81 protein-coding genes, 2 tRNA genes, 1 pseudogene and 1 riboswitch (2 of these 85 cut by a window edge) are annotated in these 115,343 nt (G+C 55.6%); of the genes and pseudogenes, 40 read left to right on the forward strand and 44 right to left on the reverse strand.

Annotated features, from left to right (window positions below; translation table 11 throughout):
• The 4 genes from O2597_RS00245 to O2597_RS00260 all read right to left on the reverse strand — a co-directional run.
• Window positions 1-1,555: the beginning of a hypothetical protein gene (locus O2597_RS00245; RefSeq protein ID WP_269522143.1), read on the reverse strand. It extends 2,156 nt beyond the left edge of the window; 1,555 of the gene's 3,711 nt are visible here — the first part of the coding sequence; the start codon lies at window positions 1,553-1,555; the stop codon falls past the left edge of the window.
• A 258-nt stretch (window positions 1,556-1,813) separates the two neighbouring features.
• The gene (locus tag O2597_RS00250; protein ID WP_269522144.1) at window positions 1,814-4,126 is read right to left on the reverse strand and encodes a sodium:solute symporter family protein; all 2,313 of its coding nucleotides are present in this window, start codon (window positions 4,124-4,126) and stop codon (window positions 1,814-1,816) included.
• A gap of 40 nt (window positions 4,127-4,166) precedes the next feature.
• A complete protein-coding gene (locus O2597_RS00255) occupies window positions 4,167-5,558 on the reverse strand; it encodes a hypothetical protein (RefSeq protein ID WP_269522145.1) in 1,392 nt (463 codons plus the stop codon).
• A gap of 291 nt (window positions 5,559-5,849) precedes the next feature.
• Window positions 5,850-6,791 carry an AraC family transcriptional regulator gene (locus O2597_RS00260; RefSeq protein ID WP_269522146.1) on the reverse strand — a complete coding sequence of 314 codons (942 nt, stop codon included), beginning with the start codon at window positions 6,789-6,791 and terminating at the stop codon, window positions 5,850-5,852.
• 88 nt (window positions 6,792-6,879) lie between these two features.
• Between O2597_RS00260 and O2597_RS00265 the strand changes: the two genes are divergently transcribed.
• Both O2597_RS00265 and O2597_RS00270 read left to right on the forward strand, forming a co-directional pair.
• Window positions 6,880-8,043: a sialidase family protein gene (locus O2597_RS00265; RefSeq protein ID WP_269522147.1), complete on the forward strand. Its 1,164-nt coding sequence runs from the start codon at window positions 6,880-6,882 to the stop codon at window positions 8,041-8,043.
• A gap of 165 nt (window positions 8,044-8,208) precedes the next feature.
• The gene (locus O2597_RS00270) at window positions 8,209-9,099 is read left to right on the forward strand and encodes a sialate O-acetylesterase (protein ID WP_269522148.1); all 891 of its coding nucleotides are present in this window, start codon (window positions 8,209-8,211) and stop codon (window positions 9,097-9,099) included.
• A gap of 883 nt (window positions 9,100-9,982) precedes the next feature.
• On the opposite strand, the gene O2597_RS00275 is transcribed toward O2597_RS00270, so the two are convergent.
• The 13 genes from O2597_RS00275 to O2597_RS00335 form a co-directional block, all read right to left on the reverse strand.
• Window positions 9,983-11,374 carry a PEP-CTERM sorting domain-containing protein gene (locus tag O2597_RS00275; RefSeq protein ID WP_269522149.1) on the reverse strand — a complete coding sequence of 464 codons (1,392 nt, stop codon included), beginning with the start codon at window positions 11,372-11,374 and terminating at the stop codon, window positions 9,983-9,985.
• 52 nt (window positions 11,375-11,426) lie between these two features.
• Window positions 11,427-12,077, reverse strand: coding sequence for a hypothetical protein (locus tag O2597_RS00280; RefSeq protein ID WP_269522150.1), 651 nt, complete (start codon window positions 12,075-12,077; stop codon window positions 11,427-11,429).
• Window positions 12,078-12,286: 209 nt separating this feature from the next.
• Window positions 12,287-13,012, reverse strand: coding sequence for a GDSL-type esterase/lipase family protein (locus O2597_RS00285; protein ID WP_269522151.1), 726 nt, complete (start codon window positions 13,010-13,012; stop codon window positions 12,287-12,289).
• A gap of 440 nt (window positions 13,013-13,452) precedes the next feature.
• Window positions 13,453-13,830, reverse strand: a complete 378-nt coding sequence (locus tag O2597_RS00290) for a substrate-binding domain-containing protein (protein WP_425603690.1) — start codon at window positions 13,828-13,830, stop codon at window positions 13,453-13,455.
• Window positions 13,820-14,461, reverse strand: a complete 642-nt coding sequence (locus O2597_RS00295; RefSeq protein ID WP_269522153.1) for a GntR family transcriptional regulator — start codon at window positions 14,459-14,461, stop codon at window positions 13,820-13,822. The genes O2597_RS00290 and O2597_RS00295 overlap by 11 nt, the downstream gene beginning before the upstream one ends.
• A gap of 54 nt (window positions 14,462-14,515) precedes the next feature.
• On the reverse strand, window positions 14,516-15,889 hold the full coding sequence (locus O2597_RS00300) for a sulfatase-like hydrolase/transferase (protein ID WP_269522154.1): 1,374 nt from the start codon (window positions 15,887-15,889) through the stop codon (window positions 14,516-14,518).
• Between the two features lie 53 nt (window positions 15,890-15,942).
• Window positions 15,943-17,439: a sialate O-acetylesterase gene (locus O2597_RS00305; RefSeq protein WP_269522155.1), complete on the reverse strand. Its 1,497-nt coding sequence runs from the start codon at window positions 17,437-17,439 to the stop codon at window positions 15,943-15,945.
• A 47-nt stretch (window positions 17,440-17,486) separates the two neighbouring features.
• Window positions 17,487-19,475, reverse strand: a complete 1,989-nt coding sequence (locus O2597_RS00310) for a heparinase II/III domain-containing protein (RefSeq protein ID WP_269522156.1) — start codon at window positions 19,473-19,475, stop codon at window positions 17,487-17,489.
• On the reverse strand, window positions 19,438-20,253 hold the full coding sequence (locus O2597_RS00315; protein ID WP_269522157.1) for a DUF2334 domain-containing protein: 816 nt from the start codon (window positions 20,251-20,253) through the stop codon (window positions 19,438-19,440). The genes O2597_RS00310 and O2597_RS00315 overlap by 38 nt, the downstream gene beginning before the upstream one ends.
• A gap of 13 nt (window positions 20,254-20,266) precedes the next feature.
• Complete coding sequence (locus O2597_RS00320; RefSeq protein ID WP_269522158.1) at window positions 20,267-22,156, reverse strand: GH39 family glycosyl hydrolase; 1,890 nt, start codon at window positions 22,154-22,156, stop codon at window positions 20,267-20,269.
• Window positions 22,143-22,679 (reverse strand): hypothetical protein, encoded by a 537-nt coding sequence (locus O2597_RS00325; RefSeq protein WP_269522159.1) that lies wholly within the window; start codon window positions 22,677-22,679, stop codon window positions 22,143-22,145. Before O2597_RS00325 ends, O2597_RS00320 begins: the two co-directional genes overlap by 14 nt.
• Before the next feature lies 1 nt (window position 22,680).
• On the reverse strand, window positions 22,681-23,358 hold the full coding sequence (locus O2597_RS00330; RefSeq protein ID WP_269522160.1) for a type II secretion system protein: 678 nt from the start codon (window positions 23,356-23,358) through the stop codon (window positions 22,681-22,683).
• A 20-nt stretch (window positions 23,359-23,378) separates the two neighbouring features.
• On the reverse strand, window positions 23,379-24,290 hold the full coding sequence (locus tag O2597_RS00335) for a hypothetical protein (RefSeq protein WP_269522161.1): 912 nt from the start codon (window positions 24,288-24,290) through the stop codon (window positions 23,379-23,381).
• A gap of 349 nt (window positions 24,291-24,639) precedes the next feature.
• Between O2597_RS00335 and O2597_RS00340 the strand changes: the two genes are divergently transcribed.
• The 3 genes and pseudogenes from O2597_RS00340 to O2597_RS00350 form a co-directional block, all read left to right on the forward strand.
• A complete protein-coding gene (locus O2597_RS00340) occupies window positions 24,640-25,743 on the forward strand; it encodes a LacI family DNA-binding transcriptional regulator (protein ID WP_269522162.1) in 1,104 nt (367 codons plus the stop codon).
• A 235-nt stretch (window positions 25,744-25,978) separates the two neighbouring features.
• Window positions 25,979-27,169: an MGH1-like glycoside hydrolase domain-containing protein gene (locus O2597_RS00345; protein ID WP_269522163.1), complete on the forward strand. Its 1,191-nt coding sequence runs from the start codon at window positions 25,979-25,981 to the stop codon at window positions 27,167-27,169.
• 12 nt (window positions 27,170-27,181) lie between these two features.
• Window positions 27,182-27,286 (forward strand): annotated as a pseudogene (locus O2597_RS00350) (transposase); the annotation flags it as partial.
• Window positions 27,287-27,409: 123 nt separating this feature from the next.
• Here the strand turns inward: O2597_RS00350 and O2597_RS00355 are convergent.
• The 4 genes from O2597_RS00355 to O2597_RS00370 all read right to left on the reverse strand — a co-directional run bounded on the left by O2597_RS00355 (window position 27,410) and on the right by O2597_RS00370 (window position 30,852).
• A tRNA-Ala gene (locus tag O2597_RS00355) sits at window positions 27,410-27,485 on the reverse strand.
• Window positions 27,486-27,582: 97 nt separating this feature from the next.
• Entirely contained in the window at window positions 27,583-29,205 is a 1,623-nt protein-coding gene (locus O2597_RS00360; RefSeq protein WP_269522164.1) for a Na+/H+ antiporter NhaC family protein, read from the reverse strand.
• 20 nt (window positions 29,206-29,225) lie between these two features.
• Window positions 29,226-29,732 carry a response regulator gene (locus O2597_RS00365; protein WP_269522165.1) on the reverse strand — a complete coding sequence of 169 codons (507 nt, stop codon included), beginning with the start codon at window positions 29,730-29,732 and terminating at the stop codon, window positions 29,226-29,228.
• A 91-nt stretch (window positions 29,733-29,823) separates the two neighbouring features.
• Window positions 29,824-30,852, reverse strand: coding sequence for a LacI family DNA-binding transcriptional regulator (locus O2597_RS00370; protein WP_269522166.1), 1,029 nt, complete (start codon window positions 30,850-30,852; stop codon window positions 29,824-29,826).
• 130 nt (window positions 30,853-30,982) lie between these two features.
• Here O2597_RS00370 and O2597_RS00375 point away from each other — a divergent pair, with 130 nt between their 5' ends.
• Window positions 30,983-31,759 carry a hypothetical protein gene (locus O2597_RS00375; protein WP_269522167.1) on the forward strand — a complete coding sequence of 259 codons (777 nt, stop codon included), beginning with the start codon at window positions 30,983-30,985 and terminating at the stop codon, window positions 31,757-31,759.
• Window positions 31,760-32,191: 432 nt separating this feature from the next.
• Here O2597_RS00375 and O2597_RS00380 read toward each other — a convergent pair.
• Window positions 32,192-32,278, reverse strand: a tRNA-Leu gene (locus O2597_RS00380).
• 227 nt (window positions 32,279-32,505) lie between these two features.
• On the opposite strand from O2597_RS00380, the gene O2597_RS00385 reads away from it, so the two are divergent.
• From O2597_RS00385 to O2597_RS00400, 4 genes are all read left to right on the forward strand, one after another.
• Window positions 32,506-33,033 carry a gamma carbonic anhydrase family protein gene (locus O2597_RS00385; protein WP_269522168.1) on the forward strand — a complete coding sequence of 176 codons (528 nt, stop codon included), beginning with the start codon at window positions 32,506-32,508 and terminating at the stop codon, window positions 33,031-33,033.
• A 79-nt stretch (window positions 33,034-33,112) separates the two neighbouring features.
• Complete coding sequence (locus O2597_RS00390; protein WP_269522169.1) at window positions 33,113-33,340, forward strand: FeoA family protein; 228 nt, start codon at window positions 33,113-33,115, stop codon at window positions 33,338-33,340.
• Entirely contained in the window at window positions 33,337-35,550 is a 2,214-nt protein-coding gene (gene feoB, locus O2597_RS00395; RefSeq protein WP_269522170.1) for a ferrous iron transport protein B, read from the forward strand. The genes O2597_RS00390 and feoB overlap by 4 nt, the downstream gene beginning before the upstream one ends.
• A 410-nt stretch (window positions 35,551-35,960) precedes the next feature.
• Window positions 35,961-36,842: a YicC/YloC family endoribonuclease gene (locus O2597_RS00400; protein ID WP_269522171.1), complete on the forward strand. Its 882-nt coding sequence runs from the start codon at window positions 35,961-35,963 to the stop codon at window positions 36,840-36,842.
• Window positions 36,843-36,910: 68 nt separating this feature from the next.
• On the opposite strand, the gene O2597_RS00405 is transcribed toward O2597_RS00400, so the two are convergent.
• Together O2597_RS00405 and mgrA are read right to left on the reverse strand one after the other, a co-directional pair.
• Window positions 36,911-38,287 carry a sulfatase gene (locus O2597_RS00405; protein ID WP_269522172.1) on the reverse strand — a complete coding sequence of 459 codons (1,377 nt, stop codon included), beginning with the start codon at window positions 38,285-38,287 and terminating at the stop codon, window positions 36,911-36,913.
• A gap of 23 nt (window positions 38,288-38,310) precedes the next feature.
• Complete coding sequence (gene mgrA / locus O2597_RS00410) at window positions 38,311-39,300, reverse strand: L-glyceraldehyde 3-phosphate reductase (RefSeq protein ID WP_269522173.1); 990 nt, start codon at window positions 39,298-39,300, stop codon at window positions 38,311-38,313.
• Window positions 39,301-39,390: 90 nt separating this feature from the next.
• Between mgrA and O2597_RS00415 the strand changes: the two genes are divergently transcribed.
• From O2597_RS00415 to O2597_RS00425, 3 genes are all read left to right on the forward strand, one after another.
• On the forward strand, window positions 39,391-39,852 hold the full coding sequence (locus O2597_RS00415; protein ID WP_269522174.1) for an acetolactate synthase: 462 nt from the start codon (window positions 39,391-39,393) through the stop codon (window positions 39,850-39,852).
• 23 nt (window positions 39,853-39,875) lie between these two features.
• Window positions 39,876-40,487: a TetR/AcrR family transcriptional regulator gene (locus O2597_RS00420; protein ID WP_269522175.1), complete on the forward strand. Its 612-nt coding sequence runs from the start codon at window positions 39,876-39,878 to the stop codon at window positions 40,485-40,487.
• Window positions 40,488-40,605: 118 nt separating this feature from the next.
• Window positions 40,606-40,723: riboswitch (TPP riboswitch) on the forward strand.
• 65 nt (window positions 40,724-40,788) lie between these two features.
• Entirely contained in the window at window positions 40,789-42,924 is a 2,136-nt protein-coding gene (locus O2597_RS00425; RefSeq protein WP_269522176.1) for a TonB-dependent receptor, read from the forward strand.
• Between the two features lie 603 nt (window positions 42,925-43,527).
• Here the strand turns inward: O2597_RS00425 and O2597_RS00430 are convergent.
• Genes O2597_RS00430 through O2597_RS00440 form a run of 3 tightly spaced genes read right to left on the reverse strand, consistent with a single transcriptional unit; the run spans window position 43,528 to window position 48,232 of the window.
• Window positions 43,528-44,208 carry a GDSL-type esterase/lipase family protein gene (locus O2597_RS00430; protein ID WP_269522177.1) on the reverse strand — a complete coding sequence of 227 codons (681 nt, stop codon included), beginning with the start codon at window positions 44,206-44,208 and terminating at the stop codon, window positions 43,528-43,530.
• Between the two features lie 14 nt (window positions 44,209-44,222).
• Window positions 44,223-46,508, reverse strand: coding sequence for an FAD-dependent oxidoreductase (locus O2597_RS00435; RefSeq protein ID WP_269522178.1), 2,286 nt, complete (start codon window positions 46,506-46,508; stop codon window positions 44,223-44,225).
• Window positions 46,505-48,232, reverse strand: coding sequence for a sodium:solute symporter family protein (locus O2597_RS00440; protein ID WP_269522179.1), 1,728 nt, complete (start codon window positions 48,230-48,232; stop codon window positions 46,505-46,507). The genes O2597_RS00435 and O2597_RS00440 overlap by 4 nt, the downstream gene beginning before the upstream one ends.
• Before the next feature lie 249 nt (window positions 48,233-48,481).
• Between O2597_RS00440 and O2597_RS00445 the strand changes: the two genes are divergently transcribed.
• The 7 genes from O2597_RS00445 (at window position 48,482) to O2597_RS00475 (ending at window position 65,108) form a co-directional block, all read left to right on the forward strand.
• Entirely contained in the window at window positions 48,482-50,551 is a 2,070-nt protein-coding gene (locus tag O2597_RS00445) for a glycoside hydrolase family 2 TIM barrel-domain containing protein (RefSeq protein ID WP_269522180.1), read from the forward strand.
• Between the two features lie 433 nt (window positions 50,552-50,984).
• Window positions 50,985-52,724 (forward strand): beta-glucuronidase, encoded by a 1,740-nt coding sequence (uidA, locus tag O2597_RS00450; RefSeq protein WP_269522181.1) that lies wholly within the window; start codon window positions 50,985-50,987, stop codon window positions 52,722-52,724.
• 78 nt (window positions 52,725-52,802) lie between these two features.
• A complete protein-coding gene (locus tag O2597_RS00455) occupies window positions 52,803-54,275 on the forward strand; it encodes a glycosyl hydrolase family 28-related protein (protein ID WP_269522182.1) in 1,473 nt (490 codons plus the stop codon).
• A 221-nt stretch (window positions 54,276-54,496) separates the two neighbouring features.
• Entirely contained in the window at window positions 54,497-58,357 is a 3,861-nt protein-coding gene (locus O2597_RS00460) for a PKD domain-containing protein (RefSeq protein WP_269522183.1), read from the forward strand.
• 209 nt (window positions 58,358-58,566) lie between these two features.
• Window positions 58,567-60,867: a WD40/YVTN/BNR-like repeat-containing protein gene (locus O2597_RS00465; protein ID WP_269522184.1), complete on the forward strand. Its 2,301-nt coding sequence runs from the start codon at window positions 58,567-58,569 to the stop codon at window positions 60,865-60,867.
• A gap of 232 nt (window positions 60,868-61,099) precedes the next feature.
• Window positions 61,100-64,360, forward strand: coding sequence for a hypothetical protein (locus O2597_RS00470; protein ID WP_269522185.1), 3,261 nt, complete (start codon window positions 61,100-61,102; stop codon window positions 64,358-64,360).
• 16 nt (window positions 64,361-64,376) lie between these two features.
• On the forward strand, window positions 64,377-65,108 hold the full coding sequence (locus O2597_RS00475) for a hypothetical protein (RefSeq protein ID WP_269522186.1): 732 nt from the start codon (window positions 64,377-64,379) through the stop codon (window positions 65,106-65,108).
• Window positions 65,109-65,387: 279 nt separating this feature from the next.
• Here O2597_RS00475 and O2597_RS00480 read toward each other — a convergent pair whose 3' ends face one another.
• From O2597_RS00480 to O2597_RS00490, 3 genes are read right to left on the reverse strand one after another with little or no spacing between them, the layout of a single operon-like run.
• Entirely contained in the window at window positions 65,388-66,686 is a 1,299-nt protein-coding gene (locus O2597_RS00480; protein WP_269522187.1) for a TRAP transporter large permease, read from the reverse strand.
• A complete protein-coding gene (locus tag O2597_RS00485; protein WP_269522188.1) occupies window positions 66,683-67,162 on the reverse strand; it encodes a TRAP transporter small permease in 480 nt (159 codons plus the stop codon). Before O2597_RS00485 ends, O2597_RS00480 begins: the two co-directional genes overlap by 4 nt.
• Before the next feature lie 42 nt (window positions 67,163-67,204).
• Window positions 67,205-68,227 (reverse strand): TRAP transporter substrate-binding protein, encoded by a 1,023-nt coding sequence (locus O2597_RS00490; protein WP_269522189.1) that lies wholly within the window; start codon window positions 68,225-68,227, stop codon window positions 67,205-67,207.
• 482 nt (window positions 68,228-68,709) lie between these two features.
• On the opposite strand from O2597_RS00490, the gene O2597_RS00495 reads away from it, so the two are divergent.
• A complete protein-coding gene (locus O2597_RS00495; RefSeq protein ID WP_269522190.1) occupies window positions 68,710-71,697 on the forward strand; it encodes a DUF4982 domain-containing protein in 2,988 nt (995 codons plus the stop codon).
• A gap of 687 nt (window positions 71,698-72,384) precedes the next feature.
• Here the strand turns inward: O2597_RS00495 and O2597_RS00500 are convergent.
• From O2597_RS00500 to O2597_RS00520, 5 genes are all read right to left on the reverse strand, one after another.
• Complete coding sequence (locus tag O2597_RS00500) at window positions 72,385-72,984, reverse strand: transposase (RefSeq protein ID WP_269522191.1); 600 nt, start codon at window positions 72,982-72,984, stop codon at window positions 72,385-72,387.
• A 240-nt stretch (window positions 72,985-73,224) separates the two neighbouring features.
• A complete protein-coding gene (locus O2597_RS00505) occupies window positions 73,225-75,573 on the reverse strand; it encodes a discoidin domain-containing protein (protein ID WP_269522192.1) in 2,349 nt (782 codons plus the stop codon).
• Window positions 75,574-76,281, reverse strand: coding sequence for a prepilin-type N-terminal cleavage/methylation domain-containing protein (locus O2597_RS00510; RefSeq protein WP_269522193.1), 708 nt, complete (start codon window positions 76,279-76,281; stop codon window positions 75,574-75,576).
• Window positions 76,282-76,570: 289 nt separating this feature from the next.
• Window positions 76,571-77,302 carry a PEP-CTERM sorting domain-containing protein gene (locus O2597_RS00515; RefSeq protein WP_269522194.1) on the reverse strand — a complete coding sequence of 244 codons (732 nt, stop codon included), beginning with the start codon at window positions 77,300-77,302 and terminating at the stop codon, window positions 76,571-76,573.
• A 256-nt stretch (window positions 77,303-77,558) separates the two neighbouring features.
• Window positions 77,559-80,354 (reverse strand): Ig-like domain-containing protein, encoded by a 2,796-nt coding sequence (locus O2597_RS00520; protein ID WP_269522195.1) that lies wholly within the window; start codon window positions 80,352-80,354, stop codon window positions 77,559-77,561.
• A gap of 349 nt (window positions 80,355-80,703) precedes the next feature.
• Here O2597_RS00520 and O2597_RS00525 point away from each other — a divergent pair, with 349 nt between their 5' ends.
• From O2597_RS00525 to O2597_RS00535, 3 genes are all read left to right on the forward strand, one after another.
• Window positions 80,704-81,546 (forward strand): PEP-CTERM sorting domain-containing protein, encoded by an 843-nt coding sequence (locus O2597_RS00525; protein ID WP_269522196.1) that lies wholly within the window; start codon window positions 80,704-80,706, stop codon window positions 81,544-81,546.
• A gap of 542 nt (window positions 81,547-82,088) precedes the next feature.
• Window positions 82,089-82,886, forward strand: coding sequence for a PEP-CTERM sorting domain-containing protein (locus O2597_RS00530; protein ID WP_269522198.1), 798 nt, complete (start codon window positions 82,089-82,091; stop codon window positions 82,884-82,886).
• 289 nt (window positions 82,887-83,175) lie between these two features.
• Window positions 83,176-84,351, forward strand: a complete 1,176-nt coding sequence (locus O2597_RS00535; protein ID WP_269522199.1) for a polysaccharide deacetylase family protein — start codon at window positions 83,176-83,178, stop codon at window positions 84,349-84,351.
• Window positions 84,352-84,453: 102 nt separating this feature from the next.
• Here O2597_RS00535 and O2597_RS00540 read toward each other — a convergent pair whose 3' ends face one another.
• On the reverse strand, window positions 84,454-85,575 hold the full coding sequence (locus O2597_RS00540) for a substrate-binding domain-containing protein (RefSeq protein WP_269522200.1): 1,122 nt from the start codon (window positions 85,573-85,575) through the stop codon (window positions 84,454-84,456).
• 418 nt (window positions 85,576-85,993) lie between these two features.
• On the opposite strand from O2597_RS00540, the gene O2597_RS00545 reads away from it, so the two are divergent.
• The 6 genes from O2597_RS00545 to O2597_RS00570 all read left to right on the forward strand — a co-directional run bounded on the left by O2597_RS00545 (window position 85,994) and on the right by O2597_RS00570 (window position 95,537).
• Window positions 85,994-87,679 carry an alpha-galactosidase gene (locus O2597_RS00545; protein ID WP_269522201.1) on the forward strand — a complete coding sequence of 562 codons (1,686 nt, stop codon included), beginning with the start codon at window positions 85,994-85,996 and terminating at the stop codon, window positions 87,677-87,679.
• A 199-nt stretch (window positions 87,680-87,878) separates the two neighbouring features.
• A complete protein-coding gene (locus O2597_RS00550; protein WP_269522203.1) occupies window positions 87,879-89,615 on the forward strand; it encodes a sodium:solute symporter family transporter in 1,737 nt (578 codons plus the stop codon).
• Between the two features lie 316 nt (window positions 89,616-89,931).
• Window positions 89,932-90,735, forward strand: a complete 804-nt coding sequence (locus O2597_RS00555; protein WP_269522204.1) for a PEP-CTERM sorting domain-containing protein — start codon at window positions 89,932-89,934, stop codon at window positions 90,733-90,735.
• A gap of 403 nt (window positions 90,736-91,138) precedes the next feature.
• Window positions 91,139-91,861: a PEP-CTERM sorting domain-containing protein gene (locus O2597_RS00560; RefSeq protein WP_269522206.1), complete on the forward strand. Its 723-nt coding sequence runs from the start codon at window positions 91,139-91,141 to the stop codon at window positions 91,859-91,861.
• A 289-nt stretch (window positions 91,862-92,150) separates the two neighbouring features.
• Window positions 92,151-94,085 carry a DUF4886 domain-containing protein gene (locus tag O2597_RS00565; RefSeq protein WP_269522208.1) on the forward strand — a complete coding sequence of 645 codons (1,935 nt, stop codon included), beginning with the start codon at window positions 92,151-92,153 and terminating at the stop codon, window positions 94,083-94,085.
• Window positions 94,086-94,487: 402 nt separating this feature from the next.
• Window positions 94,488-95,537, forward strand: coding sequence for a LacI family DNA-binding transcriptional regulator (locus O2597_RS00570; RefSeq protein ID WP_269522209.1), 1,050 nt, complete (start codon window positions 94,488-94,490; stop codon window positions 95,535-95,537).
• Window positions 95,538-95,644: 107 nt separating this feature from the next.
• Here the strand turns inward: O2597_RS00570 and O2597_RS00575 are convergent, their stop codons facing one another.
• Window positions 95,645-97,387 carry a hypothetical protein gene (locus tag O2597_RS00575; RefSeq protein ID WP_269522211.1) on the reverse strand — a complete coding sequence of 581 codons (1,743 nt, stop codon included), beginning with the start codon at window positions 97,385-97,387 and terminating at the stop codon, window positions 95,645-95,647.
• 389 nt (window positions 97,388-97,776) lie between these two features.
• Window positions 97,777-99,216 (reverse strand): MFS transporter, encoded by a 1,440-nt coding sequence (locus tag O2597_RS00580; protein ID WP_269522213.1) that lies wholly within the window; start codon window positions 99,214-99,216, stop codon window positions 97,777-97,779.
• A 155-nt stretch (window positions 99,217-99,371) separates the two neighbouring features.
• Between O2597_RS00580 and O2597_RS00585 the strand changes: the two genes are divergently transcribed.
• Window positions 99,372-100,442 (forward strand): LacI family DNA-binding transcriptional regulator, encoded by a 1,071-nt coding sequence (locus tag O2597_RS00585; protein WP_269522214.1) that lies wholly within the window; start codon window positions 99,372-99,374, stop codon window positions 100,440-100,442.
• A 13-nt stretch (window positions 100,443-100,455) separates the two neighbouring features.
• On the opposite strand, the gene O2597_RS00590 is transcribed toward O2597_RS00585, so the two are convergent.
• On the reverse strand, window positions 100,456-101,013 hold the full coding sequence (locus O2597_RS00590) for an NUDIX hydrolase (protein ID WP_269522216.1): 558 nt from the start codon (window positions 101,011-101,013) through the stop codon (window positions 100,456-100,458).
• Between the two features lie 2 nt (window positions 101,014-101,015).
• Window positions 101,016-101,624: a LysM peptidoglycan-binding domain-containing protein gene (locus tag O2597_RS00595; RefSeq protein WP_269522218.1), complete on the reverse strand. Its 609-nt coding sequence runs from the start codon at window positions 101,622-101,624 to the stop codon at window positions 101,016-101,018.
• 79 nt (window positions 101,625-101,703) lie between these two features.
• On the opposite strand from O2597_RS00595, the gene O2597_RS00600 reads away from it, so the two are divergent.
• The 7 genes from O2597_RS00600 to O2597_RS00630 all read left to right on the forward strand — a co-directional run bounded on the left by O2597_RS00600 (window position 101,704) and on the right by O2597_RS00630 (window position 108,020).
• Complete coding sequence (locus tag O2597_RS00600; RefSeq protein ID WP_269522220.1) at window positions 101,704-102,381, forward strand: TVP38/TMEM64 family protein; 678 nt, start codon at window positions 101,704-101,706, stop codon at window positions 102,379-102,381.
• Entirely contained in the window at window positions 102,371-103,741 is a 1,371-nt protein-coding gene (gene xseA / locus O2597_RS00605; RefSeq protein ID WP_269522222.1) for an exodeoxyribonuclease VII large subunit, read from the forward strand. Before O2597_RS00600 ends, xseA begins: the two co-directional genes overlap by 11 nt.
• Window positions 103,742-103,814: 73 nt before the next feature.
• Entirely contained in the window at window positions 103,815-104,129 is a 315-nt protein-coding gene (locus tag O2597_RS00610) for a hypothetical protein (RefSeq protein ID WP_269522224.1), read from the forward strand.
• A 178-nt stretch (window positions 104,130-104,307) separates the two neighbouring features.
• The gene (locus tag O2597_RS00615; protein WP_269522226.1) at window positions 104,308-105,225 is read left to right on the forward strand and encodes a hypothetical protein; all 918 of its coding nucleotides are present in this window, start codon (window positions 104,308-104,310) and stop codon (window positions 105,223-105,225) included.
• A gap of 40 nt (window positions 105,226-105,265) precedes the next feature.
• Entirely contained in the window at window positions 105,266-105,661 is a 396-nt protein-coding gene (locus O2597_RS00620) for a DUF3568 family protein (RefSeq protein ID WP_269522228.1), read from the forward strand.
• Window positions 105,662-105,754: 93 nt separating this feature from the next.
• On the forward strand, window positions 105,755-106,747 hold the full coding sequence (locus O2597_RS00625; protein WP_269522230.1) for an adenosine kinase: 993 nt from the start codon (window positions 105,755-105,757) through the stop codon (window positions 106,745-106,747).
• Window position 106,748: 1 nt separating this feature from the next.
• Entirely contained in the window at window positions 106,749-108,020 is a 1,272-nt protein-coding gene (locus O2597_RS00630; RefSeq protein ID WP_269522232.1) for a glutamate-5-semialdehyde dehydrogenase, read from the forward strand.
• Window positions 108,021-108,052: 32 nt separating this feature from the next.
• Here O2597_RS00630 and rlmN read toward each other — a convergent pair whose 3' ends face one another.
• The gene (gene rlmN / locus O2597_RS00635; protein WP_269522233.1) at window positions 108,053-109,201 is read right to left on the reverse strand and encodes a dual-specificity RNA methyltransferase RlmN; all 1,149 of its coding nucleotides are present in this window, start codon (window positions 109,199-109,201) and stop codon (window positions 108,053-108,055) included.
• Window positions 109,202-109,259: 58 nt separating this feature from the next.
• Between rlmN and radC the strand changes: the two genes are divergently transcribed.
• The gene (gene radC, locus O2597_RS00640; protein ID WP_269522234.1) at window positions 109,260-110,006 is read left to right on the forward strand and encodes a RadC family protein; all 747 of its coding nucleotides are present in this window, start codon (window positions 109,260-109,262) and stop codon (window positions 110,004-110,006) included.
• A 745-nt stretch (window positions 110,007-110,751) separates the two neighbouring features.
• Here the strand turns inward: radC and O2597_RS00645 are convergent.
• Window positions 110,752-111,345 (reverse strand): DUF4202 domain-containing protein, encoded by a 594-nt coding sequence (locus O2597_RS00645; RefSeq protein ID WP_269522235.1) that lies wholly within the window; start codon window positions 111,343-111,345, stop codon window positions 110,752-110,754.
• A 188-nt stretch (window positions 111,346-111,533) separates the two neighbouring features.
• Here O2597_RS00645 and O2597_RS00650 point away from each other — a divergent pair, with 188 nt between their 5' ends.
• The gene (locus O2597_RS00650; RefSeq protein ID WP_269522236.1) at window positions 111,534-113,138 is read left to right on the forward strand and encodes an MFS transporter; all 1,605 of its coding nucleotides are present in this window, start codon (window positions 111,534-111,536) and stop codon (window positions 113,136-113,138) included.
• Window positions 113,139-113,615: 477 nt separating this feature from the next.
• Here the strand turns inward: O2597_RS00650 and O2597_RS00655 are convergent, their stop codons facing one another.
• Window positions 113,616-114,470, reverse strand: coding sequence for a hypothetical protein (locus O2597_RS00655; RefSeq protein WP_269522237.1), 855 nt, complete (start codon window positions 114,468-114,470; stop codon window positions 113,616-113,618).
• Window positions 114,471-114,862: 392 nt separating this feature from the next.
• Window positions 114,863-115,343, reverse strand: partial view of a PEP-CTERM sorting domain-containing protein gene (locus tag O2597_RS00660; protein ID WP_269522238.1) — the end only. It continues 713 nt past the right edge of the window; the window shows 481 of its 1,194 coding nt (coding positions 714-1,194); the start codon falls outside the window, past its right edge — the gene reads right to left on this strand; it ends in the stop codon at window positions 114,863-114,865.

Raw genomic sequence — 115,343 nt, forward strand, 5'->3', positions numbered from 1 at the left:
CGCTGGCATCATTTTCCGCCGAGATCGACATTACATATTCCATGCCGTGTGTCTTAATCCGGGAGAAAGTATCCGGATTCGTAATCATGGCATCCAGCGGAACGGGACGTTCCGACAAGGGGACAAAACGGGTGTAATCGCTGTGATCCGCGCGTTTGAAGGTGAAGCCGACCGGAATGCCACCCAGGGAAAGATAGAGACTCTCCGTTTTGATGGGCACGTTGTAGGGATTATAGATCGTCACGACCGGCGAAACGATCAGGTAGAGCGTGTAGCTGCTGTCGTAAATACCCTCGGTATTGGTGCTAATATTCCCGTTATGGTAGCTACCGTTGGTGCGCAAGGCCACAACCGAAAAGACCATTTGGATCCGGGCAATGGCCGGCATCGGTTCGTAGCTGTCACGCGGCTGCAGCATGTCGCTGGAATCGATCTCCCAATCAGCAGCAGAGCTGGACAGCCGGGGCACATCATCGCCATCCAGCGATAATTTCGTGCTGCGGTAGCTCCCCATGTAATCCAGGACTTGGGACCAGCTCGGTTCGGAGGAATAGGTAGCGCTGCTTCCGGAACTGTACAGATAGCGGGGCGCAAAGTCCGAATCCGACAGGCTGTTGTATTCAGACAAGAGCGAAAGGTCCATTTTCAAGCCTCCGTTGACCGGGTCGCTGAGGACACCGAAGGAGGTCGCCGTCAGGTCATGGAAATGCTTCTGATACACATCCGCGTCCCCCCCCGCGTCCTCAAAGGCGAGAATACCACTCGGATCACTTGCGATACGTGCCTGTTCATTATTGGTATAGACGGACTCCAAGGCATTGAGCGCCGAGATATTCGGAATCCCGATACCAGTAGGCGAACCGTAGGAGGCGAGCGACTGCGAATCGACCGACCCCCATGTGCTCGCATCCACCGAGGAAGGCAGGTTTACAGTCGCCTTCACCCCTTCATCGAGCACTGCCCAGGCATACTGGTCATCCCCGGAATCCTCCACCTCGACCAAACGGGCGCGGACAAGGCTCGCAGGATCGCTCGTGGCAAGACTGCCCAGCGTCGCTGCATCCACTAGATTAATCGTATCTCCTTCCAAGTCATCGGCGGCAAAATCAAGCGCCTCCAGGTCCGCGCGCTCATCCATCGGATAGGAGACCAGCCATTGCAGGAAATTATTACGTTTCTGCGCGACATAATCGATCGCCGTCCCAGGGGTCCAGCTGCTGGTCTGCCAAACCCCCAGCAGGTGCGGTTGGCTGAGATTGTTACCGAGGCTGAGTTCGTTGTCCGTGCCCTCCAGTATCTCTGCAGGTGTGGAAATCCGCTGGTCCGGCCCCAAGGTCCGCTGCAGTTCGCCGGTCGCGACATTCAATGCCAGCAAGGCGTTTTGTCGCGCGGACAATCGATGAATGTTCGCCTCACTCGATTCGCTTTCCACCCGCACCAATGCCGTTAGGCTGAGCAGTAAAAGAAGAATCAGTGCCATCAATGAAAGTGAGAGCACCAGGGCAAAGCCCTTCCGGGCTTCCCGATTCAATAGGGATGATGTCCGTGAACGCATATGACAGACAGGGCTATAGGGTTTATCAAGTTCGGGTTTGTCGCCGGTCCGCATCAACGAACCTGTGTCAGAACACAGTATGCGGGGCTTTGGCGGAGGGGCAAATTCTTGTCAAAATATGTAAGCCAGGAAGTTCAAGCGGAACACCTCGTGACGAGGGTTCTGCGGGGACATCAGGGTCATACGTTCAACGGGTCACATTTCAGTTTGGTTGAGGTTCAGTTGGATGTGCGCGAAATTTGACCAGATACGGGCTAATTAAGAATCGGACTGGTTGCTACGATCGGAATCCGCGTTGCCCGCATCGAAAGCCTCCTTGTCGACGAGAGAGACGTGTCCTTCGACCATACCGTTATCGAGCGGATTATCAATACGGGCGGCCAGATCACGGAAGAGTTTCCGGACATCCACGATCCCGCCGATCAGGAACCACACGGTGGAAATAACACCAAGGATTGCGGTGACGACCAGGCTGGTGACGAAGAAGTAGTTGCTCCACCAGTCCAGCTTCCATGGAGTGAACAGGTTCCAGACAAACACGCCGACAAAGCAGAAACCGAATTTGTAGACGATCGCGTAGCCGAAGACCGACCAGGCGATAATCCGGTCCCCCAAAGTATATTCAGGGGTGATGCCAATCAGCTTCTTGAAGGCATTGCGCGGACTCCATTTGAAGGGCTCCTTGTATTCGTGCGCCAGGTCGTATTTTCCCCGGTGCAGAAGGCGGTCCAGGTTGAACGGCTTGCGCTGCGTCAAGGCAGATCCGAGGACGAAGGCAAGAATGCCGGAGACCATCGCCATGAAATAGAGCTCGTAGGAATTGATGGGGAATTTGACCGCATCCATCTTCCAGACCACATAGGGATGAAAGGGGCTGGAAACCACTTCCAGAAAATGACCGACGGACTCATGCCAGCCATGCGACTCAAGCCAGGGATAAACCGTTTCCGCCCAGTTCCGTTGCAGGAATAGCCCCACCGCCGACAAGCCGGAGCCGAAGATCAGGGAACCGAACGCACCGACACTGTTACCGAAACGGCTATAGAGGCCGAAGATCATAATGGGCCCGGCACCCCCCAGCCACAATGCCGTCATGATGACGGTAAACATCAGGATGTAGTCGATCTGAACGAAGAAGATCGAAACGATGAAGAAGAACAAGCCTACCAGCAGCGATGTGAAACGTAAGACAAACAAGTGCTGCTTGGGCGTGAATGGCTTTCCCCGGAAAGGAAGGATGATATCCTGGACGATGGTCGACGAGGCATTGAATACGCGTGAATCGTCGGTCGAGATCAGCAACATGAACATCAGCAGGCAGAACAGCCCCATCAACCCCACCGGCAGCATGTTTCGAAGCGCGACCGGCAGCATCATCTGGTGGTAGAGCGTGCGGAACTTTTGAAACTCAAGATTTCCCTCCGGTGTGCCGGCCAAGGTAGCTTCGGCCACCTTGATATAGGGCGTATCCATGTTTTCACTCTGCGAAAGCGGCGCATCGACGCCGATCTCATGCGCTTGCACCGGAATCGCAGCGATACTCGCATTGAGCTGCTCGCGAACTGCGGGATCGCTGACTGCCTCGGCCGACACTTTCTGTGTCAACTGCTGGCGGATGTCATGCGCTTCACCCGCAAATTTCTGGTGCGTCATGAGTGTGATAATCATCACAGCCACCAGCATCATCATGAGCCAGGCATAGAGGCTACGCCATGTCCCCAGGATGCCCGCCATCTTCTGCTCATGCGGCGTCCGTCCACTGCCGGTCGTATCGTTGCCGATCCAACTGGCCTTGTTCAGGATGCTCCCCATGATCGTCACGAAGATCGCAAAGATATTGAAGTCTCGGAGCTTCTCGATGTCGAAGGGATTGATGAAACTCTCGCCTTGAACGCGGTCCATCATCACCGGTCCAATCGTATCGTGCCAGCCGAAGTGCAGGAACACGTAACCCGCGATCACCACGAAGATGGGGTAGCACATCAGCCCCTGGATCGCGTCGGAGATCAGGAGCGAGATACGCCCGCCCGGCCAGATCACCACCATGCAGACGCACAAGGAAAGCCCGACGAGCAGTCCGAAGGTGGGCAGGGCCATTCCCAGAATCGTAACCGTATGGGGAAGACCGAGGAAATAGATGAAGAAGTTCACCGCCACAGCCGGACCGATCGCGTTGGTGATCATTTCCGAAAGCGTGCGCAGGGTCGCCGCCACGATACGCAAGGAGCGGCTGTAGCGCATCTCCAGGAATTGCCCGATCGAGAGCGAACGCGTTTCACGGAAACGGTAGACGCAAAACCCGGTCAAGCCCATTATGATGCCGACAGGCACCGTCAAATACTCCCAAAATGATAGCGCGTAGCCGACCTGGTATTTCGACTCCACCAGCGCAACCAGCGTGATCACGCTCAAACCGGCCGTCAGGTCACCCGCCGAAATCACATAGCGCCCGGCCACACGTCCGGCAGCCAGGAAATCCACCACACCGCGAACATACTTGCGGCTGTAAATTGCCAGACCGAGGACCAGAAAAACAGGAGCCAGGGCAATTATCCAATCAATCCAATGCATGATTTAGAGAACGGGATTCTATCGGCAAGCGCGACAAGCACTATCGGCTCAGACGCAGCAGAACGACATGCGAAGGCACGGCGAAACTCGGAAGATACAGCTGCCCGTCCCGATCCTCGGTGTAAGGGCTATATGTTTTGCCATTCATTAGGTCGATCACTTCGACCTCTGTTCCTTCAAAGGGTAGATCGACACTCACATTGGCGGCGCGGGCCGAACGGTCCCCCACCCGCTCCATGGACCAGAGGGCGATGACCGTGCTGCCATCCGCATCCTTGAACTGGTACGAGCGGATCGCGTCCAGGGCTTCGAGCGTCGAACCCGACCACCAGTGCACCGGAGTGCTGTCCAGACGCGGCTTGCCTTTCTCAATCTGGTAGCTCAGTTCGTCCGAAACGGTAAATCCATTCATCAGTGTCGCCACTTTCTGAATGGCACCAAAAACCGGCTTCTTCTCATCATCCTTCGTGATCAGGCCGAAATGATTCTCCGAGTTGCTCTCGGCCCGGATCCGGTCGTCCTGGTTGTAATTGTCGTCCAGTAAGGAGTAGTACACGCTGACCTCGACGCCGAGGCCAAGCCCTTCGACAAAACGACGCTGCGCATAGACCGCCACCGCATACTCGTTAAAGCCCCAGTAGTTGCCCCCCCAACGATCGGGATCGCCGTCCCATCGCTCGCGGAAATTGGTGTAGCCCCATTCCGTCAACCACATCTCGTCCGGGCCATGATGCTTGGCCGAAAAATCCATCTGCATCTCAACAAAGGAGGCAAAGGTTCCATCCTCGTCCGTGACACGGCGGTTCCCGTTCTTCACAATCGTTTTTTCATTGTCCTTGTAGGGAATGATCTCCGGGACGACGCGATAGCTGTAAGGGTGCGCGACAATACCGTCCACATTCGGAGAGAGCCCGGCCTCGATCTGCCGGTAGTTGATGGCAGGAAAAGAACCCAGGCCGATCACTTTCATCTCGGGATTCACGGCCTTGACGGCATCGGCCGCCTTATTGAGCGTAACACGGTAATGGTCGACCCAGCCTTCCACGTTCAGAGTGCCATGCCTTAAGCCATACCAGTCACCCCCCTTTTGAGTGCCTTCACCGTAGTGTGAGGAGTAGTGATTAAAAGGCTCATTCTGAACCTCAAGCACCTGCACCTTGCCTTTCAGCTCCTCCGCCAGATAGGCACAGAGTGCCGCATAGCCGTCGGGATCGAAATAGTCGTCTCCATAGAAATGACTGCCCCCCGCAACCGTCAGGATCACTTTAATATTATTCTCTTTCGCCAGATTGATCCATTCCATATCCTGCCAGCGCATGCGGTATTCGCCCTTGCTTTGCTCAATTTGGCTCCACAGCACTTCGTCGCGGATCCAACCGACCCCCAGCTCCGCCACCATGGGCATATACTTCTTGGGGTCCCAATGCTTCATCCCTTTCTTTCGGACAAAGTGCGTGCACACACCCATGTGCGGGTTTCTGATTTCAGGAATCGAGGGTACGGCGGCATTCGCTGAAGCCGGTGTTGCCGCTGAAACACAGGATAGGGCAAGAATGAATGACGTAATAACAGACAGAGTTCGCATCCCACAATTCAAGGCCTGAGCACTGCGTACGACAACCCGGAACAGCCTCAAAAAAACCACCCCATTTTGTCTTTTATGGTAAATGATATCAATATGATTGGCCCCCCGCCGAAGCCGCCGGCACCGGGACGATAAGGGCTAGTGGCTCGCTTGGTTCCGGTATTCCCCCGGAGTCATTCCCGTCACCTGTTTAAACCTTCTGGAAAAGTAAAACAAACTCCCGAAGCCCAGATCATAGCCGATTTCCTTGATCGACTTGTGACTCGACATCAGTTCGTGGCAGGCCGCCTCAATCTGTTGACGCGAACGGAAGACAAACGGACTGACCCCGCAGAGCTTTTTGAACTTCTTCCGGTAAGCCTGCTCCCCCAAGCCAAAGGCACGGGCCAGGGCCACGAAGTCGGGCTTTTCCTCCAGCGGTAGATCCAGCAGTTGCTTCCGGGCCTCGTTCGCCCACTCCACTTCCTCATGCTTCACGTTGCTTTGCCAGGTGCTGCACATCGCGGCAATCAAGTTGATCAAGCGCCCCGAATCCTCCAGAACGGGTTCCGAAACGCTCCGCTCCGCCAGAGGCAGGACGACCTCGTGAAACCGGGCAACCCAGGCCTCGATTTCCGCTTCGTCTCCGGACGGTACGAGATGCCGTACAGGCTCATTCGGATCCAGCAAGCCGATCCCCACCCAGGCGTCAAAAACGGGACCGACAAACTCCACATTGATCTCATTCCAGGACGCTCCCTTGGCCGGCGAATAGGCATGCTTGCGCCCGGGGAACACGCAAAGCAAGTCCCCCTGCTTGATCGGGATCTCACGCTTGCTCGACTCGTCTAGAAAGGTACCGCTCCCCTTCGTAATAAACAGGAGGGAATAATACTGCAGGTCGCGCCATGCGCCGGTATCCACATGCCAGCGCATGGACCAACTGTGGTGAATCTGAGCCGCACGGCTGATATAGCCTGCGGGCAGAACGTCGAAGGTCTCGAAAATCAGCCAGTAATTGCGCGGGGGCAGCCCCCACATACCAGATTGTACGGTATATTTACCACCATGTTTAAGGCTGAGATCTTTAAGTGAGCTCACAATTCAACAATGCTAGAGGATGTTATCAGACAACATACTTACGCTGATGCATTCAACTTAGAGTGCAATTTAAAACGCTTTTTCCATCATGCCGTCATCACTTGAAACAGAAAAAAATCCCTCTGTGGTTCTGCCGCCTCCCGGCAGCGTCATAAACCACAGCTATGTCAAAGAGGGACGGTACATCGGCTCACCCAGTATCGCCAAACTCGAAGACGGCGCCTATGTGGCCAGCCATGATTTCTTCGGTCCGGAAACCAAGGAACACGAGGCCGCCACCACCCTGATCTTCCGCAGCGACGACCAGGGGCAGAGCTGGAAGGAAATCGCCAGCATCACGCCGGCCTTCTGGTCCGGCCTGCTCGCCCACCAGGGCGCCCTCTACCTCTTCGGACCGACCCACCATCATGGACATATGGTCATCCGGCGCAGCGACGATGGCGGCTACACCTGGACCGAACCGAAAGACACGCGGACCGGGCTTTTGACCCCCTTCGGACAGTACCATACCGCACCGACCGCATTCGCGGTTTACAATGGACGCCTCTGGCGGGCCATTGAGGATGCCAGCGGCAGCACGCGCTGGGGCGAACGCTACAATCCGGTCATGATGTCGGCACCCGTCGGAGCCGACCTCCTTCGCCGCGACAGCTGGCAGTTCACTCCGGTCCTCAGGCACTCCAAGGAGTGGCTGGATGGCAAGTTCGGCGGTTGGCTGGAAGGCAATGCGGTCGTCCTGCCCAATGGACAGATCGGCGACATCCTACGGGTCGACTACAACACGGCGGGCAAAGCGGCCATTGTCAGCCTTGACGATGAGGGACAGGCGCTCCGTTTCGACCCCGAACTCGACCTGATCGACCTGCCCGGCGGTGCCACCAAGTTTACCATCCGCCATGACCCTGAGTCCGGACTGTACTGGACACTCTCCAATGCCGTTCCGGCCATCCACAGCGACTGTGAGAAGCAAACCTTTCAGCGCAACACGCTGGCGCTGCTCTGCTCCGAGGATGCGAGAAAATGGGAAATCCGCTATGTGGTGCTCTACCATCCGGACCCCAAGTGTCATGGCTTCCAATACGTCGACTGGCTCTTCGAGGGGGACGATATCATCGCCGTCAGCCGGACCGCTTGGGATGACGATCAGGGAGGTGCCAAAAACCAACACGATGCCAACTTCCTGACCTTCCATCGCATCGGCAATTTCAGGAATCTGACCCTCGCGGACTCCAAGCAAAACCCGTTCACCTAGAGAAGCCCGGCGGGCCACCGACAGGCAAGGCCTCCGGTCAGCGAGTCGAAGACTCGAGCGGCAAGTATACCCGTAAAGCCGCTCGTAACGAAGCTCTGTTTCAAGCCGGCCGCATGCGACCCTCACGCGGCCGATCGTTCCCGTTTTACCCAAATCAAAAATCCCATGAAAAATCATCATCTTTACCTCACCGCGCTCTGCATGTGCGGCCTTGGCACGCAGCTGCCCGCAGAGAGCATTGATATCTTCTTTTTAGCCGGACAGAGCAACGCCTCCGGACGCGTTCATACCGGCTACACTGAAGACCCGCGTGACGCTCAAGTCATGTACTACTACCAGACGGACGGACCCTCGTCCAACGACACGACATCCGGCGGGGAATTCACGACCCTGCAACCGATAGACACCGGTTATTACGGCCCTGAAATCACCTTGGGCCGGGCCTTGGTCGACCAAGGCTATAACACAGCCATCATTAAGGTCACCGACGGCGGGACCAACCTTCGTGATGACTGGAACCCGAACGGTTCCGGCACGGAAAACACCATGTGGCTGGACTGGCAAAGCCAGGTCGCCAATGCCCTCAGCACACTGGATACCGAAGGCTACACGATTAACTTGCGGGGCTTCTTTTGGTATCAGGGCGAAAGCGACGCCGACAACACCTACTACTCCTCCGTCTACGAAACCTACTTCACCACTTTTACCACTGAGGTCTACAGCTACCTAAGCGGGCTCGGCTATGACACCTCGAGTATGCAATTCGTCACCGCCCTGATCCACGAGGATGGAAACTATGGCGAAACGGACGGCACCGTTGTCCGAGCCGCCCAACAGAACGTGATGGATAACATGGAACTGGGCTCCTATTTCGACACCAGCGACCTCACGCTGCAAGAAGACGACATGCACCTGGATGCCTACTCGATTCAAACCGTCGGTGAGCGCTTCGCCGACAGCTACGCCGCCGCCGTACCGGAACCGAAGACCTGTGCCTTGGGCCTCGGCCTGGCCGCCGCACTGGCGATCGCAGCGCCTCGCAAACGTCGCCGCTGAATCTCGTGCTGAGCCGTGTTAACGGCGCGCTCATTCCACGGCCGAAAGCACCTCCGTTTCAGTTCGAAGCACATGATAGACGTCGCCCCTCGACGGCGATACAAACCCGGATGTAAAAGGTTTGAGCCTTTTGTTTGGCTCCTCGTCACTGACCGGGAGAGGGCTTATTGACGTGGACGGATTCCATCGGGTCAGACTTGTGTAAAGCTTATCGGTGAGCTCGATCCAGTCGAGTGATTGTGTGGGTCAGCTTGATTGCGGACCAGGACTCATGGCCAATGCCGGACTTTCCCCGAATACGACGATGAGCCTTTTGTTTACAGGTAGCGCTGCACCGCGTGCCTCGAATGGCACTACTTTAAGGACAAATTGAAGGGTTCCTATTGCAACAAAGCGTCGCTCGTAGTGGCTGCTTTAGCTGCCATATTCAGCATCCTAAGCCACCTCGGCTCGATGGCGACTGAAGTCGCCACTACGATAAGAAGCTTAAAGTAGTGCCATTCCCGCGTGCCTCGGCGTAGCCCTCGGGCGAAGACGGGTCCCCGGTGCGCATAGCGTCGTTGCAAGCCTCACCCGATCGTACCCCCGTGCGGTGCCGGAGGCCCTGCGCTACCTTCGCATTTTGCAAAAGAAGCAGACTTAAGTAAATGGGATGAACCGGGCTTTGCGTAACCAAATGCGAGCACGCACACCGTGGCGTGCGAGCTTGCTCGCGCCCGATGGACCTCTAGATCATCATCTCGCATGGCTCCCCAACCGTCCGCCCCACCCAAGTGGACTCCCGCCCCGAAACCATCAAACACAAAAAAGGCATACCACAAATGTGGTATGCCTTCCCCCACCCCTAAGGGCTTATGCGAGGCATGATGCCTTGCAGAAATTTTTACCGGCTACGACGGCGAATCGCGATACTCGCCAAGCCAAACAGCCCGGCTAACAGTGCGAATGTTGAAGGCTCCGGAATCGTGGCGACATCCATCAGAACGTTTTGGTTGTCACCAGAGAGGTAAAGGTCGAAGGTCCAATCGCCGACAGTGCCGCTGGTGGTGGCCCCGAGGCTACCAACGATGCTTTCGGTCGAGGAAATCAGCGTATAGGTGCCCGCTTCAACACCTGCGAGCAGCGAGAAGTCGAAGCTGTCGAAGTCCAGCAGGCCAGTGCCAATGTTGAGGATGCCAGTCAAGTCGATGAGGTCGGACGAGGCAATCGTGTCGATCTGGAAAGCCAAGGCGTTCGCAGCCTGCAGGGCACCGGAGAGGTCCAGCGTGCCCGTTCCCAGGTCAAGAGTGAGTGTGCCCACGCCACCGTCACCCGGGGTCAGTCCGCCACCATTGGCGACAACGATGTCGGCATTGTCGGTCGTGATCGAACCGGTGCCACCCAGCATACCGCCGTTAATCTGATAGGCACCCGCACCGGTGTGCGTACCGTTGACCAGCAGGGTGCCGGCATTGACTGTCGTCGTGTTCGTGTAAGTGTTGGCTCCGCTGAGGCGCTGCGTACCAGTGCCGTTTTTCACGAGGGCCAGGGAGACGTCCCCACCGGTGCCGCTACCAGCACGATCGAGGATCGTGCCGCCAAAGGTGTAGTCAGTGGCGGCGGCAGTGTCTATTGTCAGATTCCCCGTCAGCACGGTTGTGGTTGCGGCACTGGCGGAGGTCGTATAGACTTGGCCGGAGTCGCCGTAAAGACCAGCCGTAGTAACCCCACCGGATGCGGTAGATGAGGTTCTGAGTGCGAAGATGGAGAAATTACCACCATCCACATTCACTTCGCCAAAGCTGGCGGTGCCGGTGGCATTAACGTTGAGCGTCCCTCGGATCAATGTCGAACCAGTCACGTTCAAATTCGTAATCGTCCGGTCCGCAAAACCGTTTGCTCGACCAAGGGCCAGCGTACCCGTGTAAACCGAGAGATTGCCGACCGTCATGTCCAGTGAGTAGGAGGGGTCGATAATGTAGAATTCCAGACTGCCGTAGCCGCCAACGACCAGAGAGTCCAGGCTCGCAGTGCGTGTGCCGGAGACCTGAATAGTCCAAGCCGCACCGGAGTTAAGAATTTGATCGAGCTCAATATCGGTATCAAGCACCGCCGTACCGGTGTTAGTTGGCGTCGTAACGCTATTGCCATATGTCGAGGGAAAGCCCGTTTGGTCCCAGTTCGCAGCTTCACTCCAGTTACCTGATGTGCTCGATTGCCATGAGTAGGTTGCGGCGTATATCGGGAATGCCGCGAAAAGCGCTGCCGATGTGAGTAGGATGTTCTTAGGGTTCATATTTGATCTGATTTAGGGTTTGATGATTGGGATTGTTATATAAATAAGGAAGTTATTGGGACTGTGCAGCGGCTTCCTCGAAAGTCGTCGCAATGATGAGGTTGTCCATGGTCATGGCGGAATGACTCACGGAGGCCCGACGGGCATAAAAGGTATCGAGCAGATCCGCGCTCATTTGACCGGAAACCGTCTGGAGCGGCTTATCCGAGCTGCTGGACGGATCGAACCAGACCTTACAGGTATAGCGGCCGGCCAAAGCTGTAATCTCCATCACCATCCGTGAAGGGTTGGTGTAAGCCGAAGTACGCGAGTTCTTGGTGCTCGACCCAGTCTCCCGGACCCGAAGCGTCACAAGATCCTGCTCCTGCTTCACCCCGAAGACAGCGCCCACCGTATGGTCGTCACCCGCTGCATCCGTGGCAGCAATCCAGAAGAAGTTGGACGCGCTCTTGGAGTAATTTACATCCACCCCAATATAAAAAGTGCCTTCCTGCGCGGCGAATCCATGGGAGATCGCCGCTTCCGCAACCTTGCGCCCCGAGAAGACAGCCTGACCACTCCCCGACTTCACAATTTTGTAAGAGCCATCAGCTGCCCAGCCCATCTGGCCATTGATCGACGAACCCAGCTGGTAGGCCTCAAAATTGTCTGAAAAGACAACTTTGGCATTCAAGCCTGCCGTCGCAGCAGAGAGCGCGGCCATTGTGAGTAATCCTATCTTAAACATGGAGTAGCCTAATTTGTTACCAAAACTCCCTCTGAAATCGAGATGAGCTGTGGGGAAAAAGTTGCTAAATATTAACCTTAACTTGCATAAAATCTTACGCTTACACGCAGTATAAACAAACCCATATGATTGTCGAATGTGACCGGAGTTTTGTCTAAAATGGTTCGTCCAATATATACGAAATGTTATTTTGCCACTGTAGGGTTGCTCAACATCTCCCGGATGATCGGATCCATCGCATTCGCCCAGATCTCATAGCCCGGGGCCAGCGGATGGAGCGCATCGGGTGACATTTCCTTGGTGAAAACACCGTCTTCATCGAGAAACTGCTCCCCGATATCCAAAAACTCGATACGCGGATTCTCGGCCATTTTTGAGATGATCGCGTTCACCGCTTTCACCTTGGGACGCTCCATCGCGGTCGGTTGGTAACCGCGGGGGAACAGCCCCATGAGCAGCACCTGGCAGGAGGGGCAATCCTCCAGCACCTCATTGACAACCGCTTCCACGCCCGCAGCGATTTCCTCGGGACTATCACGGTGAATGTTATTGATGCCGGCCAGAACCACGGCGACCTTGGGATCCACTTCCTTGAGGCTGCCGTTTTGCAGACGCCAAAGGATGTTCTCGGTCTTGTCACCGCTGATGCCCATGTTCACGATGTCCATCTTGGCGTAATGCTTGTCCCAGACCGGTTTACCCCGGCTGTTCGAGGACCAGTTGAAGGTGATCGAATCACCGATAAAAAGAATATCCGAGGGCCCTCTCTGCAAGCGCGCATCGATCCGCTTGTGCTGGTCCAACCAGGGATTTCGAATCGCCGGGGTCACCGCAGGATTTTCGGTATTCGCCGAACAGGAAACCGAGGCGCCAAGCAGCGCCAGTAATAAATAGATCGTGTGATTTTTCATGTAAAAGCAGATACCGGCGAAATTCCGGCCACAGGGTTTTGATTCTATTCTATACACCTGATCCCGGGCGGCAACACAGCCCGGCGTTTTGCATCCCTCCAGGCGCACATGCCCGATTTGGTAGAGATCTCTCAGGGGTATTCATGGTACCTCCATGCTGCCCCACCGGCACAAAAAGCCGCAAGATCGAAGGCCTTCAAATTCCCGTCGAATCTTTGCAGTATCTGGTACGCCGATTCAGACAGAAAGCATTCGCGCCGGACAGGGATTCTGCCGTATTCAGGAATCCACGGAGATCATACGGATGGCGCGGGACGCGGCACGCACAGCTCTTTCCTGTCACATCGACACGGTCACGTCGACGACGTATTCCAGAGTCAAAGCGAATCAGTTAAACCTTTAATTACACATGCCCGAAGCATGCACATCTCAAACCGCATCTATTGATGCCTGTCGCTTCCATTCACCAATTCAAGCGCCTTCCCGGGGGCAAACTCGGGTAAGACTTTGACGGAGGTGGGCGGAATGTTCGGTTCTTTCAAAATGCGCTGGATCAAGCGGACCAGGGCGACCGAAAACTTCTCGTGGTCACGCCGGTAACAGGGCACGGAAGGAACTAGGTGCGAGAGAAACACATCGTTGTTCCGGGAGATCAGGGCGTAATCGACCCCCATACGAAGAGTCTTCTGCGCCAGCCAGGACACGGTCGTGAGCGTTTCGTGCGCCCCCGAGATAAAAAATGCAGTCGGTGTTCCTTTGTACCGGATCAAGCGCGACAGACTCCGGCACAAGCCTTCCCTCGTACCGCTATGCGTCACGATTTCCGCCTGGATCTCCCCCGTCTGAATGCGTCCGACAGCCGTCAAGAAAACCGAGCTCGGTCAGCCTGCCGCCTGCATTCACCCGCCCCGTAGTTACCATACAGAGAAACTTATGCCCTCTAGACAGCAACATCCCGGCCGCATGCCGACCCACAGACCTAAAATCAAGATCCACCGAATGCAGTGCAACTCCCTTGAAGCATGAACCGACCACCACGAACGGAAGCTTACTGTCGACAATCCAATGCTGCATCGCGCGTGTCGTATAGGGAATCACCCAACACGACGCATCCATGGAACGCGTGACTCGCTCCAGGTGCACCTCACAGTTTTCCGAAAACACGCGCGGATCGACGCGGATACTGAATTCTCGAGGCACGCCCGACATGTCCATCCGCAGGCGATTAATCCAAAGAACGGTATGCAGTTCCATCGTTTCGAGTGCCTGTGGCAGCAGCAACACGACCGGCCCTTCCCGCTTTGGCTTGGTGTCAAACTCCGGAACGATCTTCCTGCGGCTTTTCGCCGAGGACTCAAGCAGCCCTTCCCGTTCCAATGTCTTCAGGGCTTTGGACAGCGTCGGACGACTGACGAGGAGGGTCTGGCACAGCTCCCGTTCCCCCGGCAAACACCCCTCTTTCGCCCCCCCTCACGAAGGATCGCAACGACCTCAGACACAAGACTATGGCGCCGGGGAATACGTGGGATAGTCGACCGTGCGTTGCCCGGCAGGCATTGCCTCTGCTGAAACGATCAGCGCCGGCGGTTCACTAACCTCTTCCATCTTCTGAAGTAATCGTGCTTTGAATTGGTCGCGTATCTGCGCATGTGATGCCAAATTCACCAGATTGTTCAACTCATAGGGATCGCTTTTTAGATCGTAGAGATGTGTCTCGGTATAAACTGGAGCGTCTCCCTTACCGTAAAATTCATCACTCGCCGTGACGGCATACTTCCAACGATTTGTGCGTAGTGCGCGCCCCGGCGACACATAGTGATCGCTGAACTGAATAAAGCTTTCTTTCGGCCAAACTTCCGAAGCTTGACGCGTCAGAGGAAGCAAGGATCTCCCCTGCACCGAATCGGGGACCTCAATACCGGCACTATCTAGAAGGCTTGGCATGAAATCGACCAAGCTCGCCGCCTCAGTTCGTTGCCCACCTCCGTTCCAAAGTGGCCCCCAGATGGCAAAAGGCACACGCACGGACGATTCGTGAGGCGTCCGTTTGCATTCACCATTCCTCGTCTTGAAGTGACAACCATGGTCACTAATGAAGACCACGATTGTATTCTCAGCCAGACCGGTTGATTGGAGTGCATCCATCGTGCGTCCCAGAGCCTCATCAAGACGTTTCACCATACCACAATAGCCAGCCCAATGTTGAGGTGCCGTCCCGCCGAGTGCTGCCAAATCCGGCGGCAAGGGAGCATCGCGATACAATTCATCGTAGCCATCCGGAGCGGGATAGGAGTCATCGGTATTTTGGTGATGCGGTTCCAAATATGACTGAAAAAGGAGGAAAGGCTTGCGCGTCTCAACCGGTTCGGCGGCCCGCTCGGCAATGTAGCGAATCATGACATCGGTCTGTGCATCCACCCGATACCCAGGCAACTGCACTTCCCGGTTATCCTCATTCCAAAGGCGAGCTGAATAGGGCCCGCTGACCAACTCAGTCGCATTGGCGGCGAGCCAATCCTGATATCCCGCACGTGCATGGGCCGGAACCGGGCCCTCTTCCTCCTGCTCGGACAAATGCCATTTACCAATGTAGCTGGTTCGGTATCCCGCAGCAGCAAAGAGCTCTGCCAATTTAGGCGAATCTGCCTTTAGACCAGGCCCATTACACCAGACGCCGGTCGTGCTGGCATACTGCCCAGTCTGCAAACAACTGCGTGCCGGCCCACAGACTGGCTGCGGAGTCACTGCATACTTGAAAAATGTGCCGCCAGCAGCCAGACGATCCAAATTTGGAGTTAACCCGGACTTATTCCCATTGAGACCCAGAGTATCCCAACGTTGCTGATCAGTAAAAAAAACGATGATATTCGGTTGCATATGAGTTCTTTAGGCTCTGTTGGTGGAATAAAAATTTGGCAACTAGCTAACAACTATTGATCCGTCCGAAAAGGCGTCACTGGAAGGCCGTTACGGTCATAGAGATTACACACCGGATTGGCCGCCCAGGCATAGCGCACGGCAACCGGATCGGGAACCGCCTCGCTCCAGACTTTAACCGTATCCTTTCCGGCGATTGCGGCTTCGGCTTTGACAAATTTCATATCGTTTCCAGCGATGGTAAAGCCAAGCACTTCACTGGTATCGAAAGCATAGAGCCCCTTGTTGATGTAATCGAAGTGGACCAACGCCGTGCTGTCTTGGAATGCCACATCCCTGTATCTGGGACTTTGGCTGGCCATCTTGAATCCATAATCATTGGAAAGCGCGAGACGTGCGAGCCGATTGGCAACTACTTGCTTGTTCCGCGGATGAATCTCACGTCCCTCCCCAACATCAATGGCAACCGCCTGACCGACATGATCCAAGCGATCCAGCGTCATGGTTTGTGCCTCTCTTAGATAGGACCATTCATGGTCTTGTGGCTCCGAGGACTCGTCCTTAAAATCCGCAAGTTGCACCCAATAGAATGGGAAGTCACCCTGCCCCCAGACCGTCCGCCAGTTGTCGATCAGCTTAGTCATCAGGTCGGTATAATTCTCGGGGTATGCCGCATTCGTTTCGCCCTGATACCAGATCACTCCGCGGATGCCGTAGCCTAAGGTCGGATACAGCATGCCGTTGTAGATATTTCCCGGTCGATGCTGCGCGTAACGAGGATCTCTCGGCGCCTTCTGTTTCGGCTCTGGTTTGCCCGCATCCACCCACGCCTGATAGACCGCTTTCTTTTCAGCATGCAGAACATCCGTATAGCCTCGCGTGCGTTCGTCCCACTCCTGCAAGAGATCGGCGTAGCGCGCATCCTCTGCCAATACATTACGGGGAATCCATGCTTCGGCAGCCGAACCGCCCCAGGAATTATCAATCAGCCCGACCGGCACATTCAGTGCGTTATAGATTCGTCGACCAAAGAAATAGCCAACCCCGGAAAACCACTTCACTGACTCCGGCGAACAGACCTTCCATTCGCCTTTAAAGTTTTCCTGCGGCTCCTGTCGTCCCACCATCGGGACCGTAAGCAAACGAATCTGCGGATAGTTCGCAGAGGCCACTTCCACATCGGCATCATTACTATTTCCGACAGCCCACTGCATATTCGACTGTCCGGAGCAAAACCAGACTTCCCCCACCAGCACATCGGTAAACTGAATCGTAGTCCCTCCCTTCACTTCCAGAGTGAACGGACCTCCCGCTGGCATCGGCTCCAGCCAGATGCGCCATTTCCCGTCATCGCCAGCAACAACTTCATAATGCTGCTCCTGAATGCTTACAGTAATTCGATCCCCCGGTGCCGCCTGCCCCCACACGGGATTCCTCTGATCACGCTGTAAGACCATGTGGTCGCTGAAGATACTCGGCAGACTGAGCCCGGAAACGGACGAAGCCATCAACCCTAGCATCAGGCTAATCGCGAAGAGGTTAATTCTCATATTAAGCACAAATGACAACTTAGTCTAGCGGCATGGGCGCTACGAATTTAAGCGTCTGATTGAATTGCCGATCCGATCGGCTTGAAAGCAGTTGGAATGATACGATAGGCAATCCTGCTTTTTGCGTCCAAATGAACAGGACAAAAACGAATTCGATATACGGACGCTTCCACGCCTGAATGCTTCGCATAGGTAAGCTGCTCGAAGCCACCAATGCAGGTGCCCTCCAAAGGAACGAGAGTCACGGAGATATCCTGATGGGAAAGAAGAACCCGACCGTCCGCAATCTGAACCGCGCAGCTCGTAATCACGGCACTCTCCAACGAATCCACAGACTCCAGTTCAAAGTCCTCAGTAACTTCGAGGAAAGGTGCGGCTTTGTTGAAACAAAAAGTGCGCCTATAGCGACGGCATCGAGCCTGAACGGGATAAGCCTGAGTCAAGTCCATCGTCAGACGCAATTCGTCTCCCCCCGCCGATTGATCCAGGACCTCGGACTTAAACTCCCCACCTCCGGCTTGCTCCTGGCCATTAATCACCGCCAGCGAATGCCCTTTGGTTCGAGCTGCCAGAAAAGCATATCGTTTCTCAAGATCGAAGTAGTCCTTCACGTATTCAGGGGAACCAATTTCCTGAATCATCGGAGTCTCCCCAACATTTAAGATGTAACTGCCGCAGTCGTTATGATTATGCGCCTCGTCATTATGGCCCGCCTTGGCAGCAAAGTGCCATTGATCGCCACCGGCCCCATGACTGTGCGCAATTGTGACGTTCAAGTCCTTCAAGTAAACGTCTTCCAACACACCACTTGTTTGATCGGAACCAACCGTCCCCGGATCATGGAGCAACAAACCGGAGAAGCAGAAGAAATCCGACCGTTCCCGATCCAGCTCAATTTCGCTCTGCAGCAACTTTTTGTAGTTTCGTTTACCATGGTCCATACAGACAGGCTCCTGCAATCGCTCTCCCAAATAACAAAGCACACTGGGACGCAGGATGCCATTCGAAGGGCAATCTGCAAAATTCACGAGACAGTTCCCCGGCAAAGTCATCAAGGAACCGAAGCGGGCAATTTTACGAATTTTGGAACTCCCCTCGAAAAGGGAAAGATGCCCCTCGGACCGCGCTTCCAATTGCGCATTCAGCTTTGAGAACCAGCCAAAGCCGTAGCCCCAATAGATCGGACCTTCCGTGCAGCCACCATCATCCGTAAAACCAGCGATAAAGGTTTTTAGATAGCGACAGGACACGTTCAGTATCTCGGCAAGCTTGGCAGCATCATCCAATAGCAGAAGAGCGGCCCCAAGGACTCCTTGATGGCAAACTGAATTCCAATTGTTAGATGTTTGTGTCCACCAGAAATCCTGATGCCGCTCCAGGTAATTATCGAAAAACTGCGTTTCTATCCGCTGGCGAAGGGCCTCATTCAGCGAGTGCGGAATGAGGGGATCAAAGAGCACAAGGAGTTCGGCAACTAAAGCAGCTGTTTCCCCGCCAAACAGATCGATTTGTAACGGGTCCTTCCCGCTGAGCGACTCGACATGCGCGGGCACTGCCCAGGATTCATCCCGTCCGAGCGCTTCCAGTTTTTCGACGAGCGAACGTCCGATTCTCCCACGCGCTGCCGAATCTTCATCCAGCCGAAGGTAGGCAATCGCAGCGCGGGCGATGCGACGCCTTCTTTCGAAATAGGCCGTTTCAAAGCGGGAACGATTTCCCGACCGATGAAATTCAGAATACAACTCATCCGTCAGCTCAGGAAGCGCTTGCCCCACCTCCTGTTTCGCTAAAGCGATCAGTGGCTCGAAAAAATCATCATACCGGCTGTTATGCCAAACAGCACTTCCCAATGGTGGGAGTAGAGGCTGTCCTGGATGAGCCGACAGAATCGATTCCAGTTTCTCGACGGAACAAGACTCCTCCAGCAGATTCATACAATCTTTCATCTTCTCGCGTTGAGGGATAAGCTGGAACATTGAAGCGACAATAGCGACACGATTAATTACCAGAAGCTTGCGCCTGAGCCCAGTCGACATACTCGCTCGGCAACATAAAGACCCAGCCTTCCGCTTTGAGAAAATCGACAATCTTCTCGAACTCGACAAAACCGGCCTCGGAAAAATATGGGGGATGGAATTGGAGCGTGGTAAAACTCAACTCCGCCTGACGGCTGGCATACTTCGCCTTGAACTTTTCAAAATTCGGCTTTCCGACCCCGTCGTTTTCCCCGGGAAGATTCATGTAAAGCATGCATTTCGAATCCATCGAGACTGACTTCAAGGGTTCCTTTTTGTCGTAGTAGAAGACGGCTCTAAACTCAGGCATGGCTTCGAGCAACTTGACCGTATCCAAATCCATACCATTAAAAGGCGAACCGAATACGGCGGGAGTCTGCCCCAAAACTTTCAGCATTTTTGCCTGCGACTTCTCGAAATGTGCTTTCTGGTGCTCGTATCCCGAACGGTTGAACTCAGATATATTACGACCGGTATCGTCCTTCCACCGATTGTGATCCCATCCATGGTTCCAAAATTCAACTCGCCCACTACTTTCTTGCTCTCGGACCCACTGCACCGCTTCAGTATTCTTAGCGGGAAAACCATATGCGATCATTCCAATCGAAACTTTAATGTCCTTGTCTTCCGCAATTTGAACAAAGCGTTTCCACTTCGCATTGGGTTCCCGCAAGTCATCCGCCTTGATCACCACAATACGGGAGGACACATCCAATCCGGAAGGAGCCGCATGAACCGAAGGGACGACTACACAGCATAGAAGAAGAGAAATAGATCCGAATTTCGAAAGTAGTTTCATTTGCTGTCTCCACTTAGTCCTGTGCGATTGCCGAAAAGAAACTGACCGAGTCCGGAGGCAATATGACACCTTCTGCCAAGTCGCTCAGTTTCATGGTGAAGTCTTGTAGGCCTGTTGCAGACAGGCATTGAACACTCGCCTCGGAGATATCGGAATCGACGCCACTCAATTCAACCTTCACAGTATTGGCATAAGGCGACCGGTTAATCAGGACCCAGTTCTCGCGACGGTCATGAAGCACTGCAAAGGGAACCACGACGCGCGGCGAATCGCTTTCAGACTGAACCTCGGCCCCCGTCATCAGCTTGTTGAAATAATGAAAGACGTGGGCCGGCGGCCGGAGCTCGAAATCCCGTGCCATCTTACCGTAGACGTTGTCACATTCGTTCCACGCATTCCCCACATCGGCTCCGTTCTGAACCAACTGTGCAAATACCAAAGCATCGAACACCGCGCCTTTATGCGTCGACATGCGCGTATCCCGGACGCGGTGGGTATAGCAGATATTGTATTCGTTCAGATGCAGTTCGATCGCACGGTCTGGACTGATCGCATCCAGCATACGCCGGATCGTCGCCAGGTTCTTGCCCAAACTCCCGGCCCGGTTGTAGATATTGACATCCGTTTCGGACGCATCGCCGGAAGCATAGGCGTGGTAGGAAAGGAAATCCAGATTCTCCAGCGTTAGAATAGCGAACTGTTTAAGCGGCTGCACCAGATCGCCACGACAAGCCGCCGGCCCGCCGATTTTAATGCCCGGGTCCACCGCTTTCATGGCTTGCGCACAGAGGTTGTGAATTTTAGCCAGCTCATCGATTTGTAGGGGCTGGCCTTTTTTCATCTGGCGCAGCCAATAGACCATGTCCCGCTCATTGCTGATCTCAAAATACTGGATGCCCCGCTTTTGTTCGACATTCAGAAGCCGGACCAGATCCGCACACAATTGAGCAAAGGCTTCGTATTGCCCCTGATCCAGCATACCGTCTTTATCCAGATCCATCCACTTGGGCCACTTGCCGATCGTAATCAGCCGCTCCCGTGAAAGTCCCTCCAAAGGGTCCAGCGCTGCAGTAATTCTCTCCGCATCCCAAGTCTTCGCGTCCTCATCGATCCAACCGAAACGATTCTTCGAAGGATCCGCCAGCATCCCACTCATGTTGTGATAGCGCAGAATCGGCGAGGCCATGTAAGCAACGCCTTCGACATACTTGGGATCGTTCGCGACCTTCGTGTCATAGCCGTTGAAAATATTCAGCGAATACTGCCGGTCAGCGACCCGGCCGGTCTTTTGACTCCAATCGATACGCACTGTAGCCGTAGCCGGACCTTCACTCTCAGCGGCCTCCGGTTCCGACTTTAAAACCACATCCGCATCCGGAACGGTAAGACTTTCTTCTGGAGCCGGCTGGACCAATGCTTCCAGATCCGCGACCTCGATTCCGGGCTTTGCCAACGCCACAAGGTCCAGACCGGACGGTGCCTCAGATGCCTTGCGGTCCGAAAAAGGAGAAAAAACCTGAACGGAGTCTCCAGTCTCTTCAAGACGATGCACGCCCAACGATGCCCATTGCCAATTCCCGGACTCATTCGCATCCAAACGGGCAATTTCGCTCCCCTCGTTCGACTTCAAGACCAGAGGCAGGCCACGATACCGAACCCAGACTTCAAAGGTATCAAAGCCTTCGGTTTGCAGGGTCGCAAGCGTCGTTCCATCAGCCGTTGCCGCACGATACTGCCCACCGGATGCATTCGCATCAATCAACACACGAGTCAGCGACTCCTGTGAAGACTCCGCTTCGAACACTGCCACTTTTTGATCCGAAGCCTCAGTCCGGGAAGAACAGCCCGTCCATAAGGACAAAGCGAGAACCAAGCCGCAGAGAAAAGACTTACCTGGCTTCATAGAGCTTCAGATCTTCAACTGCCCTCGGATCGATCGCGTTTGTCGTATCGAGAAAAACCGCATCCAAGCCCCCCGCTCCGCCCGGCGCACGCACGAAGCGAATCGAATCGCCAAGGGCGTCACGTTCGTAAGGTCCGAAATTTACCCATGTCCACTTAGCCGGAACCTGATGCTTCCACTTCAGGTCGACGGCCTTGCCATTTAGATTCGTCTTCAGCTCTTGCGAGCAACCACGGATGCGAGCCCAGATCGTCACACGGCCCATCTCCTGTGGTAAGTCTACCATCGCGAGTGGCGAATAGCGGTCATTTTTGGAAGCACGCACATACATTCTTCCAGAGGCGAGCTCATCCATCTCAACTTCGGTATACTTTGCAGGAATCGACTCCGCTTCATAATACCGCGGCTGGATCGTGGCAAAACCACCGCTCGACTGCGCCGGCAAACCGCCCCCCATCCAACAGAGGCCTAAGAAAACCGCCATACCGTATCGCTTCTTCACTACATTCATACTCAAATTCATTTTACTCCAGACCTTCATAGATCTTTCGATTCGTAAACTTTGCGGCCACCTGCTCCGGCGTCAGCGCCTCGACATGTAGATCGGCAAAGAAAAACTGCGCCTGGCCCTTATGCCGGTAGTCGATGTTGGTATTCCCATCCAGGCTTGTATTTTGGATATCAGATGAGATCCGCGACCAGTCGGTGCCGTCCCGACACAATCCACGCCAAGTCACTCTGGCATCGAAGATCAACACGGCCTTCTCCGCATTCCGGATAGTCATGATTGGCCGCGCCTTCGAAGTGTTGATCGCCTGATTCCATTTCGTAACTCCGAACATCGCGCCACCGGCCGAATACGCCCGCCGCACATCCGCTCCGTCCGTTGATTCCGCATTCCCACCACCATCAAAAACCGGCCGCCCCTTCGGATCATATTTTGACAAATACGCATCCAGGGCTTCGCGATCCCAAGGCACACCGGCCACCGCGACAGGCGGATAGGTCTGATTATGCTCCATCGAGTAACACTGCAACGCAAACCCGATCTGGCGCATCTGCTCAGAGGCCTTTGCTTGACGTGCTTTCACCAGCATCGACCGGCCGACCGGCAGCAAAAGCGCCGTGAGCACCGCGATGACAGCAACCACCATCAACAGCTCGATCAGCGTGAAAGCACGCCGCTCGCAGTTCGCGCTCATAGCAGGATCCACCGGTTAAATTACTTGCGACGACGCTTAATGGAAATACGACCGGCACCCAAAACGAGCACAGCAAGCCCCAAGGCAATTGTAGTCGTAGCTGGCTCGGGAATCACAGTCAAAGACCCAACACCGGAAAAGACATCCGTCGAGAGCAAAGTGTTCAACTCTGCACTCGTATAGGTATTGGCCGAAAGCGAAGTTGCACCGAACTCGAATGACGAAACTACCATGTCATAGCCACCGAAGTCTAACGTATTGGTGCCATCACTCATCATGAACGAGCCACTACTAATAGTAAGACCTGAGCTTAAGATAAGGTTTCCACGATCCAAATGCAGGATCCCGGTGAAGCCGGAGGCATCCGATACATTCAAGGTATAATTCAACAAGAGCCCCCCGCCGTCACCACCGATGGCAAGATATCCACTCCCCAGCAGGTTGGTAACATTCATGGTAATATCATTACCGGTATAACTCCCCTTGATCGCTGCGGATTCGCCACTCGTCGTAGTCGACGCAGCCAAGACCGTAAGGTTCGTTACATTCCAGGTAGTCGCCAAGTTCGTGCCATTATTGGGATTACTCGCCACGAGCCCCCCCAAACCCAGATTTACATTATCCATGTTTAAGACCCCGGATTTGATCAGAAAAATCCCCCCACTGGCACCGGTGCCATCTTCCACCGTCAAGGTAGCACCTGCAGGAAAGGTTGACGCCCAAGTAGGCGTATTGGGCGACCTCAACGTATAGCCATCGGTCGAGTAATCCCCTCCGGCAGTAACAGCCAACCCATCGGACCAGTCGGCAGCCGTGACCCAACTCTCATTTGAAGCATTGTTATCAATCAGCGTAACAACAGCCGATAGAGACGAACAAGAGACAACCGCCAACAAGCATGCAGAAGCGCGAACAGGAGTAGAGAGATACATATTCATGGAGTATTTTTTTGGGTTCATACCCGACACCTGACATGCACCCCTAAATAATTCAAGATAAAAATAAATATTTTATCACTTGATAAATTTAGATAAAACTGATTGTTTCATAAGTAATTAAGCAATTACATGCACCCACTTAACAGATCTGAAAACTATTTTTGATAATTCATTTATCTCAAATAAAATCATCTAATAATAGCCTCCAAATCATCAAACACGGCCAAGACGAACGATTGAACCGCAAACCAAAGAGCGCTAAAACTCAGCATTTCCACGTTAACAAACAGAGCAAACGCCACCTGAATCAGACAGAAAACAAACTGAAATTATTTGACCAACAATGACAGCGACCAACAAGAAGACAGGGAACATCACGATGTCCCAAATCTCGAAAGCCGCCGGGGTTTCCCCCAGCGCCGTATCAGCCCTTCTCAATGATCGCGACTACGGCATTCGTATCAGCGAAAAGACGCGTAACCGAATCATGGAAGCCTGCCGAGAGCTCAATTACCGCCCCAAGAATCCGGCTACGCTGGCCCGCATTTATCCCGCAATGGGCGACATCTGCTTTCTGATCAATTCCGGGGTCCCAGGCGGCGCACAGCACCAATATTTCGGACAAATGCTCTCCGGAGCCATCGCCTCCCTGAGCGACCCAACCGCACACATCGCCTACTCTCTATTCGACCCACAGATTGACTATCTAAAGCAGCCGGAATCGCTTCCCCAGTCACTGCGATCCGGCAATGTGACCAAAATCATCGCAGCTAGCACGCCGAACACCTCTCTGGTTCAAGCTATCCTGAAGCGCAACCTACCCTTCGTCTACATCGGTCACCACATGGATGAAGCCGGACTCTGCAGCATCGTGCCCGACTATGCGGAAGCAACCCGCCAATCCGTTAAATACCTCAACAGCCTGGGGCATACACGCATCGCTTACCTGACCGGTCCATTCGGCAACAGCACCTACAACTTGCTTGAGCTGCAACGCGGCTTCGTTGAAGGACTCAGGGATTGTGAACTCCCGGTCAGCCCGCAATACATCTACCACTGCGACTTCGACCAGGGGAACTTCGGACAGGAGCAGCTCATTGAGGCAACCGAGCACCTAATTTCCCAAAAGCAACGGCCAACCGCCATCATGTGCTTCCACGATACAGCCGCAACCGTGGTCTCGTCCTACCTGCAGAGCAAAGGCCTGAAGATCCCGCAAGATATCAGCATCATGGGCTGCAACGACGAACCCGCCGCCTCAACACACCATCCAGCCCTAACCACTGTCCATTTTCCCCTCGCCGAAATGGGAGCCCAGGCCGTCAAGGAACTCGAGAATCAAATTCTCTTCGGCCGTCCGGACAAGCCGGTCAACATCAAGCTTCCGGTCAACATCGTCGAGCGCCAGTCATGCGGCCCCTGCCCTGAACTCGCCGGTGTCTTGTAACAGGCCGAGAGAGTCGCGAATTCGACCGGTGATGGAGTATGCAGACATCGCTGATCGCGGCGAAGGCAAATCCTCCTCGCGGCAAGAAGTCCTTTGACAAGAAACGCACGCAATCTCCTTTCCTATGCTCTTAAACAAGCCTCCCCTCTCCTTGACTGAAAATGCGATCCGCGACTCGCTACGCGAGATTCAGTTGTCCGACCTCCCGGATGCCACCCCGCGTCACCCGGCACGTTTGAAAAATGCGACGCCGCTCATTGAGCGCCTGTTCCGCATTGCTCTGGGCGATGCGGAATCAAACATCATCACTACGGAGCACGGCTGCTATTTTGGAGCCGGCAAGGGCTTCGGAGACTGGATCTATACGCGCGACATGAGTTTTGCCGGAGTGTTGGGCCTCAACCAATTCTACCCGGACATCATGCTGAATGGATTGCGTCTGAATCGAATGCGGCGACGCAAAATGGGCTATAAAGTCTCTCTGGGACACTCTGTCGAGGGCATCGGAATGCCTTGGGAAATTGAAAGCTGCACCGAATTGGAGTTTATCAACAAATACCGAATCAACAACTATGTCCGCGGCACCGACGATGTGGTCTGGCTGTGGTGCGCCCACGATTTGCTGAATAAAATCGAAGCAAGTGTTACCGACTGGCGCTGGCTATACGAAACGGGGATGGATTTTTTTGAAAATTTCTACGAGCCGTTTTACGACCCGGAAGATGGCCTGTATCGCGGCCAATCCAGCTTTGTTGACATTCATTTTCATGAGCAAAAATCGACCGGCTACCCGAAGGAATGGGAGCTGGAAGATTGTATCCTGGGCAAAGCACTCTCCACCAACTGCCTTTATGTGCTGGGGATGGAGGCGATGTCCGGGGCAGCCACTCGCCTGGGCAAAGCAGCTGAATCGGCTCAATGGTACACCAGAGCCGAAAGCTTGCGCCTCGCAATCAGAGCGGCACTCCCAAAGCAAGATGGGACGCTGACCTATTACAAGGACCGCCACGGGCATCTCTTGCCCCAGCGACACGCACTGGGCTTGGCATTAGCGGTTATTAGTGGCGTATTGGAGGGGCAAGCCGCACTGAATGAAATGCGTTCCTACCCGGTAAGCCCTGCGGGGGTGCCCTTGTTTGATCCGTGGTTTCCTGACGAGGAAAGCTACCATAACCATAGCGCGTGGCCTTTCGTCGATGGCTTCTTCATGCGCGCATTGGAAATCGCCGATGGACAGGATCATACCGCATGGGAAATGGCATTGCTCGCGCGTACTTGCGTCGACAATGGTACCTTCCATGAAGTTGTGGATTTACACACCGGAGAACCAGGCGGCTCAGCCAGTCAATTATGGTCAGCCGCAGCATTCATTGGCTGCTGTGCGCGAGCAGGGTTAACACCTGCGCAAACGGCATCGGCACTTTGAACACAGTCAGACCTGAAGGAGCGCTTCCACAGGAAAATGAAACTCATACAACGCAGAGCCTATGGCTTCAGGAACTTTAACAACTACAGACTCAGAGTCATCGCTCTGTGCGGGTAAGCAACAACACAACTAGAACTCAAAAATATGACTAGTCCCCAACCTTTGGTGTAGACCCAGTCCGGCTCCTCTGCGATACGCCGGGACAGGCTTCGTGCGCCGAAACGAGTTTCGGACGAAGCCTGGTGGAGCATAGGAGAGTCGAACTCCTGACCTCTTGCATGCCATGCAAGCGCTCTACCAACTGAGCTAATGCCCCTTCAACAGGAAAGCTGTGGAATCTGGTGATCTGCTTACTTCCGTCAATAGAAAATGCTGAAAAAATCGGATTCACGATGGACAGCCGTCCGGACAATTCAAGCACAGGCGTGAGCCCGCCCCAGACGCAAGTTCAGCCCTGCCCCAAACCACAGGACAAACATCCCCAAAGGCAGACAGATCCAGACCGGCAGACCGAAACCCAGGGGTAGAAAACCCAGCACCGCAGCAACCAATGCAGCGATGAGGGCAAATGGGAGCTGTGTGCGTACATGGTCGATGGGGGTGACACCGGAGGCAATGGCACTGACAATTGTGGTATCACTAAATGGGCTACAGTGATCCCCAAAAACAGCCCCACTAAAGACGGCGGCGATCACCGTCACCACCAGCTCCTCCACGTCCGCCCCCGGTACGTCGCCGCCCAAGTGAAAAACCACGGGAATCGCCAAGGGCATGAGCACCGCCATCGTGCCCCAGGAGGTCCCGGTCGAAAATGAAATGCAGGCCCCGGTCAGAAAGACCGCCAAAGGAAGCAATGCGGGCGACAGGCGTCCGCCCAACAGCTCCGAAATGTGCCGTGCTGCCCCCAACTCGCTGATGGCAGCCCCCAACATCCAGGCGGCGATCAAAATAGCGACCGGCCCGAGCAGGTCCTTCACGCCAGCGATAAAGATCCGGGATGTAGGTGCCGCACCGCGCGGAAGAACCGGAATGGCCGCCACCCCACAAGCCAGCAGGCTGGCCAAGACCATAATTTGCGGCACATAAGCCTCAGCGGCCCCATAGGCACTCGCGAATTTCGTAAGCGAAAACGGCAGAATGCGTTCCGCCCCGAGACAGTAGGCAATCAACGGAATCGAGAGGCTCAGTACGAGAACCGGCACCAGAGCGAAGAGCCAATGCCCCCGGGGCTGGAGGGCCTCTTCCCCATCACTCGACAAATTGGTCCTCGCATCCGCCTCGACCCGGCACATCGGCCCGGGGTTAAACCCCCGCAAGATCGAGACCAGCGCGATACCAAGGGCAAACCAGCAGTAGAAGTTCTGAGGCACTGAACGGAAGAACAAGGCGTAGGCATTGGCCTCACGCCCGACAGCGGCATAGCCCTCCTGAATCATGGACAGCTGGAAGGCGATCCAGGTCGAGACAAAGGCCAGACAGGCCACCGCGGAGCTGGTCGTATCAGCCAGATACGCGAGTTTTTCACGGGAGACTCCCGCACGATCGGCCGCCGAACGCATAATCCGGCCGATCAGCATGCTATTGGCCAGGCCGTCAAAGAAGACAAACAAGCCGAAGCCCATGACCGTCAACTGCATACGCTTCACCTGCCGCGTGCCGTCTCCGAGCAGATGCCGCAAGATGGCATGCAATCCGCCTCCTGCCTCAAGCAAGGCCACAAATCCGCCCAAGAGGAGCGTGAATGCCATCGCGCTGAGTTTCCAACTCGACTCAAAGATCGGCAGGAATTGCCGCTCGAATACATTGGCAAACACATCCAGAGGACCGGCCGAAAGGAGCACCGCCCCGCAAACCGCCCCGCTAAGCAAGCCAAGCAAGGCGCTACGCGAGACAAAGACCAAGAGCAAGGCAGACAGGCTCGGCCAAAGGGTCGCAAGCAGCGTATCCTGCCCGCTCAGAAAGGGACTCAAAGACAGAACCAGCAGACAGCATCCCAGAGACAGTACAGTCCGGGAATGCAGGCGTCTGGTAGCCATGTCCGGTCGCCGGTCCTTCGCTACTTTTTCTTCCCGAAGCCGAAGAATCCAAACCGCTTCTTCGGCGGGTTCGCCTCCGGAACCGGTGCTGCCTCGGACTCAGGCACAGGCGTCGCTTCCGGCTCAGGACTTGACGCCGTCACCGGAGGATTGACATGCGTCGGAGCACGCATCGCCTTCAGTTTCCGGAAAGACTCGATCAGCTTATTGTAAAGCAGGGGCTTATGATAATACGGAAGGTGTTCCGAGTCCAAGCGAGCCATGTCATCGGAAGTCAGGCAGCCCGAAACGATCACATAGTCGACGCCGGCATGCTGCTTGCGGGCCTCCAGAACGTAATCGATCCCCAATCCGTCCGGCAAGCGGTGGTCCGCAATGACCAGGTTAATCTTAAACTCAGGCGCCTGCATGAAAGCCTCGGCCTCCGCGAGGTCATAAACCGCCTTCACCGTATGGCCCATCAACTCAAGCTGCATGATGCCGGTGGTCGCGAGATCTTGTTCGTCTTCAATCAGAAGAATGTTCACGAGAGGTATGTGTATTGTTAAGGTAGTTCAGTGAGCCTACATACAAATCCGATCACCTCTTTGAGTCAATAGAGATAGACAGCCTTTGGCGCTAAGTCTTCTTGCCCGCCAGAGGGCGAATGGTACGCCCCTCGCACCACTGTCCGGGCACAAGCAAGCGGCGTGAACCTTCCGGATAGCCAAATTCCCCCCGGTCCAGAAGCCCCGAAACCTGCTCTACCGCAGCCATGCCCATGCTCTCATATGCCGGATAGATCCCGGATATGCTCGAATCGGGGGTATAACAGTTGAATAAAAAGACCCCCACATCCCCGGGCACGAAGTGTCCGGCAGCTTCCAGCCAATCACAGACCAAATGATCCATCGTAAAGATGAGATCCGGACGCTCACGCCGATACCAGTCCACGATCCGCTCTGCGGTCAATTTTTCAGCAATCAAGGGCGCCACCCTGAAATCTTGCGACTGGTGCCAGTCATGCACCAACACCCCGGCGAGCGTGTTATAATCCATCCGCTCTTCCTGTGAACGGTCGATAAGGAAGCCGATTCGCCGATACCCCCGCTTCTCGAGTCGTGCAAAAACGAGGCGCAGCATATGGACGACATCCCGGGCAACCCGGTGTAAGTCCGGCTCCGCGAGCGAGTCACCGATCGCCACCGCGGCATGCCGTGACCAATTCAACTGCAGCGTTGAATAAGCCTGTCCAAAAGGAGCCACCACCAAGCCGCGAACACCGCGTGCCCCCAACATACGTCCCAAAGCAGACACCTCCTTCGCCGGGTTTCCCAGGACGAAACGATCGATGTTGTACCCCAGCTCCTCCGCCCGCCGGCAAACTCCCTGATAAATGCGTGATTCGTACCGGATCGGGTCCGCCGTGATATAGCCCAGTGTTTCGCGATAAGCCTGCTTCTTGCGCGAACGAATTTCACTCATGACCCGGGACAGACTGTAGTTCGGGGCATAGCCAAGGTCCGCCGCAACCGCCTGAATCCGTCGCCGCGTTGCTTCAGGCAGTTTCGGAGAATCCTTCAGTGCACGTGAAACTGTGGAGGTGGATACGGCGCAAGCCTTGGCAATCTCAGCCAGTGTCGGCTGTGTGCGTTCCGGGGTAGCCATACGCAGGAGACAAAGCACACTTCGACCGATCTGCAAGCTTTATGCAACGGTTGCCCATCCAAAGGCATTGGCGCCCTCCCGAAGAAGGCAATATTCTGCGAAAAACTCATCACACCTCACCCCAATCATCATGAAATACCTCATCCACGCACTCACTAGCAGCAGTCTACTTGCCTCCAGCCTCTCCGGGGCGATCATCACCGCGACCGATGCAAGCTTTGCGACGACAGCAAGCCCCGATGACATTCGAGTTTCCAATGTGCTGCAGACTTATACCAACAGCCAAGGCAGCTTTACTAACCTCAGTGGGGTAACCGAAGCGGACGTCACAACCGGCAGTCCCTATTTCCGGGCCTACTGGGCAATCGACATTGCCGATGGGGACCGAAAGCTGGATTCCACCGCCCTACTCGGCATGGACATCGGCTATGGCGTGATTGATTTGGTCAGCGCGGATTTCCAATTTGGAGGCCTCGTCGGTGATGGCGACAACACAAACGGCAACGACATTGTGCTCTTTGAGATCGGCTCTCTGGACGCCGGCACCACGATTGTCCCCTTGAACAGTGCGGGTGATGTCATCGGAGACTTCACCCTCTCACTGGGAACAAGCAACTGGGGCACCATCACCCAAGTGATCGACTTTAATTTGATCGCCGATTCTGGAAATCTAGGGTCCGGCTACACTGGCATCATCAATGCCGTCGGCTTTGACCTTGGTGACTTCACCGGAACCGGAGAACTGACAGGCGTGACCGGTATTCGAATCACAAGTTCGGATTCGCTGGATCTGGGAATTGCCGCGGCCACGGTCACGCCCATCCCCGAGCCCCAGACCTATGCCCTGCTTTCCGGAATCTTGGCCCTTGCCTGGATCGCCATCCGCCAACGCCAACGCCAAGAATAGGCCAGTATCAAAAGTGCCGGGCAATCCGTACTGAATTCAGCGGATTCTCAGGACGTTTGTAGCCGTGAAGGCTTGAACCTTCGTGATTCAGGTCGAAGGTCAATCGTATGCAGTTGAGTCGCTCGCTGGACTTGAGATGAATCCAGCCGCCGTGCTACGTACTTCGTGATGCGAAGCCTCGACAAGATTGCCGCGTCGCGGAAACAGGTCGTGTTAATCTGGGCTCGGTCTGTCGAATCGCGGCGATTGGGGACAATCGCCCTCCCATAAGGTTGTGCCATTCATGATTAGCCCATGCGTCGCTCGCAGAGCGAAGCACTCTTCTCTACGTACAAAAAAGCCCGTGCGTCGCCCCTTCGGCGCTATGCAGGGCATGCTCGCTTGCTGCGACCGACACATGGCGAAGCCATGCGTAGCTCGCAGAGCGAAGCATGGTACTCAGGGCGGGACTTGAACCCGCATGCCCGTGAGGGCACTACGACCTGAACGTAGCGTGTCTGCCAATTCCACCACCTGAGCATGTCGAAGGGTGGCATTCCGTGAATAATTTTGTTTCTGTCAATGGATTTCCGGCTGGAATTGCATCTTTTCAGCGAATTCTTTCTCCGGCCTGTCCGGCAACTTAGATTACCTCGCCACGCACGGGCTGATAAATGCCTTAAGCATCGCTTCTCTCTGCGCCGAACTGGCTTCGGTGCCCACACTCTGGTATTGGCTGTGCTCTCTCTTCGCTCTAAGCAAAGACTATGAATATTGAAGAACGACTGGAAAAATTCCTCGACCAGAAACCTCAGATTGACGAGTCCGCCTATGTGGCGGAAGGCGCGATCGTGATTGGCGCCGTCACACTCGGCCTCAATTCAAGCATCTGGCACGGAGCCGTCCTGCGCGGGGACATCAACACGATTGAGATCGGCGAAGGTTCCAATGTCCAGGACGGGACGATGGTGCACCTGGCGGACGACTATGGCGTCAAAGTCGGCAAATATGTGACGATCGGGCACGCCGCCATGATCCACGCTTGTGAGATCGGTGACGAGTGCCTCATCGGCATGCAGGCGACGGTCCTCGACGGAGCGGTCATCGGCAAGCAGTCGATCATCGGTGCCGGTGCGCTGGTGACCAAGGGCACACAGGTCCCCGAAGGCTCGCTCGTACTCGGCTCACCGGCCAAGGTGGTCCGTGCACTCAGCGAGGAAGAGCGGGCCGGCCTGCGTGGCTGGGCGGAAAAATACGTTAAGGTCTCCCGCGGGCATAAAAAGCGCTTCGGCTAAAACTTACATGCTTGCAATTTCACTCAACTGGCACTCTCCTAGCACAACCTGCGACTGAGACTGAATCTCATAAACTACCATGCGACTCAACCAAATCAAGAAAGACGGCTTATTCCGGGTCTTGGACCTGAATAGCAACAACGCCTGTATTTCCCGTCTGATGTCGATGGGGCTGCTCCCCGGACAGGAGATTCGTCTGGTCCACAAGGCCCCGCTGGGGGATCCGATCGCAATCGAGTTCAACGGCTGCCACATGAGCCTGCGCCTGATTGACGCAGCCGAAATCGAAGTTGAGAAAGTGCAATGAAGATCGAAGCCCGCAGCACCCGGGTGGCCTTGATCGGCAATCCCAACACCGGCAAGACCTCCCTCTTCAATACCTTGACGGGGATGCGCCAGCACGTGGGCAACTACGCCGGCGTCACCGTCGAAAAGAAAACGGGCCGCTGGAAACTGCCGCTCGGAACCGAAGTTGAGTTGGTCGACCTGCCCGGGACCTACAGCCTGAGCGCGAATTCGCTGGATGAGCGTGTGGCCGTCGATGTGCTGGCCGGACACGTCGAAGGAGAAGAACCGCCCGACCTGCTGATTGTGGTCGTCGACGTGGAAAACTTGAGGCGTAACCTCTTCCTCGCCTCCCAGGCCTCCGAACTGGATGTCCCGATGGTGATCGCCCTGAATTGCTGGGACATTGCGGAGAAGAAAGGTCTGCAGATCGACAGTAAGCTACTGGAACAGCGACTGGGCGTTCCGGTCGTACCGACCGTAGCCAAGCATAAGCGCGGCACCCTGGAACTGGCCAAGACGGTGGAACACGCGATCGAGAGCCGCCCCATGATGGTTCGTCCCCGCTGGCCGGAAGCCGTCCAAAAAGCCCTGAACAGCCTGCGCCGTGAGTTTGTGGAACAACGCGGCCAGTCGTTGCGCGAAGGCGAGCTGCAGCGCCTCCTCTTTGACCGCGACAGCGCGGTGTGCGAACGCCTCACCTGTCCGGCTGCCGCCTACAAGCCCATTATCCGGGCTGCCCGCGACCAACTCTATCAAGACGGCTTCCAACCCGATGCCGCCGAATCGCTGCTCCGCTTCCGCTTCCTGAATCCCCTCCTCAACGACATTCTGGAGCGTCAGGCCACACTCAAGAAAGTCAGTAAGTCCGAGAGTATCGACCAATTGCTCCTCCACAAGGTCTGGGGCCTCGCGGTCTTCATCGGGATGATGTACGTGGTGTTCCAGTCGGTCTACAGCTGGGCCGGTCCCATCATGGACCTGATCGAAACCGGCGTGGGCTATCTGGGCGATTTCGCGAGCAGCCTCCTCGAAACGACGCCGATGCTGCAGAGTCTGGTGGTCGACGGCATCATTGGAGGGGTCGGTGCGTTTTTGGTCTTCCTGCCCCAGATACTGGTGCTCTTTTTCTTCATCTCGCTGCTTGAAGAATCCGGCTACATGGCACGTGCCGCCTTCCTCATGGACAAGCTGTTCCAATGGTGCGGACTGAACGGAAAAAGCTTTGTCCCCCTGCTTTCGAGCTTCGCCTGCGCCATCCCGGGAATCATGGCCACCCGGACCATTAGTGACAATAAGGCACGCATGATCACGATCCTGGTTGCACCGCTGATGAGTTGTTCGGCCCGGCTACCGGTCTACCTGCTCCTGATCGGCGCCTTCGTGGAACCCCGCTACGGACCGACCATCGCGGGAATCACACTCTTTGCCGCCCATTTCATCGGCGCCTTAATGGCCGCGCCCCTCGCCTTCATCCTGAACAAGACAATCAGCCGGGGGATCGCTCCGGAACCCTTCGTGATGGAACTGCCTCACTATCGGGTGCCGCATATCAAGCATACCTTTTTCCGGATGTATGAAAGCGGCAAAGACTTCGTCATGCGGGCGGGCACTGTGATCTTCGCAATGACGATCGTGATCTGGGCACTCTTGTATTTCCCGCGCCCGGAATCCGTGGCCGAAGAAGTCACCACGACTTACGTCCAAAGCCTTACCGACGACTGGTCCGCCAGCCCGGAGCAGGAAATCGCAGGCGGTGTCCTGCTGGACGAAGCCGAACTCCAACGTAAAATCGACGCCGCCTATCTGGAGCAAAGCTACATGGGCCGCTTCGGTAAGGCCGTACAACCGATCTTTGCCCCCGCCGGCTACGACTGGAAGATCACGGTGGGCGTGCTGGCCAGCTTCCCCGCACGCGAGATCATCATTTCCACCCTGGGCATTACCTACTCCCTCGGCGGTGAAGTCGATGAGGCGTCCGACGACCTCCGGGTCACCCTGAGCAAGGCCAAGTGGGAAAGCGGCCCGAGGGTCGGAGAACCGGTTTTCAATATTCCGGTCGCGATCTCGATTATCGTCTTTTTCGCGCTTTGCATGCAGTGTGGCGCCACCCTCGCGGTGATCGCCCGGGAGCTCAACTGGGCCTGGGCCATCGGTGCTTTTGTCTGCCTGACCACGATCGCATGGACGATGGCCGTGCTGACCTACCAAATCGGCATGCGCTTCCTGTAAGTTGCGTACTCACGCTTTCGCTGATATATTAAACCCATGGAATGGATCGACAGTCTAATCGTCGCCTTATTCATCCTAGGCGCAGGCTTCTACCTTTGGAGGAAATTCAAACCTCGAAAGGGCAAGAACGTCGGCTGTGGCTGCGGCAGTGTTGACTGCAAGGTCCCGAAACCGAAGGTCAGGCGCACGCATCGGCCTTCCAACACTTGAGCATCCGGATCCCCTTGCCGGGGAAAGCAGACCTGGCTCACGCATGCGATGTAAAAGGACAGCTGAAGACTATTTTCGACTACCGCACGCAGGTGACGCCGGAACTTCCGGACTGAACCCCGAGCAATTGGCCTAACGGACATCCACCGGAAGGAAATTTTAGAATCGCTTCTCTAGCAAGTAGCTACGATAAAGCCCACATGCAAAGCATGACAGGATTTGGTTCCGGCTCCGCCCTAGTGAGTGAATACGGACTCCGCATTGAGGTCGATCTCAGCTCGGTGAACCGGAAGACGCTCGACGTCTATGTGAACGCCCCCAGGGAATGGTCGGGACTGGAGCAAAGCGTCAACGAGTGGCTGAAAGGCGGGTTTTCCCGCGGCCGGGTCAACGTGCAGATCAAGGTGAGTGCCGCATCCGGCGAGAACAATGGCCTCTGCGTGAGTGAAAAGGCCATTGATGACAGCATTGCGAAGCTGAAAGCCTTTGCCGAAAGCCGCGGGATCGAGTTTACTGTCAACAGCCAACTCATCCTCGATCTGGCCAAGATGCTGAAGGACAACACCGGCCTGCCGGACTGGAAGGAATTCGAGGCCGGTATTCAAGGAGCCTTCATGGAGGCACTCGCCGACATCAACCGTATGCGCGAATGCGAGGGTGCCGCCCTGGCCAAGGACTTGATCACCCGTATCGACGAGCTAGATACGCTTGCCACAACGATTGAGGAAGCCAGCCAACAAGCCACCACCCACTACCGGGATGCCCTCCTTGATCGGCTGAAACAGCTCAAACTGGAACTCGACCTGTCCGACGAGCGCGTGCTCAAGGAAGTCGCCCTTTTCGCCGACCGCAGCGACATCAGCGAAGAGCTCACCCGTTTAAAGAGCCATTTCGAACAGTTCCGCGGGTTCATTGCCGCCAGCGAGCCAACCGGTCGCAAGATGGACTTCCTCTGCCAGGAAATCCACCGCGAATTCAACACCACAGGCAGCAAGTCCACCCAGCTCGAAGTCACCCGTGCGGTCATTGAGGGTAAGAACGAGCTCGAGCGCATCCGCGAACAGGTCCAGAACGTGGAGTGAGAAATCGCATTCGCGCTTCCTCTACATTTAGTGCGTAGCCTAACGCCGATAGTCGTTTTAACCGAGGCTCACACCTTTTTCACGACCTCTCCATGCGTTTTGGCCCAACGCTGGATATTGGCCCATTCGTCGGCACTGGCGTTCAGAGGGTCGAACTTGCTTGGGTCAATATCAACGTAGAGCTGCTGAAACAGGGATTCGTCGCAGTCGGGATTCGGGCAGTTGTATTGGACCTCGTTATCCTTTCGCCAGGCATCGAGTGCAACTTGCATGGCGGCAATACGGTCCGGCTCGGATTCGGCGAGGTCGTCCCGCTCGCGGATATCTGCAGTTAGATCATACAGCTCGACTTCATCCACGTCATAACGTTCGACCAGCAACCACTTACCATCCCGCATGCAACCGCTGGGCCGTCCACCTTGATTGGTGTAGTGCGGAAAGTGCCAATACATCGGCCGCTCCGCGATCTCCCCGCCGAGCAAGCCTTCGGCAAAGCTCACGCCGTCGAGCCCTTCGGGGGCCGGTGCGTCGATCAGCTCCAGAAAGGTAGGAATCCAATCGATGTTATTGACGGGTGTGGGGATGACACGCCCCTCCGGCACCTTGCCGGGCCAGCGCACGATCAGCGGCACACGTTGGCCGCCTTCATAAACATAGCCCTTCCCGGCCCGGAATGGCGTGTTGTGGGTCACGCGCTCATGTCCACCTTCCGGCACATGCAGTCCTCCATTGTCGGAGGTAAAGACGACAATGGTATTTTCGGCCAATTCCAGCTCTTCGAGTTTTTGAAGCAGCAACCCCACCACATCGTCGAGGGTCTCGATCAGCCCGGCATAGACCGGTTCGAAGGCATCCTTGTTCTTTTCAATCAGCTCCGGCTTGGCGGTGTAGGGAATATGCGGCGTATAGTGTCCCAAATAAGCCACAAATGGTCGATCCTTGTTCGCTTCAATAAAGTCGATGGCCTCACGGGTCAGTTCATACTCGGCTTTGCCGCCTTCGGACTCGGACGGCTCGGTGTTTTTCCCTTCGGATGGATTGTAAACATAATCGAAGCCATGCGCCTTCGGGCCCGGTTCCCGCCCGATATGCCACTTCCCGATCAGGCCAGTGGTATAGCCCTGCTCCTTGAAATAGCGCGGCCAGGTCTTGATTGAGGTCGGCACGCTCATCTCGATTTCCGGATGCAGCACGCGCTGGGATACAGCGTCACGACGTCCCGGCAAAAAGGTCGTCAGGTGCAGACGGGCCGGATTCAGTCCGGTTAGGATGCCCGCCCGTGAGGGGGAGCAGATCGCCTGACAGGCGTAAGACGAGGTAAAGCGTGTGCCCTCGGCAGCCAATCGGTCCAGATTCGGGGTCTTGTGATCCTCACGGCCGTAACAGTGAAGGTCATTAATTCCGAGATCGTCACAGAGAATAAAAAGGATGTTGGGTTGGGACATGGTAACAGAACAATCATTCTGAACTAAGCCCCGGCAGCCTCGTCAATCGCGTTCAGTTCGTCAGCAGTAAAAGGTGCCGCCTCAAGTGCCTTGAGGTTCTCTGTAATTTGCTCTGGGCTACTAGCTCCGATCAGGGCCGAAGTGACGGTCGCTCGCTTCAACGTCCAGCTGATGGCCATCTGGGCCAGCGTCTGGCCACGGGCCTCGGCAATCGCATTCAGCGCACGCACCTGTTCTACCTTCTCGTGGACGGCGTCTTCCTTGAGAAAGCCATGTTCCTTGGCGGCACGGGAATCCGCGGGAATGTCCTTGAGGTATTTATTGGTCAACAGCCCCTGAGCCAGCGGACAGAAAACGATCGAACCGATCCCCTCCTCGTCCAGCACATCCATCAGGCCGTCCTCCATCCAACGGTTGAAAATGTTATAGGACGGCTGGTGGATCAGGCAGGGCGTGCCGAGCGCCTTCAGGATACGCGCGGCTTCCCGGGTCTGTTCCGCGGAATAGGACGAAATGCCGGCGTAGAGGGCACGCCCGGAACGGACCGCATAATCCAGTGCGCCCATGGTTTCCTCCAAGGGGGTCTCCGGATCCGGCCGGTGACTGTAGAAAATATCCACATAATCCACCCCCATGCGGGCCAGGCTCTGGTCGAGGCTGGAAATCAAATACTTGCGCGAGCCCCACTCCCCGTAGGGACCGTCCCACATCTTGTAGCCCGCCTTGGTGGAGAGAATCAACTCATCCCGGTAGGGCTTGAAATCTTCGGCGAAGATCTTCCCGAAATTGCGCTCGGCCGAACCGGGAGGCGGCCCGTAGTTGTTGGCCAGGTCGAAATGGGTGATGCCTGAATCGAAGGCGGTACGCAGCATGGCCCGGGACGTTTCCAGGGAGTCCACGTCTCCGAAATTATGCCACAAGCCCAGCGAAATGGGGGGCAACTTCAGACCGCTGCGACCGCTGCGGCGGTATTCCAATTGCTGGTAACGGGCGGAATCGGGGGAATAAGCCATCGCCAAATGGTCTACGGTTGAACGAGGACTTCAAGCCAAGTCGAAAAAAAAGTTCGTGCAAGCGCGTGGTGGCAGTATAGGATGCCCCTTATGCCTGCCGAAGTTCTTCGCAGTCCGGGCGCGTTCCGTCCGGTCATCCAATTTTCCATCCATGCCGATAATAAAGTCGGGCGACTCAACGAAATCGTGGGGATCCTGGCTGTACATGAAGTACACATCATGGCGCTGTCGATCCTCGATACGACCGACAGCTCGATTGTGCGCCTGATTGTGGACTACCCGGAGGAGGCTCAACATCTTCTGGTCGCGCACCAGTTTTCCTTTGTCCAAAGCGAGCTGATCGCGGTCGAGCTCGACAGCGAAGCTGATATTTCGCGTGTCACCTGCGCCCTGGTGCAGGCCGAAATCAACATTCACTACGTCTATCCCTTTGTATCACGCCCCAAGGGCAAGTACGCACTCGCCATGAGTCTGGAAGACAATGACCTCGCAGCGGAAACCCTGCGCCGCCATCAGCTCAAGGTGATCGGCCAAAGTGACATCGCCCGATAATGAACCGGCAGACAAACAGCTGAATGGCCCGCAAACGCTCACGTCCCAATACTGAATCCGAGTTCCGGAATGCCGTTGTCGACCTAATTGGCCAACGCGGCTTTGACGGCCTGGGCATCAACCTCATCGCGCAGAAAGCAGGCTCCGACAAGGTATTGATCTACCGCTATTTCGGCGACTACGAAGGCCTGCTCCAATCGGTGGCGGAAAGCCGTACGTGGCTTCCTTCCCGAGATTCCATTCTTCAAGCACTGCATGGCATTTCCGAAGGTCCGGAGTTATTGCGCCGTCTGGCACTGTTTATCGTGAGGGAAATCCGCAAGGAAGCCGTCGCCTGCAAACTCTTCTGCTGGCGTCATGCCGTCGACAACCCGATGACGCGCACGCTGAACCGGAGCTGGCACGAACTGATCCAGACGATCACCCATTTATTTGCAGACGGGCAGGACTACGACAGCCGCAAACGCTGGGAACAGGCCTGCCAGGTTGCTGCCCTTTGGGTCGAAGCGGAAGTCTGCGGCCGCAGCATGGACACCGCCTTGCTTGAAGCCGCTGGGGCAGGATTGAACACGGAAATCATCCCCGCCGGTGTGGAACCGTCAGGCAACGACAGCCTGCCGACCAATTTGCTCTAGGACGATCCATTCGGTAGGAGCCGAACAGCAGGGATAAAGCAGGCCATTACCGTTACGGGTAAGATGTTCTGCCTCCGGATTTCACGTTGACAAGCAGGCGGACGCGACAAGCCTAGGCGGTCTTCCTTGGGGGCGACCTGGAATGGGTCTGAGATGCTGCCCTGCTTCGGCACAGTAGCGGTCCCTTTGAACCTGATCCGGTTGACACCGGCGTAGGGAAAGGAAGGGAGTGCCGCCAGCGAGCCTCCCGCCTTCCACCGCCAAAAGGCCGGATCTCAACAACATGAAGATTGAGATCCATATGAAACAACTCACAGCACTCGCACTCGCGGCCCTGCCCTTGTGCACACACGCAAGCGCGGATACGGCCGAGCCCGAGGCCCTCCCCACTGCCATCGTCACAGGCGAACTCTGGGAATCCGACCTGAACCGCACCACTGCCAGCATCAGCCTGCTCGAAGGCGAAAGCTTCGAACAGTCCGGAAGCCAGCACTTCGAAGACATCGTCAACGCGATTCCCAACCTGACCTGGACCGGCGGCACCTCACGCCCCCGCTATCTCCAGATCCGGGGCGTCGGGGAAAATTCACAATTCGAGGGCGAGACCCCGGATTCCTCCGTACGCTTCCTCGTCGACGACCTCGACTTCACCGGTCTCGGTACCATCGGCAACCTCTTTGACGTCGATCAAGTCGAAGTCTTGCGCGGCCCCCAGGCGGGTGCCTTCGGCGCCAACGCCGCCGGTGGGGTCGTCAAGATTACAACCCATGCGCCCACCCCCTTCTGGACCGGACAAGTAGAGGGTACGGTCGGCACCGACAGCCTGTTCGCCGGCGGCCTGGCAGTCGGCGGCCCGGTACTGGAAAATGATCCGGAACAACTGACCTTCCGCTTGGCAGTCCACCAACTGCAACAGGATGGTTTCCGCGACAACCGCTACCTCCACGAGGAAGACAGCAATGAACGCGACGAATTGACCAGCCGTTTGAAGCTCCGCTGGATCGCAAGCCCGGACTGGCAATGGGACGGCACGCTGTTCTATGCCGATGCGGACAATGGCTACGACGAGTTCAGCCTGGATAACACCGAGTTTGACATCTACTCCGACGAACCCGGACGGGACGAGCAGGAATCCTATGCCGGCAGCTTACGGGGCACCTGGACCGGACTGGATAAGGCAGAACTGACCAGCATCACCAGCTATAGCCGGACCGATTCCCTCTACAGCTATGACTCCGACTGGGGCGCCGGCTACATCGGCGTGCCCGACGACGCACTCAGCGGCTACTACGGATTCCTGGAAACCGAACGCGAGCGTGATGTATTCAGTCAGGAACTACGCCTCGACTCCGTTGACCGCTCCGACGCCTGGGGCTGGGTCGACCGCTGGACTCTGGGCACCTATTTCCAGACGCTGGAAGAGGACACCGACACATTCTATATCGACGAGTACGGCACAATGGCGGCGGGCTCCAAATTCGAGACAAGCAACCTGGCCGGCTACGGCCAGATGGCCCATGACTTCTCGGAATCCACGCGTTTGATCATCGGGCTCCGCGCGGAATACTACGAAGTGGAAACCACAAGCAAGGGCACGGACGCAGGCTACTATGCCGGCTCCCTCATGAGCGGCAAGTCGGACGCCGACGAATTCCTATGGGGCGGGAAGGTGACCCTCGAGCATGACCTCAGCCAGGCTCAGATGCTCTTCGCCAGCTTCGCCCGCGGCTACAAGGCCGGCGGTGCCAATGTCGCCAGCTTCACGCTACCGGGCGACCCGTTGACCTACGACAACGAGACACTCTACAATCTGGAATTCGGCCTGCGGAGCGACTGGTTCGACGGGAAGCTGGTCACCCAGGTAACGACCTTCTACCTGCTCCGTAAAGATGCACAGCTGCGTGATTCCCAAGGCGCCGGCGGCTTTTTCCGCTACCTGACGGTCAACGGAGAAGACGCCGAACACTACGGCCTGGAAGCGGAAGCAACCTGGTACCTGAACGACCAGTTCACCGCAAGTGCCGGCCTCGGCCTGCTCGAAACGGACCGCGAGAGCTACAACGACCCCAGCGGCAAGGTTGCCTCACGCGAACTGTCGAACGCACCGGCCTTTACCTTCAACGCGAGGATCGATTACGAAGCCGGCAACGGGTTCTTTGCCAACGCCGAAGTCGTAGGCAGTGACGACTACTACGAATCCAACAGCCACAACGAAAAACGCAGTGCGTTCGCGGTGGTTAACGCGGCGGTCGGGTACCGTTACCAAAACTGGACCCTGACCCTCTGGGCCAAGAACCTGTTTGATGAGGAATACGAAAAGCGTATCTTCTACTTCGACAATTACCATCCGGACGATGCGTTCGTTCCCAACGACCGTCGTTACGAGGATCCGGCCAACCCCCAACAATTCGGGGTGACCATGAACTACAAGTGGTAATAGTGCTAGCCGAAGTTTAATCGATTCAATCTCCCGACATGCCTCGTGCGGTCGGGAGATTTTTTTTGTGGGCATGCATTGACGGCTAGAAGGGATGGGTGAGCTAAACAGAAGGGAGCTCAGCGGACTTGGGAACCCCTCCACCGCGGCGCGGTCCCCCTCCCCTGCAAGCAGAGGAGGAGCTTATTTGGGGTGGCTTGCGTGGTCTGGTTAAGTGTTTGTGTCTTGTCATCAGCAGCTCGAGACCACCCCGGCTTCCGCTCGGCGGAATTCACCCCTCCTGATTCGGGAGGGGAACTAGCTGTGTAGCGTCGTCAAAATTCCCCTCCTTGGCTAAGGAGGAGTGCCCGCTGGGCGGGGTGGTTGGTGCGTCGTACAAGAATTCTGGGCTCGTGTATGTGGCGTGGGCCCCCGACGTCTTCGCTTCTCGGATCCCCCTCCCCTGCAAGCGGAGGAGGAGCTTGTTTCTCCGCGAGTGTCTTCTACGGGGTTACTAAATAAAAGCTCCTCCTCTTGCCCAAGGGGAGGTGTCCCGGCTTGTCCGGGACGGAGGGGTTCCCGCAATCATGACTCACACGCCCAAAACGTTGAAACACCCAGTCTCTACTGCGCGAAGAAGAATCCCGCTTCCTTCCTCGGAAGCGTCTTGAGGGCACGCAGCCAGGTGTCGGCCATCTTCTCAGCACCTTGCGCGTTGGGATGGACTTTATCCGCAACGGTATCCGTCTCCCAATCGAAGCCTTCAGCCTGGTTGACCAAGACAAGATTGTCCGCGTATTCCGAAGTCCTAACATACTCTGCCAGTGCTTCATTCAATTCCGGGATGTAGGCGTACTTCGGCAACTTCCCGGAAACAATGACTTGGGCGACCAAGATGATCGCATCCGGATTGCGAGTCAGGATCGCACGGACGATCCGGTCCGTCTCCTTCAGGATTCCCGGAACCGGCTTGTCCTTGCTGAAGCTATTGTGTCCCGAATGAAGCAAGACCACATCTGCCGGATATTGTTGGTACACCTCCTCGATCATGGAAGCGATGTAAGCGGTGTTCTTGCCACTGTAGCCGGCGTGGGCCGACATGGCATCCTGTTTCGGCCCCACGAAGCTAAAATGCAAGCCGGCCGCTTCCAATTTCGACGGCAGGAACTGACGGTAACAGACAAAGTGCCCGCCTCCTTCCGTAATCGAATCCCCAAGCGGTAAGATGGTGGAATTTCCCTCCGCCATTCCGGAATGCGTGATAAACAAGCCCATCAGTAGGGCAATGTAACGCAGGCATTTCATATTCAAAGTAAAAATCAGTCGGAAAACACTTGGATCGAACAAACCGCCGCCGGGGCACCATGTGTCTCCAACAGTTCCAATTTCAGCGCTGATGTTTCAACCGTCCCTTGCAGGCATATTTCGACCCGTCCCTGATAGTTATTGGAATCTTCCGCTAGGACCGCACCACTGCCGTCAGTCAAGCGGAAGTGCTTCACACAATACGGCATGGCGTCTTCCGGGTGGTGCCACTGCACGGTTTCCATGGCGTGATCGTAATCCACATCGAAGAAGAGAATGACTTTACGGATGCGTTTCGATTCCGGCCATTTCAAGGTCAAAACCGGAGCCTCATCTTTCGGATCCGCCACCCAGGCATTACTTTGAATAAACGGCCGGACGTAGTCGTTTGCCAAGTTGCCGACGCCAAAAGCGGGGATGGCCGGCTCGATAACCAGCGCCGGCAACTTCCCCACCGGGCGACGTTCCGGTAGCCAGAATTCAAAGCTTTCAAATCCACTGCCCTCCGGCGGTGTTTGCACCGCACTTTTGGCCACCTTCTTATTGGCGGTATGTACAAGAGGCATGACTCCGGTGTGATAGCTGTCAGAGACCGCGATCTCCACCCCCGGACAAGCCAACAGACAGACAAAGACATAACCGGAAGTGTCCAGTTGGGTCTTAAAGCCAACCGGCATCAGCACATCCTTCCCCGCACGCAGTGGGACTGACAGTGTTTCCAAAACCTCATCCGGAGTATAGTTCCCCTCCTTGCTCGCGCGACGCAGTTGGACAACAAGGTTCTGCGCTTGCTCGCTGGTAAACGTGAAGCTCAACTTCGGCATCGGCCCGGCCCCGACCGGCAGCAAGATGGCACGCGCGCAATCCATTGTGGCATAAGCCCCCGACTGCGGAAAGCCGCAGAGCCGGCTTTCGCTACTGGCCTGAATACAGGCCGAGCCAGCCAGGTTTGCCGCATCCTCCGGCAGCTCGAGATGCGGAATGAATTGCCCACTCCTCAATAAGCGACGCTGCAGCTCCCGCATATGTAAAGCCTCCGTCAGATCGCTGGGATTTAAATCAGCTTCACGGCACATCGCCGCGGCCATGCCGACCGCCTGCGCATTGTGCGCGCAGGTCATCATGACACGGGTCGAACCAAAGGCAATGTGTGAAGCTGAAATCAGACGCCCTGCCACAAACAGGTTCTCTACATTCCGGCTATACATCGTCCGGTAAGGAATTTGATAGACCCCCTTGCTGTGAAACTGGGTGCAGCCTGATTCGGAACTATAGACCCCGTCGGCCGGATGAAGGTCAATCGCCCATCCACCGAACGAAACCGCATCTTCAAATCGCTTCTGCTCGATGATATCGGACTGGCACATCATGTAGTCACCCTCGAAGCGACGGCTCTCCCGCTTGCCGGGAATCGTGCCGATCCACTCAAGCGTCTGGTTCGCCGCATCCGGGAACTTGCCCGAGTTCTTCACGTAGTCCCAAACACCATATGCGACTTTCCAGAGTTCCCATTTGATCGCTTCGGTATCGTGGATGGTATCCATTCGACCGCCGTATTCCAGCCACCAGAAGTTACAACCGTATTGATTGACTTGAATCTGCTCATGACGGGGAATCTGCGTGATGTCCTTCAGGGCAAAGCTCGGCGCAGTGTATTTAACCGGCGCTCCCGTCTCTTTGGCATAAAAGTAAATGGTGTGTCCGAGCAGTTCACCGTAGCTGATTTCGGGCGCAAAGGGCTCGTCAAATTCTTCCGCGGTTTCGGCACCGACGCGATAGGCGGCCCCCGCCAGATAGCCGACGATCCCATCACCCGATGCATCACAAAACAAGGGGGCGGTCACATCATAGAGCGTGCTGTTCTGACTGCAAAAGGCATGCAGTGTCTTGATCCGTTTCTCCCCGTCCTTGTCCAGGGCGACCATTGCCGTGTTCAACAGGAGCGTAATGTTCGGCTCGGCCTGGACCTTTTCCAGCAGCAGCGCATCGAAATACAAGGGGTTGCCTTCGCGGTTGCGCCACATGTTTTCGACCGCAATCTCGTCGATCACCCCGCCCTCGCGTGCCCAGCGGTTGTTGTTTCCCTGGTGCGAGGTCGCCCCCAAGGCCCACAGGCGCACTTCCGAGGATGCATTGCCGCCCAAAACGGGACGATCTTGAACCAGAACGACACGGATCCCCTGACGCGCTGCGGTGATCGCCGCACAGGTGCCGGCAAGCCCGCCGCCGACAATGGCAAGATCCGCTTCAAGTTCGATCTTTTTGAGCTCTCTTTCGAGCGTTGGTTCAGAAATAGTCATGTCAGATTCCGTTTTTGTTGTATCCGGATAAAAAAGAAAATCAGGCAGGTGATCAGCACGAGCACCGCACCGAAGACCGCTAAAATCAGATGCCCCTCGTCGTTAAAGGGGATGAGGCCGAACATCAGCAGACCGCAGAGCAGGAGGCAGCCGCCCACAATGATCGCAGGCAGGCTGCTGGCCTCAGTCACCTTGCCCGCCGCAATGACCTCGTTGACTTGTTGTTCAACGCGTTTCCAGCCGGCCGCCGTTTCGCCCCGCCAGAAGTGCATCACGGTGAGGATGCTGACGGGGATCACCACGCCGATGATCAGGTCCACCGTCGTACCGTTGGCCTGGAGCCAATCCGCCAGCGCTTGTGTCGATTCGGACACCAGCATGCCGTTCGCACCCAAGCCGATTTTTAAAACCAGCCCCAGCACGAAGCTGATAGCCACAGTCGTCCAGATCGCCCGGATGCCGACACGTTTGCTGAAAAGGCCCCAAATCGTCGGAGCCAACAAAGGCCCCACCATCAGGCTGGTAATCGCCACGACCACCTTCTCGGCTCCGCCCAGATAGGGAATCAGCAACGAGACACCGATCAACACGGCACCCAGCAAAATCGTAAAGACGCGGCCCATTTGAACCAGATGCCGTTCCGATGCCTCCGGCTTCAAGAGGCGTCGATAGATCTCGTCCGTCAGCACACCGGCAAAAACATTCAACTGCGAACTCACCATACTGGCCGTGGCGGAAAACATGGCGGCCACCATCAAGCCCACCATACCAGCCGGAAGGACCGCGCGACAGGCCAGAATGTAAGCCTCCTGCGGGTCCGCATCCGGATTGATCGTGCGGTAGATCATCGGCGGCAGGAGCCAGAGCATCGGGCTCAGCAAATAAAGTCCGCCAAACAGATAAGCGCTCTTCTTCGCCTCCTTCTCACTCGACACACAGATGAAGCGCTGGGCAAAGGCCCATTCCGCCCCGATCATGAAAAAGTGGATCAGCACCCAACCGACGAGGAAGAAGACCGTGTATTTATTGCTCGTCAGGGCAAAGAAGCCTTCCGGTGCTTTCTCAAGGAATGCCCCCACACCACCGGTACTGGCAAAGGCCAAAGGCACAATAAAGATCACGGCCAGATTCAGCACGATGAACTGCAGCACATCCGTCATCAACACGGCCCAGAGCCCACCGGCCATGGTGTAAATCACCACAATGCCACCGAAGATAATAATGGCCCAAACCAAAGACAGGTTCCCCGTCGACGGATCACACAGCGGGTTGCCCGCATCCAGGGGCATCATCGCCACAAGCACAATTGAGAGCGAGTACAGGGAAACCGCCACGCCAACGATACGGAAGACCATCATCGCCCAGGTGTAGAACTGCACAGCCGAAGCTCCAAAGCGCAGCTCGATGAATTGGGCCGGCGTCTTGACGCCCATTCGTTTCCAGTGCCCGGCGACGAAAAAACCTACCAGCAGCGCCGCCACACCATAACAAAGGTTGATGATGACTGCGACTAAGCCATGCTGGTAGGCGATCCCACCCCATACTACAAAAGTCCCGGCCGAAAACATCGTCATGAACGCACTCAAGCCGGAAGTCCACCAGGGCGACTCCCCTCCGGCGGCAAACATGTCTTCCGAGCTCTTGTTCTTGAACGAAAGAAAGAGCCCGACCAGGAAAATACCGATCAGGTAAACTGAAAGCACGAAGTAATCGATGGAGTGCATAAGTGGAAAACAGTGTCAGTTGGGGTGGGTGATCCCGCGTTGTCCGCTGAAGAGTCACGACCACAGCCTACCGCAAAGATCAAATATTAGACGACAGCAAAGATAGTCGCACAACCGCCACAAATTTGTTACAGTCACAAACTGCCGCAAACTGTGACTGTAACACCGAAGCCCGGGTTTAAGAAGACTTTGCAAGCACCGTATACTTCCGGTTCTTGCGTGGGATCAACACTCGCGCCAACAACTGCAATGTCTCCGAAATTCAAACATCAGATGCTCCGCTCCCCCCTGAAAATCGCCGGCCTCCTGCTCCTTTGCCTCAGTTCGCTTCTCTCGCTGCATGCAGCGCAGGAGTTGGACCTTTCGGGGCAATGGAAGTTTTCCATCTACCCAAAACATGCGGACGATCCCAGCTGGAGACAACCGGGATACGATCGCTCCCGCTGGGCGGACATGACTGTTCCCGGGAGCTGGGATACCGAAAATAAATATGCCCACTTCACCGGCACCGCATTCTACGTGAAGGAGTTCGACCTGCCGGAAACATGGGAGGAGCCATCCTTTCGCCTGCGCTTCGGCGCGGTCTATCAAACCACAGAAGTCTGGCTGAACGATGAATACCTGGGCAAGCATGTGGGTGGCTACACGCCCTTTGAATTCGACGTAACCAAGGTCATCCGCAAGGGCGAAACCAATACACTGGCAGTCACTGTAAACAACAAATACAACCGCGGCGCCTGGTGGAAATGGGGTGGCATCCATCAGAAAGTTTACTTGGTCAACGAGGGTCCCGTTCGGATTGTCCGTCAGAAAATCATAGCCGAGCCCAATCTTGACGACGGCAGCTCGACAATTGACCTTGAGGTCACGGTTCGAAATTCCGGTGAAGACGTCTTTACCGGTGAGCTGCAATCACGCATCGTCAGTTGGAAAAGCCAGACGCCACACGGCAGTTTATCGAAGGAGTCCCTTTCAGTTGATCCCGGCGAAACCGTCAAGGTCTCCCTTCACTTCGAACTCGCGGCATCGGAAGCCCGTCTTTGGGATCTGGAGGATCCGTACCTCTACCAGCTACTGAGCCGATTGATTGATGACCATGGCTCGGTTTCCGAAAAGAAGGACCGATTCGGTATCCGAAAAATTGAGACAGCCAATGCCAAGCTCCTCCTGAACGGAAAAGAGCTGCATCTCAACGGTTTCAACCGCATCGCCACCCACCGGGCCTACGGGCAAACCGACCCGGAGCCACTCATAAGGTTTGATATCGACACAATGATGGCGATGGGGGCGCGCATGAGCCGTATCGCGCACCATGCCCAAAACCCTGCCCTGCTCGATTACTGCGACGAAGTCGGCATGCTCATCATCGAGGAAATTCCGGTCTGGGGCAAAACGGAGCAGCAAACCCAGCCCAACAATCCACTCACGAAGCAATGGCTGACCGAGATGATCGAACGCGACTACAATCACCCCTGCGTGATCGGTTGGTCCGTCGGCAACGAGTTGGCGGAAAAGAACCTGGATGGGCAAAAGATGAGTTGGCGGATTTACGAATACGTCCGCACCATGATCGAACATGTCGCGAGCCTGGATTCGACCCGGCTGAAAACCTACGTCAGCAACACGGCCACAGCGGCCAATGGCCCGGGAATCGACCCGAACGACCTCGTCGACATAATGATGCATAACAGCTATGGCGGGGCGCCCGGGCAGGTGCAAAAGCTGCACCAGGTTTGGCCCGAAAAACCGGTCTTCGTGTCCGAGCTCGGGAAGAGCCAGATCGGCGAGAGCCTCGACAATGGCTTGCACGAGCAGCTAAAGGAAGAGATCCTGGCCTTGAAGGAATTCGATTACGTCGTGGGCTGCTCGATCTGGAGCTACAACGACTACCGCAGCCACTTTGGCGGCACGCCGCTCACCGAAAACCGCGCCTGGGGCATGTATAACGTGTGGCGCCAACCGAAAGCCGCGGCCTACGAAATGCGGGAACTCTTTACCGCTGAGGCCAGCGATGCACCACTGCCCACGATGACCGCCATCCCGGCAGAGCGCCCCGAAGACGCAGTCTACATTCAAGCCGTCGTGCCCATGCAAAACAGCTGCATGGTCGGCTTCACCGTGGTCGACGAGAACGACGACTATGAAATCGCCTACGAGAAGGACGGGGGCGAAGCACAAACGCTCGTAATCAAAAAGCTGCGAGGCGCCGCCAAGATCTCCGGCTTGGAACCGGGCGATTACACATTCCGCATCCGCCCGGTTCGTGCCGGCGAACCGGGTCCGTGGTCGGCAAGCTATTCGACGCATATTCGGCACTGAGAAAAATCGACACAATAGACCCAAGTAGAACCCCTCCCTCGGACTGAGCGCCTTGGCGCTCGGTCATGCTTAAGCGGCGCAAGGCATAAAAGTAGTTCAACGAGAATGGCACGGACTAAAGGCAATGATCCGTAGTGGCGACTTCAGTCGCCAGCAAGTCGACGCACCTGCAGGACGTAATATGGCAGCTAAAGCAGCCACTACCGCCCAAAGCCTCTATAGGCCCAAATATTCAATTCCCCTTATTAAGTCCGTGCTATTCTAGTTCAACGACTTTCAAGGTAACGGCCGGAAGGGATACTTCCGGCCGTTTTGGTGTGGAGCGAGTCGTGGCAGCTCTCCCGGCCTGAGCTCGCCGCTACGGTATTTGTGACTGTATCAGTCGACAAATGCTTAACCCAGACAATGGGGGTCTACATTAAATTGTATATTCATGCTCTATCCAAAACGCACACAAACGAGAGACCTGTTCGAACTGAACGGTATCTGGAATTTTGCCCGCGAGCTCGACGAAAGCAACTACGCCGAAGGTTTCACCGCGGAAAAGCAAGTCGCGGTGCCCGGCAGTTACAACGACCTCTTCACGGACAACGAATTCCGCACCTGGGAGAAAGGGACTTGGTATGCACGCAGCTTCCAATTGCCGCGGATGCTCCGGTCCGAGCGGATCGTGCTTCGCTTCGGATCGGTCAGCTACCGGGCGGAAGTGTATCTGAACGGGCAACATCTCGGCGGTCACGAGACCGGGTACACCCCCTTCGAGTTTGACATCACGGAACTCGCCAAGTTCGACGACGAGAACCTGCTCTGTGTGCGGGTCGAGAATACACTCTCGAACGAAACGGTCCCGATGGGGAATCTGCAGAACAAGCCGGAGGCCGGGCAGTTCGCCGGACAGTACCCGGACACGCCTTTCGACTTTTTCCCCTATGCGGGGATCCAGCGACCGGTCGCGATTTACACGACTCCCAAAACCGCATGGCTGGACCAGGTCGCCGTCGAAACCACTTACGAGGGGAACACCGGCCATGTCAGCATCGGTGGCCGGTGCTGCGGTCAGGCAGCGAAGGCGTTCATCTCGGTTCAAGGCACGGAAGCCAGCACGACGGTGGAGCTCCACGACCAGACATTTGCCTCGATGCTGAAAATCGAGTCGGTGCAACTCTGGGGCGTCAACCGGCCAAATCTCTACCAAGCCCGCATTCAGTTGATCGATACGGATGGCAATGTACTCGACGACTACACCCAGCAGTTCGGGGTGCGCACCGTCAAGGTGGATGGCAACCGCATCCTGCTCAACGAGAAGCCGGTTTACCTGCAGGGCTTCGGACGTCACGAGGACTTTCACATCATCGGCAAAGGCCTCAACCACTCAGTCAACATCCGCGACCACGAGCTTCTGAAATGGATCCACGCGAATTCCTACCGCACCACGCACTACCCCTACTCCGAAGAGCTTATACAGCTGGCTGACGAACAGGGCATCCTGCTCATCGCCGAGGCTCCGGCCGTTTCCATCAATTTCGACTACGTCAACGAGCAGACCCTGAAAGCCCATAAAAAGGTGCTGGCCGAGCTCATCGAACGCGACCGCAACAACCCCTCGGTAATCATGTGGTCGGTCGCCAACGAAGCCACCACCGACCGTCCTGAATCGATTCCCTACTTCAAGGAGCTTTCCGAACTCGTTCGCTCCATGGACTCGACCCGACCGGTGACCATGATCAGCTGCAAAGGTGCCGACGACCTGGTCATGGATTTCTTCGATGTGGTCGGCGTCAACACCTATCCGGGCTGGTATCACCTCCCCGGCCAGGTCGATGCCGCCAAGGAGCACCTCCGCGCATCCCTCAAACAGATGCACGAACAGTTCCGGAAACCGATCCTGATTACGGAATTCGGCGCCGATACGATCGCGGGCATGCACAGCCTGCCGGTCGAGCAGTGGAGCGAGGAGTATCAAACCGAGCTCATCCTCGGACTGATCGAAGTCATGCGCGAAATGGACTTCGTCGTCGGCGAACACATCTGGAATTTTGCCGATTTCCGGACCGCACAGGGCTTTGCCCGGGTGGGCGGCAACAAGAAGGGCGTTTTTACCCGAGAACGGCAGCCCAAGATGGTCGCGCATTTCCTAAAGAAATTCTGGTCGAAACCACGTTACGAAGATTGAACGGTCACCAGATTTCTTTCATTCTCTAATGACGTGTCTCTCCCCAAGAAAACCCACATCTCTACGATTTTACTCATTATGTCATTGATCCTGAATGCTTCAGCCGAGCAATCCGACCTATGGGGCAAGCATGGGGAAAAATGGAATAACCATGGCCGCCTGCCAGACTTCTCCTTTGCGGGCTATCACATGGGCGAAAGCCCCTTACCCGATGAAGCGGCCGGCACCAATGTCCTTGACTTCGGTGCGGTCGGCGACGGCAAGACTGATAGCACCGAGGCCTTCAGGCAGGCCATTGCACAGGCCGAAGGTGTCATCAAAATTCCGGAAGGCCGCTACCTGATCAGTGATATTCTCTGGATTAAAAAGTCCGGGATCGTGCTGCGGGGTGCCGGGCCGGACAAAACTTTCATCGTCCCGACTACGAAGCTCGAGCAGGTCCGGCCAAACATGGGTGCGACAACCGAAGGCCAGCAGACCTCGAACTACTCCTGGTCCGGCGGATTTATCTGGATCAAGGGACAGCGAAACGACAAGCGACTCACAGGGATCATCACTACAGCCGTCCGCGGCGATACGACTTTCGAAGTCGCCGACACCAGTTCCCTTTCAGTTGGACAAACGGTTCGCGTCAATATTCAGGATGCACATGATGCCTCGATCACCCGACACCTCTATGCCGGGGATCCGGGCGAAGGCATCGCGGATCTCTACAATTTAAATAAAGCCACATTTATCTCACGCATCACTGACATCCAGGGAAACCTGCTCCGGATCGAACGCCCCCTGCGCTTTGACTTGCGCCCGGCATGGAAGCCGACCCTGACCACCTTTGAACCCACCGTATCCGAATGCGGGATCGAGCAATTGAGCATCGAATTCCCCGTCGAACCCTATGGCGGACACTTCAAGGAACTGGGCATGAATGCGATTGCCATCGAACAAGCAGCCAACTGCTGGGTGCGTAATGTGGACATCCTTCATGCGGACAGCGGCATCTTTCTAAGGAGCCAGTTTTGCACGCTGGAGAACATCACCTTCGTATCGAAGCGCCCCGATGTCACCGGCGACCAAGGGCATCATGGTATCAGTTTCACCATGGACGCGCAGGACAATCTCCTACAGCACTTCGAGTTCCGCACACAGTTTATCCACGACATCACCGTCGAAAACATGGCCAGCGGCAATGTCATCAAATATGGCAAAGGTCCCAATCTCTCCCTCGACCACCACCGCTGGTGCCCGCACGACAACCTGTTCTGCCAGATAGACTGCGGCGAGGGCAAGCTGATCTGGCGATTTGGCGGGGGCAAGCAGCGAGGCAAGCATACGGCACGGGGCGCGACCTTCTGGGCGATTTATAGCCAGCAGAACATCCCACATCCCGGCTCGGAATTCGGTCCGGCCGAGGTCAATTTCATCGGTCTGCATACGGCCGAGCCGGAGGTCAAAGATCCGAACGGCCTCTGGTGGGAGACCATAGATCCGACAGAGCTGGACCCTGCCGACCTGCATGCCGCTCAACTACAGCGGCGCTTGGAAAAGAGGTAAGGCAGGGCTTTCGCCCGCTGAAGCACTTTAGTGCGGTGAATTCGCCTTTCACTGTGTATCATTGGACATCGATACGTATTTGATAAGCAAAGTGACAGTAACATTAACATCATGATTCCAAGGTCCAGACGATTCACTATGTAAACGTAGCAGCACAAGAAAACACGCAGAGCCTTAGCCCCACAAAATATAGCTCATGAACACGTGTGAAGCCCCACTTTATGCTACGAAAAATAATAATACCCCTACTCGCGAGCCTGGTCATCACTTCTTACAGCTCGGCGAACGACCCCTTGCGTCCCGACGCCAATGGCGTGGTGGAGGCAATATTCAACCCCGACCTGAACTATGCCGCCTATGGTCGCTGGCTCTCCAGCAAGATGGGCGGTGGCGGCTACATGCTAAATGTGGTCATGAACGATTATGATCCGGACATCCTGTATGCGCACAGTGATGTCGGCGGGATTTTCCGCTCGGACGACAATGGCCGAAACTGGTATATGGTTCATAATACGGTCAGCCCCCAGAGCCTCGACTGTGTTCGCGACCTACTCGTCGACCCGAACGACCCCGATAAGCTGATTGCTGCCGTCGGCACACGCTGGGCGCCCAAGCAAGGCATCTACGTCAGCGATGACGGCGGACAAAGCTGGACCAAGACACTCGACTGTCAGGTATTCGGCAATGGCTCAAATCGTAGCGCGGGACGCATACTCCAACGCTCGCCGATCGACGATGACACCATCTATGTCGCGCCGGGGATTGAAGGCATTTTCATGAGCACCGATGGCGGGAGCACCTGGCAACGCCGCGATGTCAATCTCGACATGGGGATGCATTACGTCACCGACCTGAAGATTGATCGCACCAATGCCAACCGCATCTTCCTCTGCGCGGAAACACGCACGATGTCGAGTATCAGTTCATGGACCTCGAGCCGTACCTATTACAGCCTGACCGGCGGACTCTTCCGCTCCGATGATGGAGGTCAAACCTGGACGACACTCGACAGCTCCGCCCCCCTCGAGATGCTGCAAAGCCCGGTCGATGCCGCGCGCTGGTATGCGATTCGAGACTGCCGCCGAATCGAATATAGCGATGATTATGGTGCGACTTGGACCGACGACTCCACCGGTCTGTCATTGACCAGCGATCCCTCACCGCCCCCACAATGGGACACTAGTTACAAGAGTCTCGCCGCCGGACCGGATTTCCTCGTCGTCGGCAGCGGCTCGGGGACCTTCTACATCAAACAGCCCCTCAGCAGTGACTGGGCACCCATTACCAATGTCGGCCGTTATCAGGGTGACTGGTATGCGAAAACCGTCGAGGGCGAATGGGACCACTTTGGCCGGGCCACCGCCTCGGTGGTCGTGGACCCCAATGACCCCGATCACTGGTTCTTCACGGATTGGTATTCCGTTCACCAGACATGGGATGCCGGAGCAAACTGGACACTGACCATCGACGGCATCGAGAACACCGTCATACATGATGTTGCCGGCGTGCCGAGTGATCCGGCAACCGTGCACATGGGGATGGCCGATAACGGTTATTACCAGTCAATCAATGGCGCAGATTCATTCCCCACCCGCGCGGGATCCACCAGCAATTGCAAAGCGGTTGCCGTCGCTCCGTCCGACCCGAATACCGTCTACATTCTGGGTAACCACAATTGGTATGTCGGCTGGTATTCGAATACAGTTTATGCCAGCACGAACGGCGGGCTCAGCTTATACCGTCAGGATATGACGAATGTCCCGAAAGATCCGGATACAGTCGGAAGTGCGATCAATCAATGGCTCGTCAATTCGATCGCAGTGGATTCGAGCGATTCAGAAAAAATCTACATCACCGTAAGCGGTGCCGTCGCGCAGGATGAAGGTGGCGTCTGGGCCAGCACGGACGCCGGTGACACCTGGACCTGGGACAGCGCCGGACTCCCCTCGGCATCGAGCTTCTTCCAATCCTCGATCTGGGATACGGGACATCAACTCGCCCGTAATTTCAACGGCTCCATGGTCGCCGCCACCAGCGGTTCGATCTACTATCGGGACAGTGATAATGACAACTGGGCGAAGGCCTCCATCACCAGAAATGGCGGGAGTTTCAACCAGGTTTATGCCTCCGCGACCGAAAGCGGCGTCTACTATCTGGGCGAATCCTACTACGGCGTGCATCGAAGCGACGACAACGGCGCGACCTGGACCCGCGTTCTGGATCAGGGCGTGCAGTCGCTGGCCGTCGACCCGAATCAGGACCGGATCGCGGCCGCGCTCGACGAAGCCGGGGGCATCCTGCTCAGCGACGACGGAGGCAGCACCTGGACAGCCGTCGATAACAACATCCCGCAGCGTTATCGCCTGAAGATGGCATTTGCCGGAGACCGCCTGGTCGTCGGCACGCCTGGAAACGGCACCTTCTATCTCCCGCTGACGATCGAAAGTCTCGAAATCAGACATCCGGCCAATGATGATGGCGTCTATACCACCGGTCAAATTGCCATCCTCGAAGCCGACTACTATGAACTCTTCGACGTGCCGGCGAGTCTCCAATGGTCGGTTCTCGATAATCCCAGCGGCATCCAAATCGACGATCCCACCGCACAAAGAACATCGGTTCGCTTCACAGAGGAAGGTCGCTACAGCATCCTGTTGACGGCGACCTCGACGGACGGGCTAATCACCACGCGCGTGGTCAACTTGACTGTGCTGGATACACAACCGACCGGCAACTACGCTGAGTTTGGCGGCGAGATCAGCATCGAAGCTGAAAACTTCAGCGACTCGGCAGATGGCTCCGGCGATTTCAGCGGCCACTATTGGACCTTCAGTGACCAGCAGGCCGGTTACACCGGAACCGGGGCCATGACCAGCGATGTCAACATCGGTAACAATTCCGGCGATACGACAGACGGCCCACGGCTCGATTACGATGTCTATTTCAGCACGCCGGGCACTTACTACGTCTGGGCCCGGCTCTATGGTGACTCCAACGTGGATGACTCCGTGCACTTCGGTCTAGATGGCAGTCCGGTCACATATGGCCGGTATGGCGTCGGCAGCGTCGTTGACGGCGCCTGGTCCTGGAGCAGCAAAGTGTGGACAAGCTTGTCCGCCATCACCATCCCGAGCGCAGGCACCTATACGATCAACGTATGGATGCGCGAAGACGGCGTCTGGTTCGACAAGCTCTACCTCACACAAAGCACGACGACTCCCACAGGGGAAGGCACGGCTGCCTACGATGCGCTGGCCAACACACCACCGGAACCAAGCATCGATATTCCCGGGTATGCCGAGTTCGGTGGCAGCGTAGCCATCGAAGCGGAGAACTACACCGTCTCGGCAGCCGGTTCCGGCGATTTTTCCGGCAGCTACTGGACCTTCAGTGACCAGCAGGCCGGTTACACCGGAACCGGAGCCATGACCAGCGATGCGAATACCGGACGAAATACCGGGGATACGATCGTCGGCCCACGGCTCGATTACGATGTCTACTTCAGCACGCCGGGCACTTACTACGTCTGGGCCCGCCTCTATGGTGACTCCAACGTGGATGATTCCGTGCACTTCGGTCTAGACGGCAGTCCGGTCACATATGGCCGGTATGGCGTCGGTAGCGTCGTTGACGGCGCCTGGTCCTGGAGTAGCAAAGTGTGGACAAGCTTGTCCGCCATCACCATTCCAAGCGCAGGCACCTATACGATCAACGTATGGATGCGCGAAGACGGCGTCTGGTTCGACAAGCTCTACCTCACACAAAGCACGACGACTCCCACAGGGGAAGGCGCGCCTGACCTGGGAATCGAATACGACTCCGGCACCGCAACCGCCGATGTGCAGGTGAGCGCCGCAGTCGCCTTGAATGGTTCTGCGACCGATGACGGGATTCCCGGAACTCAAAGCCTCACTTACACATGGGAAGTGGTCAGCGGTCCCGGCTCCGTGGTGTTCACCAATGCGGAAACGGCCAACGCATCGGTCGAACTCGACACCGCAGGAAGCTATGTCATCCGTCTGTGTGTCAGTGATGGCGAGTTGGAAAGCGCTAAGGAAGTCACGCTAGAGGCAAGCAACTGATAGACTCGCATGATCAATGGAACCGGTGCACCATCCGAAGGCATATTTATCTGATCCTTCGGAATGGTGCACCACCCCATGAGTGACAGTAACACCGGAACTGTCATTTCATCATCAAGTTGAGGTCGACTATACTGGGCAAACCGCAATTGTTAGCAGGGTTTCAAAGACGCCGGATCTCCTGCAAGTCCCCCATTCGAGACGATCACATGCGACGCATTCTGCTCATTCCATTCCTATCATTTTCGACCATCTGGATATTGTCCGCTTGCCATCAGCGTAAGCCGTCCACGAACGCACCCGAATCCAGCGAAGCACCCGCAAAGGAAGCAGTCACGGGCGAACCGGTTCAGGCAAAACCGCCTACAGGCGAACCCATACAGCCCATGCCCGACGCCGTGGTGGAGTCGGTCTTCAATCCAAAGGAGAACCTGGCACACTACGGCCACTGGCGCTCCAGCAAGATCGGCGGAGGCGGCTATTTGCTCAATATCCTGACCAACGAGGTCAACCCGGACATCCTTTATACCCATAGCGATGTCGGTGGCATTTTCCGCTCTGACGACGAGGGCCGCAATTGGCGTATGGTGCACATCAACTACCATCCGCAAAGCCTGGACTGTGTTCGCGACCTTCTGGTCAATCCGCAAAATCCGGATGAACTGATTGCTGCAGTCGGCGATCAATGGACCCCGCAGCAGGGCCTATTTAAAAGCACTGATGGCGGTGAAAGCTGGAAGAAGGTTCTCGACACACAAGTCTTCGGCAATGGCTCCAATCGTAGCACGGGCCGCATTCTGCAGCGCTCGCCGAAGGCCCCGGAAACGCTCTATGCGGCACCTGGTTGGGACGGTGCATTCGTGAGCCACGACAATGGCGAAAGCTGGGAATCACTGGGATTGGAGCAATGCTACGTCAATGATCTGGATATTGACCGGCACAATCCAAACCGGCTTTTTGTCTGTGCGGAATCCCGCAAGATGTCGAATAAGACGACATGGAATGGATCGAGGAATTATCGTGACCTGGCAGGTGGGTTCTATCGATCTGAAGACGGAGGCCGCACATGGGCCCGGTTGAGCGAAATAGCCCCCATTGAAATCGTGCAAGATCCGGTCAATGCAGAACGTTGGTATGGTCTTTTCGATAGCCGAACCGTCGCTTACACCGAGGACCACGGGGACAGCTGGCAGGAAGCCAACGAAGGCCTCGAAATATCGGAGAGCAAGCCATCTCCCACTTCAGACAAAAGTTATAAAGCCATCGGCGCAGGCCCTGACTTCCTCTTGCTGGCCAATGGTAAAGGGTCCTTCTTCATCAAACAGCCAACCGATAGCCCTTGGAGAAAGATTGAATCCGGCGAACGCTTCCAGGGCGAATGGTATGGCCGCTCAAAGCCGAATACCTGGGATAAGTTCGGACGCGCCACTGCCTGTATCGTGGTCGACCCGCTTAATCCCAAGCACTGGTTTTTCGGCGATTATTACACGATTTACCAAACTTGGAATTCCGGCAAGAACTGGACACTGACCATCGATGGGATTGAAAACACTGTCATCCACGCGGTTCATCAAATGCCGAACAATCCAAATATTGTTCACATGGGCATGGCCGACAATGGCTACTTCCGATCCACCGACGGAGCGGCATCGTTCCAAAAAGGCGGCGGTTCTGCCGACAACTATAAAGCGATCGCGGTCGCTCCATCGAACCCGGATGTCGTTTATATCCTCGGACCGAAATATCATGGATGGTATGCCGACACGCTTTTCGTCAGCCAAGACGGGGGTGTCCATTTTGAGCGCTCACCCATGAAAAACATCCCGCAGGCAAAAGACCAGTGGCGCGTCAATTCATTGGCGGTCGACGTGAAAAATCCCGATAAAGTCTACATCGGCGTCAGTGGCCCGATCGCCCCGGGCCAGGGCGGGGTCTGGATGAGCTCGGATGGCGGTCAATCCTGGACATGGGACAGCGAAGGCCTGCCCGAAGGAAATAGCTTTTTCCAAAGTTCCATCTGGGACAACGGTTATCAACTGGCACGCAACCCGAATGGTTCCATGGTCGCAATGAAGCATCATATGCTCTACTATCGCAGCAGCGACCGACAACCATGGCAGAAATCCTCCATCCAGCTGAGGAACTCCCAAAGCAAGTTCACACAACTCCTGACCTCGCCCGATGAATCCGGAGTTTACTATCTCTCCGAACAATACGGCGGCCTGCACCGCAGCGAGGATAACGGCCGGAGCTGGAGCAAAATCCTGGACCAAGGCGTGCATGCGTTCACCATCGACCAAAGCAATAGCCGTTTCATCGCAGTCGCCCTCGACGACGCGGGCGGCATCCTGATAACCGGCAATGCCGGTTACAACTGGCATCCAGTCGACGATCACCTGCCCCAGCGGCATCGCCTAAAAATGGCCTTTGCGGGCAGGCGCCTCGTCGTCGGCACCCCAGGCAACGGAGTATTTTACCTGCCGCTAGAGAGCATTCAAGCAAAGGAATGACCCCTGTTTCCGGCTTTTAAGGCGCAAGGATCCAGAGACACGCGTCTCCATTCCGAGAGCATATTCCGTAGCGCTGGCATGTGACTGTAACATCTCCACCGGTATTTCAAGCGCAGGCGAAGTTTCAATACAATAGGTAGATACCATCTACAGGACACCCCCGACGATCCATTCGCGGTACCGGACGAGCATCCGGCTTAAATAGAATTCAACTCCGCCCTTTCATTTAGCCATGACACCCAAAAGTATCCATCCTTCGACTCCCCGGAGAAATGCCGGCTTTGCGCTCGTTGTTGCCCTCAGCCTGATGGCGTTCATCCTACTGCTGTTGTTAAGCCTCACAACCTTCGTATCCGTGGAAAGCAGTAGCGCCGCAAACTTCCGCGCTTCGCTGGAAGCGAAACAGAACGCCGAGCTCAGCCTCATGGTGGCGGTCGGCGAGTTACAAAAACATGCGGGTCTCGATCAAAGAGTGACCGCTCGTTCCGACCTCTCATTTCCTGCTGCACAGAATGGATACTGGACCGGAATCTGGGACTCGACAGACACCACCCTTGCTCCAGCTTGGATCGTCAGCGGGAACGAAGGTCTTGAGACGAACGACCCGAATTACCTGAATCCAGCCAGCAATGTCCCGGACCCCAGCGACCAGAACGACAGCATCTGGTTGGTGAAAAACAGTGTCGCGACACCAACCGATCAGGTCAAAGTCAACAGCAACGAGATCACCGGCAACACCGGCAACACCACCGGTCGCTATGCGTTCTGGGCCGGCGACGAAGGGATCAAGGCAAAGTTCAACATCGTCTCCGAAGACAACACCGAGAGCAACAGTCGCACCGCATCTCCGACGACGCTGGCCTACCAATTCGGGATCAACCAGATCGACAACCTTTTCCAGAGCGAGGATTTGGAAGACAACGTAAAGACCGGCGCTGCGGCCTCAATGAGTGAACTCGCGCTTCTCACCAGTGACAACGCAATCTCCAAAAACTATTTCCATGACCTGACGGCAGTCAGCCAGGGCCTGCTCACCGATACGAAAAACGGCGGCTTCAAGAAGGATCTTACCTACGCCTTTGAAAACAGTTCGGTCTATAATCTCGAGTTCGGAGCCTCGACCGACAACGAGGATCGCTTTTTCATGCCGGACCTGATCGAGCCAACAACGGGCCACACAGGCCCGAACTGGGATATCCTCAGGGCCTATTACAATTTATACAACGACATCGATGCGAACGGCAGCATCGAGCTGCAAGCAGCGAACCCGGGCTTGAGCACCGCCTTACGGACCGACTACGTGCCGTATAAGCACGGATTGATTAATGACTTCTGGTATTACGATTATACCGACACTTACCAGCGGAACAGTCCGGTCACGCCGGTTGTTTCACGCCTGCAATTGGATTTTGGGATCAAAACCTCTCTGTATGGCGGCGCCGGACAGTATAAAATCGAACTGGAAGTGCGCCCGATTTTCGGGATCTACAATCCATACAACGTGGCCATCCAAAATGCCGCCTATCAGGTTAATCTCGAACTCAACCCTTCCTTCGAGTTGGTGGTCGACGGGGTGAGCTATACTTTCAATTTCGACGACCAGAATGTCCTGACCTATGGGAGTAACTACATGGTCTTTTATGTTGAAACACCGAGCAGCCAATTGATCGATTTCCAACCCGGCGAGACGCGCTTGTTCTCTCCGCTGAACCGAAAGCTCCTCAAGAACACCAGCAACGGCGTCAACGAGTTCTACATCCTCCGCAACACCTATACTGTGGGCGGCTCGCTGTATTTCACTGTCCGGGACAGTGGCGGCAATATCATTTACGCAAATCCGGACAGTGTCATCCAAGTGAAGCAAATCGACGTGGGTGAAGACACATTTGTATGGTTGCGCGGCGGCCCTAGCCGGTCCGATCTAAAGAGCCTCCAGCGGATCAAGAAGCTCTGGCAAGACTCGAACATCGGGCCCAAATTAATTGACTCCAGCAACCCGCCCGCACCCGCGACCGCCGCTTCTCTCGAAACCGGCGACGAACTGGCGAGCTGGGCGTTTCAAATGCAAACCTCACAGAGCAGTTACGGCCTGCGCAATGGCATCGATAACAACCTCCGAACGCTTCAAGGCTCACCCGACTGGGACGGTTTCATCAACGGGAACGGCAACACCATGTTGAGCGGTTTTTCCTTTGAAGGCGACCGGGGCTTGCTGGCCTCCCCGCTGGAGCCCGAAACATATGACAACGTCCGCTATTCCGGTCTTTGGGGCAACAGCATCACTGCAGAAGGTCAAGGCCACGTCGTCCTATTCGATGTGCCGCGGGAACCTTTGCTTTCCATCGGCGCCTTGCAGCACGCCAACCTTTCACGCTATAATAACGACCCCAGCTTGATCATCGGAAACTCCTACGCCAACCCGCGCATCCCTGCCGACGCCACCGAGAATATTGGCTACGGCGGCATCCCCGAACTCGACGTCTACGACTGGCCTTATCTGGTCAACGAACAAGTCTGGGACAGCTATTTCTTTTCCTCGATCGACCCGAACCTCAATGATACTGAGATCGAAAACCTGATCGACGATCAGGAGTATCGGAACAAGCGCTACCAGTTTACCCGCAGCACCCGGGAATTGATCGACGACGCGGTTTTCAGTAACGCGAAAGATAATATCGACGACTACCACGCACTGGCTTCCTACATGGCCGTGAATGGACCGTTTAACGTGAACTCCACTTCGGTCAACGCATGGATCTCCGTGCTCAGCTCGATGAATAATTTGAGCCTGCCCGTTTACGACCCGTCAACGAATGTTGCCACCAGCACAACCGGCAACCTCTTCTTCACACGACTCAGCAAGCCATACGGAAGCGCCTACAAGACGGATGACAACTCCGGTGCCGTCAACTTCTGGCGCGGTTTCCAGGAATTATCCGCGAACCAGATTGCCGACTTGGCGCAGGAAATAGTCGATCTCATCAAGGCCCGTGGACAACCTTTCGGCACCATGGCGGAATTTGTAAACCGCAGCTTGAATGACATTCCGGAAACCAATGATGACGAGCGCCTCAGCGGTATTCTCCAAGAGGCCATCGACAATACGTCGACCCAGATCAACAGTAAGATCGATTCATTGCTGACATTGAACAGCAGTGATACCGAGGGGCCAACCCCCTTCCCGACCCATGTCTCCGGCTCTCAAGCCGCCAGCGCGCCCGGGCACTTGCTGCAGGGTGACATCCTGCAAGCACTAGCTCCGATCTTAACAACTCGCTCCGATACATTTATCGTTCGCGCCTATGGTGACGCACGCAACCCCCTGACCGATGCAATTGAATCGAAAGCCTATTGTGAAGCGGTCGTGCAACGACTACCGGAACCCGTTGAAGGCGACGTCAACTCCAGTGTGGATCGCAATAATCCAAGCGGTAATTTCGGCCGCCAATTTAGAATCATCAAACTTCGCTGGCTGAGCCCGGAGGAGGTCTAATCACCAATTACTGAAAATGAGACTGATCGATCAAACCGCCCGCACACTTTGCATGCTCGCTTTGCTTGCGAGTCCGCTACTCACCGCTCAGACCACTCCCGAAGAAAATGTCAGCGTCGATTTCACGACACTGAACTGGGACACAAAGGTCATTCAGGACATTCAGTTCGAAACCGACAACAAGGTCGAATCCATCAGTATCTATAACCGAGGCCTATCGATTCCCAAGCATTACCACGGCCCGGCTACCCTTACCTTCTTCCGGGAGCAGACCAAGCCGGATACCGGCGAAACGGTCCGCGTGCCGGTCGCCCAAACCAAGCTGACTTCCGATACCAGAGAAGTGCTGCTCGTCTTTCAACCGGCCAATGACCAGTCGAGGGAGTATTACCACATCTATCCGGTCAAAAGAGATCGTGAAATTTTCCCGCGCGGCAGTTATCAAGTCTTTAATTTCAGTGACTACACGATCTCCGGTAAAATCGAAGACAACATGTTCAAGCTGGAGAAACAGAGCAGTACGATCATCAAACTGCCGCTGCAGAAGACGACCACGATCGAGGTAAAGTTTGCCCGCACCTCCGGCGAAGCGTGGAAAATGGCCTATAGTTCACTCTGGGGACATAAGGCTGGAGACCGGGTGAACATCTTCATCTTCAATAGCGGGAATCCGGTCAGTCCGATCGAAATCCGCCGCTATAAGGAATTCCTGCCGGCACCGGATACGAATAAGACTTCTTCGATTTAATTCCGGCAGGATGGCGGTGACGGTGGCCGCAACAATTCAAACCGGCACGACGCACATGGCGGCTCAAGCCGCCACTACGGCTGACGCGAATGGCACTACTTTAAGCTTCTTATCGTAGTGGCGACTTCAGTCGCCATCGAGCCGAGGTGGCTTAGGATGCTGAATATGGCAGCTAAAGCAGCCACTACGAGCGACGCTTTGTTGCAATAGGAACCCTTCTATTTGTCCTTAAAGTAGTGCCATTCACGGCTGACGCAGCTGTTACTAGAGCTGATATGACTACTTCAGCAAACCGGGGAGTTGCATGCTCAACGGCGCCCAATAGGTGATGAGCAGCAACATCGCAAGCATGACCAGATAAAACGGCAGCATTGCCTTTGAAACCCGGACGATATCACTACCACCGACTCCCGCCCCAACAAACAAGCAGGTGCCTACCGGCGGAGTAAGCAAGCCGATACAAAGGTTGGCAATCATGATAATGCCGAAGTGGACCGGATCAATCCCCAGAGATGTGGCAATCGGAAGGAAAATAGGAGTAAAGATCAGCACGGCCGGGGTCATGTCCATAAAGACTCCAACCGCCAGCAGTGTCATGTTAATGATCAACAGAATAACAAATGGATTTTCGGATAAATTGAGCAAAGCCGCACTCACCTGTTGCGGCACTTGCTCCTGGGTCAGCAAGCGGCTCATGGCATAACTGCTGGCAACGAGGAAAAGCACCACCGCCGTCGTCCGTGCCGCCCTGAGCGTGATGCCAATCAGCTCGTTCGGGTTGATTTCACGGTAGAAAACGACGCCCAGCAGGAAGGCCCAAAGCACTGCGATGGCAGAAGCTTCAGTCGCGGTAAAGATGCCCCCCAGAATGCCCCCCAGCACGATAAAGATGAGCAATAGGCTGGGAAAGGCCCCCAAGAGTGCCCGGCCGAAAGGAGGCAAGTCCGGCGCGTCCGCTCCAGCTTGCTTTCCGTAGCCACGGACAAAACAGATCAGAACAGCGGCTATCATGATGCCCAGGCCGATCACCACTCCTGGCAGGATTCCCCCGAGGAAGAGCGCGGCCACTGAGACATTTCCCGCGACCAGGGCATAAACGATCATGATATTGCTGGGAGGAATCAGCATGCCTGTCGTCGCAGCGGAGGCAGTGACCGCAATATTAAAATCCCGCTCGTAGCCTTTTCGGTTCATCTCCGGGATCAGCGTGCCGCCGATACTGGAAACAGCGGCCACGGCGGATCCGCTGATGGCACCAAAAAGCATACAGGTCAGCGTGTTGACGAGTGCGAGCCCACCGGGCAATCGCCCCACAATCACCGTCGCCAAATCAATCAAGCGTCGTGCCAATCCCCCACGCCCCATCAGCTCGCCCGCGAGGATAAAGAATGGAATGGCCAACAAGGCAAAACTGTCGATCCCGTTGGCGAGGTCGCTGGCAATCGAGAGTGAAACCTTATCATAATCGAGTGCGAGCGCAGTGACAACAGTCGCCAAGCCAAGAACAAAGGCAATCGGCACTCGCAGGCACAACAGCGCCACAAAGCACACGAGCATAATCGCCAGCTCCTGACTCATGATCCGCCCTCCTCTCCATATTCAATCACATCATTCACGAGGATCGCCCAGATGGATTCGATGGAGAACATACTGATCAACATTCCGCTCACCGGGAGCGCCAGGTAGAACCAGGCCTTGGCAATGTCGAGTGCCGGTAGCATTTGGCCCGACGCGAAGCGCTGGCTGACGAGTTGCCAACCGCCTCCAAGCATGATCACCGAAGCGAAGAGCAACACGGCCACTGAGACCAATAAGCGGTTGATGCGTTGCACCTCCTCCGGCCAGTTGCGAACGATGACATCCAAGCCAAGGTGGCGTCCTTCACGGCAGGCCAAGGCCGCCCCCAGCAAAGCCAACCAGACCATCAGCAAGCGGGCCAGCTCCTCCGACCAGGACGCCTGGCTGCCGAGAAGATAGCGACTCGCCACCCCCCAAATCACATCCACCACCAGTATTGAGAATACCACGACAAGGAGGACCTGCAAAAAAGCCACCAGGCCATTATTCAATTTTCGGACAGCGCCTAACATGACAGCCTACTCCGATACTTGTTGGATACGGTGAACCAGATCCTTCAATTCGCCAACCGCATACTTCTCTCGAACCGCCTCGGTTGCTTGCATGAATGGCTCCATCGATGCTTCATGGATGGTAACGCCCTGCTCCCGCATCACCGACAGTGCATCCACCACTGCGGCATCCCAGACTTTCCGCTCAAACTCAGTCGATTCGATTGCGGCCTGCTGAATCCATCCCCGCTCTTCGGGCGTCAGTGAATTCCAGGTCTTTTCAGAAATGAACAAGATATCGGGTATCCGGGAATGGTGATCGAAGCTAAACTCCTTGCAGACTTCAAAGTGACGCGAGGAAACAAAGCTTGGCGGGTTGTTTTCCGCCCCATCGACCACCCCCTGCTGCAGCGAGGTGTAGAGTTCCCCCCATGAAATCGGCGTCGGAGACGCACCGAGTGCCTTCATCGTATCAATCGCGACCGAATCATTCATCACGCGAATCTTCATCCCTTTCAAATCCGACGGCGCTTGAATGGCTTTCTTGGCATAAAAATTCCGACTTCCGGCATCGTAATAGGTCAGTCCTCGAAACCCGCTTGGATTGCCCGATGCATTGATCGCCAGGGCATCCAGCAGTTCCTGCCCGATTTCACCATTGAGCACCGCCCAGTAGTGATCGCTGCTCCGGAAAAGATAAGGAAGACTGAATACTTTTGCTTCCGGGATAAAGCTTCCGAGCGATGCCGCACCCACCTGGGCGGCATCCAGCGTGCCCGCCTGCATTTGTTCCAAGGTTTGCGTTCCACTGCCCAACTGAGCGTTGGGAAAGACATCGAATTGAAGACGCCCCGAGGAATAATAAGCGACCCGCTCGGCAAAAGACTCGATGCCGGCATGGATCGGATGGTTGGTTGGCAGGCCGTGCGACACTTTCAGCCGCCTGACGTCGGAGCTAGCTCCTGAATTGCCGGGTTTAAGGAAGGCAAACAGCGATGAAGTGACGATAAGACCCAGAAGAAATCCAAGAGTGAAGTATGCTTTTCTCATTAACCGGAAATTTGTGGGTACCCTATAATTGTTCGAGCAAGGAGCTGGCAAAATGCGAGCAGCGGTTACTGTCACACACATTCCAGGTCCACTAGTCTCTAGCGGGGAATCGTAGGAGGTTGCTTTGCCGATCATGAATCCCTGTTAACGGCGGCGAAGCAGCTCACTACCGTTGTGACAGTAACTCCGCCATCTTGATTCCCAGTCGCCTTCGCGAAGGACTATGATTCCCGTCCAACCGCCTGACAGCGCTCCGCGAAATCTGCCCTCAATATTCCAGCCCTTCTCATTCTCTCCACTGATGGGCCGAACAGAAACCGGATCAAACCGGGCCAAGGTATTTATATCCTGACTGTTCCAAATGGCAAACGCCAGACTCCTACAGAGTGAGAACAGCAACGGAGACAGAATCCATCTCATACAGGCTAAAATCAAAGTGACTTCAGACAATATTAACCCAGGTGCAGTTGCACTTTAGAATTATGCCGCGAAAGCACATGATCACACAACCGACATCAAAGTTACGGACCTTCATCACCTTCGTTCTAATTGTCCGAGCCCTGCATGGTGAAACACTGAATTTCAATCCGGACTGGCGCTTTGAAAAATCCGACCCGCCCGGAGCTCAAGCCATTGCATTTGATGACCGGGACTGGAAAAGCGTCTCCACTCCACATACGTTCAACGACACGGATACCTTTGATGACTGGTCGCCAGCCGGCCACAAAGGCGAGATGAACCAGTGGATGGGGCGCACCTGGTACCGTAAACATTTCGTCGCCCCGGAGGACTGGCAGAATAAAACAGTCATCATCGAGTTTGAGGCGGTGCGCCAGTTGGCGGAAGTCTATGTGAACGGAGTGAAAATCGGTTCCTCGATCAATGGCTTTCTCCCTTTTGCCTTTGACCTCAGTCCGCACCTGAAGTTCGGCCGCGAAAATGTATTGGCGGTCATGGTCGACAACTCCTTCATTAAAGATGACGACTACGAGGGATGGCACAGCTGGGATAAGTATGAAGGTGGTGCCAAGCTGCCATGGAACAACCCCCACTGGCATCCCGCACACGGCGGCATCTACCGGAACGTCCGGCTCCATGTCAAAGAACCGCTCCACCTGACACTCCCCCTTTACAGCAATCTGGGAACAGTTGGCACCTATGTCTATGCCAGGGAGATCTCGCGCGCAGAGGCCATGATCGGGATCGAGCCGCAAATCCAAAACTCCGGCACATCGACACGGACATTCAAAGTGCGGAGTCGCGTACTGAACCGGGACGGAGCGACCGTGTTGACTCTGGAAAAGGAAGTCCGCCTGGAACCCTCCGAGACCCGGATCATTCAGCTCAGCGGCAGGGTCAGGCATCCACAATTATGGGAGCCTCAATACCCATACCTCTACTCCGTCGATACCGAGCTGATCGAGCAGAACAGAGTGGTCGATTCGGATCAACAGCCACTGGGCATACGCTGGTTCCACTTCGACAAGGACTACGGCTTTTTCATCAACGACCGTTATGTCAAATTACAAGGCTGGGGCCAGAAGTCGACCAACGAATGGCCGGGGCTGGGAGCGGCCCAACCCGATTGGCTGCATGACTTCACCCTGAAAATGATCCGCGATGCCGGCGGCAATTTCATCCGCTGGGGACATACGGCGGGATCGCCGGCACAACTCAAAGCGTCTGATAAATATGGGATCCTCACCCTCCAACCAGGCGTTGATGGGGAAAAGGATGTCACAGGCTCCCCGTGGGAGGTCCGGCTCGCATCCTTCCGTGACGTCATCATCTATTACCGCAACCACCCCTCCATCGCGATTTGGGAAGGCGGCAACCAGAGCGTGACCGATGAGCACGCCACGGCCCTCAGAGCGGTGATGGACCAATACGACCCGCACGGAGGCCGGGCCTATGCGCACAGGCGGGCCAATGCCGTGGTGGAACCCTATTGCGACATTACCATCAGCACCGAAGGCTCGGGCTTTCGCCCGGCTCTGCCGACCGTGGAAGGTGAGTATAACCGGGAAGAATCGCCCCGCCGGGTCTGGGACCGCCAAACTCCGCCCTACTTGAACTGGCATGCCAGTGGCAGCTATGACCTTAGCAGCGAGGAATTTGCCATCAATCAGCTCTTCCAATACGAAAAGATCGCTTCCCCAAAGCACTGTGGCGGCGCCAATTGGATCTTTTCCGACTCAACCAGTGGGGGGCGCGTGGATTCGGAAGTCGCACGCACCAGCGGTGAAGTGGACGCCGTTCGATTGCCCAAAGAGGCCTACTGGGTCTGCAAAGTCATCTTTACCGACGAACCGGACCTGCATCTGATCGGCCATTGGAACTACCCGACAGGCACGGTAAAAGACGTGCACGTCGTCGCCGATTGCGACGAGGTCGAGCTCTTCCTCAACGGCCGTTCGCTCGGCAGACTTCCGGCCCAGACTCAGGTTTCCGAGCAGTCGGTTTTGCACCCGCTCCTGTTTACCTTTCCCAAGGTCCAGTATGAACCGGGTGAATTACTCGCAATCGGCTATGTGAAAGGCAAGGAAGTCGCCCGTATGCTCAAACGCACCCATGGGCCGGCGACCGCGTTACGCATCACCCCGATCACCGGACCGGGCGGCTTTCTGGCAACAGGAAGCGACGTGGCGCTCTTTGATGTCGAAGCCGTCGATGCAGCAGGAAACCGGTGCCTGACATGGGAAGGACGCGTCGACTTCGAATTATCCGGACCGGGTATCTGGCGTGGCGGCTATAACAGCGGTCGAATCGACTCGATCAACCATACCTGGCTCAATCTTGAATGCGGGATCAACCGCGTCGCAGTGCGCTCCACACTCGAACCGGGGACCATCGAGCTGATCGCCCGAAGCAAGGGACTTCAAGACGCGGCCCAAAAGCTCGAAGTGAATGCATTCGGGATCCAAAACGGCATGAGCCGGCAGCTGCCGGTGCTGCCGCCCCAGGAAGCACTCACTCCTCTCCCTGAACCGCCGAGCTTGGAACAACAACGCGCTGAAGCCGATACGGCTAATCGACAGCCATCCTCCGCAATGTTCGATCAAATTTCCTATTCCGGACCGACCAACAATGTCGCCGTCGTCAAAGTGCGTCCGAACGGACAGATGTATAGCGATCACCACCAAGTCTTCGCAACCATACCGGACGAATGGAAAGGCGGCGAATGCCTACTGCTGCCCAATGCAGACTGGAACTACTCGGCAGTCGACTTGCTCCAATTTGAAAGTAAGCAAAACGCGACCCTCTACATCCTGCACGACACACGCCTGCCCAAAGAAAGCTGGCTGGAAGCTGGTTTTGAGCGAACAGGCAAACAGTATGCAATCGGGCAGCACCACTGGGATGTCTATCAACGTAAAGTCTCTAAGGGAGAATCCGTTTTGATCGGCAGCAATACGGAAGACAGCGGACCGAAACGGTGGATGATGGTGCTCATCTCCGTTGCCGACTGAGACCGCTTTCCAAAATATAGACAGATCGGCAGCTTCGATTTTCTTTGGCCACTGTCCATAAGCTGGCGAGTTGCCTAGGTTGATGGTAGCCAGCACACGTTTGACCGTAGCGGTGGCTTCAGCCACCGTTTACGCCAGCCGCAACGCCACAGCTTGACCCACAGAAGATGGCGGCTGAAGCCGCCACTACGACTGGCACACTACTTTGACCGTAGCGGTGGCTTCAGCCACCGTTTACGCCAGCCGCAACTCCATAGCTTGACCCTCAGAAGATGGCGGCTGAAGCCGCCACTACGACTGGCACAGCGCTTTGACCGTAGCGGTGGCTTCAGCCACCGTTTACGCCAGCCGCAACGCCATAGCTTGACCCTCAGAAGATGGCGGCTGAAGCCGCCACTACGACTGGCACAGCGCTTTGACCGTAGCGGTGGCTTCAGCCACCGTTTACGCCAGCCGCAACGCCACAGCTTGCCCCACAGAAGATGGCGGCTGAAGCCGCCACTACGACTTGCACAACGCTTTGACCGTAGCGGTGGCTTCAGCCACCGTTTACGCCAACCGCAACGCCACAGCTTGCCCCACAGAAGATGGCGGCTGAAGCCGCCACTACGACTTGCACAACGCTTGACCGTAGCGGTGGCTTCAGCCACCGTTCTCCGCGGCATGCACGCCCCCATGCCCCTTTGCTCAATCCAACTCAGAGTGAAGCCAACGGTATTCGTCCGGACTTGAGGTCAATTTGGCTTTTACCGGATTATTCGCAATATAACGCTGCACCTTGATTCGCTCGGCATCAATTCGGATCCAACGATCGAACCAGTCTCGTTGCCAGAAAGGACCACTCCGCCCCAGTGTCTGGTTGCAATTGCGTGCACTACGGCCTTTGAATTGACGGATGGCTTTAGATAGCGAGATGCGAGAGTCCTGATCGCTCACAAATAAATGCATATGGTTTGGCATGATGACCCAGTCGCGAACCTGCCACCCCACCGCAAATGTATCGAGTTCCTCCGCCAGCGACTGGCAGCAGTGATCGTCCAGAAACGGAGCAAAGCCTTCACAACGATCCAAATATTTTTCGGCGGTGAGGAAAATTCGCCGCTGTAGCCGGTCAAATTCATCGGAGTTCGAAACAACCTGCTCCAGCGACTCTTTTATCTCACGAATCTGGCGTTGCGCCGTTAAGGGAAGTGAGCCTTGGCAACGAATCGTAATAAAGTAGCTCCCGTTTTCGATTTCCCAGTGCGGTAACCGGTTTCTCCAGCGACTAATCGTGCGTGGCTCCATAGTGTCGAAAGACTTGAAACGGCCGACATGTAGTCAATCTTATTATGGTTTGTTCTGACTACGATTTGACTATTATGCGTATCGGTGACTTTACACAAGAAGATGGCGGCTGAAGCCGCCACTACGACTTGCACACTGCTTGACCGTAGCGGTGGCTTCAGCCACCGCACTAGATCGAAAATCTAGTTAAACCAAACTCGTAGCGGTGGCTTCAGCCACCGCCTCTACTGTCCAGATCCATCAAGGCTTCGATGACGGCAATCGCTCGCGCACTTCAAAGTAGCCGTAACCGTAGGCCACTGAATGCGGCGTAGCGTCCAATGCGATACGACCGTAGAGGTAAGCACTATCCGGAGACTCTTCTTTGAGAACCATTTGGCGCTCCGAACCATCCATCATCCAAAGACGAACCGTCGCTTGCTCGACCAACTCGTAATCGAAATTGATGGGGGCCTTCAGACGTACCGATAGCACACCGCTTTGATAGTCCGCCTCAAGCTCAGTCTGCGCCCGCGCCAGGTAGCTCATACTCAAATTGTAAGCCGTATTGAAACTCACCCAGCCTTCCGACCAACCGACATTCCCCACTTCCGGATGATAGGGATAATGCTGATTCTTGGGCGCACCATCAAAAACGAAACGTGCATTCGCCAACTGCCCGATCCCCCCTTCATGATAGGAATACCAGCCGTATTCAACCCCCTCGATTTCCCGCGGCGCATCATAGGAAAAATGACGCCCCGTCGGATTGCGCCCGAAGCAATTGTCGAAGTGCGACCAGACCAGTTCGTTCAAGCGCGTCCGGGTGGCATCGGAATCGACATAGGGCATGGCCGCGAGCAAACAGGCGGGAAAGCCCATCACATTACCGGGCTCGTTCCAATGCTGCGCACGCTCACCGGTCGGCACCCATTGATCTTCTGAAAGCTTGCGGAAATCCCACATATTATCAGACCGCGCGACCACCACCTGTGCCCAGTCGTTAATCTTTGCACGCAAGCCCACCGGTGCGCGATCCGGACACAGCTGCAGCATCGCGGCTAAGCTCGTCATCGTCACATGCTCGCTCATCCGCTGGCCTTTGGTCACCAGGGGATCCTCCCAATCCAGGTGGCGAATCAACCAATCCGTCTGCTTGTAGGCCGCATCGAAATAAGCTTCCGCCTTGGCATCTCCATCCCGCATTGCAACGGCATACATAAGCAGGTTCGGCAAGATACTATGCCCCGGCGGGTTCCCTCCCTTCGTCGTCCCCATCGTCTTTTTGACCTCAAGCAAATTGTGGTTTTCGCTCGTTTCGTCGTAACGGTAATCCCGGTCGATGCCCGTCATCTCCCAGGTCTCGCGCGCATAAGCCTTCACGAGCTCGTAGTTCTGATCCGGTAACCACTTTTTCAATACAGGCCAGGCATACAGGAAGAATGCCAGCTGCTCTTTAAGCATCATATGCCTGGCCTGCTGGCTCACGATCACATCCGCCCCCCAGTGGATCAGTTTCACCAGGTCCGGCGCATCTGCCGGATAAGGTTCCAAGGCCCCCCAGTTTCCCGGATGCCCGGTCGGTGGCTCGTAATCAATCTGAGACGGCATCCTTTCGTAGGCGTCCGGGTTCGACAGCAACATGGGAACAAGCGTGTTGAGCTCGTAGGCAAAATGGTGGTCGTCGCGCCACCCGAATGAGCCGATACAGCTCCCTTTGTAATTACCCAGGTAGTGGCGGCTATCCACCATGAAGTCGATCATGCCCGGATAGCTCACCCGTTCCAGCCACCAGTTCCCGATCCGGAAAGGAACCGATTGCTCCCGTTCCGCATGCACCACATACTCCACAGCATCGTTCGGCTCAAAATCCGAAAAGTCGCCAATGTGCCCCTGTATCCGCCCTTGATACAGGATCGTATCGCGGCCGTTCACCGTGATATGAAATCCGGTTCCGTCTTTCATCAGGGGCGCGGTGAAACGCTTCGGTTCGCCCCGATTGAAACCGCTTTGATTCAGATAGATCAGAGGCATCTGCTCGGTCCCCATGGCTTCCGCCAAAAGCGGGATACCATGTGCATCCGCAGGCCAGACCTTGAGCTCTTTCACCCGGAGCGGTTGCCCTTCCGGGTCGGCCACATACAGACGTATGCCTCGCGTCAGCACATCGACCGCGGCATCAAAGGGAATGCGTAGTGCGGTGGACTCGTTCCCCTCGACCACGGCCGATGGGATCGTTTGCCACACACCGTCCGATAAATACTGCAGCTCGAAATCCCGAATCGGATCCCGGTCCTGATAACCGGAATACAGATGCACCCCACCGAGATGAACGGTCTCCGGAAAGATCAGTTCCAGCCACTCCGGACCGAGGGAACCCTGACGGCTAATCCAGCGCGCCCCGTCATCAATATTGCCGTCAATCGCATTCGAGGCCTGGTAGCGGGGCGATTCAAGAACGGAACTGGCTCTTGCCTGAGCCGACCGGGCCAGATTCTCCACTGCCTGAACTCGGCAAGCGGACAAGATCAACACGCCGAAGTAAAGGGCTCCCAAACAGCCGCCGGATAAAGTCATCCGCATGGTCAGCGATAAGATCGGTTTGAGCACTTACCTTCTGGACAGATCCCAGAGGTCGACATTGGCAACGATATCTTCCTTAGCCAGGGTGGAGACACTCCCATCGAAATGCACAACGTTCGCTTTCCCATTGTGCCGGTAGGCAATGGCGTGTTGGTAATACTGCTCCTGAACATATGCCTTGGAGGCATACATCAGGATGAACATGTCCGCGCCATCGGCAAAAGCCATCTTCTCCGCAGGTCGCTCCAGTTTAACCGGGTTGACACCACTTTCGCCGACTGTGCTCCAGCCGCCGGGAATGTTTTGGATATTCATTCCATAGCTGTAACCGCCCACGTAATCGGAGCTGGTCGATTGAATGTCGCCACGCGTCGGGCAAATCATGGTTTTACGAACTAAGCTACCACTGTCTTTATCCCCGCCCAGGTATGCCAGAAAGTCCGGATTTTGATACCAGAAGGTGCGCCCCGTCACTTTACCGCCACTACTCCCGGCATTGATCGTGTAAGGGAGATAAATCCCCTGGTCATTCGCATACAGCATACTCGCAGCCTGCAACTGGCGAAGGTTACTCGCGCATTGGACCTGCTTGCCTTTTTCACGGACACCGCTTAAAGCCGGAATAAGTATCGCCGTCAGAACCCCGATCACGGCAATGACTGATAGTAATTCGATCAGGGTAAAAGCAGATCGCTTGGTTTTTCCGGTCGATGCGAAAGGGGGCATATCGTTCATTGTAGTACGGTTTTCAAAATTATAAACACGACTGAGGGCGGGAAACGTAATGTAGTTCAAACATGTATCGCCTCGCCCCCAAACTCAAGCCAAGCTTGAATGTTACAGTCACAGCCAAAACAAGGACCGGGCGTCAAGAATTCGTACGTCGAGGAACGATGACCATTCCCCTCCGGTAGGTTCGGTAGGAGACAAAACAAAATGAATGTTCATGACCGTAAATGAACGGTTCACGAAAAAGCCCGGCTCCACGCGGAACCGGGCCGAAGAAATTGAATGCAAACCCCGACTAGCGGCGACGGCGGAATGCCATGAAAACCAAGCCCGAGAGCCCCGCAAGCAAGGCATAGGTGCCCGGCTCCGGGATAATTGCAATCTGAATGGCGTTTAAGTAACCATAGTCTCCAGTAGAACCCCGACCAACGTTGATAACGATTTGGTTGCTACCATCTGCTGCAATCTCGGCAGTTGAAACAACCGTTTGGTCATTGTAATCCCCGACTCCATCGCTGGCGATATCAGTGCCCGAAGTAATCAGATAAACAGATTCCGTGCTGTCTCCGATCACTTGGTATTGAGTCTCGCGCGTCTGAGTAGTGGAACGTGAACCAAAAAAGGTGAAGACATAAGTCGCATTTGGATCCAAGCCCGACAGTGTAATGCTAGCTGAACTCGAAAAGCCGACAAATCCTTGCACATACCCATAGTCAGAAGTGGCTTCGGCAACAGCAAAATCACCGAGCAAAGCGGTCGATGGTGACGACGCACCGCCAGAGTTTGCACCATTAAATCCGGCTGTGAGCGTGTAAGTGATGCCACTGGCACCATTACTCGACGTAACCAAAGCACTGCTGGAACTGGCACTTGTTCCAACCGTATTCCAGTAGTTACCGTTTCCAGTATCTGTCTCTTGGAAAGTGCCCGCAGAGCCTCCAAAATCGAGAAAGACGGTCTCAGCGGAAAGGCTGGCGGCACTGACCAGAAGGAGTCCCGCGAGGTAATGAACAGTTTTAATTTTCATAGATATGAACGTGGGGATTTCTTAATTTTTCATATTCTTCACAGACGCAAAATGCATATGCGTGAGGAAAATTATGAGTGGTGTGTTAGTTTATGAAGTTAAACTGAGATACAAAATACAGCTTCATCGTTCATAAAGAAGGCCTATCAATAAGTTACTGTCACAAGAATCCTTTGATATAAGGGCGCTTCTGAAAACCTCGCATGCACCACGATTGGCTCAGATTGGGATTCGCCATCATGACGAAGTTCGACTCCTAGTATTCAAGCCGGTAGAAACATGTTCCACTCGGATCACCATCGTCGACATAGGGAGGGTTTGGTGTCGGTGTGACCTCTGTCCAGCTACCAGCCAGATCGGTGCTCATCCATAAGGCCCCGTCTCCGAGCCAGTCGACCACCCAGTCACCGTTGTTGAAGGAAACCGGAGGGAAAAGAATCGGAGTGTCACGATCACGCACCTCGATTTCCAAAGCATTGAGGTAGTAAAAATAGTACGATGAATTATTACTGGCCCCGACACTGACCGTCAGCGTGATTTCGCCTGAAACATCCGGAACGATTCCGGAAAGAGTGAGTGTCTCTGTGATATTGTTGGCTGCGTCCAAGTCGCCTGAAGCCGAGTTCGCACCACTGAGCGCATAATTTGTTTCCCGGTTGTCGCTAACGTCCGCCCGGGAGGCAAAAAAGGTAAAGTCGTAGAGCTTGCCGGCATCCAAGCCAGTGAATACGAACACAGCTTGACCGTTGTCGACGAAGTTATCAAAAGACAGGCCATCGCCATGCCCATAGTAAGCATCCACTACAGCAGCTTCAGGATAAGGAGCGCTGCTGTCACTCGTGCCGGAGCTGTTCGTATTTGTCATGGCGTCAACCATGACGAGTCCAATATGCGTCGAGATACCAGTCGAGGCCAACAAGTCATCAGTGAACTCGTACGGTGTACCCGTCCCGTTGCCGACTGCCGCCCGAATGGATGCGCTCGGGGAAATTGTATTCCAAGTTTCGGATACACCGGATACGAAATACGATCCTGAAAAATCGATGTAGATCGTCGAATCCCCAATGCTGCCGGCATTTGTGATCACTGTGCCGTCAGCCAGTGCGTTTCCATTCGCATCAAGAAGGTTGGAGGATGCACTGAGCACAACATGGCCTTCGACACTCGATGCCAAAGTCAGGGTAGCCGTCAGTCCGTCGACCGAGAGGCTAACAGCTGTGACTGGAATCAGGGAACCTCGGTTGGCAATCTGAAAATTCGATACATCCGTGACCGTGGCAGCATCCATGGTTTCACTAAAGGTAAGTTCTACCGCGAACTCACCGGCAATCCCCAAGGAGAGCAATGTTGGCGCGGTCAGGTCATCCAAGACCGAGAGGATGGCCGCAGTGCTGGAGATTGAATCGACTCCGTTGGTAACGGTCACCGTATATTCAGAACCATTCAAATCCGTAGTTGCCGCGGCGATGGTGTAGCTCTGCTCAGTGGCACCTGGAATTGCGACTCCGTCCTGATACCATTGAACTTGTGTGCTGCGAGTGCTTTGCACGGATGATGTAAAAACCGCAGTATCGTTTGCCTCCACACTCAGGGAGGAAGGCTGCCCCGTGAACAACAACTCGCTGTGAGGCTGCACATCGACTTCGAGCGCTCCGAGACTGGTGAAATCGTAAGCACTGTCATTGTCGGGCCCCGGGGCGAGCTCAATCGAAATTTCCCCGGAGGCGTCAGGAAAGAGAATACCTGTCCGGGTAGTCGTATCCTCATTGTCGTGAACATCCAGATCGACCGTATAAACACGGTCTCCCGTAACGGTGTATCGGGTTTGCAGATTCTCGCCCAAGGCCGCCCTGGAGGCATAAAAAGTAAAGCTGTAAGCTGAATCGGCCTCCAAGCCGGAAAGCTTGATCGTCGGGGTGAGATTGCTTTCCCCGTTGTATGTGGCCGCATTGCCATAGAGCGAATCGGCACTGACCGTATCCGGGTATAACGCGGACACCCCCGTGCCACTGGAATCACTGCTGTTAAAACGCGATACGATGGTGAGATCGATCTCCGTAGCGATCCCGGTCGAGGTCGACAAACCCGAAAGAACTGTTCCGTCAACGGAGCCCTCGGTTGAAGTAATATTATTCCAGGAATCCCCCAAAGTGCTCGTTGTCGTGTTCGCCTCGGCACCAAAATCGATCTGTATGTTCTGACTGAGGAGACCGCTCTCGACAACGGTTCTCCAGGCAACTTCCTCCAGGAAAGCCGCCCGGTCTGAATAGATATTTAAGCCCATCGATTTGAGACCTGAGATCGGATACAATCCTTCCGGACTCTCTCCGTAAATACTACTGTAATGCACACAGGCTGACAGATAATATCCATACCAATTGCCGTGATGGTTATCACTGCCGAAGAGATCGAAGAAGTCCGGATCGGTGGTTGGCAAATTGCCGCCGGCATTGTTCCAGGCATCACCCACCGGATTGACCCGAACCGGAAGCTTCCCCGGGTTGGCCTCGGTCAACTCGTCTGCTAAAGCATGATAGTTCGTCCTCAATTCGGTCAGCATTTCGTCGGTTGACTCGAAAGTCGTCGAAGTCGAGGTTCCGGTAATGATCGAATTGGCTTCGGCTTCGGCCCAAGTCATGTAGAGCATCACTTGCGTGTCGCCGTGGTTGGCCATGATCGAATCGTAGAGCAATGACCCGTAGGTCATATGTTCGGTCACATTTCCGATGTGCGTCGGCTGGGTTGAGAAATTCTGCAGAATAACATGCGTCCACGGCTCTTGGGAAATATAGGACTGGTTGGACTCGTAATGATATTGAAAGTCCTTGCCGCCCTCAGCACACATCACCGTGGTCGGGTCCTCATGCCCTCCGGCATTGGCCAAGGCATCAAAAATGGCTGGTATCGTAATGTCACCTCCCGGACCAATCGTAAAACTATTGCCGATAAAGAGAACCACGTTCCCGGCGTGAGAAACTGAGGGCGAGGCGGCAGCTGCAATGAAACTGCATGCAGCTACGAATGAATGTAAGCGATGGGATATTGGATTCATGTCGTTTAGAAAGAATGAGCATTTCTCGAACATTCTGCCCAAGCAGTTACATAACGAATTTTCATAACAAGGCAGCGCAGAATAAGTTCTCGACAAACAGTAGCCCCCCTCACGCCCTGCCGAAAGATCGGCATGTATGTTACAGTCACTGAATGAAGCGCAAGAGACGCCCCAGTCAGCAAAAGGGGCTTCATTTGCAACGGAGATCACTTTCTTTCAGCGCCTGACGCCAGGTCACAGCAACCCAAAAGAAGTATTGAAGCGCCACGCACGATGTGTCATTCTTGACTTCATCGAATGGAGTCGTCCAAGTGACGGCTCAACCGGTCTTACCCCCACCCTAAAAATCATGACCATAAAGACCTGCACTCTATCGCGCGCACTCCTGATCGCAGCGGGGATGCTCACCGCGTATTCCGCGTCCGCCCAGACCACTATTTTCGAAGACAACTTCTCCGATGGCTACGGAAGCATTAATGGAACCACCCCGACAACTGATCTAACTGGAACAGCCACCTGGACAACGCCAAGCTACGTAGGGCAGAACGGCGGCCTATTATATGGCAGGTTGGCTGGGACCGGTGCGGCCGCATCGACCGGATACCTCGCCTACACATTGAGCGCTGGGAATATCTACGAACTGTCGGTTGACATCGCCGGAGCCCCCCCGACTTCAGATACCTCGCAGTATGCCGGAATTGGCTTTTTCAGCACCGTAACTTCCACAACCGTACCCTACCACCAGCAAGATAGTGGTAACCCGACCGGCGCTTGGATGTTCCTGCGGACCCAGAATACTGACGCCAATGAGGGCGACCTGTCATTTCGCCCGCTAGGCACGGGCGGGTCGGCCATCGACTCCACTTTCGATGTCACCGTCTCGCGGAACTACAAGCTGGTGCTGAACACCAGCGACACCGACGCCGCCGCCGGAACGCAGTTCTCCCTGGCCCTGTTCGTCGATAACGTCCAATACGGGACGAGCTACACTTACACCGATGCAGAATCTTCAGCCCTACTCGCGAACGTGGTCGGCGTAGGGCTAACCGCTTTAATCGCCAGTGGCGGCCCCGATATAACCTTCGATAATTTCCTCTTAACCAGCACGGCGGTCGTTCCGGAACCCGGAACCTTTGCTCTGCTGGCCGGCTTGACCGCATTCGCTGCCATCGCGATGCGACGGCGCAAGTAGGATGATTGGACCGTAGCGGTGGCTGAAGCCACCGTTCACGCCGTACCGCAATACCGCAAGCTTTACACCCGTGCAATGGCGGCTCAAGCCGCCACTACGACCAGCACATTTGGTCCGTAGCGGTGGCTTCAGCCACCGTTCACGCCGTGCCGCAATACCGCAAACTTTACACCCGTTCAATGGCGGCTCAAGCCGCCACTACGACCGGCACATTTGGTCCGTAGCGGTGGCTTCAGCCACCGTTCACGCCGTGCCGCAATACCGCAAACTTTACACACGTGCAATGGCGGCTCAAGCCGCCACTACCGCCAGCACATTTGGTCCGTAGCGGTGGCTTCAGCCACCGTTCACGCCGTGCCGCAATACCGCAAGCTTTACACCCGTGCAATGGCGGCTCAAGCCGCCACGACCACCGGCACGAAATAGATCCTCAACGCATCAATTTGTGACTGTAACAAGCCCAAAACCCTTCAGACCTCCACGAAATTCATCAACCATCGTGCCGCTTTAACCTAAATTCGATCCCCCCTGAAACAAATCATATGAAGAAATACTCCAAAACGCGCACACTCGTGCTCGCTGCGGGCATCCTCACTGCGCTGTCCGCTTCCGCCCAGACCACGACGATCTTTTCGGAAGACTTCTCCGGAACAGCCGGAATTCTGGATGGACAATCCCCGACCGAAGGCACCGGCGTTTGGGATGCGGCAAGCTATGTCCAGAAGAACGGTAGCGGCACCACGAACGCGACCGTCGGCTCCTCGGTCAACAGCCTCGCCTTCACACTGGAAACCGGCTATGTCTACGAACTATCAATCGACATAAAAGGCTACACGCCCACCGGCACGACCTCCTCATACGCCGGGCTTGGCTTTTTCAGCGCACTTGATAATAATTACACCTCCTACACCAGCCCCACCCCGACAGGACCTTGGGCGTTCATGCGAACTCAGAACAGCACCGCTTCCAATGTGGGCGACTTATCGTTCCGAGGCCAGAACAGCGTCGCGGAGCAGGTCATCGATTCCAACCTCACAATCACGAATTGGCAGAACTTCAAGATGGTGCTGAACACTAGCGATAGCAACGCCTTCACTCTGGCCCTGTACGTCGACGACATTCAGTACGGATCGACCATTACCTACTCAGCCGTAGATTCCGCCACCCTGCTCACGGACGTGACGAGCGTCGGGTTTCTGGCCTACACAGCCAGTAGCCCCGGCGTAAGCTTCGACAATTTCCTCTTCACCGGCACGACGGTCATCCCGGAACCCTCCACCTTTGCTCTGTTGGCTGGCTTGACCGCGCTGACCGCAATGGCAGTCCGCCGGCGTAAGTAGTCAGATTTAAAAGCCATTGCCCCTGCTTTATTCTAAAGGCCTGTCGCTTTCTTGCGGCAGGCCTTTTTACGTCTCCCCGCTGATTGCACCAAGCACAGCATCACTGGTCGCGATTGCCCCGCGTCGAATGGCGGCTGAAGCCGGCCACTACGGCTTGCACGGAACAAGCCCCATCGATAAGCTGTGACTGTAACACGTTCAAAACCCTTTAGATAGCCGCGAAGTCCATCAATCCTAGTGCCACTGACACCCAGGCTCACCCACCCTTGCTTCATTCAAATTTCAAACCATGCAGACACCATTGAAATCACTTTGTACGCTCTTGTGCGGCCTCACACTCGCCGCCGGCGCAATCGCCAATCCGCTGACTAAAAACGGCAACATGACCGCGGGCAGCAGCACCCCGGATGCCTGGGCCCTGGCCAAGGGGGTCGATGCCAACACCGTCGAATTCCGGCGTGACACCGCGGTCTTCCAATCGGCCCCCGCCTCACTCTACTTTGAGGCGAAGAGTGGTGATAAAGATGTTTCAGTTTATCAGCTTCTCCAACCAAGCACAAATCAGCTGGAGATCCGCGGCAGCCTGCGGACCGAAGGTGCATTCACCTCGGTGATCGTCGCGGCCCAGATCTTCGATGCCAACTGGAAACAACTGGCCTGGAAGAACCTGACCGTGATCGAGACGCCCGGCGACTGGCAGTCGTTTTCCCGCACGATCTCCCTGCCGGCGGGCACGGCGCGGATCAACCTGCAGCTGAGGGTCAAAGGTCCCGGCAAAGTCTGGATGGACGACGTAGAAGCGGAGGAGAAAGGTGACGCAGCGCCCAAACCGAAGGCAAGCGCCTGGAGTGGGCGCCAGCCCATCAAGCGTGTGGAGACCTCCGAACCGGTGGTGGCATTGACCTTTGACGACGGGCCGAAAGACGGGATCAATTTGAAGATGCTGGACCTGTTCAAACAGGAAGGCATCCATGTCACCTTCTTTGATGTCGGGCGCATGGTCCGCAAATACCCGGAGATTGCACGACGGACGATCGCGGAGGGCCACGAGATCGGCAGTCACTCGGTCAGCCACCCCAAGATTCCGCTGCTGGACAGCATGGAAGAGGTCCGGGCTCAAATCGTCGACAACCAGGCCATCATCAAAGAGGCAATCGGCACGGAACCGAAAGTCTTTCGCGCTCCCTATGTCATGCATGACAAGCGGATGTGGGAAGTGCTGGATGAGCTCGGCCTGCCCTCCATCGGTGCCAGTATCGGAACCTCCGACTGGGACCATGCAAGCACGGTGGAAAGCATCACCGACAAAGCCACTTTGAAAACGCAGGCCGGTGATATCGTGCTGATGCACTGCTGGTCGCCCCAAACCCTGGAAGCGCTCCCCGAAATCATCCGGAGACTGCGTGCCAAAGGCCTGCGCTTCGTCACCGTCTCCGAGCTGCTGGCGTTGGAGGAGAAAAAGTAGCGGTGGCTTCAGCCACCGTTTACGTCGTGCAAGTAACCCATGCGGCTTTACATACGAAATGGCGGCTAAAGCACGCCACTACGACGCGATGCTTGAGGTCGCCTACCCAGTCTGGAATCGATAGGCTCTTGGCGTGAGTTTCGTCGCGGCGCGAAAGGCCAAATAGAATGCCTTGGTCGTGGGAAAGCCGCATTCCTCGCCGATCGACTCATTACTCAGATCCGAATGCCGAAGCAGATACTTGGCTCGTTCCACCCGGACGCGCTGAATCTCCTCATAGGGACTGCGTCCGGTGGCCTCGCGGAAACGACGATTCAGCGAACTCTGGGAAATCGGAAATTGCTCCAGAAGATCCGTCACACTGAGTCCGCGTTGAGCATCACTGCGGATCACGCCAAGGACTTGAGCAATCAATGGATCCTGCAGGCGGATGTCACTGGATTCACGCTCAACCACGCCCAGCGGTGAAATCAGTTCAAATTGTTTCGTGTCCTTACCCCGCATCAAAAGATCGAGTCGTCGAGCCCCCTCAAATCCGATTTGATAGGCTCCCGGATCGACCGAGCTCAGCGTCGGGCTCGACAAGCTGCAAATGGCTTCATCGTTTCCTGCACCCACTACGCACATTTCACCAGGAATACGGATACCCGATTCATGGGCACAGTTGATGACTTCCCTGGCGAGCAAATCATTCGTCGCAAAGATACCGAAAGGCGGCTTCCGGCTCTTCAACCACGCCATCAATTCCTTGCGGTCGAGCGGCGCGGAGACATTAAACACATCCGCCTCCAGATTGGCTTCTCCGGCCGCTTTCAAAAAGATTCGCTCTCGAATTTCGGAATAACGGAAACCCTCGAACCCGATATAGCCCATACGTTTCAGCCCCAATCCTCGTAAGTGGTCAAATGCCTGAAGTGTCATTTCCGAGCCGTTGCTGGTCAGGCACGGGATTCCCTGATCGACCAAGCCGGCCGCGACCAGCCCGAACATGGGCCCTTTGAATTTCAAGCATGCTTCCAGATCCGTCGGCTTCAGGGGCCGGACTAAAAGTCCGTCGCACCAATGCGGGACATTGACCGACCCGGCAGCGGACTCGAAACAAGGCAGCACGATTTCCCAATTCGCACGCTGACGCGCATAATCCGAGGCTCCCCGGAGCATCTCACGCCCCTCACCACTCGAAGTGTCAATGGTTATCCCGACATGCAGCACTGAAGCGACCATACCGAACTGTCTAGCACGATGACAGCGGCATCAAACCATATTTGAGCGAAATCGACACATTTAGGATTCTTATCACTATTGTTTCAGAGCGTTGAACCGCTTATAATCTTATATTCGTCAGTGAAGGAGAAGCGAATTTTGGAAACCGTTAATGAACGTCAATTAACGTGAATCGAAAGGACCGCCCTTCGGCGGAGCTTCTTCATACGCTTTCCTTGTCAACATTTCTTTGCATCCCTCCGAACTGAAGGACAGTCCACGATAAAATTAACGTTCATTCACATCCATTCACGGTTCAACTCAACTTTCCAGAATAATCACGATCCCCGGCACAATCGCGCATGCGGCAAAGGCCGCCATTCCCTGATTCCCAGCAATGCCTTCCAAACTTACTTTTTTACAATTCAGCCACAGTCTCATGATTCTCACGATCGGTATATCCTCTCACGGCTTTGGGGGTCGGATCTTGTTGGCAGATGACCGAAGTCTACCCGGAATTGAGGGAGAGTCGGCCATCAACCATCCCGATCTTTCCGGCAAGTCCGAACAATCCGTAAAGAAGCTGGAACTCACGTCGCCACATCTAAAGCTGATACAAGTTGTCCTCAACGACGCGACCGACCACAATAACGAACTGGTGCAGGAAAATGAGTGGTTGCTCCACCCGAACGAAGGCAAAATCGCCCTGACCGGTAATCTGTTTCTGATCGAGGACTCCCTGAACCAGACCGGGCACATTTTCATCAAGCGTGCCCCGCTCCCTGGATCCAGAACAATCCCCTCGGGCTGCGACTTTAAAGTGACGCCACAACGCGGCGGCGAAACGACCGTATTGATGTATGAAAACGGATCCGAGGACACGTGGACTGTTTTAAAATACAAGGGCGGTGTTCTGGGCAGGGCCAAAGCACTGCAGGACTGGCAAGCGTCGCAGCGTCCGGCCACAGAAGGACATCGACTCCCCCGTTTCCTCAGTAACACATGGGGTGATCGTTCACGCGACGGTCGCATGCGCGAGGACTTCATCCTCGCCGAAATCGATGCCGCCGACCAGTTGGGCGTCGACGTGCTTCAACTGGATGACGGCTGGCAACAAGGCACCAGTGCCAACTCGAAGCTTGCACATCAGAATGGAGGCGTCTGGGAGGGCTTCTGGCATACGGATCCGGATTTCTGGGAGGTCAACCGCGAACGTTTCCCGAACGGACTGGAAAACGTTGTCGAACACGCCCGTGAAAAGGGCATCCAGCTGGGCCTCTGGTATGCCCCGGATTCATGGAACGATTTGGCCAACTGGCGCAAAGACGCCGATCAGATTCTGGAGCTCTACCGGACCTACGGAATCACACATTTCAAGGTAGACAGCATCAATGCGACGACGGATTTGGCGCGGCAGAACCTACATGCATTCTTTGACCGGGTACTCACAGAAAGCGGGGGCGAAGTCGTCTTCGATCTGGATATCACCGCAGGCAAGCGCCCGGGCTATTTCGGCGAAATGACCGTCGGGCCCCTGTTTGTCGAAAACCGCTACACGGACTGGGGCAGCTACTGGCCTCATCAAACGCTCCGAAACCTTTGGCAGCTTTCGCGGTGGGTCGACCCGACGCGTTTGCGCATGGAATTCCTGAATAACGAGCGTAACACCTGGAAATATAAAAAGGACCCACTGGCACCGGCACAGTACAAAGCGGATACTCTCTTCGCGACTGTCATGTTCGCCAACCCGCTGGGATGGTTTGAATGCTCGAACTTGTCAGACCAATATGTAGCGGAAGCGGCCCCTCTGATCCGGACATGGAAACGCCATCGTGAGGAACTATTCGATGGCACGATCCTACCGATCGGCAAGGAACCCGACGGCATCGCCTACACGGGATTCATGTCAATCGCCCCCGAAGGGAACCGGGGATACATCCTGGTCTTCCGCGAGCTGAACCCCGAAGACCAAGCAAGCATTGAGATTCCGGAAGGGCTGGACCTCGGCCAAGCGAACTGGGAGCTGCTGAGCTCCAATGGGGAGGTGAAATCAAACAATGACCGCCTCCGGGTTCAGATCCCGGAGCGTCTCGGCTACGTCTTCGCACGCTTTACCATCAATTAGCCTAAATGGATGAGTTGAACCGTGAATTTACGTCAATTTACATGAATTTTCATGCTGCATCTTTCAGATCATGAATGGCTTAACGGATCACAACCACTGACATAAGTCACATTCTCCCTATCGCCCAAAAGACGAACATCCAATTAACGTAAATAAACGTAAATTAACGGCTTAAGGATTCTCTAAAAAAAACCACCTCATGAACATACTGGAAGTTTCATTATTCGTCATCGCCGTCGTCGGTGTCATCACGCTTGGCATCTGGAAGAGCAGCGGGCACGAAAGCCACGAAAAGAAAGGCGCTTCGGACTACTTTCTCGCCGGCCGTGGACTGACATGGTGGCTGGTCGGGTTTTCCCTGATCGCGGCCAATATTTCCACGGAGCAATTTGTCGGGATGTCCGGTTCCGCTGCCAACTGGCTGGGCATGGCCATCGCCTCCTACGAATGGATCGCGGCAGTCACGTTGGTGGTGGTCGCCTTCTGGTTTCTACCGAAGTTCCTCAAAGCCGGTCTCTATACAATTCCCGAATTCCTCGAGTACCGCTTCGATGGGGTTGCCCGATTGGCGATGGCGATTCCCGCGATCGTCACCTTGGTCTTCGTGACGACTTCCTCGGTCATCTTCTCGGGCGGCAAGTTCGTCTCGGAGTATTACAACACGGTGCCTATCTTGAACAATCTGACAGCCGTTTGCTGGCTGATTGCACTCTTCGCCGCGCTGTATGTTTTTGTGGGGGGCTTGAAGGCCTGCGCATGGACCGACCTGATCTGGGGGGCCGCCTTGATTCTCGGCGGGCTCATCGTCATGGTCCTCGCATTCTCCGTCTTGGCCGACAAACCAGCCGAGGAACTTATCCAGACCAAAGTCGCCAATTCGACGGCTACGGTCGAAGACCTGGAGCAAGCGAACGCCTGGCAACGCTTCATGCTCTTGAACGATGGAGTCGAAGGCGAAGCCGTTGTCGTCAACGGCGTGAACGGCAGCGGGGGCAAAGTGCACATGGTCCGCCCCAAAACCGACTCGGACCTTCCGTGGACCGCGCTGCTGATCGGCCTCTGGATCCCGAACTTTTTCTACTGGGGATTGAATCAATACATCGTCCAACGAACCCTGGGATCGAAGTCATTGGCCGAGGGGCAAAAAGGCATCGTCCTTGCCGCCTTCCTCAAACTACTGGTGCCCTTCCTGGTCGTGATCCCCGGCATCCTGGCCTATAATTTATTCAGCGGCGACCTGCTCAATGCGACGACCGGCGAATACGACTACGACCGGGCCTTCCCGGTGCTGGTCCGGAATTTGATCAAACCCATGCCGCTGATTTCGTGGTTCGTGCTGGCCGCATTGACTGGGGCCGTCATCAGCTCGCTGGCATCCATGTTGAACTCGGCGTCCACCATCGCGACGATCGATTTGTATTCCAAGTTCAGCGGAGAGAAGGATCCGATCAAACTCGTGCGGGTCGGCCGTGGCTTTGTCCTGCTCTTCGTGCTGTTGGCCGCCCTGGTCGCCCCACAGCTGGATAAGTTTACCAGCATCTTTGCCTACATCCAGGAATTTCAGGGCTTCATCTCTCCAGGTATACTCGCCGTCTTTATCTTCGGTTTTTTCTCGCCGAAAACGCCCCGCTACTTCGGTGCCATCGGGATCGGCCTGAATGTATTCGCCTACGGTTTCTTCAAGTGGATCGGCGGCCCCTTCCTTATCTCACACGGCTGGTGGTATTCCGACCGGATGGCCTTCCTCGACCGCATGGCGCTCTGCTTTTTCATCGTCGTATTGGCGGGACTGATACTGACCAAATTGAAGCCCATGCCAGTGCCGGTCGTGCTCCCCGAGAATAAGGCAATCGAACTGAAGAGCTCCACTCCGGCAAAAATCTGCGGCTACGCCGTCGTCCTCGCCACCATCGCGCTCTACCTCAAGTTTTGGTAGTTTGTGCACTCGACACATTTCTCCGTAGCGGTGTGCTTCAGCCACCGTTCACGCCGTGCATGCACTCCGCACTTTACCAAACAAACATGGCGGCTGAAGCCGGCCACTACGACTAGACACGACAACCACCTGCATCGAGGACACCAGGCTCTTGAAAACCGAATAGCATGAGCGAAATCGACATAATTCAAGCAACTATCGCCATTGTTATAGGGAGGGCAAAATGATATCCTTTAGGCCACTCCATGGTCCTCGCACCCAGATTCAAAGATTGAATCACAAAGTGTAAGAACCTCTAAAACAACCCCAGATTAACATGAAGCAATCTCTAGAAAAGACTTCCGCTTGGCTGATACTTGGCTCACTCAGCCTCCTGCCCCTTAGCTCGAATGCATCCATCATCGCGACGGAATCCTTCGACTATGCCGACGGCAACAACAACCTCGCTTCAGTCGGCACCGGTGGGACCGGCTGGAGTGCCGGTTGGACGACGGACGGCACCAGCTTTGATGTCGTCGATGGTGCCGCGTTCACGGGAGAGTATGACACGTTTAGAAATTCCCGCACACTGACATCCGCTCAGTCCACCGGAACCCTCTATATTGCATGGACTGGAGTCAAGCAGCGAACAGTAGACGAAGTGGGGACACAAGTCCTTGCGCTTTCCGGGATGAGCGGCACGACCGAAGAATTCAGTCTCCAGTTTCGAACCGATTATGCGGATGTGGACAGTGAATACTTCTTACTCTATGGAGGCAGTGATAGAAGCGACTCCGCTTCCGCCACTGACGGTCCCTATACGGAAGGCACCGAGGTCACCTTCGTGCTCGAAATCGTCTTTGATGATAGCGGTAACGAAGCCATCAATGCCTGGGCTTTCTCCGGTGGCCTGCCGACGATACTTGGCTCTGCTTCGCTAACCCAAAGCGCTCCGATAACTTCGATAGATTCTATCCTAATCCAATCGAATGGCAAAAGTATGACGGGATACTTCGATAACATCGTCATCGCGACCGAATACAGTGATATACTCAGCGTCATCCCAGAGCCATCCACCTACGCTGTCCTATTCGGCATCGCAACTCTGACCTTGGCGTTCATTCGCCGTCGTCGTGCTTAGCACAGTGCCTATGCCTAGGGGCCCCTCCGGGTAGGCCACACACTCTCCTTCAAAGAGGGTCAAGAGACGAATCCCTGAAACAAATGACGGCTGAAGCCGGCCACTACGACTGGCAAACTAGCCATCATTCATCTCTGCAATACGTATCAAAATTGAACGACGACTGCCTCAAGAACACAAGGCGCTTGGGAAACCGAGCCGACTGAGCGCAATCAACATAATTCAAGTAAATATCACCATTGTTCTGGGACGGGCAAAATGATATTCTCCACCATATCCAAAGGTTATGGTGCATTCAATCTTAGATCCCCTCTCCCGTGTGACAGTAACATCACAATCTGTCTTAACTCACCACTTTCACAATACAAAATAGCCATTTCTTTAATTCACTAATCCAATCCGCATGATGAAAACAACCCACAAAATCCTGCTCTCGGCACTAGTCCTCGCACCCGCCCTTCTCGGCGCGGAAACAATCCTGATCGATTTCGGAGATAACTCCTACACAACCACCGGCAACTGGAACAACCTGGCCGTTACACCCACCACAGATGAGGCAGACCTCTCCGCTACCGGAGTGAGCCTAATCAATACCGCAGGCACGTCTTCCGGGATCACACTCGACATCACGAATGCCTTTGATGGAAGGAACATCAATGGCACCACCAGCACAACATTGTATGGTGACTCAAACCCCGGAAGAGATAGCTTCTACACGTCTGCGTCAACTGGTGACAACATGGCCGTCCTGACTTTCACAGGACTCGACCCAGACAAAACATACGACTTCACGATGTTCGCTTCACGCTGGTCAGCAAGTTACCGCGATACGGATTACATACTTGACGGTTTAAACAGTTCAACGGTTACCCTCGACGCATCCGATTGGGACGGCGTCACCACCGCTTACGACTCCACCAACGTGAGCAACACGGTCACGGCCAGTGCCATTAGCCCGACGGCTGGTGGAGTCATCACCCTCACAGTTACACCGGGAACACGTAACACAAGCGGTTATTCCTACCTCGGCGTAGTTGAAATCGCCGTGATTCCCGAACCGGGTTCCGTCGCGTTGTTGTTGGGTGCCATGGCCACCGGCTTTGTCATGCTGCGCCGCCGCCGTTAAAGCCCCACCGCAGAGCTGACCTTTTCCCATGGCGGGTCTAGCACTAGACCCGCCATTTTTGTTTACGGACAGGTCAAAGCCATTCACCGGCTTCCTGCGGTAACACTTACTTTGGATGTGCATCCCATAGTAGCGCAGGCGCGTCTCGAAGGGCACGCACTGACAGCCATTATTCGTAGTGGCGACTTCAGTCGCCATCCGCCCAGCTAGACCCGATATGGCAGCTGAAGCAGCCACTACGCCCCCCAATTCAATTCACCTCCTTCCGTTTCTCCCCCCTTTTTATCATATGACTGCATCCCATAAGTGCCTCATCGCAACGGTTCTGCTGATCGCCAGCCTGACGAATCTTGCCAGTGCCGAAAACAAAGTGTTGTTCCTGGGCAACAGCTTCACACTCGGCAGCGGAGGCGCACGCAGCGTCCCCGACATCTTCGACGCCCTCGCAAACGCGGCGGGCCAGGAAGATCCGACTACGGTGATGGCAGCCGTCGGCGGGAAGGATTATCAATATCACTACGAGAACCACCAGGCCGTTATCGCTTCACAGCAGTGGACTCACGTGGTGATGCAAAATTATTCAACGGAGCCCACCCACATCGGTAGCGTAACCGACCACATGACTTACGGCACGCTGCTCTATGGCTCGGTGATGGCCAACAACCCTGACACGAACGTCCACCTCTACCAGACATGGGCGCGCTCTGCGATCCATTCACTAATCACCGGAACATCCACCGCCACGACCTTCGAGTCCACCGATGAGATGCTCGGCGAACTGGTCACGAACTACCAGGCACTCGCGGACGCACTCAACACCGATCATCCGACGAGCCCACCGGTCAAGGTCGACCCGGTCGGCCAGGCGTGGGACAATGCGGGCGGCAATCTGCACCCGAGCGATCCGAACTACATCGACCTCTTTACGGACGATGAGTACCACGGTAACTCGCTGGGCTACTATCTTTCCGCCTGTGTGCACTACGCAGTGATTTATCAAGACAGTCCGATGGGACTCTACAATACCGCAGAGATCGCCGCGCTGAGCCTCAACCTCGATACCTCCGAAGCCGCATTTGTCGAAAACATCGCTTGGCAGACGGTTGTCACCGCAGGCTTGGCCGAGGACTTGCCGGATACCACGCCCCCCACATGGACCCGCTTGACCCAAGCGGATGCCAACACCTTGGTGCTCCAATTTGACGACCTGCTGGACGAAACTTCGGCCCTCGATCCGGCCAATTACACCATCATCAACCGCGGCCATCGTGTGACGATCGAAAGCGTGGTTTTTACAGGCCTGAGCAACAGTGTCACCCTCACAACCGCCACAGAAATCATCGGCAATGTTCTGGTCGAGGTTTCCACCGGGCTTCTGGATGACGCAGGCAATGCACTGGCCGACGCGACACGCATGAGCCTTCAAGTCGCCCAGTCGTCCAACCTCATCTACCTGGATTTCGGTGGAGCCAGCACGGTCTCCGGATCCACAGACACCTGGAACCAAGTGGTACTGGATACCACCATCCGTGACGCCGTCGGCAATGGAACGGGCACCCCCGCAGTGTTGCTCAGCGACCTGCTCGACGCGGGCGGCACTTCGACCGGCATCTCTCTGACGATGACGGACACCCTCAGCGGCACAAACCAGAGCGGCACCTCATCCGGCCCCTACCCCAGCGGTGCAACTTCGGACAGCCTCTATGGGCAAACCGGCACCTTCAGCAGCTTCACGGACAATGCTCAAGGCGTCTTCGTCTTTTCGAATCTGGATCCGGGAACTGCCTACGACTTCACCTTCTATGCCTCCCGAACCTCGGCTACGGACAACCGTGAAACGGAATATACGTTGACGGGTGCCAGCAGCAGCTCGGTGACCCTCGACGCAGCCAATAACGTATCCTCAACGGTGCAGATCACCAATCTGCAGCCGAACGCTTCCGGCAACATCACCCTGACCGTGAACAAAGGCGCCAATAACACGAACAGCGATGGGTTCTACTACATCGGTGTGGTCGTTATTGACAAGCAGGCGTCAAGCCCGCCCCTGCTTTACCCACCGGTCAGCCTAGGCAACGACTTCATCATCGACTGGACCGGTTCCGGGGAACTATGGATCAGCGACAACCTCAGCAGTTGGACAGCCGTAACACCACAACCGACGCCCCCTTATGAAGACCCGCTTTCAGCCGAAGGTCGCCGCTTCTACCGGATCGAATACTAAGCAAAATCGAACACGAATGGCGATGGCGGCTGAAGCCGCCACTACGGCTCACACAACTGTTTCTACGTAGCGGTGTGCTTCAGCCACCGTTCACGCCGTGCATGCACCCCGCAGCTTTACCCACGAAAATGGCGGCTGAAGCCGCCACTACGGCTCACACAACTGTTTCTACGTAGCGGGGGCTTCAGCCACCGTTCACGCCGTGCATGCACTCCGCAGCTTTACCCACGAAAATGGCGGCTGAAGTCGCCACTACGACTCGCACAACTGTTTCTACGTAGCGGGGGCTTCAGCCACCGAACCGCACGAAGGATCAGGCTGCGATCTTTTCCGGCAGGAATACAGTGCCTTTTCCGGAGAAAAGGAATTGCCCCCGCATGTTACAGTCACAGCATCGAAGGTATGCCCCGGATATCTTCAAAAACCAGCAATTCTTCCTCGAAGGTCATATCCTTACGACACGTCGCGGAATCCATCGGCGTCTCCCGTATGACTGTCTCACGCGCCTTCAAGAAAAACGCTAGGATCAGTCCGGAACTACGCAAAAAAATCCTCCAGGTGGCTCGTCAGATGGGCTATGAGCCCGACAAGATGGTCAGTGAGCTCATGACCCGCTTCGCCAGCCAACGCCCCATCAACTACAAGGAAACCTTTGCTGCGATTTGGTGGCCCGAACGCTGGGCGGAGGTCGCTTGGGAAAAAGGATATCATGCCGATATGCACCGTGGCTTGGTTGAAGGAGCCAAGCTACACGGCCGTACAATCGACCACATTGTGATGACGGAGGAGATGACACCTTGTGTGGTTAATCGCATACTGCATGCCCGAAATATTCAGGGTGTCATCCTCACTCCCCCGATTGTGGCCGATGATACGACACCGGAACTGGATTGGGACAACCTGAGTGCAGTGGTTATCGGCAGTTCGCTCCCCACGCCTAATTTCCATCGTGCTCAGCCGAGTCATTACAACGTGATGGTCAAGACGCTGGAAACTTTGCGCAGTCGCCAATACAAGCGTCCTTGCCTACTGATTCATAGCGACATCGACAGACGCACCGTCCGAGCCTACACGGCAGCTTTCCTGGCTTGGGGGCACCCCCAAAAGCATATCTGGCAGACGGACAGCCATCAGTCCGACGGACTGTCGGGGTGGTTGAAGAAAGTCAAACCCGACGTCATTATCGCCGACTGGGAACTCTGGTATGACGTGATCCCCGACAAAGACAAAGCCTGTGGCTTCGTTTCTCTCTCGGTTCGCTCGAAGAATAGCCCAATCACAGGAATTTACCAAAATATCGAAAGCATTGCCAAATGTTCGGTTGACCTCTTGGCGCGCTCACGCCTGCAGCATGAACTCGGGGAGCCGAGTGACCCGATGCTGATGCTCACGACGGGCACATGGGTCGAGGGCGCCACCTTAAGGGGTTCCCCGAAAGAGAAAACAGGTTAATCTCGGCAACCTCCACTTAGACTTCCTCGCAGGCACTCCGCAGCTTTACACACGGAAATGGCGGCTAAAGCCGGCCACTACGGCTGGCACAACTGTTTCCTGGCATCTTAACGGGCCACGAGTTGAATGGCGTCCAGTTCCAGACGTGATGTGTCGCCTGCAGACAAGCCGTTCACGCTCAGGCGCACGGTCCGTGTGCCGGATTCGTCAAAAATCAATTCGCCGCAATCAATCGACTTGAACCCGGCACCGGCAGAAGACAAGTCCATCCCCTCTTGAACCATGTGACCGTTGATACTGAGGTCGACCCGCATGCCGGCAGACGGGGCCCGTGCCAGGAAGGTCATGGAATAAGCCCCGGCGTCAGGAACCGTTATCTCATGCTCGATGTAGGCACCTGCTTCCCTCGCCTCAAAGACGCGGAGACGGCCAAGGCTTGCCGACGGCACATCCGCAATATACTGGACCCCGCCACCGACCCGAGAGTCACAGTCTTCGAATTCGATGAAACCGGGTGTCGGCGTGCGGTCTATGGGCTGAAAGGGTTCGTTGAAGTGCACATTCGTCACATACTGGTTTGTCTTCACGTCTTCGGGTGAATCGATCAGCCGCCCAGCCTTCGTGCAATTGTTGAACCATACGGAATGGATCCGGTGGGCGGCATCCGCACCTTTCAAATAAATACCGCCACCGTTCATCTTTACGTTCTCAAACAATAATCCATGCATGTGGCCACGCTCCTGCAGGTAACCGGTCGAGTTGCTGTAGCTTGTCTTTTCGATTTTGAAGTTAATCGGCACCGAGGGCTTTTCGATCGTCACATTCTCGAACTTCAAGTTATCTATCCACGCCCAGTCGGAATAGTCACTCATAATTCCCGACCGAGCATGCATCAGGATATCCACATTTCGAATGGTGATATTCCGCCATAACTGCGCCTCCATGGAAGCACCGATGCGGATACCATTACCCGCTTTCGTATTCCAAATAACCAAATTATCGGCCAGAGCGTTCTCAGTTATCATCTCACCATTCGCTGCCGCATCCACGGCATGCCATCCGAGGCCGTCGTCTTCGCAGCGGATAAAGCTGTCGCGCACGAGAAAATCCTTCACCGCATCGATATCGACGCCGTCCGTATTCACTCCGATACCAAACAAGTTCACCTGAGCGACTTCCGCATTGATCGTGTTGAGAAACAGCGTCTGCCACCAGGTATCGTAGCTGCGCACTCCGATGCCCTCGACTTTGACATTTTTGCAATGATCGAAAAGGATACCATGGAGCTTTTCATCCCGGATCGAATAGCCTTCCGTTTCCAAAAGGCCACGCCCAAGCACGGTTACATTGTCCACGCCCCGGGCTTCAATCCGCCCTTTCACCAGTGATCCCGGCGCCAAGTAAACCGTCTGCCCGTCTTTTGGCCGGATCACACCGGCATCGGTAACCCCAGGCTTGAAATAGATCACCGACGGATCGAGGGGATCGGGTACATCGGTTTCAAACGGCGTCGCAATCAGGGCCAAGGGGGGTTGACCTGGAATTTGCAGCACAAGCTTATGCGGCTCCGCCAGGGTAAAGCGTATTGTATTTTGGATACGCTCCACCTCGACCCCGTAGCGGTCCGGCTTCAGGCTGAACGTATCGAAGGCCTCCTCAACGGTGACATCAACCAGCACCGGAGCCTCTCCCATCGTGAACATGGCCACATCGAAGTCATAACGCTCGTGCTTTACCTCCACCGCATGGCCTCCGGCATTGACCGAATAAAGCGCACTCGGAGGAGCGAGCGGATGCCCCGGAACCGGAACCACATTCGCAACCGGCTCTTGAGCCCGTTTCGTTGACATGGCATGCAGCGAGACAGATCCACAAAGTGCCAGAAAAGCCAAGCGCAGACATTTACGTTTCAATAGAGGTATGTTCATTTCGATACAGAATTGCTTGTGTCGTCACAGATTAATAGTCCAGAGCAACATGCACTCAAGGAAGAGAAAACAGCACACAATTTGTTACTGTCACTAATACGACTCCGACTGTTCGCCCAAAGCGCGAACTTGAAGTGCATCAAGGTGTTGCCACGCAAACCCGAAAGAATCATGGAGATACCGCAGAATCGCTGAAATGGACTACCAATCAATCGCCCGATTGGGTGACCGGGATGCCATACCGGTCCGGCTTGAGGCTGTATCAACACATGACTGGCAGGTGCAGCACGGGAAAAACTCCTTTGGATCAATTAGCTCTTCTCCATTGCCGCAACATTAAGCTCCGTCGAAGCCACAGCGGCTTCCTCCTCCGGCATCTCGGCGTACATTTTGTGATAGGTCTCGCGATTGATCGGATACCAAGCGTAGGCAATAATCGAACAGATGTGCCCAAGAACCGGCACACCGATCATCACGAAAAGGAAGGCCCAGTACGCTTGGGGAGTCCATTCCATACCACTTTCATAGCCGATAAAAGCCAGAGTTCCACCGATCAGCAGGCCGGATGCCGAGGAAATCAACTTATCGACCAGACTGAAGGTGGTGCCCACCACACCGGGTGCGAATCGCCCATTTTTCCAACGTTCGTAGTCGGCCACATCTCCAATCATCGGGATGACATTCATCTGCGCCAGAGCGGTGGCCGCGTTGATCATCAACATCAAGCCCAGAAAGAGTAGCGTCTGCCCGGGGGCGAAGGGACGAATCACCATGATGACAACCCCGAAAATCATAGCCATCCATGTTCCCGCGAGAAAGGAGATCTTACGATCAAATCGACGCGCAATGAAGACCGCGAGGAAATTCCCGATGAACATACCGGGCAAGCCCAGCCAAGCGATTTTGGCCTGAATCTCCAGGTTCTGCACCGTGTAAATATAGAAATAAACAGCCGCCGCACCTTGAAGCACACTCGCCAATTTATTCGTCGCCGCCGCCGCAATCAAGGTCTGCATCGCTCGATTCCGGCGAATAATATTGATGACCGCCGAAATTTTCACCTTCTCCGACTTTTCAAACTTCGCATAGCGCTCGGGACGGTCGTGCTCACCGAGGGCCAAAATAGCAAAGAAGGTGAACACGACATTTACGCCGACAGTGATCAAGGCGACGTGAAAATAACCGGTTGGATTGGAGAAGCCACCCTCAAAGCCTTTAACGTAGTTCAACGAAAAACCAAGAAACGCCGCCCAGAAAAGGGACGAAATCACCGAGGTAAAAAAGCCCATGGTTGATCGTTGATCGGGATCGTTCGTCAATTGCACTTGTGCCGACTTCGTACAAGCCGTCTGGGCCGTATACCCGACTATGTACAAGAGGTAGCAAGCGATCAGCCAGGCATACTGCAAGACATCGTTCTCGAAATGAACGAGACCGCCAAAGATAAGCAACATCCCCAGATTGATAATGATCGCCCCTACGAAGATGAAAGGACGGAACTTTCCCCAACGCGTGACCGTATTGTCGATCCAGGTCCCAATCAGTGGGTCGGTGACTCCATCAAAGAGACGGGCCAGCGTCAAAATCAAGCCTGCCACCAATCCGGACAAGGCCAGGTTGTCCGTCATCATGACGACAAAAAATGTACCCACCATCGCCAAGCTGGCATTGGTCGCTGTGTCATTCCCGGCAAACGCAACTATCTGCCAGAATTTAGCACGGTGATAATGTGCTTTGGGGAGTTCGCTCATCTGTTCAAATTCTAAATTACGGGGTGAATCTCCAGAAGGGCTAGAGACTCCGAGGTGGCCATTCATTGTGGTTCCACCCCGATCCTGGGAAATTAGACCGAATTTTAGGGGAAAAAGAAATTGCGGCCAAAGTGTTACTGTCACAGTTTAAAGCGATGCCCTCCTCCCCGTCAGGCTCTGATTCACCGAAACCCAAGTCAGTCTCCTTGCGCCATGTCGCCGAAACCGTCGGGGTGTCCCGGATGACCGTCTCCCGGGCGTTCAAGGAGGACGCATCGATCAAGCCGGAGCTCAGGGAAAAGATCCTGAAGACGGCCCGGGAACTCGGCTATTCGCCGGACACGATGGTCAGTGAATTGATGACCAGCTTCGCCAGTCGCCGGCCGGTCAACTACCAGGAAACCTTCGCGGCGATCTGGTGGCCGGAACGCTGGAAGAACGTCAATGCCGGTCACGGGTTTGATTCGGACATTTACCGGGGCCTCAACGAGGGAGCGAACTTGCATGGCCGGGGCATGGACCACTTCGTCCTATCAAAGGACATGCCACCGAGGGTCATTATGCGGATGTTGAAAGCCCGTAATATCCAAGGCGTCATTCTAACACCACCCGCCTCTGCATCCATCGGAGCGCCGGACTTGGAATGGGATTCGCTGAGCACGGTAATCATTGGTAGTTCACTCAGGGAGCCCAAATTCCACCGCGCACAGGCCAGCCACTACACCGCCATGGTGCAGGCACTCGGGATCATTGGAAAGCGGGGCTACAAGCGGCCCTGCCTTCTGGTTCGTAGCGATGTCGAAACCCGGATGCTTCGTGCCTATACGGCGGCCTTCCTTGCCTGGGGCCATCCCAAGAAACACATCTGGCATGCGTCAACCCCCGAGACAAAAGAACTGCCGGCATGGCTCAAACGTATGAATCCGGATGTGATCATCGCGGACTGGGATCCATGGATCTACTACTTACCCGAAGATCTGGGCTGCGGTTACGTATCGCTTGCCGTGCGCGACCGAGATGGGCCGATCTGCGGTGTCCACCAGAACACGGCAAGCATGGCGAAATGCGCGGTCGACCTGCTCGTACGTTCGCGCCTGAATCATGAGGTCGGCGAACCCGCCGAGCCCATCTTCATGCTGACAACCGGCACGTGGATTGAAGGCCAAAGCCTGGATCCGGCGATTTGCCGGCAACTCTCCCAAGAGGCGCCCAGCCCCGTGGAATAGCTGGAAGGGCCGGCTACTTGTTCAACTGGTAGTAGAGCAGCCCCATCATGGCCAGGGCATGTCCGATCCGGTTGTTTCGGGCCCAGTCCATCACCTCCGCCTCGGGAATGATACGGACTTCGATTTCCTCATGCTCGTCCCAATCGGTTCCCGTTTCTCCCAGTTCCACCTGGTCCGCAAAAATGACATGGCACTTGTTGTTCAGGATGGCCGGATTCGGGGAACAACTGCCGATCAACCGTCCACTTTGAGCGACATAGCCGGTTTCCTCCTGCAGCTCCCGCAAGCCAGCCACAACGGGATCTTCCCCCTCGTCAATCACGCCCCCCGGAAACTCCCAGGTAAAATCATCCACTCCCCAGCGAAACTGGCGAATCATCACCAGCTCCCCTGCTTTGGTCCGTGCCACCACAATCGCCCAGTCGCTTGAATTGAGATAATAGAAATCCCCTTCCTGCCCGGTCAGGGGCTGGCGGTAACGGCGGGTGCGCAGGTCCCAGACTCGGGCCTGAAAGCTGAGTTCGTCGCTGAGCAACTCCCAGCGTGGCAATTCATCCTCGGGACCGGACATGCCTAGTTCGATGGAATCTGGATTTCCTGGCCGATGCGAAGGCGACGGGGATCCGCATCCGGGTTGGCATCCAACAGGGCCTGAAGACTGACACCTTGCTGGGATGCGATCTTGGCAAAGGTATCCCCGGATTGAATACGATAGGTCGAAGCCGAACCGGAAGCGGCGACAGGCGCGGCTTCCACCGTGCTTGTCGAACTACCGGTCGCAACCGGAGCCGGACCGGAAGCCACACGAATCCCCTTCTGGGCCAATTCTTCGAGCTTGCCGGCCAGGTCATTCACCTGCTGGCGATTCGCCGCCACTTCACTGCCCAGTTTCTTGACTGCCGCCTCACTTTGTGTGGAATAAATTTTTTGTCTCCGGAACGAACCGTCCAGACCATCCAGCTTGGCCGCGGTTTCCACAATCTGGGTGCTCAGGGCGCTTATATCCTTCTCCAGTTGAGCCGCCGTGCTACTCCCGGCGGTGACCGACTCGGAAATCGGCGCAATACGCTGGTTGGCCGTCATACCAAAATAGAGACCGGCACCACCCAGTACGATTCCGAGCACTGCCAGCGCGATGGCCAGCATGCCCCCTCCCGAGGATTGATTGACTTCATCTTCCATGGGGTGTGCAGCCTAAGTGGTTTATCTTCAGGTGCAAGCTATTGCATCCGCCAAGATTTGTCCCCACATTCCGAAAAAAATGAACCCACCCTCGAACACATCCTCCCGAAGAAAGCTCCTGCTCCTGCTGTTGCCGGGAATGCTGGCCGCCGGACTGGTACTCTGGTTCTGGCTGCAGCACCCGGATCCGGCGTACTGGAAAGACTCTCTCTTACAGCTGCGTGACTGGCTCGAGGAAAACCCCTGGGCACTGGTTCTGGCACTGGCCACCCTACCCGGCGTGGGTTTTCCGATTAGTATCCTCTTGGTCCTGTTCGGACTGGTCCTCGGTCCTCGCTACGGCCTCTTCGTCACCTGCATCATCGCGATCACCGCCCAAAGCCTCTGCTCCCTCTGGACCTATCTCCTGGCAGCAGGCCCCTTGCACAAGCTGCTGCGGCAATTTGTCATGCGCAACCGGGAACTGCCCGACTTCAAGGGCGCCAATGCGCTCCGGATTACCGCGATCCTGCGCATCACCCCCGGTATTCCCTATGCCCTGCAAAACATAGCGCTGGGCATCCTTCACATCCAATTGAAACCCTACCTCCTGGTTTCGATCCCGATTCAAAGCCTCTACACCGTCGGCTTTGTGGTCACGGGAGGCGCACTTTTCACAGGACAGACCGGCCTGGCGATCACCGCATTTCTCTGCATCGTCATGGTTGTGCTTGCCACCCGCATGATACGCTCCCGGAATTCGAAACATGCTGCATGACTTATTCCAGCCGGAACCGGACGATGTCCGGAGCGTAACCCAATTGACCCGGGCAATCAAGGGGCAGTTGGAGTCCGGATTCTCCCGGATCTGGGTCCAGGGGGAAGTGTCGAACCTCAGGCGCCAAAGCTCCGGGCACGTCTATTTCTCGCTCAAGGACAAAGGCAGCCAGTTACCCGCAGTGCTGTTTGCACGCGATGCAGCCGCCCAGGGCTTCGTGCTCGAAGACGGGATGGAAGTGGTCCTGTTCGGCAGTATCTCGGTCTATGAACCCCACGGGCGCTACCAGTTGATTGCCAAGATGGCAATCCGCAGTGGGCACGGCCGTCTCCATTTGGAGTATGAACGCTTAAAGAAACAACTGGCCGGCGAGGGACTATTTGATCCTGAACTCAAAAAGGAACTGCCCGCCCTGCCGCTTCGGATTGCAGTCGTCAGTTCCCCCACCGGAGCCGCCATCCGTGATTTCCTGCGCATCCTCCGCCGCCGCAGCTATGGCGGCTCCGTGACTTTGCTCCCAGCGCGCGTACAGGGCAAGGAAGCCGCCGGTGAAATCGCACGCATGCTGGAGCTCGCGGCGAACAGCCGGCCGGCCTTCGACCTCGTCGTCATCACACGGGGAGGCGGCAGCATCGAAGACTTATGGGCCTTCAACGAGGAGGCCCTGGTACGGGCGGTCGTGAATTGCCCCCTGCCCCTGGTTTCCGCAGTCGGCCATGAAATCGACACCGTACTGACCGATTATGCCGCCGATGTCCGTGCGGAAACCCCTTCGGGAGCCGCCGAGCTGATCTCGTCCCTCTATCTGGACGCCTGCCAACGTCTCGACAGCCTCAGGGAAACGCTAGCCTACCAAATGGAGACCTACACCGGGAACCTAAGGCAGCAGGCCCGGGACCTGCAGACACGGCTCCGCTTGCTCGCACCGGAACGCCGCTTGGAACAATTACAAATGCGACTGGATGATTACGAGAACCGGCTCAGCCTTGGATTGGGCAACCGGCTTCGCTCCGGGGAAAAGCAAATCGCCCAGCTGGGGAACCGGCTGAGCCGACAACACCCCGGGAGCACTCTGAAACTGGCGATGTCGCGGCTTCAATCGCGGCAGCGGCAGCTTGCGCAAGCCACCAAGGTGAGAAGCCAGCAAATCAAAAGACAAGTGGACTACCTCGGGAACCGCTTGGGAAACAGTAGCTTACAGGCCAGCCTGAAGCGCGGCTTTGCACTCCTTCAAAGCGACGACGGCACGATTCTCGAAAGCGTGGCCGCAGCCGCTCGCCATGAGCGGATCACAGCAAAATTACGGGACGGCGAGCTACACCTGAAAAAGGCAAACGATGGCGCGGGGAACTGCGATTAGGTAAACATTATTGCGGATCTACGGGATTCACCCGATGGGTGCTAGACCCTATATATGGTAGTGTATATACCCAATGAATCCCACATCTAGACTGCCACGCCTTGAATTCGATACGCCGGAAGGACGCTTTGTCATCGACCCGATTCCGGCGCATTTTGATCTCTACGCGCTTTGTATTGAAAGCGAAAACGACCATCTCGAACTAGGCCGGTACTGCGGGATCAATGACGCAGTGATCGCGGTCTCCAGGCAGGAAACCGGTTATGATCGCTGGGACCGGATCCCCCCCCGGGAACTCCCTTTCCGAGTGCATGATATCGCATGCTGGAAATTAATCGAAAATATTGGAACAAACCACATACCCAATGAGTCTTTAGCTACTGGATAAGTTAATTATTCAGTGAGTTAGTTAGGGTTAAGTAGATTAGAGGAAAGCCTGTCTCGTTAGAGGCAGGCTTTTTTATCTCCGGCACCAATCCCCAATGTGAAAGGTTTACAATAAGTTAGCAGCGTACCAGGGGCTATTAGAGTTGCCAGTGCGCGGGTATCGACTAAGCAAGAGGCTTATGAGTGATGACACCGGCGAAAACAAGCCCCTGAAGCTAAAGCTTTCCCGCGACTTGGCGCTTCCCAAAGAAGAAAAAGAAGTCCCTTCTCCTGCCCCTGCAAAGCCAGCGGCACAAGCGGCGCCCAAGCTAAAAATCACCCCCTTGAAGTCAGCGCCGCAAGACGAGACCAATCCGGAAGTAAAAGCTCCGGTGGAAGATTTTCCTGCGGCAAAGAAAGCGGTCTCACCACCGCCCCCCGCTCCCAGTGCGCCGCCTCCACCGGCGGCAGCTGCGGTTCAGCCGACGCTGCCCCCAAAGCTGCCTCCCGTGCAGAACGATATGCCGCCTCCCTCGCCCGCTCCCCGCAAGGCTCCCGCTGCGTCCGGAACTTCCGGCGGTGAAAAAGGGTCCCAGTCCAGCCCGCTGGCCAGCCTGCTTCTGATCCTCGCGATACTGCTGGTTATTGGCGGCGCCTGTGGGGGCATCTGGTATGTCCTGATGGGGAGCCAGCCGGAAAGCGGAGACGCCACCACCACGAATACGCCACCGGTTGTAGCCAGCACGACCCCGTCCGGACCGATCGCCAAGGCAAAGGCTGTCGTCGAACAAGTCGCTCAAGCCGAAGCCGACGCAGGGGCCCTGCTCAATCCGGCCGAACCCGTAGCGGTGAAGCCGGTCCAAGCCGAAACGAGTGCTCCAAAGGCCGACTCAAAGGTCGACACGAATGAATACCGGGACCAGGTGTCCGCCTATTTGTCCGATGCACAGGTCGGGGCCGTACGTACTGGCAATCAGGCACGTGTCATGCTCGACGATATCAGTTATGTCATTGGAGATACTGTCGAACCGAGCACCGGCCTTGTTTTTGTCGGCACAAAGGACGGCCGGCTGGTCTTTAAGGATCGTAACGGTGTGTATTACTTGAAAAGCTTCTGATTGCACTCTCGGAAAAATTACTTTTTGTTAACAATCCAATATGAAATCGAACGCCGCACTGACACTCTCCCTCGCCGTTCTGGCAGCGCTTTTTGCATCTGCCTGCACCACACCCGTAGCCATTGACCCGAAAACAGGCCAGGAGCAAACGGCCCGCTTCACGGCAGGTTATTTCTACGGCCCGATCGACGCGGAAGCCGGAACCATCTTCCGCACCGCCATCCGCCAGCTCGACAACATGGGCTACTTCCGTACCGGAGAACTCCACAAGGACGCATCCATTACGATTTATGCCCGCAAGGTCGGTGACGAGAAAGTCACGGTCCGTATCGCTCAACTGGCTCCCGGTCAGTGCGAGATGCGTATCCGCGTGGGTAGCCTCGGCAACCTGCCGGAATCGCAAAAGATCTACGCAACGATCCGCGACGCGCTATAAAGCCTTCAACTTTCCTAGCCGCCGGTATCGTCCGCATACCGGCGGCTTTTTTGTGCTTTTGTCCCAACAGCAAATCTATAGCAATCCCCCCACATGAGTCAGGTTTACAAGATCATCGGTGTCGGCAGCCCGATCGTGGATGCCATTGCGATCGTCCCGGATGAATTCCTAGGCCGTATCGAAGGCGGCAAGGGAGGCATGGTCTATGTCTCCCCCGAAACGATGGACAGCATCATCGAGGAACTGCCCCAGCCGCCGGTCCGGACCCCCGGCGGCTCTTCCGGCAATACTCTCTTCACACTCGCTCGACTGGGAGCGGCGGCCGGATTTATCGGCAAGACAGGCAATTGCGGCTACGGCAGCTTTTACCGCGACAGCTTCGTGCAGCTCGGCGGCGACCACAGCGGCTTCAAGATCGGCGATGTCCCGAACGGACGCTGCCTTTCGCTGGTCACTCCGGACGGGGAACGCACCATGCGCACCGACCTCGGTGCGGCCATGACCCTGAATCCCGAAGAGGTCACTCCCGAAGATTTTGCCGGTTACACCCATGCCCATATCGAAGGCTACCTGCTCTTCAACGAAGCCCTGATGCGCCGCGTACTGGAATGCGCGAAAACTGCCGGATGCACCATCAGCCTGGACTTGGCGTCCTATGAAGTCGTGGGTGCCGCCGGTGAGGTCTTGTCAGAGATTCTGGAAAGCCATGTGGATCTGGTCTTTGCCAATGAGGAAGAGGCGGAGGCCTTTACCGGGATCAAGGGCGACTATGCCGCCATGGCCACCAGCCTGGCCAAGCTTTGCCGGATTGCCGCAGTCAAGGTCGGCCCCGAGGGCTCTTACGTCGCCGAAGGCGACCGTATCGTGAAAATCGCCCCCGTGCCGGCCAAGCAAGTGATCGACACGACCGCCGCCGGTGACCTTTGGGCTGCAGGCTTCCTTTATGGCTGGTCTCGCGGACTCGACCTGCTCGAATGCGGCGCCCTCGCCTCACTCCTGGGCTCGGCGGCGGTCGAGGTTCACGGCAGCGTACTCGCCGACAGCATCTACTCCGAAATTCTTCAAGCAAACAGCGTATCGCCTTAGCATGGACACAGATCAAATTACCTCGCTCGTGGAGCAAATGGCCCGTCAGGCCCGGACGGCTTCCCTGGAGCTGGCCACCCTGTCGACCCAGACAAAGAACAAGTTTCTCGAAACCCTGGCGACGCGTCTGGTCGAGCAAACCGATTCCATTCTCGAAGCCAATGCCCTCGATCTAGAGGCAGCCAAGGCACTTGACCTCTCGGGCCCGATGGTCGAGCGCCTGACTTTCACTCCCGAACGCATCGCATCCATGGCAGACGGGGTCCGTCAGGTCGCCGCCCTGCCCGATCCGGTCGGTGAAGAAATCGAGCGTCTCAGCCCGCCCCGCGGCTTTGACCTGCGCAAGATCCGTGTCCCCATGGGCGTGATAGGCATCATCTATGAGTCCCGGCCCAATGTGACTGTAGACTGCGCCATCCTCTGCCTGAAATCCGGCAATGCCTCCATCCTGCGCGGCGGCAAGGAGGCCTTCCATAGCAACGGCAAGTTAATCGAGATCATTCGCGATTGCCTGGTCGAATGCGGCATCCATGAGCATGCGGTCCAGTTGATCCCGACAACCGACCGCTGGGCGCTCAATGTCCTCCTGAAGCAGGACGACACCATCCACTGCATCATTCCCCGCGGCGGAGAGAGCCTGATCCGGTTTACCGTCGAGAATAGCCGGATCCCGGTCATCAAGCATTACACGGGTGTCTGCTCGGTCTATATCGATGCCAGTGCCCAGCCGGAGATGGCTGAAGCCATCACCATCAATTCGAAATGCCAGCGTCCCAGCGTTTGCAATGCTGCGGAAAACCTCATCGTGCACCAGGATGCGGCCGCCCAACTTCCGCGCATCGCCAAAGCCCTGCATGACCACGGCGTCGAACTGCGCGTCGATGCGAAGGCCAAGGCCCTGCTGACGGCCAGCGGCCTGCCCCTCGTCGATGCAACTGCTGAAGATTTTGCCACGGAGTATAATGACCTGATCATCTCCATCACGATCGTCCCTGACACCAAAGCCGCCATCGACCTGATCAATGCAAATAGTTCCGGTCATACGGACGCGATTGTCACCGAAGATGATGCGAGTGCACGGCAATTCCTCGCCGGCGTAGATTCTTCCACAGTCATGCACAACGCCACCACCCGGTTCACCGACGGTTTCGAATTCGGCTTGGGCGCAGAAATCGGCATTTCAACCGACCGCCTGCACGCCCGCGGGCCAATGGGCTTGAACGAACTCTGCACCTATAAATACGTGGTGCACGGCAAGGGCGAAATCAAGTAGTCCGCAACTGCGGCACAGTTCCACGCCTACACTTATGATTCGGACTTAAGAAAGGGGTTTCCCGGCCGGGACTCGGCCTCCGCCATGGCTTTCTCGGTCTTCAGGCGCAGTTGACCGCAAGCCGCATTGATGTCGTGTCCCTTTTCCCGACGGATGGTGACCGAGATACCGGCCTTCTTCAGTACATCGACAAATGCATCCTGGCGTCGCAGGCTGGGCCGTTTCCAAGGCAAGCCCTCGACCTTGTTGTACGGAATACAGTTCACGTGCGCATGCAGCTCTTTGGCGATCTTAACCAGTTCCCGGGCCTGCTCCAAACTGTCGTTCACCTCTTCGATCAAAATGAATTCAAGCGTCAACATACGCCCGTGCTTCTGCTGGAAGGCCTTCGCCGCAGGCAGCAGTTGCTCCAAGGGGTAGCGCTTATTCACCGGCATGATCTGGTCACGCACCTCGTTGGTCGCCCCGTGCAAGGAAATAGCCAGCCGCACGGCCACACCCTCTTCCGCCAACTTTTCAATCTGCGGCGCCAGTCCCGAGGTCGAAACCGTGATCCGGCGCGCCCCGAAGTTCAGCCCCCAGTCCGCATTTAGAATCTGGATCGTCCTCACCAGCGTGTCGTAGTTCGCAAGCGGTTCGCCCATGCCCATGAAGACAATGTTGTCGAAAGACGCGATCTCGTCCTTGGCCCGTTCCGTATGGGCGTCTTCCATACGGCAAATATGCATGAGCTGTGACACCACTTCAGCCGCCATCAAATTACGCCGGAATCCGGCCAATCCCGAAGCACAAAACTTGCAGCCATAGGCACAACCGACCTGGATCGACACACAGACCGTCTTGCGCGACTTTTCCTGCCCCACACCCGTCTGCGGCGCACGAATCAGCACTGTCTCAATCAGCGACTTGTCCTCCAGCTCCATGAGGAATTTCTGGGTCACATCATCCGAACGCTTATCAATCAACGGCCGGGTCGGGTAGAATATGTAATTCGCGTCCAGCCAGGCCCTGAAATCCTTGGGCAGGTTCGTCATGGCATCCCAGCGGTCCACCCGCTTCTTGTAGAGCCACTCCATCACCTGCTTCGAACGGAAGGCTTTGTAGCCGGCCGCCAAGGCAGCCTCGGTCAGGCTTTCCAGCGTTTCGCCATAGATACTGGGCTTGTTTGGAGAAAATTTCACGACGGTTAGTTATAGATTGAAACAAGGAACTCGTTGCTAGATCCTGAGTCTAGTCTCCGTGAAACATCTCCAACAATCAACCACCAAGCTGCCGCAACCGTATCTCACACGACGGATCCGGGATATGGCCGCCAGCGAACGTCCACAGGAACGTCTGGAGAAGCATGGCCCCGCCGCCCTCAGCGACAGGGAGCTGCTGGCCATGCTCCTGCGCAGCGGCCCGAAAGGCACCGATGTCCTGAGCATGTCCGGCGCATTGATCGATACCGCCGGGAGCCTGGGGCAGCTGCTGCGCTGGACAGCCAGCGACTTTGAGACCGTTCACGGCATCGGAAAGGTCAAGGCCCTGCAACTCGTGGCCGTGATGGAATTCGCCCGCCGCATCCTCCGGGAGGACGAGTCCGTACCGATGGTCTTTGATGCGCCGGAAGTCGTGCAACGCCACTTCCAAACCGAAATCGCCAGCTTGGAGGTTGAGAAATTCTGGGTTCTCTGCCTCGACCGTAAAAACCGCCTGATTCACCGGGTCGAAGCCACCACCGGCACAGCCACCAGCGCACTCGCACATCCGCGGGAAGTCTTTCGTGAAGCCATCAAACGCAACGCCACCGCGGTGATCGCGGTCCACAACCATCCCAGCGGCGACCCCGCGCCCAGCCGTGCCGACATCCAGATCACCCGCCAGTTGAGGGATGCCGCCGGCATTATCGGAATCGACTTCCTTGATCACATCATCCTCGGCCAGCGCAATAAGGACCCGCAAGGCCTCGGCTATTATAGCTTCAACGATGCGGGCCTGGTCTAGCTAAGAGAGCGAACCCCTCCACCGCTTCGCGGTCCCCCTCCCCTTGAAAAGAGGAGGAGCTATTGGGGAGGGCAGGAGGCGTGATTGGATACAGCCTCGGGTCGAAGCAACTGTCTTCGCTTCGCTACAGAGATTACTCAAATGAATGCGGGGTTGTCAGAATCATTTTGCCTTTCCTCCATTTCAGCACGGCCGGCGGTTCAATCAGCCCCGACGGACGGATAAGGATATCCGTCCCTACCACTGAAAATAGAATGCGGAGCTGTCAGCATTCGTGCACATCCGTGTGCATTCGTGGTTTCAAAACACAGCGCTGCTCGAATCATTCTGTTTCCCCTGCCAACACGACGGGAGAGGCAGAATCATTCCAGCAGCGGCGTGCTTACAGCGGAGTAGAACAGAATAATTAGTGACAGAATGATTATTCCAGCGGCGTGCTCACGACGGTGACAGTGCCAATTCCAGCGCTCCGGTTGAAAGCATCATGCTGTTTACACATCCACCGTTCTCAGCGAATTGATGGGATCGGCGACCCGCCCCCGGCCTCGGCGGACAAGGGATATCCGTCCCTACCACTGAAAATAGAATGCGAAGCTGTCAGCATTCGTGCACATCCGTGTGCATTCGTGGTTTCAAAACACAGCGCTGCTCGAATCATTCTGTTCCCCAAGATCAACGCATCACTACGATTGACTCGCCCCGCGGGCCAAATTCTCACGAATTCGGCTACCAAGGGGTGTTGCGACTAAGCCAAAGCCTTTTTGACCAGGGCCAGTGCGCGATCCGAGAGCGGCAACTGCAGGGCAGCCTCGTGCCCCCGATCACTCATTTTGGCCCAGGTCTTCTGCAGGATGCCGATCACCTTCGCCTCTTCCCACTTGTCAAGATAGCCTTCGAACTGAGATTCAAGGAACACCAGACAGAGCGCATCTTCGATCTGCTGCACGTCCTCATTCGTCTTGAGCCCCTGCTTCAAGTTAATCGCCTGCACCGCTTCGATCATTTCGTCGCCATAGCCGACCGAGCGCAGCACTTGCGAACTTTGCTCCGCATGGATTTTCTTCAAATCCGTCCGCCATTTCAGATAGCCGGTGCGCCCTTCCGGATAACTGTTTCGCGGCACTTCCCACCGGCACAGGTGTTGGCAGCGCGCCGCCAAGTGAACCGCTTCGTCCGCATCCGGATATAACTTCTCAATCCAGCGCGTCATCGCCAGCGAATCGTGCAGCTCCTTCGGCAAGGTCTGCCCACCGGCTTCGACTGTATTCGGATCCTTTGAGTTGAGTGAGTCGAAGGCGGCAATCGCCTCCTGAAAACGCTGATCTTCCTTAAAGTTCATAGCAGTATACTGGCAGTTTGTGAGGTTCCGGCAAGCGATAGATGAAGGACGCAACTAATTGCGTTCCAAGCCAATTTACCTGCCCTCGGTTCAAGCTACAGTTCTGGATCTTAGCCACGATGCTCCTGTTCGGCTTGGCCCGAAGCCATTTGCCCCCAACCGGTCCACCCATTTACCCGTTTTCAATTATGTCTTTCAAGTTCACTTCCAAAGTAGGTTTTGCCCACATCCCGGAAAAAGACCGCATCCCCTTGGGACAAAAGATCGCATTCTCCTTTGGCGGCAAAGCCGAATGGTTTGCCAGCGGCATGGTGACCAGCACTTTCTGGATGCCATTTTTCCACCTAGGCCTGGATATGAGCCCCGTGGTTCTGGGTCTGATCCTGATGATCATGCGCGCCTGGGATGCCGTTTCCGATCCTTTGGTCGGCAATCTTTCGGACAACACGCGTACCCGTTGGGGCCGCCGACGCCCATGGATGTTCTTTGCGGCCATCACCACCGCAGTCATCTTCCCCTTTATCTGGAATTTCCCTGAAAGCGTCCTGAACGGAACTTCATGGCTGGTCCGAATCGCGAATCACATCCCTTTCCTCAGCGACGACTTAAGTAATCAAGACAAGGCGAGATTCGTCTACCTCACCGTCATCGGACTGATTTATTTCACCAGCTTCACCAGCTGGTCCATGCCGTATTATGGCTTACAACTGGAGCTGACACCCAATTACGACGAGCGTACCCGCCTGAATATGGTCGCAGCGTTCGTCGGGAAAATCACATCCTTCTTCACGGGCTGGGCCTTCCTCGTCATCGTATTTGTCGGCACTGTGGCAAAGGGCGATCCCGCCGCCTTGGAGGACAAGCCAGAATGGGTCCAATCGATCGGAAGCTTTCTCCACCCCATGCTCACTGGCTTTGCCGGAAACCATCAGGACGACAGACCGATCGTGCTGGGGATGAAAATCATGTGCTGGGTGCTGGCACTGTTGATTCTGTTTGCGGCCATCATTCCGGCCATCTTTGTCAAAGAGCGCTACTACAACAAGGAAGCCAAGACCCAGAAAAAGGACCCCTTCTTCAAAAGTATCAAGGAATCGGTCACCTGTACGCCCCTGTGGTCGCTCATCAGCGCTTCTTTCTTTCTGGTCATGGGCTACACCGCAATCAGCAGTCTGGGCACTTATGTGGCGATTTACTATGTCTGTGACGGGGACATGATCCAGTCCGGCACCATTGCCGGACTGAAAGGCTCGCTCCTGGCCGTATCCGGAATCGCCCTACTCCCGTTTTTCACTTGGCTGGGGGATAAATACGACAAGCGCGTCGCAGTCATGACGATGCTGTGCACCTGTATTTTCGGACACTTGTTCAACTTCTTCCTGATGAATCCCGAACATCCCTATCTGATGATCATTTCGGGCTTCTTTGAATCCTCTGCAATCAGCGCCGTCTGGCTCTTTGTCCCTTCAATGAAAGCCGATGTGGCCGACTGGGACGAAGTACACACTCACCGTCGACGCGAAGGCTCCATCAACGCCTTTTATTCCTGGTTTATTAAGACCTCACTCGTCCTGTCCATGGGGATCAGCGGCTTCGTATTGAAGATTTCAGGATTTGATTCCAAATTGGAACATCAGCCACAAGCGGTCATTGATCAAATGTTCCACATCTACCTCTTCCTTCCGGCCATCATCTGGGCAATCGCCCTCTTGTCCGTATGGTTCTATCCGTTGACCCGTCAACGCTGTGCCGACATCCGGAAGGATCTGGAAGACCGCCGCGGTTATATTTGATCGACCGGTTCAGACCGAAGCACGTCATTCGCATACTTTGAGACCAACGCCGGGAACCCTTCCCGGCGTTTTTTTGGATCGTCGTGATTCAGAATCAGCGAACTGAACTCGTACGGTTTTAATGGTCCATACAAAACCGATACCGAGTGGATTGGAATTCACGGTCTTAGAATGCTGCGGATACCCCTCCCACCTGGCAAGCAGGTGACCTCCCCTAAACAGGGGAGGAACTGTGATACCGCTTCGAATAAATTCTGGCGTTCCAGGAATCCGTCACCGACGTGACCGTCGATGCTTCGCGCGGATGTCGCATACGGCGTAAGCCGGATGATGACCGATGCCGCCGGAATGATATCCAAGATGGCGAGGCGTCGGGGCTCGTAAGTCGATACGCGGTGTTGCCAGCTCTGCGCGCAGTGCCAACTGCATAGACGCGTCTTTCAGACGATCTCAGAGCTGGTACACCAGCATCTGGCATCAAGCCCGGTTTTTCGCTTTGCGGTAGAGCGCGAATCCCAGACAGGCGATCCCGAAAAACAAGGCCATGACCGCCGGCTCGGGAATGTCCACCTGCAGCTGGTCGCCGAACGACAGGTTATCGACGTAGGCCTGTCCCTTGTCGCCCGAGAAGGCACGAAAGACAAAAGTACTTGGCGCAGCCAGACTGCCGGTATGTCTGTATCGGCCACCGTCATACAGCTCGCCGGTCAGTTTGTCCTGGATATAGAGAGCACACTGCCCCGGTGCCAAGGACGGCACTTCGAGCCCTTCAATCGCCTGAGCGGCACCACTCCCGTTATAGAAGACATAGATCTTATACGGACGGTCCTCCTCAAGACGGGGCGGCGGACCACTCACCTGTTCCGTATTCAAACCCGTCTTGATCACTCCGTTCCCGAGTCCCCAGGAAACATAGCCCCGCTGCTCATTCAGGTCCAGATCCCCCAATCCGAATCGCACCACCCCATCCTGTCCGGATGGCTCATAGAGATCGAAGCTATAAGTCGAGAGGAGAGAAATCTCTTTAAACCAGCCGAGAAATGACTCGCCCTTCCCCACATCGTTCCCGTTTCGGGCGGTTTTACTTCCGTTCAAAATGACAAATTGATTGTCCGCACCGAAAGGCTGAATCCGGTCGCTGGTGGCAATCGTAAACCCCAGCCTGCCGCCGTAGTTATTCCCCTGAAGCGGGCGACTCGACATCGTCAACGGACCTGCGGGATGCTCCGGCGCTTCAAAGTCAGTTGCGGTGACGACTTCAGCATTCGCTTCCACGCCAAGATGGTAAGCGAGCGAGCACAGGAATAGACGGGTCAGTAATACTTTCTTCATAACGACTCGGGGCAAGTGGCTGCAGATACAAACAACAGCTCCAGCGATCAGCTAACCATCCCGCACGCAATTAGTTGCGAAACCGGCACTATACTAGTTTTTGACATTCTGCCACCCCGTCCCAATCACTGGACGGCCACACATCGTAGACTTGAGGACTTGCCGTAGCGAAGCGATGACAGTCGCTTCGACCGATCAACGCGAGCCATGGAGGGCGGACCTCTGTGGCCGCCGCTGCGTTGTAAGCTACAATGTCATTCGTGAGTGATCGCAAGATTCGCGGCTGCGACAGAGCGCAGCCCTCCAGAACAGAAGCTTCCACTGTTGATGACGATGAACAAAAAAAGCCCGGGGGCTCCCCGGGCTTTGGAAATGGAACAAATATGTTTTCGTTAGCGGCGACGACGCAACATCACGAAAGTCAGCCCGAGGCAACCTGCCAGGAGTGCAAAGGTCGAAGGCTCGGGAACCACGGTCAAATATCCAGTCGCTTCAGAAAAGACCAACTGACTGTTGAAATCGTAGGTCCAAACACCGCTTGACTCAGTAAAGTCGGCAATGCTGAAGGTGGCACCGAATGTCTCAGTCAAAGTATCCACATCAACAACCAACCAACTGTTGCCCTCGGTTAAATCCGCACCGCTTAGATCGAATGTGAAAAGACCATTGAGGTTAATCGTGCCGGAACCGGAAATCGAATTCGAAACAGTGTCGGCTCCGATTGTGAATTCCATTGAAGAACCGTCGGCCAAGGTGTGTGCGCCGCTATTAGCAATAAGGGAAATATCCGTAATTGTGCCCGAAAAGGTACCGTTCTGGACAGTTAAGCTAGCACCAGCCCCACCACTAATGGAACCAGCACCATTCAGGTAA

The sequence above is a fragment of the Coraliomargarita parva genome (genome assembly GCF_027257905.1).
GTDB classification, from domain to species: domain Bacteria; phylum Verrucomicrobiota; class Verrucomicrobiia; order Opitutales; family Coraliomargaritaceae; genus Coraliomargarita_A; species Coraliomargarita_A parva.

Bases quoted from the DNA above. Each gene is read 5' to 3' on its own strand.
- O2597_RS00250 (WP_269522144.1), bottom strand. From the start codon at position 4,126: ATGCATTGGATTGATTGGATAATTGCCCTGGCTCCTGTTTTTCTGGTC.
- O2597_RS00255 (WP_269522145.1), bottom strand. From the start codon at position 5,558: ATGAAGCATTGGGACCCCAAGAAGTATATGCCCATGGTGGCGGAGCTG.
- O2597_RS00265 (WP_269522147.1), top strand. From the start codon at position 6,880: ATGCCGTCATCACTTGAAACAGAAAAAAATCCCTCTGTGGTTCTGCCG.
- O2597_RS00270 (WP_269522148.1), top strand. From the start codon at position 8,209: ATGAAAAATCATCATCTTTACCTCACCGCGCTCTGCATGTGCGGCCTT.
- O2597_RS00275 (WP_269522149.1), bottom strand. From the start codon at position 11,374: ATGAACCCTAAGAACATCCTACTCACATCGGCAGCGCTTTTCGCGGCA.
- O2597_RS00280 (WP_269522150.1), bottom strand. From the start codon at position 12,077: ATGGCCGCGCTCTCTGCTGCGACGGCAGGCTTGAATGCCAAAGTTGTC.
- O2597_RS00285 (WP_269522151.1), bottom strand. From the start codon at position 13,012: ATGAAAAATCACACGATCTATTTATTACTGGCGCTGCTTGGCGCCTCG.
- O2597_RS00300 (WP_269522154.1), bottom strand. From the start codon at position 15,889: ATGCAACCGAATATCATCGTTTTTTTTACTGATCAGCAACGTTGGGAT.
- O2597_RS00305 (WP_269522155.1), bottom strand. From the start codon at position 17,439: ATGAGAATTAACCTCTTCGCGATTAGCCTGATGCTAGGGTTGATGGCT.
- O2597_RS00310 (WP_269522156.1), bottom strand. From the start codon at position 19,475: ATGTCGACTGGGCTCAGGCGCAAGCTTCTGGTAATTAATCGTGTCGCT.
- O2597_RS00315 (WP_269522157.1), bottom strand. From the start codon at position 20,253: ATGAAACTACTTTCGAAATTCGGATCTATTTCTCTTCTTCTATGCTGT.
- O2597_RS00320 (WP_269522158.1), bottom strand. From the start codon at position 22,156: ATGAAGCCAGGTAAGTCTTTTCTCTGCGGCTTGGTTCTCGCTTTGTCC.
- O2597_RS00325 (WP_269522159.1), bottom strand. From the start codon at position 22,679: ATGAATTTGAGTATGAATGTAGTGAAGAAGCGATACGGTATGGCGGTT.
- O2597_RS00330 (WP_269522160.1), bottom strand. From the start codon at position 23,358: ATGAGCGCGAACTGCGAGCGGCGTGCTTTCACGCTGATCGAGCTGTTG.
- O2597_RS00335 (WP_269522161.1), bottom strand. From the start codon at position 24,290: ATGTATCTCTCTACTCCTGTTCGCGCTTCTGCATGCTTGTTGGCGGTT.
- O2597_RS00340 (WP_269522162.1), top strand. From the start codon at position 24,640: ATGACAGCGACCAACAAGAAGACAGGGAACATCACGATGTCCCAAATC.
- O2597_RS00360 (WP_269522164.1), bottom strand. From the start codon at position 29,205: ATGGCTACCAGACGCCTGCATTCCCGGACTGTACTGTCTCTGGGATGC.
- O2597_RS00370 (WP_269522166.1), bottom strand. From the start codon at position 30,852: ATGGCTACCCCGGAACGCACACAGCCGACACTGGCTGAGATTGCCAAG.
- O2597_RS00375 (WP_269522167.1), top strand. From the start codon at position 30,983: ATGAAATACCTCATCCACGCACTCACTAGCAGCAGTCTACTTGCCTCC.
- O2597_RS00385 (WP_269522168.1), top strand. From the start codon at position 32,506: ATGAATATTGAAGAACGACTGGAAAAATTCCTCGACCAGAAACCTCAG.
- O2597_RS00390 (WP_269522169.1), top strand. From the start codon at position 33,113: ATGCGACTCAACCAAATCAAGAAAGACGGCTTATTCCGGGTCTTGGAC.
- feoB (WP_269522170.1), top strand. From the start codon at position 33,337: ATGAAGATCGAAGCCCGCAGCACCCGGGTGGCCTTGATCGGCAATCCC.
- O2597_RS00400 (WP_269522171.1), top strand. From the start codon at position 35,961: ATGCAAAGCATGACAGGATTTGGTTCCGGCTCCGCCCTAGTGAGTGAA.
- O2597_RS00405 (WP_269522172.1), bottom strand. From the start codon at position 38,287: ATGTCCCAACCCAACATCCTTTTTATTCTCTGTGACGATCTCGGAATT.
- mgrA (WP_269522173.1), bottom strand. From the start codon at position 39,300: ATGGCTTATTCCCCCGATTCCGCCCGTTACCAGCAATTGGAATACCGC.
- O2597_RS00415 (WP_269522174.1), top strand. From the start codon at position 39,391: ATGCCTGCCGAAGTTCTTCGCAGTCCGGGCGCGTTCCGTCCGGTCATC.
- O2597_RS00420 (WP_269522175.1), top strand. From the start codon at position 39,876: ATGGCCCGCAAACGCTCACGTCCCAATACTGAATCCGAGTTCCGGAAT.
- O2597_RS00425 (WP_269522176.1), top strand. From the start codon at position 40,789: ATGAAACAACTCACAGCACTCGCACTCGCGGCCCTGCCCTTGTGCACA.
- O2597_RS00430 (WP_269522177.1), bottom strand. From the start codon at position 44,208: ATGAAATGCCTGCGTTACATTGCCCTACTGATGGGCTTGTTTATCACG.
- O2597_RS00435 (WP_269522178.1), bottom strand. From the start codon at position 46,508: ATGACTATTTCTGAACCAACGCTCGAAAGAGAGCTCAAAAAGATCGAA.
- O2597_RS00440 (WP_269522179.1), bottom strand. From the start codon at position 48,232: ATGCACTCCATCGATTACTTCGTGCTTTCAGTTTACCTGATCGGTATT.
- O2597_RS00445 (WP_269522180.1), top strand. From the start codon at position 48,482: ATGTCTCCGAAATTCAAACATCAGATGCTCCGCTCCCCCCTGAAAATC.
- uidA (WP_269522181.1), top strand. From the start codon at position 50,985: ATGCTCTATCCAAAACGCACACAAACGAGAGACCTGTTCGAACTGAAC.
- O2597_RS00455 (WP_269522182.1), top strand. From the start codon at position 52,803: ATGTCATTGATCCTGAATGCTTCAGCCGAGCAATCCGACCTATGGGGC.
- O2597_RS00460 (WP_269522183.1), top strand. From the start codon at position 54,497: ATGCTACGAAAAATAATAATACCCCTACTCGCGAGCCTGGTCATCACT.
- O2597_RS00465 (WP_269522184.1), top strand. From the start codon at position 58,567: ATGCGACGCATTCTGCTCATTCCATTCCTATCATTTTCGACCATCTGG.
- O2597_RS00470 (WP_269522185.1), top strand. From the start codon at position 61,100: ATGACACCCAAAAGTATCCATCCTTCGACTCCCCGGAGAAATGCCGGC.
- O2597_RS00475 (WP_269522186.1), top strand. From the start codon at position 64,377: ATGAGACTGATCGATCAAACCGCCCGCACACTTTGCATGCTCGCTTTG.
- O2597_RS00480 (WP_269522187.1), bottom strand. From the start codon at position 66,686: ATGAGTCAGGAGCTGGCGATTATGCTCGTGTGCTTTGTGGCGCTGTTG.
- O2597_RS00490 (WP_269522189.1), bottom strand. From the start codon at position 68,227: ATGAGAAAAGCATACTTCACTCTTGGATTTCTTCTGGGTCTTATCGTC.
- O2597_RS00495 (WP_269522190.1), top strand. From the start codon at position 68,710: ATGCCGCGAAAGCACATGATCACACAACCGACATCAAAGTTACGGACC.
- O2597_RS00500 (WP_269522191.1), bottom strand. From the start codon at position 72,984: ATGGAGCCACGCACGATTAGTCGCTGGAGAAACCGGTTACCGCACTGG.
- O2597_RS00510 (WP_269522193.1), bottom strand. From the start codon at position 76,281: ATGAACGATATGCCCCCTTTCGCATCGACCGGAAAAACCAAGCGATCT.
- O2597_RS00515 (WP_269522194.1), bottom strand. From the start codon at position 77,302: ATGAAAATTAAAACTGTTCATTACCTCGCGGGACTCCTTCTGGTCAGT.
- O2597_RS00520 (WP_269522195.1), bottom strand. From the start codon at position 80,354: ATGAATCCAATATCCCATCGCTTACATTCATTCGTAGCTGCATGCAGT.
- O2597_RS00525 (WP_269522196.1), top strand. From the start codon at position 80,704: ATGACCATAAAGACCTGCACTCTATCGCGCGCACTCCTGATCGCAGCG.
- O2597_RS00530 (WP_269522198.1), top strand. From the start codon at position 82,089: ATGAAGAAATACTCCAAAACGCGCACACTCGTGCTCGCTGCGGGCATC.
- O2597_RS00535 (WP_269522199.1), top strand. From the start codon at position 83,176: ATGCAGACACCATTGAAATCACTTTGTACGCTCTTGTGCGGCCTCACA.
- O2597_RS00540 (WP_269522200.1), bottom strand. From the start codon at position 85,575: ATGGTCGCTTCAGTGCTGCATGTCGGGATAACCATTGACACTTCGAGT.
- O2597_RS00545 (WP_269522201.1), top strand. From the start codon at position 85,994: ATGATTCTCACGATCGGTATATCCTCTCACGGCTTTGGGGGTCGGATC.
- O2597_RS00550 (WP_269522203.1), top strand. From the start codon at position 87,879: ATGAACATACTGGAAGTTTCATTATTCGTCATCGCCGTCGTCGGTGTC.
- O2597_RS00555 (WP_269522204.1), top strand. From the start codon at position 89,932: ATGAAGCAATCTCTAGAAAAGACTTCCGCTTGGCTGATACTTGGCTCA.
- O2597_RS00560 (WP_269522206.1), top strand. From the start codon at position 91,139: ATGATGAAAACAACCCACAAAATCCTGCTCTCGGCACTAGTCCTCGCA.
- O2597_RS00565 (WP_269522208.1), top strand. From the start codon at position 92,151: ATGACTGCATCCCATAAGTGCCTCATCGCAACGGTTCTGCTGATCGCC.
- O2597_RS00570 (WP_269522209.1), top strand. From the start codon at position 94,488: ATGCCCCGGATATCTTCAAAAACCAGCAATTCTTCCTCGAAGGTCATA.
- O2597_RS00575 (WP_269522211.1), bottom strand. From the start codon at position 97,387: ATGTCAACGAAACGGGCTCAAGAGCCGGTTGCGAATGTGGTTCCGGTT.
- O2597_RS00580 (WP_269522213.1), bottom strand. From the start codon at position 99,216: ATGAGCGAACTCCCCAAAGCACATTATCACCGTGCTAAATTCTGGCAG.
- O2597_RS00585 (WP_269522214.1), top strand. From the start codon at position 99,372: ATGCCCTCCTCCCCGTCAGGCTCTGATTCACCGAAACCCAAGTCAGTC.
- O2597_RS00590 (WP_269522216.1), bottom strand. From the start codon at position 101,013: ATGTCCGGTCCCGAGGATGAATTGCCACGCTGGGAGTTGCTCAGCGAC.
- O2597_RS00595 (WP_269522218.1), bottom strand. From the start codon at position 101,624: ATGGAAGATGAAGTCAATCAATCCTCGGGAGGGGGCATGCTGGCCATC.
- O2597_RS00600 (WP_269522220.1), top strand. From the start codon at position 101,704: ATGAACCCACCCTCGAACACATCCTCCCGAAGAAAGCTCCTGCTCCTG.
- xseA (WP_269522222.1), top strand. From the start codon at position 102,371: ATGCTGCATGACTTATTCCAGCCGGAACCGGACGATGTCCGGAGCGTA.
- O2597_RS00610 (WP_269522224.1), top strand. From the start codon at position 103,815: ATGAATCCCACATCTAGACTGCCACGCCTTGAATTCGATACGCCGGAA.
- O2597_RS00615 (WP_269522226.1), top strand. From the start codon at position 104,308: ATGAGTGATGACACCGGCGAAAACAAGCCCCTGAAGCTAAAGCTTTCC.
- O2597_RS00620 (WP_269522228.1), top strand. From the start codon at position 105,266: ATGAAATCGAACGCCGCACTGACACTCTCCCTCGCCGTTCTGGCAGCG.
- O2597_RS00625 (WP_269522230.1), top strand. From the start codon at position 105,755: ATGAGTCAGGTTTACAAGATCATCGGTGTCGGCAGCCCGATCGTGGAT.
- O2597_RS00630 (WP_269522232.1), top strand. From the start codon at position 106,749: ATGGACACAGATCAAATTACCTCGCTCGTGGAGCAAATGGCCCGTCAG.
- O2597_RS00645 (WP_269522235.1), bottom strand. From the start codon at position 111,345: ATGAACTTTAAGGAAGATCAGCGTTTTCAGGAGGCGATTGCCGCCTTC.
- O2597_RS00650 (WP_269522236.1), top strand. From the start codon at position 111,534: ATGTCTTTCAAGTTCACTTCCAAAGTAGGTTTTGCCCACATCCCGGAA.
- O2597_RS00655 (WP_269522237.1), bottom strand. From the start codon at position 114,470: ATGAAGAAAGTATTACTGACCCGTCTATTCCTGTGCTCGCTCGCTTAC.